The following is a 115,343-nucleotide window of genomic DNA, read 5'->3' on the forward strand; positions in this document are numbered from 1 at the left end:
AAATCCCGATTAAAAAAAAGAGGTTTCTACTAGCTGCTCCATTACAGTTTACCGTAAGCTGCGTAAGCAATTACAAATGCCAATACGGCTGCAATTAAACCAAACATAAAAATATTATAGGCCAGGCGGATGAGTTTATACTTTCTGCCCAACACTACACCTTGCGAGTATACATCGGTGATCAATGTGCCGTATAAAAAATCTTTATCATTCATTACCTTAATCATCCCATCGGTATAACTAGGCAAACTCATTTTATAAAAGTTGCCAAAAAATAACAGGTTTACCTTTTTCTTATCCATATCTTCCTGCGTAAATTCTCCTGGTGGAATAGAGGGACGGGTGGATAAAATGGAAACAACAACACAAGTTAAACTCACCATCAATAAAATAATGTGGGAATAATCAGGTGCCATGATCTTCCAGACGCCTTAACAATAAACTCACGATTAAGGAAAGCATAATCGAATTTACGGTAATAAGAATGTGTGCCTTATTATCAGCCATATCACTCAACCTTTGGTTATTGGCCGATGTAATCCTGAACATTGTTTCAATTCCTTTATCTGGTCTGTTTTCTTTATCTTTTTTCTTTTTATCGGTAACAATAACTGGTGCAAAGTTTTTCGGTTCTTCGAGTTCGGTGTTGATTACTTCCTGTGCGGTTAATTTGCTTTTCAGTTTCTCAATGTTTTTTTGTTTCTGATCGCTTAACAACAAATTGGCATAATCGGTATGGTAATGATGCGATTCCAAAAACTGGATGTCTTTTTTGCGCCAGTCTGATTTGCTGATATCTTTTTTATAAATCCTCTCATTCTCTTTATGCATCAATTTTCCTTTCGAACGGAAATCGGCCTGTCCTAAATGGAACAGATCAGCATCACAAAGTATTTTATCAATTTGACTTTTAGGGTTTTGTGGGATCTTTGTAGCCAGTATTGCACGCTTTAACCTGATCACGAATCTCCTGGTTTACCTGATGCCTGGCTAAAAAATCATCTGCCAATACTGCTCCTTTTGCTTCGTGGTTTAACGCATCTTCAAAATATCCGGTATCGTGAAAATAGGCGGCCGCCATTACCGTAAAAAAATCCTGTTCGTTTAACTGATAGTGATTGGCTATCTGCTGCGCAGCATTAACTACTTCTTGCGTATGTTCCAGGTTGTGATAAACCAAACGTGGATCGCTATGGGTATGAAAGTAATCAACCACGTACTTTTCTACATCTTCCTGCAGTTTTTTATAATTCATGAGCGTATTTTGATTGTGATGATTGAATAGGACGAGGGAAATACATGTTCTTGAAAATATTAAAACTGAAAAACCTGGATATTATTTATAGCGTTAAAATTAAGTTATTTTTTAAAAACGATATAAATCTCCGTTCAACAATAATAATGCCCTGTTTATTTTACAACAAGATTAAGAAATGATTGATTAAAAAAATAATTTATGCATCATAACTATTCCCGTTAAAAAAAGATCATAATTGGATATAAATAGCAAATTCAGTGACATCAGAAAGCACTAAATTTCACCTGAACATAAAACAGGTGTATGTGCAGCAAACTTTAAGATCAGGCGCGGGGAGCCTTTTTACTGGTCCATATTTCCAGATAGTTTACCATAATTAGTTATCCTAATTTGAGCTGTAGCAAATGCGACCTAACTTTTTTCCAAAACAAATAATGAAAAGAAAGAATACTTATTTTTTTTTAATATCCATGGCTATAGGCCTAAATAGCTTCGCGCAAAAAACGATAGAAATTGCGACAAAAAACAATGTATTGATTTTAGAAACAGACCATGACAACACTTTGTTATCAACCTACCTAGGCAAAAAACTAAACAACGCGAGCGAATACCCAGGCATACAGGCATTAGATAAATATACACCTGGCTCTGATGATCTTTTAAACAAACGTGAAGCTTATATTGCCTCTGGCTCGCTCAATTTATTGGAACCGGCATTAACCGTAACCCATAGCGACGGGAACAAATCGACGGTATTAACATTTTTGGATGTAAAAACTGAACAGCTGGATCAGAATAGAAAATTGACCAGCATTATTCTTAAGGATCTAAAATACAATTTTCAGGTGACCTTAAAATACCTGGCTTATTTTAATGAAAACGTAATTGAGCAGTGGGCCGAAATCAGGCATCAGGAGAAGGGCACTGTAGTACTCAATAAATATGCTTCAGCAAATCTTACCCTGAGTGGAAAAAAATTCTTCCTTAAAAACCAATATAGCGGTGCTACACGCGAGATGCGCTCTGAAGAGCAGCAATTACTGCATGGTATAAAAACCATCGATTCGAAACTGGGAACCAGGACGAACCTGCTTCATTCTTCTTCATTTATGGTTTCGATAGATCAGCCTGCAACCGAAGATATGGGTGAAGTAATTGCCGGATCGCTGGCGTGGACGGGAAATTTTAAGCTGGATTTTGAAATTTTTGACGAGTACTATCTCCGGGTAACTGCCGGGATCAATAATTTTTCATCGAATTATACTTTAAAGGCTGGCGAAAATTTCGTTACCCCCCGCTTTATTTTTACTTACTCATCGGCAGGAAAAGGTTTAGCCAGCAGGAATTTGCATAATTGGGCCAGAAATTATCAGATCTTAGATGGCCAAGGCGAAAGATCTACCATTCTGAACAACTGGGAAACCACATATTTCGATTTTAATGATGAAAAACTAAATGAACTGACAAAAGATACCAAAAAATTAGGGGTTGATGTTTTTTTGTTGGATGATGGCTGGTTTGGCAATAAATATCCACGTAATAGCTCCAATGCTGGTTTGGGCGATTGGCAATATAATAGGCAGAAACTGAAGAATGGCATCAGTGCATTAGGTAAAGAGGCCACAGCCAGCGGGGTAAAATTTGGCATCTGGATAGAACCTGAAATGGTAAACCCTAAAAGTGAGCTGTATGAAAAGCATCCCGATTGGATTGTCAGACAACCTGAAAGAAAAGAATATTATATGCGTAACCAATTGGTGCTTGATTTAACTAACCGCCAGGTTCAGGATTTTATTTACAAAGTAGTAGATGATATTTTCAAGGAAGTACCGCAAGTTGCCTTCATTAAATGGGATTGTAATTCTCTCATATATAATGCCAACTCTCTTACGTTAAAAAACCAGGATCATTTTTATCTTGAATATATAAGGGGGCTAAACAGCGTATTGGAACGGATCAGAAAAAAATATCCTAAAATACCAATGATGCTTTGTGCCGGTGGTGGTTCGAGAGTTGATTATGCTGCATTGCAGTATTTCACTGAATTTTGGCCCAGTGATAATACCAATCCATACGACCGGATTTTTATTCAATGGGAATATTCATATTATTTCCCTTCTATCGCAATAGATAACCACATTACGGATATGGGTAAACAACAGATTAAATTTAAAACTGATGTGGCTATGATGGGGAAACTCGGTTATGATGTACGTGTAAATGAGTTAAGTAAAAATGATTTGCTTTTTAGTCAGAATGCCGTTAAAACCTATAATGGCCTTAAAGATATTATCTGGCATGGCCAGCAATACCGCCTGCAGGACCCATACGAAAATAAAATAGCTTCAATTGCTTATGTTAATGATTCAAAAGATCAAGCCATTGTTTTTAATTATTATGTGGCCACCCTATTCACAAACGGTGTGATATTACCGATTAAACTAAAAGGATTAGATCCCGCTAAAAGTTATAAAATAGAAGAAATTAATCTATACCCTGGCGTTAAATCGCCGATTGACTGCACTAAAGCTTACTCTGGCGACTTCTTGATGAAAGTAGGCTTTAATCCTGAAGCAAGTGTTTACAGAACCAGTGTGGTTTTAAAGATAGAGGCCGTTAAATAATTAAAAACATTTATAGAATAGATTACAACCTCAAAAAATCTTTCAAATAAATTGCTATTTAAAAATCCATCAGTGCCGTTGTTATCCAATAACGCCCGGATTTATTTTACAAGTAGGGGGGCGTGATTGTGCTTTACGATGGATTGCTTTCGTCATTTGCGGTCGTGACTTACCAGTAGTAAAATTATTATTTATTTAAGCTAAAATAAAAACGGAGCGGTCATCCAACCAGCTCCGCTCATCATTAACTAAAAATTAGCAACTTAATTGCTATATTACCTTCTATCATGTGAAATGTATTGTTCAATAAAATATTTTGCAAAATAAGCCCTCAATCGTTTCTCGAAATAAAGTTTTGCAGGTCCCTCATAATGGTGATCCTGCACAGGCAGTACCATTAAATCGAAATCTTTATCTGCTTTAACGAGGGCATCTACGAGTCTATATGTATTTGCAGGATTTACGTTGTCGTCCACTTCGCCGGTGACCAGCATCAAATGACCTTTTAATTTTTTGGCTAGATCTTCATTTAAGGGCATTTTATGATCTAATCCCTGATAAGTTTCGCCCCAGGTACGGTTGTAGATTCTATTGTCGTGGTTACCTGATGAGGCTACCCCTACTTTATAAAAATCAGGATATTTACACATCGCTGCAACCGTCATCATGCCACCTCCAGAATGTCCAAAAATACCTACCCTGTTTAGGTCCAGATAAGAAAAACGCGCTGCCAACTGCTCAATGGCATACTTATCGTCATCTATACCATTATCACGAAGGTTACCGTAGCCAAATTTGTAATATCCGGCATTGCGTATGGGGGATCCTCCTCTATGCCCAACTGCTACTACGACAAACCCCAATTGGGCCAATGCAGCATTATTGTATTTATCAAGCACAGTAAAATCGTTCCAAACAGTCTCGATCTGTGGGCCTGGATAAACCTGCGATATTACCGGATATTTTTTAGCCGGATCAAAATCGAATGGTTTCCAAATCAGGCCATACAAATCTGTCGTGTCATCTTTGGCTTTTACCTTAAAGGGCTCCGCATTTTTCCAACCATAAGCATACAGGTTACTTACATTTGGCTTTAATATTTCGGCTACCGGTTTCCCGTCAATTTTTCGCAATGTGGTTACAGGAGCCATGTCTATACGGGAGTAATTATCAATGAAATTTTTTCTATCTGGCGAAATATATACCTGATGGGTAGCATTTTCGGGGGTTAGCAAATGTTCATTTTTACCATTTAAAGCCACTTTATATAACATGGAATAATAAGGATTGATATTTCGCTCCTTACCATAACCATACAAATAAATATCACCCTTAGCAGTGTCAATTGCTGTGATTTTTCCGGCAGTAAAATTACCCCTGGTGATGGCGTTAAGTAAACGTCCGTCACCATCGTAACGGTAGTATTGGCCCCAACCCGTCCTATCACTCCACCAAATAATTTCTTTTCCGCCTTTGATGATGGCAACATTAAAAAAATTTTCGTTGATAAAAGGTTTACTGGTCTCGTGGATGATAGAACGTATGTTTCCAGTAGCTAGCTCAACGGCACAAAGTTCAATTTCGTCTCTACTGCGCTTACGCCTGATCACGTAAACCTCTTTTGTATTTCCCTGGGCCTCTAATATTTCCACCTGCTGATCTGGCCAACGTTTCAAGTCTATTTTTTTAAATGAACCGCTTTCGGCACTGCCAACATAAAGTTCATATTGTGCTACATCCTTATCGCCGGGTAATTCATATTTATAGGTAGATACCCTGGGCCTTGGCGTTACCGCCGAGCTGATTACCGATAGTGTACCTACTTTTCTGGTATCAACACGCAATGCATAAAAATATTTGGCACCTAACCATTTTGCATTGGAAGGATATGTTTTATCTGTAGTATAGGAGCCTTTTTCATCTACACAGAATGAAAAATACGGCTCGGCATCAAAACTCAACTGACGCTCTTTTTGCTTATCAGCAGTTGGTGCGATGTATAAGTTATGTGCTTTGGTGTAAAGTTCCCATTTACCATCGGAAGAAACACCAAAACCAGCTATTTTTTTAAGCGGCTCTTTAATCTGTTGCAAGGTTAGCTTTTTGGTTTCATAGCTATAGTTATAAGTTTTTGTACCGTATTTTACGAGTACGCTTTTCCCATCATCAGAAAAATTGGCCCAATACAGGATTTTCTTATCATCTACTGTTTCATTGGTGAGTACTTTTAACTGCCTGGTGATTGCAGGTTTATCAAAAAGTGCTTGTTTTTTTCCTGTTAACATATTCACGATATAATGCGTGCTTTTTTTGCTGGCAGTTACAACTGAATCGCTGGAAAAATTTATTTGTGCTGTAGTTAAACCGGTTTCATCGGCTACAAACCAAAAATAATTACTGTTTTTAATAAAAAAAGGAATCACTTTGGTTGTGCCAATTAGTTTAGCCAGATTTGGCGCATCAAACTTTTGTGCAGCTTTATAATTAGCTTGCTGTGCAAAAGTCGCTGTGCAGGAAAACAACCAAGCGCACCATAAACTAATTTGCTTTTGGCGCATATCTTTCTTTTAAAGAATTAAACTGTTTAACTAAGTAAGGATTGCTCGAACTTTTGGAAATTTCCTCAGAAAGCACTTCAATTTTTGGAAATTCGTAACCTTTGATTGTTCTAGCAAAAGTGTAATAATCAAAAAGAATATGACGGTTTTCTTCAGAGAAAGAAGCCAGGTGTTTGATAAATAAATCTGTAACGGTAGTAATATTCTTCTCTCCTGCTGCCATAGCGATGTCCATCATCACTAACAATTGCTTTTTATCTGGCATCTCCGTTTTTTTGATCTCAGATTTGTACATTTCGTATGTCGCTTTATCATAAGGTTTCACCTTTGCATAAAATCCATTAAGCGTCCAGGAAGCAATTTGCCTATACACAGATGATAATTTCTTGTCTACCGTATCTTTGGTATTCTTTGCGGCAAAATCTTTCCAGTGATCCGCTAAGTATTTAAAGTTAGGGCTAAATAAATCAGAAAGATACATGGTATATCTATTTTCTCCAAATAAGAACCAATTCTCCGGACTCGCTTTTTGTTCAGGAGTAAGCGTGGCCATAAATTCGGTATTGAGTAACTTAGCTTTTGAAATTTCCATCACTTTAATCTTATGCCTGATGTAATTTCTCATGAATTCAGGCGAACGATCTCCACTTTCATACACTGCATTCAACCTCGCCTCTTCACTTATTCCCAGCGCTTTTTTAGCGTTAGCTATAAAGTCTTTGGCCGACATGCCGCCCACAAATTTATTTCGGATTTTCCCTTCGGCATCCAATATCAGATAAGACGGGTAAGCTTCAACCGTAAACATTTTTTTTAGTACAGAGCCTTCTCCTTTTTCCATATCAACTTTAATGTTAACGAAATTTTTATTGTAAAAATCAGCAACACTATCTTGTGTAAATACACTGGCCTCCATCTGTTTGCAAGGGATGCACCAGGTGGTGAAACAATCTACAAAAACCAATTTATTTTCGCTTTTAGCCTTAGCCAAAGCTTCCCGAAAGGTCAAATGTTCAAAATTGATTTTTTTAGTTTGAGCTTTCGCGGTGATAACCAACGAAAGCAGCAATAAACCTATGATTAAATTTTTCATTATTTCGCGTTTAGTTCATTATCCATTAGCATCTTCATCAATTGAAAATGGTCTTTGCTTAATTGGTCGGTATGGGATTTGGCGAGGGCATCCATTCGTTTAGCTAAGGAAGTGGTGTAACTATTTAGTGCTACGCTTACTTCATTAAGCCCGGCACTTATTTTATTTTTCCCGTTTAAGGCCAGCAAACTTCTGATTAAGGTAGCCTGTATATTACGTTGATACCTAGTTAATGGTATTTTCGAGTCGAAATTCATGAATAGATAATGATCTATATTATCAAAGAGATCCTTGGTTCCAAAAACGCCTTGCTGTCCAGAATTTTCTGCCTCAATTAAGTTTTTAATTAAATCGGCATTGATTAAGTAATTAATCACCTTTACCGCTGTTTTGGTTACTAAAGTTTCGGTATTGGAGCCATCGGTAAACTGCGCCCTATCATTTCGGGTCCAGGCCGGTACCGCCTTCAATACGTTATGATACAAAAATTCAAAAGTGGCCTGCTGCCTGGCCTTCGCAACATAACGAAGAGGCACATCATTATACCCTTTCATAACCGTATAACGTTCCGCACCGCCAATATTCGGCAATACACTAGTCACATATTGGTCGTAAGCCATAATGAAATTCGCAGCCAGCAACATGTAGGTATCTGAGGTATCATCGTTCATCTTTGCAGCTATACCATTCAATTCAGGATAAAAATCCATCAATTTAGCAATGCCTTTTTGGGCAGCCTCAATATTTTGAGCAGATAGATCTTCAGCCTGTGCAAGTGGATTGCTTTTATCTTCGGCAGCGTAAAAAAGCGCCGGATCAATCTTGCCGTCCTTTAGGAAATTAGGTTTGATAGGTTTATCAGGATATTGTCTATAGGCCCAATTGATTGCAAAATGATCGTACGCGCCAATACTGGGAATAAACAACTTACTGTTAAATCCCCTGGTAGGCAACATTAGAAAATTAAAATTCAATTCATCCGTGATTGAGGATGTAAAACCATTCTTCAGCACCCATTGCGGACTGCTGATCTGCGCGATGCTGTAAGCAGCGCTACCAGCGTAATTGGGCAACATCCCTAATGCCTGTGCCATTGCCTGGCCTAGCTTAAACTTTAAGATATCAGCTCTTACTGCTGGCGAGTTGGCGTCTTTTTGTATACGTATGTCGTATTTGCCGCATTGTACAAAGTACTTTTGTAGCAAGTTGTCCACCACCAGGTCAGAGAAAGTAATCTTTGCTGTTTTAATCTCACCGGTACGTGGATCGTCGACTGTTTCTACCACGGGCTTAACTGCGACTCCTCCCCAAGAGATCACAATCGTTCCTTCTTCCATTAGCTGCTGCTTGGCTTGTGCTGGGAGTATGACTTTGATGACATCTTTGAATCCAGCAGTTTCGAAGCATTTATTCCAAGCTAATGCACTCTCCTTAAATGAATCGATCAAAAACTTCGGAACTGAAGGGTGGATATAAACAACTATAGGCCTTTCTGGTGCCACCAATTGACCAGATTGATACTTAGCCAAGTCATTAACACCAACTTTAACGTTCCATTTTCTAATGATGTTTACCTTTTTAGCCGCATACCCCTTTAATCCAAAATCGGTGAAAGATTTAGTACTAAATCCCATTCTACGATCGCTGATGCGAATCGGCATGGTCTGTGCTGAAAGCTCCTGAAATACTAAAGCAATCTGAAAGGTAAAAGCTTGATCAATAGGTTTACCATTGTAATCTCTAGCAGAGGAATTTTGAGATCTGTAAACGTTAAACAATACCCCTTTATTAATAGGTACTACTTCCTCTACAGCCGACCTTGATGGATCTGGATTGGCGATGAAGTTATAATTCTTAAACGAAAATAGGTCTCCGCCGTCGATCAATTGCCTTGTGACATCAATGATGTAAGACCCGGAGTCTTTGCCTAATGCCTCGATTTTAAAAGTGAAGCTAATAGGTTGCAATGTAGATCCTGTAAGTAGATTGGCCATAGATTCGTTGGTCACCGCTTGCTCACTGTAGTCGCTTTTAGTCACAAATAGGTTATCCGCATTGCCCTTGCTAAACTGCAGGATGCCTGACGATTTGGAAAGGTTTGAACTTCCATACCGAAGGTCTCCCACCACAAGGATATCTTTATTAAATTGTTGGGTATTGATTTGTAGATAGTACTTATCGTCTAGCTGATAAATTGGAAAGTATCCGGGAATAACTTTCATCTTGTCTTTAAAGAATTTATCAAAGCTCAACGGACTACCAGGTTTGTTGGTTTGGGCCATCAGCTGTGAACCAGTGACCCAAATCCAAAGGGCTATTGTGAATATTTTTTTCATCTATTTCTTTTTTTGTTTCGGCATAAAGCCACCAAGGTTTTGCGTTTTATGTGTAGTTGCACCGGTTTAGATCACTAAACCTATCCTACTCATCTCCACGTCAAGTAATGGTATTGATCATTTTGCTATTAACGACTGAAATTTATTTCGTTAATTTTTTTCCCCTGCCATTGTGAGATCATGTCTACAATAGCACTGAGGTGTTCTCTAGAGATTTTATCCGTTTTAATTTTAAGAGACGCCTTACAAGCTGCTGCGACTTTCTCAATTTGTTGTTTAAGCAGTATAGCGACATCATTTTCATAGCTCGCAGGATTATAAACAGCCGTTAAAAGCAGGTTCACATAACGTTGTTGTAACATCCTGCGGTATGCAGAAATGGATTCCAAACTATTTAAATCTGCAAAAAGCCCCCCATACATATCATCGAAAAATTCTTCAACCGTATAGCGTTGTTCTCCTACTATACGTTGATTTCTCCCAATAGCCGAAAATTTATAAAAAACCCTACCTAGAAAAGCCTCATAATCTGCTGATACTTCGCCAGAAAAAGTAAACCTGGTTTTATCTGTGATTCCTTTCGGAAAAAGCCATTTGGGCTCATTAAAATAATAGTCGCTGATAAAAGCCATTGCTTCTTTCTGTAAATTTCTACTCACCGGTAGGTAATTTGGTCTTTCCTCTTCGGTTAGTGCATTATCGGCGTACCTTCCGCCGAGATTTTTCAGTACATGGGCTAAGTATTCATTGTACCTGCTGGCTACGGCGCTATGCATTCGTTTCATCATCGTATAATTCTCGTCATCATTATCTTCGAGCCATACCGCTAAGTTCCTCATCATGATCTTTAAATTTTTGATGGCCAAGGTACCCGCTTTCATCGCGTTGCTTCCCATGTCTTCAGATTGAATTCTTGGATCGAAAAAATCTCCTTCCGGAAAGTATAGGAACCGGGGATCTTTACGCATTTGACTCACCCAAGGCTTCAGTACTTCTGCATCCTGTTCGGCATTTTGATGTTTTGGAAAAATTTTATAGCCCCACTCTATTGCAAAATTGTCATAAACGCCGATCTTTGGCAGCAGCTCTTCTGATTTGAAGCCATCTTCTGGCTGTGCCACATAGTTAAACCTTAGATAGTCCATAATCGATGCACCAAAACCATTTTTCGCAACGAAAGAACGGTTACGTACACTGTCTACGTCATAACTGTGGCTACCTGCAAAATCGTGTCGAAGCCCAAGGGTATGCCCTACCTCATGGGTGATCACCATTTGCGCCATTCTGCCCATCATGTCCTCTGCCAGCGGTAATTTTCGGGCTGCAGGATCATTTGCGGCACAATTGACAAAGTACCAACGTTGCAGTAGATCGGTAATGTTATGGAAAACGGCCACATGTGAACTGATGATCTGTCCCGAACGTGGATCAATCAGCATCGGTCCGTAAGCATTAGCGGTAGTGGACGGTTTATAAGAAATAACCGAATAGGCAGGATTATCTATAGAAAAATCGGGATTTTCATCCACAGTAGGCTCCATCTTAGCCACAATCGCATTTTTAAAACCGATCCGTTCAAAAGTCTTTTGCCAAGCATTTACCCCTGCAATAAAATAAGGGCGCAAATACGCTGGGGTATTTTTATCGATATAATAGACGATGGGAGATGCAGGCTCTACCAATTCGCCCTGATTAAATTTGTCAACATCTTGTGGCCTGGGCTCGATTTTCCAGCGCGTTGCATAGTTCCTGTCCTCAACCTTAGTAGGATTTTGCGAGTAATCTTTAATAGCGCGTGCAAAATACCCCACTCGCTTATCTGCAAAACGTAAGCGCATAGGCTTTGCCGGTAGCAAATACCAACTGGCGCCCACTTCCCAGGATGTAGGTCCGGTCATCTGTTGTACATTCCCTTGGTCTGGACGCTCGGCTGGAGCGCTCGTTGCATTTGGTTTAGGTGCCACTACACCGGCCCCATATGCCCTAATGGAACGAAAAACTAAACTGTTAGCAAAACCAGCTACGCCTGTAGTACGAGATAGGTTGCTTTGATAGGGTCCCAGAGATAACTCATCCTTGGCACCGCTAAGTGATAAGAAGGGCATATCACTGTTCAGCGTATTGGTAATGTCGATCAATACCGCTTTGGCATCCTTCGCCACTGGACTAAAAGCTACGATAATTGACGCCAATTTGTTTTTCAAGGTAGCCTCATAAGCACTCTGCTTGATTGGTTCAATATAGAACAGAGCTTGCTCCATGTTTAGCGTTTCTTTAAATCCTTTGTTGAATTTGAAAACCGCTTCATGGACGACATCGCCGGCAAAGCCAAAACGCTTTGAGGGATCTCGCGATACCTGTGCAGAACCTTTGTCAATGACAATCATGGCCAAAATATCCCGGTTGAGTAGAGAATCGGGAACTTCCAGATAATATTTGTCGTCTTGCAGATATACGTTAAATACACCCGTGTATTTAGACGCATTGGGTTTAACAAATTTTTGTATCGACGGAAGTTCTGGTGTTGTCTGCGCAACCAGCGATGCGCTTACACAGAGCTGTCCGATCAGCAACAACTTTTTAAGTAGTTTCATTTGTGTGTTATTAAAGTATTGCCTATATACTTAATTAATAGTTAATTTAATCCGTTTAGAGGCCTCTAGTAGCATTACCAACAAGCTGTAAGTCTACACCATACTCATTGATAAAATAATTTCTAACCATATTATATCTTCTCTTAATTTGACCTGAAGGATCCTTTGTGGTATTAAGAATACCAGCTGCTGTTTGATCGGTTATCGCTACCGAGGCATTTAGCTGTGGTGCGGAATAGGTGACCATAGCTGTAATAAAAGCATTCCAGTCGGACTGAGCAGTAATATTTGAATATCCAATAATAATGCCTTTACCATAAGCCTGAGCATAAGTAGTCATCGCAGTATTGTAATCTGCACTATTCGCAAACTCTGCGGTAGGTGCATTCAAACCTCGTGCATAAATGCTTTGCATGAAAATAAGATTTACCTTATAGATAAATAGCCTTTGTTCAGCAGCCGTCATCGAATTTACTGTTGCGTCACCATAATTCACCTGAATATTATCATAATTATAAAACGCTGCTACCTTTTTTGTTCCTTTCACAGCAGTGAATGTTGGTGTAAAAACGTAATTGGTAAATACAGAATCAACTTTCTTACAAAGCATGATCTTCGCCGGCAAGAACTTCTTCAGAAACTTATCTGTGTAAAACCCAAACCATTTGTTTTTGATCAAATTGAGCTGCGCATTAATATATGCGGAATCAGAAGCTTCTACTTCAGCGCCAGTTGTCCAAGTTCCATTTGGTAACGTTGGCTTTTTCCAACCTGTAGGCGTCCAATAAACATCTTTTTCCGTAAATTTATATAACATGTAGGTACCGTACTTATTATAGTAATCTACAATGGTGTTGTCATAATCGTTATTTCCTTGAGGAACTTTATAAGTTTCATCAGAGCCAGAAGGCGTTAATACCTCCACAGACTTTTTACATGCCATAATGGTTAGTAAAGCACTGAGAACGAAAAGGCCTGTAATATGTCGTTTCATCTTATTCAGATTTTAAGTAAAAAATTATCTTGGATTTTGTTCCAGGTTGGGATTGTTAGTTATGGCTTTGAATGGAATCGGCAAAGCGTAGAGCGGGCTATTTGCGGGAAGTGTATAAGTTGTAGCCTGTCCATCAGAAGCTATATAATTATGCACCACTGGCAGCGCCCATCGTCGAATATCCTGCCATCTAAAATTATCTTCCAAGGCCAATTCTCGTCTGCGCTCCTGCTGATAAAAAGTAAATAATGCATTTGCATCCGTTATGTTCACAGGTATATAAGCTGTATTTCGAGTATCATAACGATTACTTCTTAGATAATTCAGATCAGCTAGTGCTTGTGTACGATCTGCAACATTACCGGTTTTCATAAATCGCTTGATTAAAGCTTCAGCTCTGTTCAGGTACACCTCTGATAAACGGAAACCCTTAGAGCCTGAACCTTGCGCATTCGCGCTAGATTTTGCACTACTATAAGGAAAAGTGCCGGAGTTGGTGTATTTAGTGAAATACATCTGATATCTTAAGTCGCCATAATTAGAAGTGTTTGGCCCCTGTTCATAAGTAGAGGTAAGATTTCCGGAAACGGCAAATGGCGGTACCGCTCCTGCAGTAAGTGAAGCAAAGTAAGTAAAATCGGTTCTTGAGTTACCGCCATGTGTCCATAGCACTTCTGCGTTGGCACCGTCATATATCCCAGTACCAGAAATTGCATTCGATGACGTAAAGAATGTGGTTAATGGTGTCAATATACTGCGTTCTTCAAAGGTTTTATTAGCATAGGTAATTACTTTATCAACATCGGCATCCAATCCCCTTAACAGGTAAAACCTTGTTAAACAAGCATAAGCAGCCGCTACGCCTACCCTAAAATTACTGGTTTGCGTATAGTTTATTTTCAATAGTTCCGCTGCCTTGAGGAGGTCGGCTTCAATTTGATCGTAGGTTTGTTTTAGCGTTGGGCGTTTAATCCCCCCATCTCTTACTTGACTTGATAAAATAAGCGGCACGCCCAAACTAGTCTCAGGATTCACTCCAGTAGAGGTGTATGGTTGGCTATATAGCAATACTAATCTCAAATGGTAATATGCACGGAGAAATAAACATTGACCTAATATTGCATTCTTAGATTGTTCAGATCCTGATACTTGGCCTAGGTTATCCATCACTACATTGCATCCTTTTATTTTCGAGTAATAGTTTTCATAAAGATTAGCCGTTTTTGGAATTACACTATTGGCATCGAACATTTCCGGATTGAAAGTAAACTGGGGCGTTCCGTTCTGCATCGCTGTTACATAAGCAGCTACAGGGCTTCCAGCCGAGGTAGACAATCCATTGCTTTGAACATCATCAGTAAGTAAATCTAGGTTATCAAAGGATACACTATATGGATAGGCTTCACTATACATAATGGCGGCCAGATCATCTGTTGTTGATGGCCTCATTTCATCTTGACTGTACTCTGCCAGAAACTTTTTGCAACCTCCTAATATTACAATCAGCAATAAAAGGGAAAATATCTTGAAAATTTTCATATGTCTCATTATAAACTTAAGTTGATGTTAAGGGTGTAAGTTCTTGTCCTTGGCTGTTGACCAGTTGCCACTTCAGGATCCAATCCTTTGAAATCTTTACTATTGATTGCGAAGACATTATTTACACCAGCACCGACATTCACATTTTTTGCTTTCAGACGCTTAAGAATCGACTCTGGCAAGGTATAACTCAATGATAAATTGTTGCAACGTAATGCCGAGGCGCTAACTAAACGCTCAGTGCTGTAATTATACATATCAAAAGGAGTTGGATTGACCCCACCCATGCCAGCGCGTCCAGGTAATATCACAGTTGGAACTGCACTATCTGGAAGACCTGGGATGCTAGCTCCTGTGTTGGAAAGGGTCCAACGATCTAGCAATTCCCTAGTTAAGTTTTGATACTCGGTGGGAAGGTTTTTACTAAGATTGTAAAGCGGGGCCAGGAACCTTTTACCCCCCACTTGCAAGTAAAAGCTAGTACTTAAAGTCAGCATTTTATACCTAAAATTCATGCCTAAGCCAGAAGTAAAGTCTGGGTCTAATTTACCAGCATAAACCATGTACGATGTAGGATCCTTTGGATCTGCCCCTTCGGCAACAGATGTATCAAACTCTGGATATCCATTGCTGGGATTGATTCCAGTAAAACGGAAAGCGTAAAATGCCGACGTAGGTTGGCCAACTACGTTAAGTGTACCACTCACCGCTGTTAACCAATTGACTAATTGCGGACTAACCTTTGTGATTTTATTGAAATTCTTTGCTGTATTGATACTAGCGCTCCAAGTAAAGTTTTTCGTACGTACTGGTACAAAACTCGCGGTAACTTCATAGCCGTCGTTTTGCATAGCACCACCGTTCACCAACATATTGGTTACACCGTATTCAACTGGTACTGTCAGACTTGTGATCAACTCCCTACCTCGCTTACTATAGTACTGAAATGATCCAGAAATCTTACTTTTGAACAGACTGAAATCAAGCGCCAAATTCATACTCGAATTTTGCTCCCAACGCAAATCCCCATAAGGTAGATTACTTATCGTTAATAAGTTATCTCCAGTATTGGCTTCTACACTACTAGCTAATGCACCCGTAGGGATTTTAACAATTAAATCAGGGCTCACATTAGCAGCTACATTTCTTTGATAACCGAAAGTACCGCTTACACTCAAATTAGATAACCAATTAGATCGATCAAACCATTTTTCGTTGGCCATGTTCCATCTCACTCCACCTGCCCAAACCGGATTAAATTTCTCTTTTGTAAACTGCCCAAATCTATTGGAACGGTCATTGCGGACACTGAAGTTCATCACATAACGGCTATCATAGCTGTAGCTAGTGGTTAAGTAAACCCCCATCGTGTTGGCAAGCCGATCGGTTATTTTAGGTGTAAATCGATTTGTAAAATCACTGATGGAAGTAGCATTACCTGCTTGTATGGTAGTTGTAGGTAAAGTGGCAAATGAACGCCCACGATCTCTTAAATAACCCAAAGTGGTATTAGTATAACCCACATATTTGGTGCTACTGAGTTCTTGCCCCAACATTGCAGATATCGAATGCTTGCCACCAAACAATTTAACATAAGAAATGCTATTCCTCCAATTCCATACATCGCTATTTGCCTGATTTACATTGTACTCACCCCCAACAGGTAACTTACTTTGTTTATATCCTGCCTCATTAGGTTTGAATTGACCATAATTATTGTATCGATATTCGCGTGCAATGTACTCACTTCTTTCCGTTGCATAAGACTCACCTATTGTGGACGTAGCATTGTAACTGAATAAACTTTGCAACGTTAAACCGTTAATGATCTTATAGTTTAGATTTACACTCGCATTTGCGGAAAGAACTTTATTTGAGTTACCGGTATTTTCACGCTCGTTGATCATATTGAAAAGATAACCTGAAGCATTCGGGTAGAAGTTCAGACTACCATCCACGTTATATGCTCTTATAGCCCTATTGGTATTTTTAGCGTAATTATAAGTATCTATAATATAAAATCCATTTGTGGCGTTTTTAGAGGCCGATAATCTTCCATCGATACTGAACTTTGGCGATAATTGCGCACTCATTGAAAAATTACCGGTAATTCCAGTGGCATCGTTGCCTATTGCGGTTCCAACGGATTTATTGTAACCTAGTGAGCTGTAATAACGCGTGTTAGTATTACCTCCTGAAATGCTAAATGTATGACTGCTACTAAACGGAACTCTGTAAAGCAGATCAAACCAGTCTGTATTTGCAGTTTCCAAATCAGCAACGCGTGCATTGAATTCATCAGCGCTGATTGTTTTTTTGTACAGGTAGTCATTCAAGGCGCCGGCATAACCAATGCTATTGTTTACAAAAGTAGAAGTTAATCCGTTAGTGAAGATATCTCGCGATACTGCAACTCTTTCCTTAGAGTTCATCAAGTTAAGTTTATTGGCAGTTACTTTTTCTGTTACACTTAGGTTGGTAGAATAGTTGATTGCCATCGGCCCTACTTTACCTTTTTTAGTAGTAATCACGATCACACCATTTCCTGCTCTGATGCCGTATATTGCGGTTGCTGATGCATCCTTTAGTACGGTAATGTCTTCTATATCCATTGGATTTAACCACCGTATGGAATTACCTACATAATTTCTAATCACATCAAAATTATCAGACGTGATGTCGCCTACATTATTTAATTCCTGAGCCTTGAACGGAAGTGGTTCTTCCTGAATTACACCGTCTACCACCCAAATTGGTTCCTGAGAACCGGATAAGGTTGAAGTTCCCCTTACACGAACTGATTGTTTTGTTCCGGTTAACCCACTTGTATTGGTTACCACCAATCCTGCAATTTTCCCTTGAAGTGCCTGCTCAATCGTATTTACACCGTTTAAATACAAATCTTTGGCATTAATAGAAGCTGTGGAACCTACTACATCAGATTTTTTCAAGGTCTGATAACCCGTAACCACCATTTCTTCCATTTCTTTAGCAGCCGTTGCAAGTGTTACATCTACCACAGATTGGTTGTTGCCTACAGCTACCTGCTTAGTTTCCATGCCGACAAATGAGAAGGTTAAAGTGGCTGTTTCCTGGCCAGCGACATCAATCCTATACCTGCCTTCCTTATCGGTAGCGGTTCTTACATTGAGTTCTTTTGAAAATACGGTTACGCCTGGGAGTGAGCGATTGTCAGTATCAGTAACCCTGCCTGTAATTAAACGGTATTTACCACCTGGTTTTGATACTGCAGCTCCAATTTCCTGAGTGGGTTTGGATTTAACAATAATGGTTTTATTTTTAATGGAATAACTTAGCGGCTGATCTTTAAAACACGCTGCGAGTGCACTCTCCAATGATACATTTTTTACATTTATGGTTACCGGTGTACTTTCACTGATATGACTGGAAGTGTACACGAAATCGTATCCCGTCTGTTTTCTGATCTCTTTAAAAACATCAACAATTTTTACATTGCTTTTTGATAGGGTAACAGTTTGTGCTTTACTGTTACCTAACTGAAAGGCAAAAATGGTAAACAAAAGTATGGCTACTTTTGCTATAAAGCCCATATTTTGCCCGGAACGATTGGCGCGAGGCTTATCGTCCATTGAAATGGATTTTTTCATACATTTGAATAGAATATCACTTGCGGGCGCAATGGTATCCTGGTTAGTTTGGTTGTTTTGGTTTAGTTGAAAATCATTCTTCATTTATACCGCTCCAAATTTACTGCCGGGGGTGCTTCATCTCACCTCCGGTTCTTTTTGGAACGTAGTGACGTAAAATTTTAAGGCATTACGATTACCCTCCTTCCTTCTACTTTAAAATGTACCCCACCTGTTTCTTCAAGCGATGAAAGCACATCCTTTAAAGGTTTATTTCTGGAAATCGCCCCACCAAAGCTTTCCTTTGTAACCGGACCATTATAAACCACTTCGATGTTATACCATCGGGCAATATCCTGCATAATGCGTTCAATTCCTTCGTTGCTGAACTGAAAGATTCCGTTCTTCCAGGCAATAACATCTTCTACATCAACTTTATTTACATTAATAAGCCCATTAACAACTGTAGCTTGCTCGCCGGGAATTATTTTTTTCTCGGAATTACCATTCACCACTTTTACGCTGCCCTCCAGCAAAGTTGTCCTAATTGATGGTTCAGTACTATAAGCCCTTACGTTAAAATGCGTCCCTAATACCTCGATCGCTTTATTATCAACCGTGATGATAAAAGGTTTTCTTTTTTGAACACCATTAACTGATGTGCTTACTTTTGCCACTTCAAAATAAGCCTCGCCCTGTAATTTTAAACGCCGCTCGAAACTGGATGAAAAGTTTGCAGCCAGCATAATGCTGCTTGAAGCATTCAACCAAACCTTTGTACCATCAGGGAGTTCTACCTGGTAAGTACCACCGTTTGGTGTTTTAATCTCCATCTCTTTGCTTACAACACTCGTTTTTTCTAAAGCAATATCACTTCCGTCTATATATTCCAGATCAGCAGAATTGATTTTCAAGCCTAATTTATTGTTACTTAACTGCAAAATCTTTCCGTTCGATAGTTTTAACGTAGCTGTATTTGTTCCAGGTAAAATCTCCGTTTTGGTTTTATTGGTTGAAGTGAGCAAACTCATCCAACCCGATTGATAAGCAAAAAAACCAAAAGCGAAGACCAATATGGCTGCCGCACTTGTAAACCAGAGGGGAAAAAGTTTAGCTGTTAAAGGCCTCATTTTCTCTTCTTTAATCCCAGCACTTATTTTGGAATAAAGACTTTTCTCCAACTCATCAAATCCAGTATAGTTGGTTTCCCGAAGATCGAGTTCTTCATCATTAAAAGAGGCATACCATTGCTCGTAAAAGGCTTTTTCTTCTGGCGTAGCTGTTCCTTTTTGCCACTTGTAGGCAATTTCCGGTATGGAGTAGTTTTTATAGCGTTGATCCAATTGTTTGTTGATTTAACATATAGTCACATCAACAAGGCCTAACCCTATATTAAATTTAAAATAAATTTTTATTTGGAAAGGAGATACAAAATTAATGGCAATCCCGCGCCTAATTTACCCCTCAAAATTTTTAGTGCCCTGGTAATGTGTGCTTCGACTGTTTTTTCAGATACGTCTAATTCTTCAGCGATTGCTGCATTTGACATATACTCTTCCCTGCTCATTTTAAAAATCAAACGGCATTTAAGCGGAAGCTCATTGATATGTTTATCTAATTCCTGTCGGAGTTCGCGTTCAGAAAACCATAACTCCGTAGTGTCAATCCCCTGTTCTGCAATGTCATCCAGCGAGTTTCCTTTTTCCGCAAAAGAATATCCCCTGCTTTGTTTGTTAATCACCTGGTATTTGGTGGCGGCACTTAAATAAGTACGCAGGCTATACTGGATCTGCAGATTGGAACGCCGTTTCCAAAGGCTTAAAAATACTTCCTGTACAACTTCTTCGGCTTCGGCCTGGTTAGCCAAACGATGGTAGGCTACAGCAAATACCTTATCCCAAAACCTGCGGTAAATTTCCGTAAAAGCACCTTGATCGCCATGTTGCATATGGAAAATTAGCTGGACATCCGAAAAAGATTCATAGCTATTCATGGCTTTAGGGAAAGTTTAAGCAAATTAACTTATAAAACATCAAAAACCAACATACACAGCCATAATTTCGCCAAAAGTGTTATTAATGATGAGAGAAAAGCTTGTTTACTGTAAATGTGCAACTTTATATATACGAACCAACGCTCACTTTGTATTTACTGCAATGTAGAAATTACATGTTTATGTCCAAACGTAACTGATTATATCATATGGAGGCGACTGCCCTGATATTTTTTTATTTTCTAAATACCTGATTAATATTTTCAGTAAGTATATGCTTTTTATAGTTTCCGGGCCAGGCGCCGCGTCATGCTGATGAGATCGATTATGATTTATATCATTGTAAAAGAGCAAAGATGTTTTGGAATTAAACCACTCCCTCCAATACGATTAAAGAAGGTAGTGATTTTGAAAGATCAATAATTCCGTAAAGTTGCATATACCCCATATGATTGATTACTGATCTCATAAAGTGCGCGCATCGTAAAGGTATTATTGGCATTGCGGAGTTTAAAAATACCTTTTCCTTCGTTATTCAGGCTCTTCAGAATTTCCTGTTTAGACCCTTTTAAAACAAATTCTGCGTCAGTTTCTGCAGCCAGCAGGTTTGGACCGTAAAAAATGGCAAATACATTTTCGTTATCAGGCATGTCTTTAAGGTGGAAACGGTAGTGAAAAACCAACTTAATTTTGTCTCCTGGTTTCCAAGTACGGTTTAAGGACAAGTAAGTACCAGCACCCGGGCCATCCGATTCACGCTTTCCATTGATATAAACCTCGGTTCCCTCAGACCAGCTCGGGATCAGAAAATTTAATTTTAAAGCTTTTGTTTTAGCAGATTTTACGGTGAATGTAACCGCAGAATCGCCAGGAAAGCTACCTTCCTGCTGAAGTGCAATTTTTTGTTCTTTCCAGTTTAAGGTAGACGGTACATACAGGTTGATCCATACAGACACAGCGTCATGATAATAAATTCCCTTATTTAGCGATGCAAAAGCTTCAACTGAAGTTCCGTTACAGCACCTGAAATCATCATCTTTTAAAAATTTCTTTTCTCTTGGCGAACCGAGCGGCAAGTGGTACACCACCGCGCCGGTACTCCCATTTTGTAATGCCATTACCGAGTTATAGAACGTATTCATATACGTTTCGGCATAAGCAGGTTGTTGATCCTGACAGAACAGGTAACTGGTTAGTTTTTGGCTGTTGTGAGAAACACACGATTCGGCAATTTCTTTAGTCATGGTATTGCTTAGATGATCCGGAACGCCCCAGTGTTCTGCCGTAAGTGATGTTGGGCTGGTTACATTTGGCCGTGGACCGCTGCTAGAGCCATTGGCATAGGCATGATGTTGCATCAGCATATTCCAAAAATTCGTTGCCGCAGCCAGATAAGCACTTTCACCAGTAGTAACCGCACGCTGTGCAAAACCATTTACCAAAACCAGATGCGTATTGGAATGCAGCCCCGAAAGGATATCTTGATTTTCGGCCAACGGACGAAAGAACCAATCCCTATCAAATAGTTTAGCCAGCGCCAGGTGTTCAGGCTTATGGGAAACTTGATAAAGGTTATACATCACCTCATTCATTGGGCCTACCTCATTGCTTGGGTTAGCACCAACCGTATATAATATTTTTTCAATGCTTTGCGCATCTAGCTTAGCCATTCTGTTCTGCACATAACTGGCCATTAAATTAACCATGGTATAAGCCTTTTGGTTACCCGTAAGCGTGTAAACATCTAAAAGCCCCTGCATAATTTTATGGTAGGTATAGTATGGTGCCCATACATTTCCGAATGTTTTTTCGAGGGTATCAAAATCACGTTCCGGAAAAGCACTCAGGTAACCTTTACCTAAAGCCTGCTGACATTTATACAACTCATCAACCATATAAAGCAGCCTTTGGCGCAATAAAGGATTTTGATACTGCTCTACCAAAAGCGAAACTGCCGAGAGGTAATGACCGGTAAAATGACCACGGAGACCAATGTCTGGCGCCTCCCATCCGCCCAAAGGTTTTGCCTTAGAAGGCAGGCCGGCGTTGATTCTAAAATTATGCAATAAGCGATCGGGATCAAGTGTTAAAAGATAGCTAGTGTTTAATTCTTCCCGGCTTTTTACCCAAGAAGGATCCAACCGTACATCATTAGCCGGAAAGGCAGATACACTTAGCGAGTGCTGAACAGTTTGTGCGTGGATATCTTGTGGTTGAAATAACCAAACCATCGAAAAAACAACTATGCCTGAACTGATTTGACCTAAAACTCTTCTATTGAACTTAGTTAACATCTTGTAACTTACTAATTGCTTAAAATAAATGAAATCCATCTTTATTCTACCACGGCTACAAAACCACCACGTGGTAAACAGTTAATTTTAACCGGCTGTCCTTTACGCCAAACCTGAGTTTCAGTTTTAAAAGATTTATCATTTTCACCATCCTGGATAATGTTGATGTTTGCTTGTTTTTTATTCAAAAAGTCTAAACTAAATTGAAGTATCTTTGCATTTTCCTGTCCGTTCAGTCCGCCAATGTACCATTTGGTACCGCGTTTTCTTGCCATCACCACATGTTTCCCGGGAAAACCACTTAGTAAGCGTGTTTCATCCCAGGCAGTAGGCACCGTCTTTAAAAAGTTTTTTGGCGCATCAGGCAGTGCATAATAAGCTTCAGGGCGGTCTGCAAAATGTTGTAGGGCCGACTCAAAAACAACTGAAAGTGCCAGTTCATGACCGTAAGAAGTAATGTGCGGGTGCTGACTGTTAGAGAAAGTAACCGGGGTATAGTCCATTGAACCAATTACGTTTCTGGTAAAAGGCAAAGTAGTATTGTGTACTGCTGCTTTATGGGTCATTACATCTCCGTTATTATACCATTCAGCACCAAAAACGGCCTCCACACTCATCAGGTTTGGATAAGTTCTAGACCATCCGCGTGGAATAGTTGCACCGTGAAAATTGACCATCAAATGGTGGTCTGCTGCATCCTTTAAAATATCAAGGTACAACTTCATCATGTCTTGCTGATCGCCAGCAAAAAAATCGACCTTAATCCCATAAACCCCAATTTTATTTAACCACTCGAATTCTTTTAAACGTTTGTCGCGTGTACGCATTCTATCAACCGGTGTTGAGGTAGACCAATCTGTAGTACCCGAATTGTACCAGATCATCGGTTTAATGCCTTTAGATTTGGCATAATTAACGGCATCTTCCAGTTTACCTCCGTTGCCCATCGTATCCCATTCCCAATCGATGAGTACATATGGCCAGGTCATTGTTTTGGCCAGATCAGTATATTCTAACGCCTTTTGGTAATCTCTGGAGCCGTGGTTGTAAGCCCAGTAAATCCAGGCAACCGCCCCCGGTTTGATCCAATCTTTTTGTGCAATACGGCTGGGTTCACTCACATCAGTAATTAGCGTAGATTGTACCACAGTTTCCAAAGAACCGATCGTTACAGTATGCCATTGCGAATTCCAAGGCAGGTTACTCACATTACCTTGTTGCTCAAAGCCCTTCCGACCGGCAGCATAGCTTATTTTATATTGATTTAGATCTGCTTTATTGCTCAATTTAGATGCTGCGTTAAATTCGCTATTCCCTGCTTCAGAAATTAAGTACCATACTGGTGCCTGTTTCGATTTAAAAAGTGCCGGATATGACCACTCCTGCCCTTTTTCGCCTTTTCCATTGGTGCTGTGAGGATAAAAATCTTCGTACCCTGGATCGTAAGCCTGCGCCCAACGTTCTGTTTGAGTGGGAATATTAAAAGTGGTATATTCATCTTTGATGTTAACGGCTTGATCAGACCATTTGGGCAAAACATACCTGAATGCGATACCATCATTGTAAACCCTGAAAACGATATTCAATAGCTTACCATTAGCGTTTGAAAAAGAAAAGGTACTCTCATTGGCATTATTTTCACAGAGTTTGCGTTTTCCACTCACCATTTCATAGCGGGTATCAATACGTTTTATCGTTCCGGTGCTTTTCAGCGTCAGGTTTTTAAATTGTTCCTGGTCTGTATACAATCCTAATTGATTACTAGCCATAACGCCCGACCATTTTCCATTGTTTTGATAATATACCTGAAACCGTGCAGAGGCGGTGGTATCATTCGCGCCCTGTACCTGGTAATCCAAAACCACTCTGATTTTTCCATTAGGAGAAAGGATCGGAAAAGACTGTTTTTTTTGAGCAAATACCGCCGTGTAGCTACACCAGGTTAGCATACTGCAAAGAATAATAATAACTTTTTTGATCGAAATTTTCATGGTTTGTATAGGTTCATTTTGTGTTTAAAATTATTCTGTGACCAGTTTCCAGCTGAAAACGGTACCATCTTTTCTATTGGGTAAAGTACCTGGCCAGTCTGCGCCGTACAATTCTCCTGTTTTGGGATCGAGCCCTACAAAACGGTTGTTTTTTAAGGATAGCAACATACATTGTCCCCTTAACATATCCTGCCACATAAACAGACTGCCCGGTGTTTCATCTTTCATCAAACGCACATCTGCTGATAAGCCTAAACTGGTAATGGTCAAAAATCCAGTTCCATTAAGCGCCTGAAGTGCAACTTTCCCCTGCCCACGGTCTAACACGAGGAATTGATAAGCAGAATCCAGGTCTTTACTATAAGTGCGACCCGGGCAAAGCATGCCATGTGGGTTTGCCCAGAGCTGACGCCTATCGGCAAGATTGGTCAATGTAATTACTTTACCCAGTGGTAAATTTTTAGATCGATCAGCCAAGGGTTCAGTTAACTGAAAGTGATCAAATTCGGCATAACCACCCTCTTTTCCTTTGGTGTTGTAAGCAAAAAGCGCATACCGGGTACCTTGAAAGGTTTTAAGTTGATAAGGCATACGGATGCTGTCACCTACATTCTCGAAGGTTTTGCCATCTGTACTGTAACTCAACTGGGCAATATCTTCATCAAAATTACCAAAGGCGCGTAGATAAATATGTGGAGATTTTATCGGTTTATCGATCGTTTTTTGCTGATACTGATCGAACATGCGGAAAACAAAACGGTTCCCCTCCCGTAAAATCCCCATCCAGGCATAAGGAATATTCATTAAACCCAACCCGGCCAGATCGCCATCTTTTAAATGCTGCGCATTTAACTCCACTACTGCACTAGCATCAGGGCCAATGCCTCGTTGGGTCAGCGTATTTCTGGCCCAGAGAAAATCTTTAGCTGAAAGGGTATTTAATCTTAATTTCCCGCCTTTAAGTTTCCATTTGCTATCAACAGGATTATGGTTCCACTGCCAGGCAGAAGCCAGGTTCGAACCATCAAATTCGTCATCTCTAACATATGGTGCATGTGGCAGATCCGCATTGGCTACGTTGGGTTTCAACCAGGTTCGAGGCGATCGACCCAGGTTCCCCTCGATACCAAAAAACGGCCATCCCTCTTTCCAGGTTATGGGAGAAAGAAAGGTTGTACGACCTACTGATCGAAAATCCATCATTGAAAAGCCCCACCAATCGCCATTTGGAAGATCAACAATGCCTCCCTGGTGCATGGGGACTGAAGCAAAAAGCTGATCGCTCTGTTTTATTATGCCCAGTTTTGCATCGGCTGCAGGTAGAGCAGAATCTAACCACATATTCTGGGTAAACCATCCCAGTGAAGTACCCATGGTTTCCTTTGCACTTACTACTGTAGTTTCATAAGGACCGTAAATATCAGCAGCCCTTGCACATTGCAAACGGCCGTTATCGGCATTGGTAATGTAGTATTTGCCATTGATTTTGTATAGATGGTTTCCTTCGCCCATGGCATTTCCCCGTGGAATGATCACCCGATCGCTGCCCTCCACAAAACCGCTAAGGTCAGATCTCAACTCAATCAGCTTAATTTCGCCAACCCCATAAACCACATAGATTTTATCATTTTCAAATAAAACAGAAAGGTCGTAAATATGGCGTTTAAGCTGGTGCTGTTTCCAAGGTCCGGCAGGATTTGTAGCCGTAAAAACCTGCAATCCATGGCGATTTACATTGGAAAAGATGTAAAAAACACCATTATGGTGCCTGATACACGGTGCCCATATCCCTTGTCCGTATGCCTCTTTACCATTGGTCAGGTCAAATTCTTCTCCCAGCGTAAAACGATCCATGGCATAACTCACCAACTTCCAGTTCACCAGATCTTTAGAATGTAATACTGGTAAACCGGGTACGCTATGCATGGTTGTTCCGGTGAGGTAAAAATCATTGCCTACCCGAACAATATCTGGATCAGAAAATTCATCGTAAAAAAGTGGATTGGTGTAGGTGCCATTTCCGTTATCTGCTGTCCAGGATTGTGCGTTCAGCGTTAGCGACCACAACAAGCCCAGGAAAGTTAAAACATAAATTCGCCACAAGTTTTGTGATCCAAAACGAATCAACCAACGTAACACGGACTGTGTATATAGATACATCGTTTTGCTATTGTCCATAATCATAATGAAGGTAATCTACATCAATATATCCTCCCTTATTTAAGGGATTGTAATTATATATGGCTATCCGGTCACCACGGTAAGATCCCCACTGTAATTGATAAGGCTCGCCAAAAGTTTTAAACTGCTTACCATCCAAACTATAGCTGAAGGTACTTTTACCGTCCAGGCCCCAAACTGATCGTAACCAGATATCATTACCTTTAATTTCAGGGCCAGGCATAGATTGATTTTTAGTGCCGAATACCAATTTCTTCACCTGACCAGCGCATTCAAAGCCAATAGTAGCATATTGAGGTGCGCCGAAATGCGATAAACCTGCCTTTTGCCCATCAGCCATTCCACGGAGATCAAACTTTGCGGTAACGGTATTTTTCGAGGTACGGTAAACCCTTTGGGTAATGGTATTGCCGGCAGAAAGAATATGATCTTTTAATGGTTTAAAGGCACGTAAACGCAACCAACCTTTTCTTTCGGACAAAGACCATTGATCTTTTTTTGGCTGGTAGTTCCATTCCCATTGTGGCTGAATGGTTTTGGCATTAAAATCGTCACTGCTTTTTGGTTGCATTTTGCGGGTACCTTTTACTGGCATTGGTGCCGACCATACCATTTCTCCTATACCATTGGCATTAGGCTTTCCAATAACCGGCCAGCCATCTAACCAGGTTACCGGCAGCAAACTTAAAATCCTTCCTGACCAATCGCCAGAACCATGATGGGTTAGAAAATACCATCCTCCGGTTTGGGTTTGTACCAATCCACCCTGGTTAGGTTCGTTAAACTCAGGTTGCCCTTCGCTCAGTTGCCGTGGACCTTCGTAAGGTCCGTAAATGTTTTTGGCACGCTCCATCATCAACACGCGAACGTTATTACGTACTTCACTAAACAAGTGATAATAATAACCGTTAATCTTATACAATTTGTTGGCTTCGCTTCCATTAGACTGATAAATTACTTTATCTGATGCTTTGATCAACGATTTGCCATCAGCCGTCATTTTAAAAAGATGAATTTTATAACCATCGGCGAAATGCGTTCCGATGAGATAGCCCTGACCATCCTCATCCCAGAAAGGACAGCAATCATCCCAGCCTTTTTCGGCCCAAACACGGTGTAAAGGTTCCCATGGCCCTTCTGGTTTAGCTGCAGAACTCATAAAATAACCTTCGTCCGGATCGCCGAAATAAATCCAGAAACGGTTGTTGTGATAACGGATCGCCCCCGCCCAGATTCCTTTTCCGTAACGGTTCATCTGGGTATAGTCCATCGCTGGCGAAATGGTTGTAATATCTTCAACAGCATGCCCCAGTATCTGCCAGTTCACCATGTCCTTTGACTTAAGGATCACAAATCCTGGTGAATATTGAAAGGTAGAAGATACAGCATAGTAGTAATCGCCAACGCGAATACAATCCACATCACTGTAATCGCCAGGTAAAACGGGATTGCGATAGGTACCATTACCCTGATCTCCCCAATGTGTCCAATTGCCCCAATCAGGCACCGCAGCCGGCGACTGGGCAAACAGCGGATGAAGAGACAGCAATGTGAGTACAACACATACTGCTAATATTTTTCTTATATTTTTGTTTAATTTCATTATAATTATTGGCGTATCGGTATGTTAAAAGCCATGCAATGTGAAACGCATGACTTTTTCCTGTTTGAGCATCATGATTCCAAGCGCATTATTAATTGCCCAGGTGTTCCTCAGAATTCCCTTATCCCTGGATGAAGAAAATACCGGTCAAACCAGGCTAAACAATGGCCCCATTTATTTTAAACACATAGGCAATAGCGCCTGGTGCTTGTTCAGGGAGGTTTATTTTTAAGCCTGCTCCAGTTTGTTCAAACGCTACAGTTCCGGGATACCCCAGTAAACTTACCTTTTGTACTTTACCCACTTTGTTTGATGCCAGGCTTTCTATCATGGCTATTCTATCAGAAGGCCAGGCTAACATGGCCGCATATAAATCTTTACCTTTAGTGGTAAAACGGAAATCTTTTGGACCATATGTTACACCACCTTCATTAAATCCTTGTGCACTAATCGGTTTAGCGGATGCAATAGCCGGACCTTCACCAAATGCCGTCCAAGGGCGGGTACTGTAAATGCATTCACTATTTCGCTGCATCCAATCGGTTATGCCCTCTACTATAGCACGTTCTTTTTCATCTATCGAGCCATCGCCCCTTACCGGAATATTTACCATCAGGTTACCATTTTTGCTCACCACGTCCAGTAGCATGTGGATAATCGTTTTGGCATCTTTATACCAATTGTTATCGTAAAAAGCACGTTCGTAATGCCATGTTCCAATACAGGTGTCGGTTTGGAAAGGTTCTGCTGCAATACCATTAGTTTGTCCGCGCTCTATATCCCATACCATACATTTACGTTGTTGCTCGTCTAGTACCTTGCCGAACAAAACCGCTTCCAACTTACCATATTTCTTGATGCTTTGGTTGTACATGTGCGCAGCAATCCGTAAGCCGACATCACTGATGGGATATAATGGCAATACGGAATCATCAAAATAAACCACATCTGCTCCATATTTATCTAAAAGTTCAATGGTGCGTTTATAAAATTTTTCACAATAGGCTTTAGAAGGTACCGATGCGCCGTTTCCCCAAGCCCATTGACTATGAATCATCCCATTATCTTCACTGTTTTTACTAAGCGGATGATCTTGTTCATAAAGCTCCTGAGGGTCGAATCCTTCCCACCACTTTCCCTTACCGTCTGCCTTGGTCACTTTTCCATCGTAGGGAATACCTGCCATTGGCCCGTGTTTATCCGCACGTTGTGCAGTTTCCATCCAGCTCCAGGCATGGGCTGCGTGTACACTTACACCAAAACGGAGATCATTGTTTTTAGCTGCTTTTGCCCAACCGGCAATGATATCTTTCTTAGGACCTATCTTTGTTGAATTCCATTTTTGATGCGTACTGTTAAACATATCAAAATTATCATGATGGTTGGCCATGGCCATAAAGTACCTGGCACCTGCTTTTTTATACAAGCTAACCAATTCTTCAGGATCCCATTGATCTGCTTTCCATTCATTAATTACATCCTTAAAACCAAATTTGGATGGGTGTCCGTATTTTTTAACATGAAAATTATATTTGGCACTGCCCTCCATATACATTTCACGGGCATACCAATCGCCAACTTCAGGCTGGCATTGTGGCCCCCAATGTGCCCACATACCAAATTTGGCATCACGAAACCATTCAGGTGTTTTATATTCAGACAGGGAATCCCATGTGGGTTTAAATGGCCCGGCCGCATAAGGCACATTAAGCAGTTGGCCTGCATAACTTTTAGATAGGTATAGCGATGATAAACTCAAAGCCATGCCTTTAATTAAGGTTCTTCTTTTCATATTGTGTGTTTTCTACATAGCCTTATTCAGCAAGAATAAGGCTATGCTAGTCGGTTTGATCTATTTGGTTAAAGCTAAGGCATCTTCAGATCCCTATATACCAACCAAAATTAATCGACTTTAAACCAAAAAAATTAAATAAATAAGACTTTTTTTTGTACAAATCCGACATTTTAAGATTTTCAACACGACTTTAAATGCAGTTTATTTGGTAAATCGTTTCAAATTCTACCAGGAAAACTCATTTAAATACAACTTCGTCTTTTATCGTTTACGAATAGCTTGGTTGCGTATAAATTTGATAATCTTAACCTTGCGATTGAGTACTTCCATTATACGAAGCAGTTTATTATAAACACGTCCTGCATTATTGGGCTGCAAACTATAAGTTGTAGCGTAGCACCAAATCCGTAAAACTAAAGTATATTTGTACAGTTAAATCCGTATAATTGCGGTAGCACTACTGCTTTATCATTCAAATTTGCAAAAACTACCGATAAATTAAGTTGCTACGTGATTATGTCGTTCATTACCAACCCATAACTAATGTCAACACCCTTATTCGCCCGCGACAGTGATCTTCTAACGGCTTTAAAAGCTGGAAGAAGCAGCGCATATAAGGAAATTTATGATCGTTACTGGCAGGTATTATACCGCTTTTCGCGTAAGATGCTTCAAGATGAAAATGTGGCCAAAGATGTGGTACAGGAAGTTTTCACGATTTTATGGGCTAAAAGAGAAAGCCAAAATGCAAACGTACCACTTGCAGCCTATTTATATACCCTCACCCGGAACCGGATTCTTGATCTGGTTAAACGCACGAAGGTAGAAAACAGATACCTGGAATCTTTAACCAGTTTTATACAGCTTAACCATGCCACACCTGATCGTCTTTATATTGAAAAAGAACTGTACGATCAGATTGAACAAGAAATTCAGCACTTGCCGGAAAAGATGCGTCGGATATTTGAAATGAGCCGAAAGGAATATAAATCCAACCAGGAAATTGCAGATGAGCTCCAGATTTCCAACAAGACGGTTAAAAATCAACTCAGCAATGCGTTAAAAACCCTCAGAAACAAGCTGGGTGATACCATGAACACCTATCTTATCTTTTTTTAATTTTTTTTCATTTCACATGGGACTTTCGTCCCAGTTAGTCGTTAAGCCAGTATCTACTGACCAAAAATGACTGAAGATCAAACTAAATACGCTCAGGACCTGCTTTACCGTTATAACGCGGGTAACTGTACACCAGAAGAAGAAATCCAGATTGAAGCCTGGTTTAATGCATACGCCAATACCGTTGCCGATGTTGAATATTCGGAAAACATGGAACTGATTGGGCAGGAAATCTGGGCGAAACTTCCGGCAACCGATGTTGCAATTAAGCGTAAGCTATGGCCAAGATTTGCGGCAGCTGCTGCGATAATCCTGGTATTGTTTGGCGTTTTTAAGCTTTATGAACGTAACCTGACACCCGAGCAACCATTGGTGCAAAACCAAAAAGAACAAATAACACCAGGTACTTTTGGCGCTACCCTAACGCTGGCGAATGGAAAACAAATCAGGTTAAGTCACCTGAAGAATGGTCTTTTCGCTGAAGAAGCTGGTGTAAAAATTACCAAGACAGCTAAAGGCGAATTAGTTTACGAGGTTAAAGATGAAGCCGATAACACCTTAAAAACAAACACCCTGTCTACCGCAAAGGGCGAAACCTTTAAGGTTGAACTTCCAGACGGATCCTCGGTATGGCTAAATGCGGCTTCCAGTCTTACCTACACGACCAACTTAGCCAATGCGGAAATCAGAAAGGTAAAGTTGAGTGGTGAAGCTTATTTCAAAGTGGCTCATGATAAAGAACATCCTTTTGTGGTAACAACACGAGGGCATGATATCAAGGTATTGGGAACGGAATTTAATGTGAGTTCTTATGAAAATGACGATGAGGAAATAACCACACTCGTACAGGGAAAAATCAGTATGAATACCTCCAGAGACAGAATTATACTGGCACCAGGCGAAAAAGGAACAGTACATAACGGAGGCATTGAAAAATCAACTGCCAATATTGAGGCTGCAACGGGTTGGAAAAATAACGAATTCGTTTTTGCCAGTCAGGATATCAAGTCCATCATGAAACTGATTGCGAGATGGTATGATGTAAACATTACTTATGAAGGTGAAATACCGTCAGAAAAAATAAGTGGTAGCATTTCGAGATTTTCAGACATCCATAGCGTACTCAACATCCTGCAAGCTACCGGAACCGTTAAGATTAAAACCATGGGTAACCGTGTAGTGGTATCGACTATGTAATAAGATAAATTTAACTCATAAAATAAAGAATATTAATATACAACATATGACAAAAAGCTAACCTAAAGACCAAAATTTTAATTTTTGTAGACTGCAAAAATTACAGAATCAAACCAAAATCGACTATCAACTATTAAACCAAAACTAACTTAATGAAGACCAATAAAATGGTCGTGCATCGTGTTGCACGTCCCAGAATTCTGCGGGCAGTTACCTTGTTCCATTTCCTGCTCATCTTATCTTTTTTGCAGGTTAGCGCTTATACCTTTGCGCAGCGGATTACACTAAGCGTTTCTAACCAACCGCTTTCGGAAGTTTTCCGGATGATTAAAATCCAGACTGGCTATAATTTTGTTTATTCTGATAAAATCATTTCAGGTGCTAAACAGATTAGTGTAAACCTGAAAGAACAATCTATTGACGCATCACTCAAATCAATCTTAGGTCCACAAGGTATTAACTACACCATTCAGGATAAAACGGTGATACTGACCAGTAAAGTGCAGCAGAGTGATGAAATTGATGGCGTAGTTAGAGACCGTAAAACTGGCAATCCATTACCATCCGTAGTGGTTTCTATTAAAGGCGCTAGGTTCCAGACCCAAACAGATAACAACGGCCGTTTTAAACTTACTATACCAGCAAATGCCAAAGTGCTGGAGTTTAGGTATGTGGGTTATAAAACAGCTGAGGTTGAAATCAGGGCAGAACGTCATTTCAGTATTTTTTTAGAAGAACAGGCCGTAAGCCTGGATGAAACAGTAGTTAATGGTATCTTTACGCAACGCAAAGAAAATTTTACCGGGGCAGCGAATACCCTCACGGGTGCCGAACTGAAAAAAGTAAGTGCCAACAACGTATTTGCGGCAATCGGTGCACTCGATCCATCGTTCAGGATAGTACCCAACAATGTAACAGGCGGTAACATTAACCAATTGCCAAATATCCAACTCCGTGGGGAAAATTCCTTTCCTAACCTCTCAGGTCAACTGTCATCTATTCCAACCCTTCCACTCCTCATTTTGGATGGTTTTGAGGTAAACCTACAACGTATTGTAGACCTTGATATGAATTTAATCAGAAGCATTACCCTGTTAAAAGATGCTTCTGCTACCGCACTTTATGGTTCAAGAGGAGCTAATGGTGTGATTGTAATTACAACACTTAGCCCTGCAGCCGGCAAACTGCAGGTGAATATCACCCACGACTTTCGCCTCACTACCCCCGATCTTTCTGTATATCATCTGCTTAATTCGGAACAAAAGCTCGATTTCGAAAAAAGGGTAGGTTTATATAGTACCACATCAAATACTTTGCAAAGCAGTTTTGATATGCTTTACAACGAACGTTATAAAGCTTATGTTAAGGGTGTAAATACCGATTGGTTATCTCTTCCAACACAAAATGGTTATAGTAACCGGACATCGGTTTATGCCCAGGGAGGCGATTCTGTGGTACGTTATGCTCTCCAGGTATCGGGTGACTTTCAATCGGGTGTAATGAAAGGCCAGGACCGTACCAATTATTCAGGTCAGTTTGATTTAAATTATTTTAAAAAGAAATTTGAATTCCGTAATTCCCTGCGTATTTTTCAAAATAAGTCTAACGAATCGCCGTATGGTAATTTTGCAGACTATGTAGGAATGAATCCTTATTGGGCCCCTTATGATAGTAAAGGCAATGCTAACAGAATGGTGGAGGACTTAAGTTTTCTCGGATTTAATTACCAAACCGCAAATCCAATCTATGATGCAACATTCCATTCTATTAACAGTGCCAATTATTTTGGAATTTCCAATAACTTTAGTGCCCGATACAAGCCTACACAATCTATATATATAGAGAGCAGTTTAAGCATTAATAAACAGAGCGGAGGTAGTGATTTATTTTATTCTGCACAAAACACCAGGTTTAATAATGTTACTGATCTGAACCTGAAGGGAAGTTATGATTTAAGCACCAATAACAGTATGGGCTATGAAAGTTTGACAACTGCAAGCTGGAATGCCATATTTGGTAAACACCAGTTGTTTTCTAACTTAGCACTAAATTTATCTAGAAGTACATCCTCTTATAATACCTTTTCTGCAACAGGCTTTTTAACTGATGAATTAGATAACATCCTTTATGCTACACAGTATAGTGGGCGGCCGGTTGGCGATGAAAATACAGTTGCCCGCGTAGGCTTGCTTTACAGCGGAAATTACATCTACGATGATCGTTTTCTGGCCAGTGTTTCTTACAGAAAGGATGGTTCTTCGCAGTATGGCAGTGATAAACGTTTTGGTACGTTTTGGTCAGTCGGCGCAGGCTGGAATATCCACAACGAATCTTTCTTCCAAAAAAGCGACTTTGTTAACCGGTTAAAAATCAGGGGAAGTTACGGTTCTACGGGTTCGCTCAATGTGCCATCTTATGCCTCTCAATACAGGTATAATGTGAATGCAGGAACTGCCTATTTCGGTAACGTTGGCGCTACACTCGCAGGTTTAGGAAACGAGTTCTTAAGCTGGCAGGATGTGCTGAAAGCCAATATCGGGCTTGACGCCGATTTATTAAAAAACCGTTTAAACCTAAGGTTTGAGTTTTACCGTGAAAATACCAAAAATGCGATAACACAGATCACCCTGGCACCTTCAACTGGTTTTAACTCTTATACCGAAAATTTTGGAGAATTATTAAACAAAGGTTTCGAGTTTTATGCCAGGTATACCATCTTGGAAAATCCGTTCAGCCGGACGCTATGGACAGTTAATGTGAATGGATTTACGAATAGAAACACATTAAGAAAAATTTCAGCGGCGCTGCAGTCGTCAAACAATTTATTGAATAATGGAAATCCTGATCAAGTGAAACCCAATATTCAGCTAATAGAAGGACAATCGCTTAATACCATTTTTGCAGTACGTTCATTGGGGATTGATGCCACTACCGGCTCAGAGGTGTTTTTAACAAAATCAGGAGAAACCACGCTTGATTGGAATGTAGCTGACAAGGTACCCGTAGGAATTAGTCAGCCAGTTTGGAACGGAAACTTTGGCACTGGCTTTTCACACAAGGGTTTTGAGGTTAATCTGATCTTTAACTACCAATTCGGCGGACAAATGTACAACCAAACCTTGGTAGAGCGTGTGGAATCTGTTAATCCAAAATTCAATGTAGACCAAAGAGCTTATGACCTTGGTTGGGCAAAACCGGGTGATGTAAGTCAATTCAGAAGGATTACAGCTAGTCCAACTCAAACTAAGCTTACGTCAAGATTTGTACAGGATGATAATAACCTGATTTTAAGTTCTGCATCATTAGGTTATACTTTTTACAAAAAACAGTTCCTGGAAAAAATAGGGTTACGCAGTTTACAGCTCACGGCCATTACCAACGACCTTTTCAGGGTAAGTTCTATACAGGTAGAACGTGGCACCAGCAACCCTTTTGCCAGAACATATTCCTTAACTTTAAGAGCAGGTTTTTAACTAAAAGACATGAACCACAAAAAATTCTTAGCCATATTGGTTTGTTTAACCGCTATGCTAACGTCATGCAAAAAATATCTTGACGTAAATCCGAAATCATCTGTTTCTGAAAGCCAGTTATTTAGCTCCGAACTGGGTTTTCAACAGGCTTTAGATGGGGTATATTCGCTCTTTGCGTCACAAAACCTATTTGGCGACAACCTGACCATGGGTTTTACTTCAGCGCTGGCGCAGAATTATGCGATTCCCCTTAATCAAAGATTTTACGATACCGCTACATTCAACTTCACCTCAGAGGAAGTAGCTGGATTTGGCAGTTCAATCTGGACAAATGGTTATAATGCCATTGCCGGTGCCAATAAGGTGATCCAAAATACGGAAAAGCGACGTGATGTATTAAGTACCTCGGCTTACAGTCGGATTCGTGGTGAGGCTGTGGCCTTGCGGGCTTATATGCATTTCGAACTGCTGCGGTTATTCGGGCCTGAATATGTGAGTGGAATCAGTAAAAAAGCCATCCCTTACAAAAAAGATGTGAACCAGTCTACGTCAGTACCGCTAACTACACAGAACACGGTATTGGCTATACTTGCAGATCTGAATGAGGCAGAACAGCTTTTGTCCAAATCAGATCCGATCTTGAATGGCCAGACCAACCGTAACATTAAGATGAATTATTACGCGGTTAAGGCCCTAGAAGCCAGGGTTTATCTTTTTTCTGGTGACAAAAGCAAAGCCTTTACTGCCGCGAAATTGGTGGTGGATGCAAATAAATTCCCTTTTGTAACCTTTGGTGCTGCAACGGCTGAAGATCAAAACAAAGACCGGATCTATATTACAGAACAAATTTTCGGTTTAAGGGTGGCCAACCTAAAAGATTGGGCAGACCCAGGTTACTTCCGTGGTGCTTCCAACATGCGCCGTCCCACAACGGATTATTTTAAACTCTATGAAGGATCGAGTACTGATATCCGCTATATCGCGGGAATTGATGTAGATGACAGCAATAAGGCAGGTATCACCTTTTGTTCAAAATTTTGGCAAACCTACCCTGGTATCAACCCTTCTGACGATCGTTTGGATCAGTTAGTACCTATGATCCGTTTGTCGGAGATGTATTATATCCTGGCCGAATGCGCGTCAACTACAACAGATGGCATCAATTACCTGAATATCGTACGTGAAAACAGGAATATCAAAACGCCATTAGCCTCTAACCTTAGTCAAGCGGATTTAAACGATGAGATTACGAAGGAGTACCAAAAGGAATTTCATGCAGAGGGTCAGCTTTTCTTTTATTACAAGCGAAAAAACATCACACGGATGCAGTTCATGACTTCAGATATTCCGCTATCTAAATATGTATTGCCTATTCCCGATCAAGAATTAGAGTTTAATCCAAATTACAACTAAACAAATGAGATACTTAACGATATTATTATTCTTGCTGACTTTTGCCATTGGCTGCAAGAAAGACGATATAAAAACCTTTGATGGCCGTGATGGAATTAGTTTCTATAGTAGATTCTCCTCTGATCCGGATAGTACCAATTATTCATTCGCTTTACAACCAACCTTTAAAACGAAAGATACCATATTCATCAAAATGCGCTTGGTAGGCAAACCTTCAGGTGTGGAACGTGGTATTAAGTTAAAGGCAATGGCCGGATCAACCGCACGCCCGAATGTAGATTACATTTTGCCTGAAGTGAAGTTACCAGCCAATGCAGTTTTTGTAAACTACCCCTTGATTGTATTCAATACGCCAGAAATGCTTAACCAAAGTTTCAAATTGGTACTTGGCGTTGATCCTGGAAGTGAATTGATTTCTGGTGCGGCGGGAATAGCAGTAGATCAGTCTAAAAACTTCGCTCAAATGAAAGTCAATATCACCAATCAGCTCATTGAACCCGATTATTGGCAGAATATCAGCTTCTTTTTTGGAGACTTTAGTGTGGTAAGATTTAAATTTATGGTGAAAGTGACAGGACTCACCAATTTCGACCCTAATGTAATTGGTTTTAGTGAAATGTTCCTGATCCAGGTAAATTTGAAAAAAGCACTTTCAGATTATGTTCAGGCGAACGGCCCTCTTATTGATGAATTCGGTAACCAAATTACATTCTAAGCTATGTTGAAAATAAAATATTGCATTTGCGTATGGTTGATATGCTGTGCCACCTTATGGTCTTGCAAAAAAAGTCAGGACTTTAACTATAAAGAACTAAACGAACTAGAGATTAAAGACAGTGTAAATTTGACTATCGTCCAGTTTGACACGCTAAAAATTAATCCGCAGATTACACAAAGTAAACCTGAAGGTGAGGGATTTACCTATCAGTGGAAAATTTATCCTTATTCTCCTATTGAGGGACTTGATGCACAAGTTCTGGCCACAACAAAAGCATTAAATGCTGTTATCCCTTATCCACCGTTAAAAGATGGTTATAACCTGGAATACAAAATCACCAATTCAGCCACTGGAGTATCCACTTTTAAAATCTATAGTATAAGGGTTACAGATGCTTTTGGCGAGGGCTGGCTGGTGAGCAGCACCGCTTCGGGTAATGCGCAGTTGGGTTTTATCCGTTCAGACTATAAAGTATTTTATAATCCGGCAGGGGCTGTAAATCAAACCACTTTTCCAGGCAATGCTGTTGGCGCTTATGTTTTTTACAATAGTGATGAGAGTCGGTTTGGGGTAAGTTTTTTTACTGACAAAGGGAGCTACCGCTTTAATGCGACTGATTTTTTACGTTCAGGAAAATCAACTACTAGTTTCACGCCGGTAAAAGACAAATTTGCTTTTGGAGTATCAAGGTTTACCACCGAAGAGTATTTGGTTAATGATGGAAGCCTTTATGCAGCCTCCATGCTTAATGACCCTGCTAGTGTTACCTATTCTGAAAGATTAGAAGGTGACTATAACCTCTTTCCAAAAGTAATTACCAACGGTTTATTTTCCACTTATTTTTATGATAACAAATACAAAAGGTTTATGTATGTGCCTTTTGGCAGCTTTAGTTTAATTCCCACATTTGGATCTGCAAAAGCTGCTTTTAACATTGGAGATACCGGAATGCTGATGGTGGGCGCAATGGATGGTGCTTCAGCAGATGAATTTTTCTTTATCATGCAAGATAGCAATGGCGATCGATTCATCTATTCATTATCAGGGGCACAACCTCAAGTAAATGAAAAAATAATGAATAGCCCAGCTATCGCTTCTGCCAAAACATTTGCTGCTTCTAAGTTTTTAAGGCAGGTATATTATGCTACAGATAACAGTATTTATTTATATGATATTGTGCTGAAGTCGTCTCAGCTACTTTATACGTTTCCTTCCGGTACTCAGATCAAACAGATCCAGATCAACCCGGCTGATAACAGATCAATGGTAGTCTCAGCCAACCAGGCTTCTGGAGGTGGCGTGTACTTCTTTAAAATAAACACGCTGGGAGAATTCAGTAACGGCACTTACGCTCAAAAAGTAGATGGCTTTGGTGAGATTTCTGTTGTAAGCTATCGAAAAGGTAACTAAATAAATTAATCTGTAAAAAAGAAAAACCTATATGTTTCGCAAAACTATTATTTGTTTAAGCTTCGCGGTAAGCTGTTTCGCCCAGCTATTTGCGCAAAGCACCCGTGATCTTCAAAAAGAGCTGGAAGAACTAAAAAGCGTTCAGGATACCGTGGTATTGAACCAAAAGCTATCGGCACTCGCAACGGGATCTGAAGAAGACCTGGAGCTACTCACCCAATATGGGCTCGCCAAAGCATGGCCCCGTAGCAAGTGGGATGAATTCGCTGCGAAACGCATACCCAAAGAACAATTTGCCTTTAATAAAGCACAGGAAAAGTTTTTTGTAGAAAAGGATCTGAATAAAAAGCTGTCCATATTGGCTTACATCAAAAAGCAATTTCCCAATCAAAAATATGGCTATAACTATGCTTTACTGGCTGGCGATTACGCCAGGGCAGGTAACTTTAATCAGGCCATGGTCTATTTACAGAAAACAAAAGACCAGGATCGCTTAATGGCCTGGTCTCAATTGGCTTTGGTAAATGACCCGAAGATATCAAAACAGGTTAGCTTACGGGTAGACCAAACCTTATTGCAAAAAAAATTGCCTCAAGAAGAGCGAATTATGCTCCTGAATATGAAGCGTTACCTGCTGGAACAAAAACAGGATTATAAAAATGCAGTCATTATCGCAAAAAAGGTATTGGATTTAAATCCAAAGCCATCTCAAAATGAAATTGATCATTACAACATTTTACTCAGTAAAAGCGGTAACTACCAGGCTGCATTTCCAGCCCTTGAAAAAATGATCAAAAACGAGACAGAGGATGAAGAAATCAAGGGTGAATATAAACGCGCTTATCAATTCATGTATCCAAAAAGAGATGTAAAAGCACATCTTGATTCTATCGAGAGTTTGAGAGTCAAACAGTATGAAGCCAAGTACAAAAACTATAATGGAGAAAACCTGATCAAAGAAAAAGCACCAGAATTTGAGCTGCTGGATGCCAACGGCAATACGGTATCATTGAAAGATTTTAAAGATAAAATCATGGTAATTGATTTTTGGGCCACATGGTGTATGCCCTGTAAGGCAGCACTGCCAGGTATGCAGCTATTGGTAGATAAATACAAAAATGATCCGGATGTTAAATTTCTGTTCATTCACACCAAAGAAATCACTGGCGAATCTTTTAGTAAGGTAAGAGACCAATCGCTGGCTTATTTTAAAGCACATGACTTTACACTTCCGCTTTATGTAGATTTAAAAGACAAGGATACCAAAAAAAATAAAGTGGCAGAGTGCTTCAAGGTGAGCGGTATACCTCATAAAGTGATCGTCGATCGTAATGGCTTTATCCGATTAAACAGTGTAGGGTTTGGGGGTTCAACTCCTGATCTGGTCGCAGAAATGACCGCAGTTATTGAGAAGGTTAAAGAATTAAATTAATAAAAAACAAAATAGTGAAGAACAAAATTTATCTTCTTTTAATGTTGCTGGTATTTTCAGTAAAAAGCCAGTTGCAAGCACAAATGCGGTTGAGCGGCCAGTTGGGTGGCTGTAATGCGGATAGTATATCTTTAAGTTACATGATTAAAGGAAAAACACATAACGATCGTATAATTGTTAAAAACGGTGCATTCACCGTAACAGCACCAATCGATACGCCTGTCATGGCAACATTAAAACTTCCCTTTCAGGGGCAAAGTTTCGACTATCCTTTTTTTGCTGAACGTGGAGAACTGAAGTTGCACGGAAGTGTAGACAACCTGGATTCCATATTCAATATCAGCATTACCGGTGCCCCTACCCAAAATGTATTCAATTCTTACATTAAAGCAAGGATGTTGTTAATTAAACAGGCCGATAGCCTGGATGCGCTAATGGCAAATGGTAGTGCAGATACAACGGTTTTGAAACCACAATTGTTTAAAATCGGGCAGATGATTTCAAGTGGCCTCGCAGAGCAGTACATCAGGAATAATCCAAAAAGCCACGTAAGTCTGCATTTGCTGAATTTACTGATCAGTTCCAGGATTGATTATGATAGGGCAAATGCGCTATTCCAGGGCATTGATCTGTCCTTAAGAAAATCCTCAGCAGGCGTTTCAGCAAAAAAAGGTCTTTCTGTTTTACAACTCTCGGCAACCGGAAAACCATTAAAGTCGTTTAGCATACCAGATTTAGACGGTAAGATGGTTACCCTTGCCGATTATAAGGGTAAAACTGTACTGATAGATTTCTGGGCAAGCTGGTGCGTACCTTGCAGACGAGAGAACCCTAATTTATTAGAGAACTATAATAAACATCATGCAAAAGGATTTGATATTCTGGGCATATCGTGTGATAATGATGTTGACAAATGGAAAAAAGCTGTAAATGAAGATCGTCTGCCCTGGAAACAGGTCAGAGATTGGGAAATCCTGAAATACTATGGTTTACAATCTATCCCTTCTAATTTTCTTGTGGATGGTAATGGCAATATACTGGCCATAAACCTTAGAGGCGAGGAACTCACACAAAAATTAGATCAAATCTTTTCTAAAAAATGAGCAATCTTTTTAGAATAGCTTGTCTGTTGTTATTTTTTTCTCATCTGGCGGTAGAAACACAAGCGCAGAAGATCAGTTCTGCAAAAAAAATAGAAAGTTTGTTGCGCAAAACAAATTTGGACGTGGTTGATGCCTGTATTAAACTGGTCATCAGGGATACCCTGGCAGATCGTGATTTTGGTGGCTTTAGTGCAGTGATTGTTTCTTCAGACGGCACCATATTAACCGCTGCGCATTCAGTTCAGCCTACCCATCGATACCGGGTAGAATTTCCAAACGGCCAAAAAGGTGTGGCTGTTGCTTTAGGAAAGATTGCACTAGATGCTGGAAATAAACAATTCGACCTGGCGATGCTCAAAATGGAAGGCAAAGGCGCCTGGCCATTTGTAACGATGGCTGATAACAGAAATCTGGTAGTTGGAGAAGGCTGCCTGGCCATCTCCTACCCCGGCAGTTTCTTTCAAACTAAACCCAACCTCCGTTTCGGCCGTTTGACCAGCTTGGATGCCGGTGATGGCTTTATGGAATCTACGTGTAAAATGGAACCCGGCGATTCTGGCGGCGGCCTTTTCGATCTTCGGGGGAAATTAATCGGTATCCGCGATAACGTTAAAATCAGTGAGGATAAAAATTTTGATATCCCGGTTAATTTGTTCCGCCAGTATTGGAGTGCGTTACAAAAACCAATTAATTACCGCCAATTACCAGTAGCCCAGCCGCTTCCGCCCGTGGTGCCTAGCAAGCGTTTTACGGTGGCGCCGCCTGCTCATTTTTCACAGTGGGGACTTAAATTTTTAAACCAGGTTACTACGCTGCATAGTACAAAGGGCAATGCGCAACAGAACATTCTCGCTACTGCAATAAACCTTGGCCAAAAAGACCTGCCATCCGTACTATGGCTTAGTAAAAGTTCTATGCTTGGCGAGCAGCCTTGGATGACGGATAATGGTGTAAAAATTCCGCTAAATATATTAAGCCGTGATCCTGAAAATGATCTGGTACTTTTAAGTCGTGCTGGTAGAATGAACGATTTTCAAGGTGTAAAAATCGGGGAAAACGAGATACAAACCACTAAATTCTGATAATCTTGGAAAATTTTTATACTCACCTATAGATCCTAAAGATTGTAAAACAGGAATTATTAGCACAGTAGAAATCCAGCTACCACTGCTTTTTAGCCGTGCTCAATTAGGGGCATTGGTATTTAAGGAAGACGGTAAAATGATGGTGAAAGATATTGCACGTGGTTATCCTGCTGATCAGGTATTAAAAATTGGTGATCAGATCATATCCATCAATGGCAAAGCAATACCAGACGAACAGGTTTATCAACAGGAAATGAATCGCCTGGTAATGGGCGATCATCTTAGTTTGGGCATTATCAGAGAGAATAAAACATTAACAATTGATCTTGATTTTAAGGAAAGACTAACGCGCGACATCACCTTAAACTATAAAGGAAAAAGAAGTTTACGTTCAGACGGATTTGAAAAAGTATTTGTTCAGGATGCAGCCATCCCATCAGATGAGTGCGGGGGCCCGGTTTTCGATAGTGGTGGAAACTTCATGGGCATTAACATTGCCAGGCACAGCCGAACGGCCACGATCATTTTACCCTTGGATGTAATAAAAAAATCAATTGCGAAAATGATGGACTCAGCTAAAAGCTGATCGATTTTAGCGCACATTATAAAAAATATATAAGTAGCCTGAATATATAATATAATCAACAGCTACGAAAGCTCCATTCAATGGAGCTTTCGTTATTTATCAGCATTTCTAATTACGTTTAAAAAAAAACGGCTTAATGCTATCGTCATTCAAAAGAAAAACGATTAATATCGGAATAGTGATAAAAAATGTCGGTTTCAGATAAATTTTTAACATCCCTGGAAGATTATATTTGAATATCAGCAAACCAGATATAACCAAATTAACCAGCCAAGCTTCTTAACATGAAACTAAAATTTTTGCATATTTCATTAATTCTGTTATGTTCCGGACAACTGGCATTAGCTCAAACCCCCGTTATTCAAACCAGCTTTACGGCCGACCCTGCTCCTATGGTGTACAAAGATACCGTGTTTTTGTATACCGGACATGATGACGACCGTGCAATTGGTTTCAAAATGAAAGACTGGTTACTGTATACCTCTACCGATATGGTTAACTGGACTGACCATGGTGCCGTAGCATCTGTAAAAGATTTTAAATGGGCAAATTCGACAGATGGTGCATGGGCCGCTCAATGCATCGCAAGAAATGGAAAGTTTTACCTCTATTGCTCAATGCCAAATGCTGCCGGTATTGGTGTAATGGTAGCAGATAGTCCTTATGGCCCGTTTAAAGATCCTATTGGGAAAGCACTGATCAAAAATTCGATGGAAGATATCGACCCTTCTGTTTTAATTGACGATGATGGACAGGCATACCTGTATTGGGGCAATCCGAATCTATGGTATGTTAAACTTAACGAAGACATGATATCTACCTCTGGTGACCTGGTCAAAGATCCTTCATTTGCAAAAGTTAAAGGTAGTGATGATATTTTTCATTATCAGGAAGGACCCTGGGCCTGGAAACGGAACGGAAAATATTATATGGCCTACGCTTCTACCTGCTGCCCGGAAGGAATAGGTTATGCCACGGGCGAAACAGCTACAGGCCCATGGAAATATGGAGGTATGATTATGGATGGAGATGCTCGCTCGAGCGGCAACCATCCCGGTATTATTGACTACAAAGGAAAATCTTATGTATTTGGCTTTGATCAGACCTTGAGGCTCAAAACAATGAGTCAGCACTATGAACGCCGCTCCGTTCGGGTAAAAGAACTTAAATACACTTCAGATGGCAAAATTGAAAAACTCCCTTTTTGGACACCGGAAGAGTTGAAAAGCGTTGGTTCGATCAATCCATATCAAAACGTAAAAGCGGTTACCATGGCTTATAGCGAAGGTGTCAAAACAGATGTAGCCGCAACATTGGGGCACCTTAAATCTGCAACAAATGGAGGAAAAATTCCTTCGGGAATGGTACTTACGTCGATCCATAACGGAGATTACATCAAAGTAAGAAATGTTAACTTTTCAAAAGGAGCTAGTGCTGTAGAGGTATTAATAGCAGCGCTTTATGGAGGTCAGATCGAGGTACACAGCGATGCGATAGAGGGACCGCTTTTAGGTGTAGTAAATATGACCAATAAAGGTGAAGGTGATGTTTGGAGAACTATAAAAACACCAGTAAAAACTTTAACAGGTTTGCATGATCTTTATTTCGTTTTTAAAGGGAAACATGATTTATTTTATTTTGATTCCTGGCAATTTTCCGGTAAACGATAACAAAAATCAATTAATAACACACCTTTGAGGATCTTCAGCAGACATTTTCAACTCGCTATTTCGCTATAAAAAATTTCAGCGATCAGGTCAGGACAATCCAGCTTGAAGGATGCTGAACCAAGTTCAGCATAACGATCACGTTATAAAAAGCGTCAAGATCAGACACATTAAACCCATAAACTTAAGGAAATTTATTTTGCGTATCCAATAATCTTTTCAAATGAAACTAAACCTTACCACTAAGCTTCTAGGCATTTCAATTCTATTTAATATCAGCTTAGGTTATGCCCAAAACAAAAATACTGTGTCCCAATTGCCCAATAATAAAACCTTGTGGTATACAGCGCCGGCCAAGGTATGGGAAGAAGCCCTGCCTATTGGAAATGGTCAGTTCGGAGCCATGATTTTTGGTCACCCAATAAATGAACGACTGCAGCTTAACGAAATTACGCTTTGGTCTGATCATCCTCAACCTGATGCAGACCGTGAGGGCGCCTATCAATATCTGGACACGATCAGGAAGACCATCCGCAACAAAGATTATAAAAAAGCGCAGCAGTTAACCCATGATCATTTTACTTCGCCTACGCCTTATGACGCTTCTTATCAGACACTGGGTGATTTAAACATGAAGTTTAAACTATCTGATAACAAACCAGTAAGCGGTTATCGCCGATGGCTGGACATAGACCAGGCCACTGCTGGTCTCTCTTTTACAGTTGACGGCACGCAATATCAGCGGGAGTTATTTTCCAGTGCGGCAGATAAAGCAATCATTCAACGTTTAACGGCATCAAAAAAAGGCAGTTTAAGTGTTAAATTGGGCTTAAGTAGGTTGGAACGTGCGCAAACCAGATTTGTAGCACCCAACAAACTCATCATGACCGGAAATGCAGGAGGGAAATTAACTTATGAGCTACAATTGACGGTCGTAAATAACGGTGGTACGGTAAAAGCATCAGGCAATGAATTAGAAGTAGAAAACGCTGACGAATTACTAATTGTGATGACCGCCGGAACATCATATGTACTTGATTATTCCAAATTGTTTCAGGGGAAAGACCCGCATGCCATGGTTTCGCAACAAATGGCCAATGCCCTGGCCAAATCCTATCCAGAGCTGAAACAAAATCACATCAAAGAATACCAAAAATATTTCCATAGGGTGAATTTTGAATTGGGATCCAATAAAGTGCCAAACCTACCAACAGACCAGCGCCTTAAAAATTATGGTAATGGATTGGCCGATCCTGCTTTCGCCACACTTTTTTATCAATATGGCAGGTATTTGCTGATTTCATCCAGTCGACCAGATAATCTGCTGCCTTCTAATTCACAAGGTTTATGGGGCGATGGGCTTGATCTACCCTGGAAGTGTGATTATAAATCGAACATCAACTATCAGATGAATTATTGGCCGGTTGAACAGAGCAATCTGTCGGAAATGCACCTACCCATGATCAGGCTTACCCAAACCCTGGTCATTCCTGGAACCAAAACCGCTAAAACCTATTATGGCCCGGAAACACCTGGCTGGTTTTATGGTTATACCACCAATGGTTGGGGCTGGACCAGCCCAGGGGCAGATTTATCATGGGGTGTTTTTAACGGAGGGTAGCGGCTGGGTCTGCCAGCATTTATGGGAACATTATGCCTTCACCAGAGATAAAGCTTACCTGAAAAGTATTTATCCGACCTTAAAAGGTGCTGCAGAATTTTATATGGCTACCATGATTAAAGATGAAAGGGGTTATTTAATTAGCTCGCCTTCTACCTCACCCGAAAATTATTTTATAACGGATGATAAGAAAAGTGGCAGCGTTACGGAAGGCGCAACAATGGAAAAATCAATTATCTGGGATCTGCTGAACAATGTTTCTCAAGCGGCTACAGCACTTAATGAGGATAAGGCCTTTCAAAATCAGGTACTCAAAGCCCGTAACCAGATCAGTCCTTTAAAAATTGGCAAAGCCGGGCAGTTAATGGAATGGAACGAAGACTGGGATCTTAATTCTAACGATCCGCACCATCGGCATGTTTCACATTTATTTGCCTTACACCCAGGGAGGCAGATTACCGCATTAGGCACACCCGAACTGGCAAACGCAGCCAAAAAAACCCTTGAATTAAGAGGGGACGACGGTACCGGATGGTCTATCGCATGGAAAGAAAATTTTTGGGCCAGGTTAAGAGAAGGCGACCATGCGCACAAACTATTATCTTATCAATTGCGTCTCACCAGCCAAACCGAAACCGTAATGGCAGATGCGGGAGGTACCTATGCCAATCTTTTTGACGCTCATCCCCCATTTCAGATTGACGGAAATTTTGGTGCCGTATCGGGCATGACCGAGATGCTTTTGCAAAGTATGGAATCATACACCGGTGCAAATGGCCAGGATGCTTATATCCTTGACTTATTACCTGCACTACCAACTGCCTGGCCTGATGGACATATTAGCGGATTAAAAGCCAGAGGTGGTTTCGAAGTATCACTTAAATGGAAAGATGGAAAACTGCTAAGCGGAACCATTAAATCATTGAATGGAGAGCCCTTTAAAATCAGGACCTCAAATCAAATTAAAATTAAAGGTTTAAATGCAGTAGCGAAGAAAGTAGATGGCAATTTGATCTACAGCTTAAGCTCCAAAAAAGGCATGATTTATTCATTTTCGTCAATATGATGTGTAAGAATTTCAATTGTTTAACATTTTAAAAAACAGGGTCGGCGAGATCCTTTTCGCCGACCTATCGTCATTAAATCATCTAGAATCTTTTCTTCAGCCAATTGACCATGAGCTTCATGGCGACGTCTGAAAAGCCGGCCTTAATCGTAGGAATTTCGGCCTGGTTGCAGATAATGCAAGGTAAAAACAAGTGATTTAAATTGGGAATCAATACGGTTTCTACGTGTTTGTTCCCACCTTGCCGCGTATATTCTTGCCAATGCTGCAGGTTTTCCTTTCCAGCCACCATGAGGTCACGATCGCCATTTAAAGCCAGTATGGGCACTTTAATCTGCGCCAGGGTTTTTACTGCATTGTATTTTATAAAAAAACGGTACCAGGAACTTGTGGCCATCTTCAGATAACTGTATAATGGAAAGCGGAAGTGATCAAAAGGTTGATTTAGCGTTTTGAAATAAGCATCATCTTTTACCTTCCACAGGTTATAGGTTTCATTTAATATGGTCTCCATATTGATGGAGTCTGCATACCGATAGGCCGTTTTAAACATTAATTCATTGATCTCGTTGGAACGGGCTTTGTCATAATCGGGCAGTTGCGAGTTTTCAACCAGATCACGGTTCTGCCGAATCAAGGCATCCAAACCATTTGAAGCTAAGCCCGCAATGCTAATCAGAAAAGCAATCTGCTTGGTTTTTGCCGCTGCAATGCTGATGGCCATGCCACCTTCACTATGCCCAAGCAAACCAATCTTTTTGGCATTGATTTCCATACGGCTCCGCAAATAGCCTACGGCAGCCAAGGCATCGTTAGCAAAATCGAGTGTAGTAGCCTGCTCATATACACCTGTGGTTTTACCTGTACCCCGATCATCCAGCCGAAGTACGGCATAACCGTTTTTGGATAATCCGTCTGCAATATCCAAAAAAATCTTGTGGCCGCCCATAGTACCGTCGCGATCTTGTTTTCCAGTACCAGAAACAATTACTATAGCCGTAAATGGCCCCTTTGCCGCCGGAATAGTTAAGGTCCCACCGTAAGTAATACTGTCTTTACGAAAAGTGACTTCTTCTGAACGATAGCTTTGCGAAAAAGTAAAATTTACGCAGAATAACAGCATGAATAGCAATCCGATTTTTCTTTCCATTAGTTTGCACTTTTAGTCAGTTCAATCAAACTGGAAATTTCATCGGCCAGTGCCGTGGCGCTTCCGCCATAACCAATGGAAATAAACCTTAAAAAGCCATTTCGATCAATGATCAGCTTTTGGGGAATTCCCGAAATATTGAAGGTTTTCGCTATGTGGCTGAATACTTCATCATTGGTTTTAGCACCTTCGGTTTGGTTATCAAACAAAACCTGGAAGGGATATTGATTATCTTTGATGTATTTGGCTACTTCCTCTTTAAAGCCCGCTTTATATTCTTCGGTATCAATAAAGAGGAAAACCACACTCGGATCGTTTTTATACTTTTCTACGGCCAGTTTCATACCTGGAAAAGATGCTTTACACGGAACACACCAGGTGGCCCAAAAATCCATTACGACAGTTTTTCCCTTAAGCCCAGCCAGGGTAACCGTGTTTCCTTTCAGATCTTTCATACTCCATGAAGGCATTTCCTTTTTAATCATGCGGGCTTTTAATTCTTCCTGATTTTTTTTCAGTTCAGCCGGATTCTTTAGCGACTCCAGGTAAGCCTCAAAACCGGCAGCAGATCTTTTTCTCTTGATGTACAAAGCTTTGAGCATAGCCGTCATCCCAGTTGAACTTTGATTTTCGAACATGCTTTTAATCAAGAGTTTTTCCAAATCGGCGTTTTTACCCAGTTTTTGAAGTGCAATAGCCTGTTCATTATTGATTGCTGCCTGCTTATAATGTTGGATTTGTTGTGCTTCCTGTGTAATGCGGAGCGCCTCAGCATAAAGACGAGCTTTATTGAGTAAACCAGCGTACACTCTTGACACATTGAGCACAAAAAGCCGTTGATATTCTTTCTGCCATTCTATTGGCGAGAGGTAAGCCATACTTTCGGGACGATGGGTTTTAAAGTATTCAAATCTTTTCACCAGCAGATCGGAATATTCTTTTAAATGACTGAGATTACCTTTGTCGTAAGGAATCTGGATCAGCTTGTAATATACATTTGGCAGGGCTTCGAACGACAAGGAATCTACGTAATGTGCTACTTCGTCGCCATTCGGATGTTGCATGGCACCAAACACCATGATGTTTTGATACACCATGCCATAACTGATGCGATTCTGGCCATCAATTACAGGATTACTTTGGAACTCTGGAAAATCTTTCAGAAACTTTTCCGAGGCAGCCAAAATGGTGGGGATATCACGGCTTTGTGCAATATTTTTATAGGCAGCTAAGCGGGCGAGACTACCATTTGGAAAACGTTGCGTCCATACTTTTTCGATAGAATCAGCTGTGTTTTTATCATTTAAAAGATATTGTGCTATCCGGCGGCCATTAAACAAATCAAATTCACTGGCGTCTGGTCTTTTTAGATAAGCCATTACCCTTTGCAAACGCGGTGTCGCACCGTCTTTATAGATGGCCTTTAAAGCTGTAGCATAGGGATAAGCCAGTATAGATTTTGAAGGCTGATTAAAACTGATCTCCTGGTTAAGCCAGTGGTAGGTAGCCGAATCGCTAACTCCTTCAAATTTGATATAATTTGGGATGTCCATACCATATTTTGGTGAACGGGCCATGCCCCATCCGGCGTAGCCACCTGGCGCAACCAGTCCTTTTCGAACGGGATCAGACAACATCACAAAATAACCCTGGTTTTCATTATTATCTACCTGATCTTCCGATGTAAATTTGAACCCCAAAAAGCCACAGGTTACCGGAACATTCATTTCAGCTCTCCACAGGTTACCGGTATTTTTTAGCGGTAAATCTGCAGCTTTCCATTTATAATTAATGTACTGATAAACCACAGCATTTAACTGTTTTTTACCTGCAAGCACTGTTTGCGAAGCATCATAGGTAATGGTTAAGGGCTTACCACTTTCAGGTCTTTCCGGAGATACCTTAAATGCTGCAGGCGATTGCGCATAAACAGCAAAGGAGAACGCCAATAAAATGTGCAGGAGCAGAATTTTTTTTAACATGATTTTAAGTTAATGGCACAGTAAAACTGTGCCATGCTATTAATTATAAATTAAGGGTTTGGTTCCAATTCAGGATTTAGTGAACGGAGGTATTCGGCAATTGGGAATACATAACGGTTACTATTAGGTTCCAGTGTATAAGTTATATTATTAAACACCCGGGTATAGGTACGCTGAAAAGCGGCTTCATTATTTAATCGGCGCATATCCCACCAGCGAACGGATGTGCCAAAAAATTCGAGGCGGCGTTCATCAATCACCTTATTAAGCGCATCGGCAGCAGTTGTAGCAATCAAAGGAGTATAATCTGTTGATTTAAATCTTTTTACACGAAGATTATTTACCCAAACCATTGCATTAGTGGCATCGTTGGCACGGGCATAAACCTCGGCACGGATCAGCATCATTTCTGGCACTGATGGCCCTTCATTACGGCTTTCGCCCGTAGCACGTTCTTTTGCATAAACCCTCCCGGTCAGACTGGTTGATACGCCGGATGCAGGGGCGGTAAATAAGTTATAGCGCTGATCTTTCGTACCCAACAGACTAAACCATTCGTCACTGGGCTTAAATACCGTAGGGAAAAAGTTCAAAGAGCCGTTTAAAGGTGTTTTAGATAATAAAATTTCCGGGTCTGTGATCCGTTTGGGATAATTGGCACTGCTTACAGCGCTGATAGTGGATAGGTCGTTCAAAATACTGCGTAATTTCAGGGCCTCATCCGCATATTTCCCGGCATTGGTATAATCTTTCATCAGCAGATAACAACGGGCCAGTTCTCCATAGGCTGAAGCCTTTGAAGGTAAGGTATTATACGCCTGCGTTGTCGGTAATGCCGGAAGCGCTTTGGTCAGGTCGCTGATAATCTGGTTGTAGACTTCCTGTACAGAAGCGCGGTTTAATTTCTGACTTAAGGTTTGTGTCAGGATGAGTGGCACACCCAAATCAGTTCCGGCTGTTGCGGCATTGTAGGGTTTAGCATAAGTATTCACGAGGTTCAGATAGGCATCTGCCCGGTGTACCAGGGCTTCAGCAGTTAAAGCATCTTTTTCAGATTGTGAACCATCACTTGCCGGCAACTCATTGATAATCGTATTACTGTTCAGGATGGTATTGTACAAACGGTTCCAGTTCAGGTCTTGTTCAGCAGTTGATCCTATCGGATAAATAACCGCTTGCCAGGTATAACTTCCCACCAGATAAGTGTAGCTCAGCGATCCGGAAAGGGAAGTCTGCTGCGCGGCATCATTCAGGTTAATGTCTGATGACGCAAAATCAGACAGGTTGGCTACCGTCTCGAAATTGCCTGTATTGTTTAACAGATAACGGTAGTTGATGGTTTGATTGGGTACCAGCTGCCCTTGGGTTTTGACATCTACAAATTTCTTACATCCGGACAGCGAAACTGTGGCCAGGAGAAAAGTAAAGATTTTATATTTCGCATTCATTTTTGATCAGATTAAAAGTTAACATTAAGCGAGAAGTTATAAGACACCGCCGAAGGAAGTCCGAGCGTGGTGGAACTTAAACCACCAACAAAATCAGGATCCAGCCCCTCTTTATTAGCCCTCCAGATCAGGCCAAGGTTTCTGACCGAAAAGCCCACATTGGCAGAACGTACAAACTTAAGTTGCGCTACCGGAACCTGGTAAGTTAAACCCAGTTCCCTTAAACGAATGTAATCGCCTTTGAGCACATTAATATCAGATTGCTGATAACGCAGTAAACTTACCGGTGCAAAAGCCCCAGCTGCACCTGGTACATTGGTGAAGGCTTCATCACCAGCCTTTGTCCATCGTTTGGTGATATCTTCATGCAGATCATATTTCACACCCTGGCGTGAAGATGGATAAGCCGAAATGGTCGGGCGCATAAATACATTCCCAAACTGATAAGTGGCAACGGCCAACAGCGTAAAAGCTTTATAACGAAAAGAGGTATTAAAACTACCGAAATAAGGTGCTGAGCTACGGCCGGCATAAGCCAAAGCATCAATAGACGTTATATTTTGGTTAGCGCCTACTTTATTTCCGTTCTGATCGAATACCTGTGTTAATCCATTGGCATCCAAACCGGCATTGCGGAAAACAAATATTTTATCAGTAGCATAACCATTTAAAGGCACACCACCAAAGGCCGGGTTAGATAGAAAAGTTGAATTGATGATGAAACGGGCATCTGTAATTTCATTGGTGTTGTAAGCAAAATTTAATCCGGCATTCCATTCATAATCTTTTTCGCGGATCATGGTTCCGTTCAGATTAAACTCCACTCCTCTACCGGATAAGGAAGCTACGTTCCTGAAGATCGTCAGAAAGCCATACGTTGGATTGATCGGGAATTCATAAAACAAATCCTTACCTCTTTTACGATACACATCTAAGGAAGCCGAAAGGCGGTTATCCAATAAAGAGAAATCAAGGCCTAAATTAGCTATGTAGGTTTTTTCCCATCTCAATTCCGGGTTGGCCGGTGCAATTACACTGGCATTCGGTAAGCCCGTAGTTCCATCACTGTTTCCAAGACTGATCCAGGTAAAAGGAAAGGTATTGGTTGAGATGTTTCCATTCACCCCATACGTAGCGCGAACACTTAAACCGTTTAACCAGTTTTGCTCTTTTAGGAAAGATTCTTTTTTTACATCCCATTTTAAACCAGAAGACCAGAGTGGGGTTGCACGAAATTTACGTTCTACGCCAAAGTTATTGTAATCGTCGTACCGCACACTTCCTGAAAGGGTATATTTACCTTTATAAGTATAAGCCGCATTACTGTAATAAGAAAGATATCGCCTTAATTTATCCTGTTGAGTTGGACTTCCAGCCAAGCCTTGGTTAAATCCCTGGATGGTGGCATAAGGCGTAAAGAAATTTACGGCTCTGGATATCCCGTTACCCATGTTGTAACCGTATAACACGCTGGCACCTTGTCCCGCCTTCGTCTGGCGGATCTCCGAACCAGCAATCATCGTCAGCTGATGATCGGCGCCAAAGCTCCGGTCATAGTTTAGCTGTCCTCTCAAGGTATAGTTATTATTATATCCGTTCAGGTTATTTAAAACACCACCACCTGGCGAAAGCCCGATGCTGTTCACAGCTCTTCCTGAAGTAGGGATCGGCGTGTAAGTGTTTACCAGGTTACGGTAGAAAAATGTGGCCTCACTGTAATAGTTCCGCGTATTGCCAAAACTTCTTTCATTCGCAAAAAAAGCGTTGGCTGATAAGCCCTTTAGAATCGGAACATTCAGGTTCAGGTTGAAATTGTAGTTATTTTCGTTCTGCTCATTGTTTACATTATCCATTTCATCCAGCACACTGTACTTCCAGTTTTGGAAACCCTGATTCTGCAGGTTCTCTACCCAACCGGAATAGTAAGCAGTCGAATAATACACCCGGTTGCCGCTTTCATCCACCAGCTGGTTATATGGCATAAAAGTACTTGCTGAAGGCGAAAACAAACTGTTCAGACTCACTGCACCGGTTTTGTACTTGAAAAAGGAGGCCCTGAAATTGGCCGAAAGGGTGGCAATCTTGAACAATTTGAAGTTGTTGTTCATGGTCAAAGTTAGGCGCTGGCCTTCTGTGCCTTTGGTGTAAGGATTTTCTTTACTGTAAGAGGCAGAATAGAAATAATCACTGCTTTTTCCCCCGCCGCTTACAGAGAGGTTGTATTGCTGGTTATTTGACGAACGTAACAGGTAGTCTTCGATCTGCGATCGGCCATCTCTTGCGCTCAGGCGACTGATGGCGGCATCGTAAGCAGCCTGGGTAATGGTGCCGGCTTTTAATTTAAAGGTCAGATCAGTAGCCTCCGCCACAGGGCTACTAAAAGCAGTGGTTGCACTGGGCGCAAAAATTAAGTTTTTAGCCACAAGGTCCTGCTCATAGGCAATGGTTTGTGCAGAATTCATCATGTTCAGATAGGCCAGATCGGGATGATTGGCCACAGCAGCGTTCATGGAGAAACTCACGGTAGGCGCCTGTTCAGTACGCCCCTTTTTGGTGGTGATAACCACAACGCCGTTGGCAGCACGCGTTCCCCAGATGGAAGCTGCCGCAGCATCTTTCAGAAAGGAAATGTTAGCAATGTCATTTGGATTGATGGTGGCTAAGTCCAGTTCCATAATGGCTCCATCAACTACAATGAGGGGGAAAGTTTCTCCTTTCAAAGTATTCGTCCCGCGGATAGCCATGTTATAATCCGACCTGCCCAGCGTTCGTGTTCCACCATTAAGGGCCTGTTGGGTATTTCCATAGGTGAACATATTATCAGAGTTGAGGGTTACCTTTAAACCAGGAACCAATGATTCCAACCGCTGCACTACGTTCGGCGTAGGGATTTTTTTCAGGTCTTCTTCCGTGACGCCAGATGCGGCTCCTGTGGAGCGCTCTTTAGGTAATACCTGGTAGCCATTGGAAACAATATTAACATCCTGCAGCTGGTTACCGCCTGCAGGCGTTAGCAATACATTCAGGTTTTTGGTACTGGCTGTTACCGGTAAATTGTTGGTTTGGTAACCCAGGTAAGAAAAACTAATGGATGTAGTTGTATTTGGTAGAAAAATCGAATACTTTCCGTTTCCATCGGTAGTAACTACACGATTGGATCCGTTAGATTTAATGGTAACGCCAGGGAGCGGATTATTGCTTTCATCTGCTACCTGCCCGGAGATGTAAAACTCATTACTGTTGTTGTTACTGCTCCCTCCAGGCAGGTTAGTCTGGGCATTTACTTCAAGGGCTTTCCCATCTCTGCTTACAATGGTATAATTTCCTTCGCTCACATACAGGAATAATAAATGGTTAGGATACAATACGTTTTTGAGTGCTTCATCCACCGATTTTGCTTTCAAACTTGCCATAGAAGCTGTTTTTCCTTGCACAATACTATGTTCATAAGCAAATTTGGTTTTGTATTTTTTCGAAATGGCATCAAGCGCCTGTTGCAGACTGATTTGCTGATCTTGAGCAGCTGCCTGGAATGCAGCACCAAAAGTTAGCAATACCACCACTAGAAAATAAAGGGGTCTGGTAAAGTTTTTGTTCATGTTGATTAGTTTGGTTGTTTGTTGATAATATGGGTTAGCATTTACCTGTTTTTCAGATAAATAACTTTGCCTTGTTTTTGGATATTTACATTTAAAATTTGGCTTAGGGTAAAGAGCAAGCCTTCTTCGCTTTTGATCGAAATACTGCCATCAATCTTTTTCTGGCCAAGTGCCGGATCATCTAAAATCACCTGATAGCCATAAACGTCTTCAAAATTTCGAAGGATTTCATTTACCGTTGTTTGGTTAACGATTAAGCGTCCATCTTTCCAGGCTGATTGTTGTAGCGAACCTTGTTTCTCTACCGTTAACAAACCATTTCGGCTATTTACCTGCACCACATTACCTGGTTTCATTTGGTAATGCTGCCCGCTTTTAACCGACTTTACCTGTACACTCCCTTCTACCAAGGCAACATGAGCCATGCCACGCCTTTCTCTGATATTGAAGGTGGTACCTAAAACCTGTACTTCTATGGTGCTGGTTTGTGCCCTAAACAATTCACCTGGTTTAACCTGATCAGCATCCTGATTGAGGTGTTTTACTTTGAAATAAGCTTCACCGTCCAGTTTAACTGCCCTTTTTTCTTTCCAGGCATAAGCCCTGGGATAACTTAAGGTAGAATTGGCATTTAAAATCACCTCCGAGCCATCTGGCAGCGCAATTTTTTTCCGTTCACCAAAGGCCGTATGAATACTCACAGTAGAATTGAAAAACCAACTGATAAATAGCGCCACAAACAAACTGGCAGCTATACCACCTGCCCAAAAATATTTCTGCCTGCTGACTTTTAATTTTTTGTTACCTTTTGCTATAGATTGATGGATAGTGGCCAACAAATTTGCTTCTAAGCCAGGAGAAGTTTTAAAAGGCTTTGTACTGAGCAGCAATTGGAGCTGCAATTCAGCAGCCGAAAACGCAGCCATGTTCTCTGGTTGTGCTGCCTGCCAGTTTTCCCAGAAAAGCCTGTCTTCCGGAAACTGATATTTAACATAACGCAGAAAATCGGGATCTTCTAAAAAATCGCTTATCGTAAAGGTAGTATAATCGTGTTCGGTCATAAAACAGTGTGGCCAATGGCGGCCATACGATTATACAAACAAGAAAGAATAGGAAATTACCCCATGAAAATTAAATTATTTGAAAAAATATTTTAAGTTGATGAAAATGGCTTATTGAGTGAAAGTTATAATTGATCTGCCCGCAACCTTAAATGCTGGTTTGATTTACCGATTTAGGCATCCTATTTATTGAACTTGCTTAATTCCATCAAGAGTAATACCAGTAATGTTTTATCCACTTTCATAATCTCGCGTAAGGCGTCTAATGCCCTTGCGCTAAGCTTATAAGTACCTTTGGTGGTCAGATCCATAATTTCTGCAATCTGGCTGTAATCCAGTTCTTCAAAATATTTGAGGTAGATGATTTCTTTTTGCCTGGGTGTTAACTGGTTCATAGCTGCCGCCAGTTGTGCAGCCTTTTCGTGCATCTCCTCTTTGCGGATATAAGCCGATTCTAGTGTAAAGTTTAAATCAAACAGGTGATCGTCATTTGCTTCAACTTTCTCGTATTTTGATTCCTTTGTGCGATGGTTCACAATGGTATTACGAAGGGCAGCAAGCAGATAATAGCGAATCTGTGTTGTTTGGTTAAGTTTTTTTCGGTTTTCCCAAAGTTTAACGAAGAGATTGTGCAGGCAATCTTTTACCTCGTCTTCCTGATGAAGCAGGCGCATTCCGTACTGGTATAATGATTGAAAATGCGCCTTGTAGATTTGATCCAAAGCATCTTCCTCGCCATTGAGTAAGCGGGACCAAAGGGCAGTATCCGAAAGTTCAGGCTTCAAGTGCGACTGTTGATAACCAAAGATACAACTCCTTTGCAAAAAAGGAATTTAACAGGTAATTTCTTTTGAATTTGCTTTCTTGCCGGTAAATGGCTCTATGGCATTAATTTGCAACATCAACATGTTACACTACCGATTACCAACCTACGAAATGGTTTAAGAAACTATAGTGTTCGCATTTGCTGTGGGGGGAACCACCTATTCTTTATTGTCCATTAGTAATGGTTAGTTGTTCGTGTGCTATTTCAATGGTATCAACGGCGATCTCTCTACCATCCGATTTCAGATCTGTGCTGGTAATTTTGGTTGGCCATGCGTTGTTTAGCGACCACTGCATGGTTACCTGTCCGCTTTCATCCAACAGCTTAATCAAGATGGTTCTTCTTTTAATCGTATTCATCTTAATTTCTGCATGCCAGTTCCAAAAGGCATTATCGTTTACAAAAATTCCCCTTCTCATGGTAACATTACCGTATTTAACAATACCGGGCATTTTTTCGGTTGAAAAAAGCGGGCTATCACCTTTACGGTATTCTATAACCTGAGTTTCTACATCAAGTCCGGAAACTTCCTGGAAAGTCGCACCTTTTAATTCTGTTCCAAGGTCTACTTCGAACCTAAATTTGGGTATTGGCCAGGTTGAGCCTTGTTTGCTGCCATTATCTGCTATCATATCTTTTTAAAAATCATGTTGTTGAAAAATCATTAACTGGATACCGGCATCTGTTGCTGGAAGGTTAATATAATAAACTCTGCTGGGTGGACTAAAGCCACTTTTACCACCACCGTCATGATACCATTTAATAGGTCATCACTCACCATGGTTATACCTAAACCACAGTCTACCGAAAAAGCATCTGCAGGTGTAGCGCCCATTATCCCGCCCTGTTGCCAAACAGAAATTAAGAAACTGCTGAGCATTGATTTAACTGCTTCCCAGGTATTTTTATCATTGGGTTCAAAAACATAAGAACGACAGGCCAATTTGCACGATTGCTACAGGAAAATCATTGTTCTGCGCACGGAAATATACCTCCAATCCTGACTATTGCCATCTAAGGTACGTGCTCCCCAAACTAAAATGCATACACCGTTAAAAGCGCGGATGGCATTGATCGATTTGCCTGAAACATCTATGTTTAAGTTGGCCTGCTGACTGTCTGATAGTATATCTTTCTGCCAGATTACTGTATCTAAGTTACCTTTTAATAATTATTTATTTCTATGATAAAAATATTTCAGCATTTTTTTAGCTATTAATGAAAGAAATTATCATCAGTATTAATGATTTTGTTCTGGCATAATTTCGTTTAAATTATTAAACCGTCTATTTCAGCAAGCAAATTCGCGATCGGGCGGGTAACGATCAGGTAAAGAAACACAATATTAACTTTTGCCCTGCTTTATTTTTTTCTCATACCATTCATTACAACAACAAACATCCAAGCCGAAAACCCTAAAAACAAGGTGGTTATTGAGGCAAACCATAAAGGCTGATCTTTCCAGGTGATCACGTTATCTCCACTACCAATCCTACTAAACCGTACATGATATTCACCTATCTGTAAACTTTTGATTGTAAAAACCATGGAATAGGCTGCTATGCTGATCAGGAAAAGCAATAACCCGATATTGACCATGGTAATGCTAATAAAAGATATTTTATCGATCAGTTTTTGCCTTGATTTGTTGACCGGCAAACCAGATAAAAGCATCAAGATCAATCCTAGAACCATCATCAACACTGCAAAGCTAAGTGTAATGATAAAGATATCATCAAGCGAGAAACCAGATTTATTTGTCATGATAAATAAGATAAACATAAATGCATGGAAACGGGCAAACGCTTTTATATTCACAAAGTGTATACCTAAACCCATAATTAACTTTAATGACGTGCATGAACCGTAGATGATTATAACAATTTATTTACTTAAAATCAGGACTTAATAAACTTTCAATAACTGATTTTAAGGTGTATTTTTAAACTTTAAAAAGTTTAAAATAGCCTACTTGCAATTAAAATTATCCATAATATCAAAATATAATCTAATTAATGATCATGAAATATCTTCTTCCCATTTTGTTTTTTTTTGTTGTTAATCAACTTTTTGCACAAGACACAAAAATTAAAAAAGAAAAATGGCACTGGAATCATTCAAAACAAGATACGGTAGCGGGTTATGCACAGGTTCTGAAAGTAGATAATATCCTTTATGTTTCAGGCGCCGTAACAACTAATCTTAGCCCTGAAGGAATTACTTTCGTTTATAAAAACCTAGCGGCATCCTTAGCAAATTATGGAGCTACATTCGAAAATGTAGTGAAAGAGAATTTGTTTACAACAGATATTGAAACCATGAAAAAGTACAATTACGCGAGGAAAAAATTTTATAATGGAGATTTTCCTGCAGCTACCTGGGTACAGGTTGAACGGCTATATATGCCAGATGCAAAATTGGAGGTAGAATTAATTGCCCATTTACCAAAATAGCGCGGGCAAATAGCTTTCCAGCAGCTTAGCAATATGGAAAATGCGCTTGCTACAGCTATTTGCAATTAAGTTTAGTGACGGTTTTATTAAAATATAGTATTTCTATTCCACATTGCCTTTGTAGGTTATCTTGCCTTTAACGTACAGAATCGATTTTTTCGCATCATAACGGTAAACATCATTTCCGTAGTTCAAATCTTCAAGTTTATTTAAGAGTATGGACTGCTGATCATCATTTGGCAGGAACAACTCTACCTTTGCCTGGTCATCACTTATCAGTACAAAGGCACTCACCACGTCCTTGCCCTTTTCATTAGCTACCGGATTCAATCGAAAACCTATATTGAAAATTTGTATACATTGCTTTTTTAACTTGCTCCAGGTATATCCAGCTGAACCAATGCATCCATGCTCATCCTTATCCGCACCAACTTTTACAGGCTCATGCTTAGCTTTCTTTTCTGAATGATCAGTTCGCTCTCCACAAGCAGAGAGCAACATCATTCCAATGGCAACAATTGCTAATCTGTTCATATCATTTATTTAGGTTATACCGTAAACAATAAATATGCCATCTAAAATCTTCTTTCAACAATAAATTTGATTCCAAGTATTATTGGAATTGTATCAGCAATAATAACGATTCCTAAATCGACGTTTGTACTTTCAACTTTAAAACCGATGCCAAACTCCAATAAAAACTATTTTTATTTTGCCTGACATCCGGCTATTTTGCTATAAATTCACTTTAAGTTTGAGAATTTGTACAATAATACACCATGTGCGGGCACTTTGATATTCAATTTTGAAGTTTTAGCCTCTACCGTTGCGACTTGTTTCTGTCTCCACAAATCTCTCACGGTAAAACGGCCTTTTAATCCCAACTTTTCAAAATCTGCATAGTTCATATTTACAATTTCCGTCCCGAAATTACAGAAACCAATAGCCTTTCCTCCATCTTCCAGTTCTTTAACGTAAATCCTTAAATCGCCAGTGGTTTGCAAACAGACGCCCTGTTTGCCAAGTGGATCCTGATTAATTTCAATTACTTCATCATTGGTAAGCAGGTTCAAAGTGAAATCATCTAGTTTTTCCATATCACATCCTATCAATAAGGGTGCTGCGAACATGCTCCATAAACTAATATGCAAATATTGTTCATCTGGTTTTAGCTTACTTGGATGAGGATTCCCCCACCCAACCTGTCCCACAACCAGCATGTCGGGATCGTTCCAGTTTCCTGGTTTAGCGTAAGGGGCTGCTTGATCTTGTGCCAGTGCAATACTTTTCACGCTAGCCCAGGTGTCGGTAATGTCGTTGGTGGTTCTCCAGGCACTTCCATGCACCTGATCTCCCCATTTCCAAACATCAGACATTCCATACTGGCATAAACTAAAAACAATATCGCGCGGCTGGGCATACAAATAGTCGCCCATCATTTGAAATGGTTTAATAGCGGTATTCAATTTTTCGCCACCTTTGTAAGATAGCGATGAAACTTTGTAAGGATCATTATCCGGCAAACCATCAATTACGTTGCCATAGCTGCACCAATCGTATTTTAGGTAGTCAAAACCCCATTTGGCATAACTTTCTGCATCGTTTTTTTCATAACCATAACTCCCTGCACAACCGCCACAAGTCCATGGACCCGGACTAGAATACAAACCAATTTTCAAACCCAGATTATGCACATAATCAGCAAGGCCTTTCATGTCAGGAAATCTTTTATTGGTTACAATATTTCCCGCATCATCCCGAAATTTACCTTGCAATTCAGGATTTTTTGAATCGCGATTGTTTTGCCAAAAGTCGTCAATGTTGATGTAAGTCCAGCCATGATTAATCAACCCGCTCTTTACCATGGCATCAGCAGCACGCTTTATTTTGTCTGCAGAAACCTCATGAGCGAAACAGTTCCAGCTATTCCAACCCATTGGAGGTGTGAGCGCAATGCGTTCACCACACACCACTCTGAGTTTTCTTTCGGCCGTACCCTTGGCATTTTTGGCCTTTAAGGTAACCAGATAAGTTCCTTTTTGAGTAATCTTTCCGGTAATCAGGCCGGTTTTATTGTCCATTTTGAGTCCTTTGGGCAAATTTAAGGCGGCAAAAGTTAGCGGTCTTTCACCTGTTGCTGTAACCCGATGCTGAAACGGAGATCCCGGTCTCACACCAAATACCTTTGCACCTGTAAATTTTGGAAAAGCATTTGGTTTTGGTGTTAATATATAAGGGATAGACGAAATTGGATTATACGTTTTAAAGGTATTGACGCCTATCGCTTCAAATTTGGCATCTGCCCAGTTTACATGATCATAATAGTCACCGTTACCTCCATCTGTAATAATCAGTTCTAATTTTTTGATCCCTTCCAGAGTAACCTTGCAGGATTTAGCTTCATCACCCAAATGCATAATACCACTGCTCCAGAGTCGCTTACCATCGCCCATAACCATAAATTCGGCTGCTGGTTGCTGTCCTTTCACTTCATCATCAATACCCACCATGGCAGAAAAAGATTTTGCTTTTCCATCTAAAATTACCGTTAGCATGCTTGTTGCATGACTTCCGAAACCTCTCTCAAAAGTTTTGCCCGCGATAGTCATCGTTCTACCATCAACCGTTTTGTTTTTTCTAGGGGTCCCATACCCTTGGGTAGCACTGCTTAAATCTAGTTCATCTAACCACACGGTTTGTGTAGACTGGGCGATTGACAAAAAGCTCAACATTACCAGGCTTATGCTTAGCATCAAATATTTTATTGATTTCATATGTTTTCAGAATACGTTTGTTTTATTTATGCGTAATAGATATTTGGTTTAAGAATTAGCTGAAGGCACTTAGTTAATCTACATACCTCGGCAACAAATTTAGCTGAGCAAGGCATAACAACAGGGTAAACTTGTATTGTTAACTTACAAAAATGTTAAATTGTGTAGCTCCCGCCAGCACAGCAAATAATATTTTATTTTTGATATAGCGTACTCGTCTGGTGTTTTAGATCAACAAATTTAGCATTTGCTTTGGAAAAAAGGCATTTTGAGCAGGCAGGCATATTACTTTATAGCTACAGTCAAACATTTTTGTATTAAACAGGGTTAGTTTGATACATGAACATAAAATCAAATAACGGAATCTTTAGGACGGTTACTTCAATTATCCTTTACACAGCCGGACTTATCATTCTGCTCTGGTTTTTATTAAAAATTCTAAGCATTGTGCTGCTGGGTATTTTTGCTATCGTTTTAGGACTAATCATTAATGCTCCGGTAAGTCGTCTTGAGAAAAAAGGTATGAAGCGCTGGCTGGCCTGTTTAATTGTATTTTTCATCATTTTTGGGATTACCGGGCTGCTTGGCTGGATGGTGGTTCCACATATGAGCGATCAGCTGGATGTTTTAATCGGAAACCTGCCAAAGTATTATGCCAGCGTATCGGGTTACCTGGATTCATTGTTACGAAAATTCCCCGAATTGAGAAAAGAGATGAGTGAGGGGGGTTCGTCCATTTCATCAGCCATTCCTTCCATAGGTAACACGGTAATGGGAATTGGAAACTTTTCGTTTTCAATCCTGGGGGGGATTTTTGTATTCATCGTGTTTGTTTGCATGGTTGTATTTTTTGTAGGAAATCCAAAACCCATCATTGAGCTTTATCTTACCGTATTCCCTGTTAAACAAAGAGAAAAAGCAGAAAATGCGATGAAACACACTTCGGTTATGCTGGTGGGCTGGATGAAATCCAATCTTATTGGAGGCGCCATTGAGGCCGTACTGGTATATGGCTTTCTGACCTTGATGAATGTTCCAGGTGCATTGGTTTGGGCAGCTCTGGCTTTCTTTTCCGAACTTGTTCCAAAAATTGGATTTTATATCATGGCGATTCCCCCTACCCTGGTTGCACTCTCTGTGAGCCCTGCAACAGCACTTTGGTGCCTGGTATTCTTTTTATTGCTGAACGAGCTGATTTCCGATTTTTTGATGCCTAAACTCCGGTCCTCTACCATGAACATCCACCCCATGTCGTCACTGTTTCTGTTACTGGCCATGGGAACGGCATTTGGATTGACAGGGGCGCTATTATCTACACCACTGGCAGCCATCATCAAAGCCTATTATGAAGAATTTTATCTGCGGCAGTTTCCGGAAGATCCTCAATTGGAGCAACGGACCAATGAGATCATTTACTGATCGCTTGTCATCCTGTAAGCGCGTTTGATTAAAAAATTTCCCAGTCCGTTTGCTAGAGTATATAGCTTTAATATGTTCGATAAAAACCACGATAGCAGATGGACAACCTCCTTAAAACACCTGGAATAATATCAGTCCGGTCTTTGCTCCTGCAAGGTGATGCACTGTAGATCCAAAATATTTGAACAAATCTGAAACAATTGTTTCAGATTTGTATACCTTTGTCCTGTCATGGCCAGAAATGTTGAATTTAATGAAGCACTTGCTATTCAAAAAGCGATGGAAGTTTTTTGGAAAAAAGGTTATAATGGTGCTTCGCTGCGTGATTTAACTGATGCTATGCAAATCAACAGCAGCAGCCTCTACAATACCATCGGCGATAAACAGGAACTCTTTGTACGTTGCGTACAGCATTATACCGACCTGCGAAAGCTTGATTGGGAGAAACGACTAAATGGTGAAAAATCACCCTTTGCCACCTTGGTAGACTATATCCACGAAGCCGTAAATATTATTATAAATGGCGAAGACAGCTGTATGGCGGTAAAAAGCGCATTTGAGGTGGCTACGAACGACCAACGTATAAAACAGATATTGGCGGCAGATGATCAGCGCTCATACCAATTTCTGCATGACCTCATCAGTAAGGCAATGGAACAAGGCGAGATACGGGCAGATGAAGACCCCTCTTTATTGGCCGATTATTTTAATAGCACCTGGACCGGCTGGTATGAGAGTTACATCCTTCATAAAGACCCCTTGAAAATCAAGCGCATGGCAGCATTTTTTATTAAACAATTATCAAAATAAATTTTTTTCACCTTTTTTGAAACAATCATTTCAGAATAATCATTTTAAAACATGGAAATATTAAATTTAAAAGGCAAAAGAGCATTAGTAACCGGCGGAACAAAAGGAATTGGACAAGCTATAGCTGATGAATTGGCCAAAGCGGGTGCGCAGGTTATCGTTAGTGCGAGAACTGAACCGGAAGAAACACCACATCATTTTATTGCAGCCGATCTTACCAATGCCGATGACGTAAGCCGCCTTGCTAAAGAAATTGAAGATACCTTTGGAGGTATTGACATCCTGATTAATAATGTTGGCGGGCTGACTACGCCAAGTGGTGGACACAGTACATTGACTGATGCCCACTGGCAACAGGAGCTGGACCTGAACCTCATTTCGGCTATCCGTTTAGATAGGGTTTTACTGCCAAAAATGATCGAAAAACAAAATGGTGTAATTATACACATATCTTCAGTAGCCGGAAAACAAGCACTATGGAATCTAAATATGGCCTACGCTGTATCCAAAGCGGCACTGAATAGTTACAGTAAAGCGTTGGCTACTGAGCTGGCGGGTAAGGGTGTAAGGGTGTTAACGGTGGCTCCTGGCGCTACCAAAACTGCACCCATGGTGAAATTTTTGGAAGACTATGCTACCACTGCAGGCATCAGCCCGGAAGAAGGTATGAAACAATTGATGGCACAGACCGGTGGCATTCCGATGGGCCGTATGGCAGAACCTGAAGAAGTTGCCCAGCTTGTGCACTTTCTGGTGTCACCATCCGCAGCTTACCTTACCGGAACGATCTACGCCATAGATGGCGGATCACTACCAGTAGTAAGTTAAACTTAAAAGCGATTTCCGATTCACGCAAGGAGGCGGTATTAAATTTGTAATTTCGCATCTAATCTGTCAAGTTGGGTACAGCCTGTACTCAGCTTGACTAAGTATAGAAACTTCCTGGAACATCCGAAAGAGATGGCAATTTTATTTTAATGATACAGCTTCTTTCGTTTTTTTATTAGATTGAATCTAATGTTATCTTGCTAGTTTACCCACGCTTCAACACTCTGCAAATGGACTGACCAAAAGTTCATCTTAGCATGTGATTAATTTAGGAAGCATTTTTTTTGAGTAACCTTATTTTTCGTGATGCCTTGCATCCCGCCGATCTGTAGTGATCAGCTGGTATGCGGCTGTGCCAAAGACTGCAAATACCACGTGCGCCGGGATACGCTGTAAATAGAAATTCATACGGTTTACCGACGGCGGCAAGGGATGCCACCTAAACGTTGCCCGCCAGATCAAAAGTCCTAAAATGCCACTCGCGATGCCAAGAATAAATCCATTTTTTAGGCTATGTTTGACCTTCCCGCTTTCCCATAGCTGTACATAAGTTGCGGCAAAAATAAAACCCATACAGTAATGGGCGCCCCATCCCATTAGCAACTGCCAGTTTTTGGATAAAAACGGAGCCAGACGACCGGTGATTTTTCGGAGCAACCTGGGCTCCCTGAATTCTTCTTTTCCCAGTAACGACATTAGCTCGCTGGCGGCAGTCATAAAAGTTGTGCCTGCAACACCTGTTATTGCGATTTTTGATACCTTTTCCATTTTTGTAAAACCATCAGCTAAGCTAAAAAGTTTAAACTTCCGCTTTTATTATCAGCTTTACTTATTCTGAACAAACCGTTTTGTAACCAATAAATGGAATGGGCTTATTGATAGCTTTAAGCTGCTTTTTATCCAAATGGTCATCGGCTATATATTTCCCCTGAAGCTCCATATTTATCCCTTTTTTTTGTAACTTCTAACCTTCACCGATCTTCCATTTTCAATTTTGAATTCTTCATAATGAACATATGGGTCGTTTTCGTAAACACGTTCTGCCTTTTCTAATAATAACCTTCCGCTTTGCCAGCGATAAAACATCTTTTCTTCATTCCCGCTTCCATCTGCATCATATTTATAAATTTGTTTTTTAACTGCATCAAAAAATACAACTCCTAAATCATCTAAAGTTTTATTGTTAATAAAGCTTTTACGCTTTACATCATATACGAAATACACATAACCATAATCTCTTTTTATCCTATCTGGATAAAAAATGGGCAATTTTATATCCAGATAACCATCGAAATTAACATCTTCCAGTTCCACCTCATCTTTAACCAAATCATGTATATCAAAATCATACAGTACCCATCTGGCATTTTTATTTACATTAATTTTTAAGGAAAGCAAGGTAAAATAGCCTACCGAGTTTTCTGTCATGTAATCTGCATCAGGCTTTTTCTTCGACATGATAAAATCGAAACCAAATGGGTTAAAAGCCAGTAAATTTTCGCGACAAAGCAACTTTACGGTCAGCGTATTTTCTGCAACCGATGTTTTTTTGCCCCAGCTTCCCCTTAACGACTTCTGTGCTAAATAAGCCAGTTTGAAATAACCTGTTGTTTCGATTTTTTTCGATTTAGCGTTATATATACTTTCTTTAAGTAACATTTCACCGTTTCTTAGCGTCCCCTCCAAATAAAGTTTGTTATCGTAGCCATTTTTGATATAGTAATATTCACCAAAAATACTGTCGTTGTATTTGTTTAAACTCAGCTTCATTTCGATTGGGAGTTTACCAATATTACCTGTAAAGTTTAAATTGGTAGTCAGCTTTGCTTGCTGTGCATAAGCCTGAATGAAAATCGCTGAAAGTAATATTAAAAGTATTGCTTTAACCATTTATCTTCTTGTCGATATTACTGTACCTCTATCTATTTAGAACGCTTCAGTTATTTTGCGTTACAAATAAAAGTATAAAAATAATATGATATCGGACATCAACTCTGGAAAGACAATTTTGAATAATTGTAGCTAATTGACTGGGTTACATCGTGAATCTACAAACCTACTATGGAGTATATTTCAATAAAAAAGCTTCCCGTTTTCATGAGAAGCTTTATTGTCCCCGCTGGCAACTTTTAACCATCAACTGTAAGCATAAAGCCAATTTTTAGGACCTAATTGTACGTTCATGAGGGATTCGATTAAAGCGCTGTGCCTGCAAGCGATCATACTCCTTCACATAATCAGGATGCTCCGTACCCATCACCCTATCCCAGATCCGGAAATACAAGCCGTAATTTCCCTTAAATTTGCTATGATGCAGGTTATGATGTACCGAACTATTCAGGATTTCGAATGCCAAGGTGGAGCGAAACGATTGAGGCATAATTTCATAGCCCAGATGACCGTACACATTAATGATGAAGCCAGTTATGGTAAATAGTAATATCGTTAAGGGATGCATTGGTATCAGCATAACGATCGGCACCAATACAAGTCCTTCGGTAATGGCTTCCAATATATGAAAACTATAGGATGTCCATGGTGAAGGATTGGTGCTCTTATGATGGACCAAATGGGCAAGCTTAAACAATTTTTTGTGATGCAATAACCGGTGCATCCAATAAAAATAGGTATCGTGTATAATCAGGCTCAATAGCAGCGCAACAGCTATATACCATATGGGGAAATCGTTAATATGTGTATAAATTCGGGTATATTGTTGAAGAGGCGTAAAAACCAGGCCAACTGCAATGATTGAAAATACCAGGGTACTCTGCATGGAGTGCCATACCTCACGGATAAAGTCTTTTTTTGTGGCCAGTTTTTGCTGAATTTTAAACTTTCCCAATTTATCAGGCATCAGCAGGTAAAACAGCGCAAAAGGAATTCCGGCGAGTGCAAAATACCGGATAGCTGAAATACTAAAAACACTGATGATAGCTTCTATTATCTTTTCCATATCTTTTATTGTTGATACTTCAAAAGTATAAAGCGCAGGCATGTTGCAACGTTAACAAAAGATAATTTCGGGACTTAACAAAGGATAATATGGGTTATTTTTTTCCTTTGATATACATCCTTTTACGAATCCTGCTTAAGGACACCGGGGTAATGCCGAGCATGGACGCGATGTACTTATCCGGCACGCGGTTTACGAGATCAAAACGCTCTGAAAGGAGCTCACGATAACGCTCTTCCGGCGATTGTGTAACAAAGGATTCCAACATTTTTAGAGATTCTGCCAGCATTTTCATCAGAAAAAAGTTACGCAGCGGTTCATATTCCGGATGAGTTTTCAGAATCTCTTCTAAAACACCATAATCGATCTGCAGCAATTTCACAGGTTCAAGTGCACGGTATATAAACCTTGAAGGCTGGCGATTGATAATGGTATCATGCGATGCAATAAACTGTCCCTCCCAGCGCAAAAGAAGTGTAGCTTCATCTCCATTTTCTTTAATGGTGTATGCGCGAATGATGCCTTGTTCAATAAAAGCCAGTCGACGGCTGTTTTCCCCTTCACGAATATAGGCTTCATTAGCCTCCAGTGATACAGGAGTAGTCATTTCAAATAACGGTCCCGTATCGGCAGGCAATACGCCTGATAAATCGAACAACAATTTTTGTAAGGTATTAATCGTTTTCATACTAGATAGAAAAAATGCCGTTGAGCAATGCTAAATTAAAAATATCCGCCAAGCCTGCAAAAAGTATCGCATCAACACCGATCCACATAAAACTGATCTTTGATATCAATTCAAAGACGCTTAATTTGCGGTTGAAATATTAGATTATTACTTCTGCCCTAAGCTGCTAAGTAAATTTTTAATCCAGTAGATGGTTAATGAAGCTGAAAATGTTATTGCTAAATATGACTAAAAAATAAAATTTAATCATTGGATAACGATGAAAACCAATTACAAAAAATAGCTATTTTATTGTCTTTAATGGGATTGTGCTACATATTTACACTCGCTACAATATCATCGTTCAACAATAAAATATTAAATATGACGTAACCTTAAAAAGATCTATTTCCAATAAAATAATCCCAGGCAGCTTTATTAATATCGGCAATTATTTTTTCATTTGTTGCTGCATTTTCTGTTGATTCCGTAACGAAAATACTTATTAAATAATGTGATCCATCGGGAAGAAATACAACGCCAATATCATTTATTGCAGCAGTGACACCTTCTTTATTCGTACCCGATGAGCCTGTTTTATGTGCAACAATGGTTTTTGTCGAAAGCTGCCCCCTCAATCGGCCTTCACCTGTTTTGGTTTCCCGCATCAATTTCCAAATATATTGGTGGCTTTTCCTTGAAAGGAGATTATTTTTATTCATATAAAATAACTCCAGGACTTTATTAGCTGCTTTAGGTGTGGTCCAGTTTCTAAACTGTGAGTTCCAGTTGCTTTGTTGTTCTTCTTCATTTATTTTAATTGATATATTCTTGATGCCAATGCGATTAAAATATCTTTCAACAAATTCTGGACCTCCAATCATCCTAAGTAAGACGTCACAGCCTACATTATCACTTTGTGAAACGGTATATGCTAAAATTTCGGATAATGGCAGGGTTACACCGTTTGGATATCGATCGCGGATAGGACTATATAAATCTGGTAACAGGTCTTTCTTAGTAATTTTAATTTTTTGACTCAAACTGAATTTCCCTTTGGCAACCTGAGATAGTACCGCCAATGCAATATGGAATTTGAATACACTTTGTAAAGGAAAATGTTCATCCCCATTAATAAACAGTGTATCTTTTTCATTTGGCCCATTAATGGCAATCCCTACTCTGGCATGCTTTGAAGCGACGATTTCCTGTATCCTGTTATTAAGGATGTTGTTTTGCGAAAAAACCTGGTAACAGGTGGTAAAAACCAGAAAAATACTAAGCTTAAAGGAATTCTTCATTTCTATATCTTATTGATCATTATTTCCTAACGCGAATGTAAGGGGAAAAATTTTGCATTTTCAAAAGAATAAATAATGCTTACGATCTTCCATTTTCCCTCCGTTTTAATGAGGTGCCAATATTCACTTCCCCAATTCGTCATGGTATTTTCCTCCCGAAATGAATAATTAAAACTCACACTGGCAATCACATCATCATTGATGATTTTGATCTGATCAAATTTTTCTTCCTTACCGCCTTTTTCCATGATGTAGCGGAAAAAGTTTTCATACGTATCTTTAAAATAATTTTTACGGTTTACCGGATTAATTCCCAGTCGTTTTTGCTGTGACCTGTTTTTAACCACGCCGATCCAAACCACAGGATTTTCATGGAACAAACTATGAAAAGTGATCGAATCTTTTTGTATGATACTTTCTTTGAATTGTAAAACCACGCGTTTGATTTCCATTTTCTCCTTGCTGAAATGCTGGGCTATAGCAATATTAGACATCAGGATGAAGATGCTCACAATAAGTTTTTTCATGAGTTAAACATGTTATTGGTTATTCGCGATTCAATTTTGTTAAGGATTTTATTTTTAATGACTGCCGATGGCCTTTCAATACAGTAGCGGTAAAACAGGCCTGCCAGGATACAAAAGGTAAAACAGATCAACAATCCAATCGTATTGGATGCCGGGATTTTAATTTTTCCAAAAAACAACTGTACAAGGTGGATAACAATTTTATGTGATAAATAAACAGAATAAGATAGGGCTGCTAATTGAGTGGTGATCCTGTTAGATTTCCTACTTAGAAAAGAGTTTCCTGAAATGGCTCCTGTTACCAGTATTCCGTAGCTTACGGCTACCAGCGTAAAGCCAAATAGTGAAGCATGTTGAGAATAAAAGTCATTACAGAACCACAGTGAAAATGTAGTGGCTATTGTTCCGATAAAAAGCAATAAATTCCCATTTCGATTGATCATCATTTTGAATGTTGATGCCTGAAATAGTGCGCCAATGAGTACCCCAATGGCCAGACCATCTAACCTCGTATGCGTAGGATAATAGATATTCATATACCATTTTTTCCAGAAATCCGGAGTCTCAAGATTGGGAAGAACGTATGCATGCCAAGAGAAAATGCGCAATACAAAGGTGGAAATCAATAGCAAAATAATGATGATTTTCAGGTATTTCATTTGCTTTAGCCTGATTAAAAACAACAGTAAAATCGGTAGGACCAGGTAAAATTGTTCTTCAATGCATAGTGACCAGGCGTGAGAAAAGGTTCCATGGTTAATTACATCCAAACCATAATTCTGTGTAAAGGAAAGAAACTTCCACAGCGGCGGCAAAGCCTCCCGTTCTCTAACTAACGGAAAAACAAAATATAGCCATAGCGTAAACAGATACGGTGGAATGATCCTGAAAAACCGTTTGGTAAAGAAAACTTTTAGTCTGATGGTTCCGTGTACGCTGATTTCTCGAAAGAATTGGTTGGAAATTAAAAATCCGCTCAATATAAAAAACAAGTCAACTCCGGTCCACCCGATCCACCCGATAGCATCTACCCAAGCTGGATGCTCAAACATCCGGTAATGATAGAGGAATACCAGCAAGATCGCAACTGCCCGCAAATGATCTAATCCAATAAATTTTTCTTTATTCATTCTTTTTTCTGCAATGATATCTCTATTTACAGTGGATATTAAACCAAAGTTGCAGAAGAAGTTCTTTTGCCTGCATACAGCACTACATGCTATCTGAATGCCTGTTCCTGAAATTCATCATCAAAATGGCTACTTCTGAATACAATCAATGCATACCATGCTTTTTAGTAATATCTTTATGCACTGTGAACAAAATATCGAACGTAAAGTTAAAAAGGGGAATCAGTTATCAAACAGGACTTTGGATCGCTTTATTTGTGTTTGGAATATTCAGGAATTATGGTGAGCTTGAACAGCCGAATTTCAGTGAAATATTTTACTATGATGTATGTCATTGGATCTTCCAGATCATTGGTGCCAACTGGATTTACTTTGTTCTGATCCGCAGATTTTTTGAGGCTAAAAAATATGTCAGTTTTACCCTTTACTTTATTGCCGGAATGTATATTTTAGGAGTGCTCAACCGCCTTTTTATTGTATATATTGCCGAACCTTTATTTGCAAACTACCCTCAAAATAACATTAGCAATATTCTAACGGATGTCAGATATCTTTTGTTTCACTACATCCTACCCATTATTTCCGGATCTTTCATTTTTATTTCAATGATGTTTATACTTCGGTATAGAGATGAAAAGCAAAATGCCCTGCAGCTTCAGAAAGAGAAGTCGGAGCTTGAATTGAAAGCCCTGAAAGCACAACTTAATCCACATTTCCTCTTTAACACTTTAAATAATATATATTCTTTATCCATCACCGGTTCGCGTGCTATATCCCAATCCATCAGCCAGCTTTCAGACATTCTGGATTATATCCTTTACCACGGGCAAAGAGAAATGGTTCCCATAACAGAGGAGCTAAAAATCGTTAAAGATTATATTTCCCTCGAAATGCTGCGTTATGATAAACGTTTGAAACTTACAATGGAGGAAAAAATAGAAACTCCAGGCATGATCCCACCTTTGCTTTATCTGTCTTTTGTAGAAAATGCTTTTAAACATGGGGCCGAAAAAACAAGCGGCAACGTGACCGTCAGCATTTCGATTGAGACTTATGCAAACACTGTTATTTTTATGGTGGAAAATCAATTCTTTGGCGAATACGAAAATGTGGGGACTGGAATAGGATTGGAAAACACCAGAAAGCAACTTGATCTGTATTACCCAAATCAATACTCATTAGAAATAAGTCACTTAAATAATTGGTTTACGATAAAATTAATGACACCAATAAAATGATTAACTGTATTGTGATAGATGATGAGCCTTTAGCCGTCAGCCTTTTAAAAAACCATATTTCAAAGATAGTGGAACTGAAGCTGGTAGCTACGGCTACAAATGCGCTGGAGGCCTATGGAATTTTACAAACGCAGGAAGTGGATCTTCTGTTTCTGGACATTCAGATGCCGGATCTGAACGGTATAGAGTTTATGAGGTCACTGAATAAAAAGCCGTCTACCATTTTTACCACTGCTTACCGCGAATTTGCCATCGAGGGCTTTGAGTTGGAAGCGGTAGACTATCTGTTGAAACCCATCACTTTCGAACGCTTTTTTAAATCTGTAGACAGGATCCTGAGAAATGTAAAAAAAGAAAATGAAGACGATTTCGTAATTTTTAAGTCCGGGGGATTCAACCGGAAGCTTTTGACGAAAGATATTCTTTATTTTGAAAGCATTGGAAACGATATTAAGGTTGTGATTCAACATGAACATATTATGGTTTCCAAAATGTCGATTTCAGAACTTGCAGTACATTTTCAGTATAAAGGGTTTTTAAGAATCCACCGATCATTCATTATTAATCAGTGCCAGGTAAGTGCCATCAGCAATCATGAAGTATTAATTGGAAAAACCATCATTCCGGTAGGCCGAAGTTTTCGGGAAGCTTTCGACGACTTTGCCAAAAAGTTTTCAGCAAAACGTTTGTTTTAGGCCTTTTAACTATTGATCCTTGGTTGCAGAATATAAGATTGGTGAATTACAAAATAGAGGGCTTAATCTTTGTTGTTTCCTTCAACCAGCGTTTGGCCTCCTCCATATCATAAAAAAAGCGAACGTTGGCTTTACCGTCCGATACATCGAAACTTTTCTGCGCGGCAAGTTGTGCAAAGATACTTGGAGAAAAGATCCAGGCAAAATCATCGAGGCCGGCTTCGATCATCATCGGAAACCAAACCTTGCCCGCCCAGTCTGATGCCTCTGACCAATTACCAAGCACTTCTCTATTATCATTAAGTACTTTTTTTAGTCCCGATGACCTCAGCAGTTCGATCATCTGAAGTCCCCCATTTTGCACACTTTTAAAATTCTGATGTCCTGTCCAATTTGCTTCCATCCAACCTTGCTGATGATTACAACTAATGGTTAGGTATTCATTGCTGTAGTTCAGCCCTTTAGTAACTAAGTTTTTTATCCCCGCCCTTTCGCTCAATGGAATGCGTATGTAAACTGTAGTCCCAACTCCCAATTCACTTTCAATCCAGAACGTGCCCTGATGAGCTTTAATGATTTCAGAAGAAATAAAAAGTCCGAGACCAAGTCCACCAAAGCGCTCCGCGGCATTATCTGATCGGTAGTAACGGTCAAAAAGCCGCTCAAGCTCCTGACTATCAATACCTATACCATAATCTTCTACAACGATAATAATCGCTTCCTGTTCAACTTTGAATGTAACATTCACCACATCCGCATTAGGGGAGTATTTAACCGCGTTACTGAATAAATTATCGATCACCTGTTCCATCCTGAAACGGTCAGCATACATATCTATCTGTTCGGTTTCATTAAAAATGATCTGATGGGTATTAACGCTTAGCTGAAGGTTTTCGCAGCATTCATGCAACAGCTGGTTAAGGTTGAAAGTGGATTTGTTAAACTGAAGCTTACCGGCATTAATCTTGCTCACATCCAGTAAATCGTTAATCAGGCTTTCCAGTTTAGTTGTAGCGACATCTACTTTTTGTAAGTAAGATTTTGCTCTATCTAGATCGTTAGTTCTGGCAAGCAATTGATTAAATGCCTTGATACTGGTTAATGGTGTTTTTAATTCATGCGAAGCAATAGAAATAAATTCATCCCGTTGCTCCTGCCCTTTCTTTTGCAGGTCAATATTGGTATTTGAACCGATCCATAATATGACCTCACCATTTTCAAGAATAGGCACGGCCCGTCCCAAATGCCAAAGATATTGACCATCTGCCATTTTCAATCTGAATTGAACCTGGTATTCGGTACCATTACTAAGGGAAAACATCCACACCCTTATACATTCCTGCAAGTCATCAGGATGAACATAGTGTTGCCAACCAATACCAAAAGGGGAATCAGGACTAAGCGCAAAATCCCGGATGATCACGCCGTTAACATAATCAATCTTACCATCAGCTCTGGCCGTCCATACCTGTTGTGGAATAGTATCCAAAAGCTTCGAAAGATGGAGTTTTTCCCTCCTAACGATGGTGATGTCCCTAAAAATAACCAAAAGCCTCACCTCTGAAGCGTTATCGAAGATTTCCGGAATAATCTGAAATGAATAATAATGCCGGCTATTCTGCATGCCAACTTCTAACTCTCCTGTAATATTTTTTCTTACAAGGAGTGCTTGTTTCAATTCAGTCCAGATACGTTTGCTCAATGCCTGAACATCGGAATCAGCGAACTGTGGGAATTTAGTGATATCCTGGTTAACATAGATACAATCCAGATTTTCATCAAAACGCATGACGATATCTGGAAGATTTTCAGCCAAAGTCTTATATTCTGTTTCGCTGGCTTTTAGCTCACGGAAAATACTTGCCATGGGCTTCTCAAAAGCCATTTGTACATTAGCCTTGTAAATGAGAAAGAAAGAAATCAGTTTGCCGTAATGTCCCCATTCGTTTAAGGTGCCATAGTTTGATGTGTAGGTAGCAAAACAACATTCACTTAGGATGGCAACTATAATGGATCCAGAAAGCAGATGGTAAGTCTTCCGATCGAAATTAGCTCTCCTCCTGTGAAGCAAGAATAAGCTTGTCAACAAAAATAAAATGATCGCGTATTCAGATACGACTTTAAAAAGGGTTTGACCCGTTCCAGGCACAAAACAAACCGGAAATACTTTCCACACCAAGATGCTTGAAGCAATGAGTGAAGACACCACAAAATATAAAAGGAAAAGCAGTTCCGTATTAATTTTCCGTTTACGTCCAATCATTAAAAAACCACCGAGAAAGATTACCGCCTCCATACCACGTGTCGCCACCCAGAACTGATTGGCGGGATATCCAGGTAACGGTATGATATTCATACCCTTATAGCTCAAAGTATGTAACAAATCCAGCGCACCAATGAACAGATAGGAGATACCCACAACATGCAGGTATTTGTTGTCCTGCATTTTCCTGGAATTCCAGGCCACAATAAACACTGCAAAAGCGATTACGATGGAAAAGAGCTCAACCAAAGTATGGAAAAGCATGTAACCAAACCTCTTGCTGTATACGAAAACTAACATCAGGCAAATAATGCTAAATGCGGTACGATAATAACGGTTGAAAAGAGAAGTGAGGCTTTGCAAGGATACAATTAATATAAAAGCAAATATATGCGATTGAAAAGTGTTATGGAAATAACAACTGAGAAATTGATCTGATTGACAGGTAAAGCAACAGCTTACTTGATTATGCTATAAAATATACTGATTATCAATTACTTAGATCAAATAAAACCAACAAAAATCCTGAACAAAGCGGTAAAGCCTATTTTTAGCCGGTATAAGTTTACCCTTGGAAGTGTAATTGATGATGTGAATTAGTTAAAAATTGCCTTCGGTCAGATTAAGTTTTGACTAATTCAACTAATTCATATTACACTATATCAAAAAAGTGTTGTATTCACCGTTGAAAAGTATTACTTGCCAAATCCGACCGTTACATAAATACTTCGCGCCCTCCTGCCACGGCTTTTATTGCCTCGATCAATTTCTCCATGTCTACATCTTTAAGAACATATCCTTTTGCGCCAGCCATTTTTGCTTTAGCTTTATAATCGGGGTTACTATGCATGGTTAGAATAATCACCTTTATTTTTGGACATTGTACGGTAAGAAGTCTGGTTAACGTTAAACCATCCATATCAGGCATATTCCAATCAACCAAAACCACATCCACGGCGGTTGAAGCGATCAATTGCTTGATTGCATGAGCACCGTTCTCGGCCTCACCTGCAATGTGAATATTGGGATCTTCACTCAAAAATCGGACAAGCCCATTTCTGACGATTTCATTGTCTTCGACTATTAACAAACCAATCATATTTAATAATTTTATTTAGGTTTAGGTATAGTAATATCAATAATCGTTCCCCGCCCTGGGGCCGTTGTGATTTGTATGTCTCCGTTAAGAAGCTTGATTTTACTCCGGATGGAGGCCATCCCAATGCCTGGTTTACGTTTAGTTCCCGCAGCTATTCCCTGGCCATTGTCAGCAACCCTGATTTGGATCTCTCTTCGTACTACCCCTACGTTTACCTCACATTTGGTAGCCTTTGCATGCTTAACAACATTTGACATGAGTTCCTGTACAGTCCTATAGACGGCCAGTTCCAGGTATTTTTCCATCCGCATGCGCAGGCCGGTAGTTTGACAATTGAAGTTGACCTCTCCAGATAACTGTCTGCAAATGTCGTTTAAAGCACTTTTCAATCCGAACTGTTCAAGGGTCGTCGGCATAAGCTCATGCGAAATTCGGCGTGTTTCCACAATCGCATCAGTAAGTAGGTTGCTCACATAAGCTTTATTTTTCTCAAACTCCAGGGAGCTCGCGCCGTGGCGGAGACCAGACATATTGATTTTGATACCGTACAATATCTGACCTATTCCGTTATGCAAACTCTCTGATATCCGGTGCCGTTCTTCCTCCAGGGTACTTAGTGAGGTCCTGAAAATCTCCAGTTGCTGCTCTTTTTCCATACGCTTAATCTTCTCTTCAGCCTGGCGCATGGCAGAAATGTCCAGATTAACACCCAACACTCTTTCTACCCGGCCCGAGTCATTCTGTACAATGGCAGCTTTGACATGCAATATCTTAACATTGCCCGCTATGTTCAGTTCCAAAGTTTCTTCGAAATCTGTATCACTCTGCCGTATATGTGCTACGGTTCGCTCGGCAGCCGCACGGCCACGCTTAGTTGTATAATCAAGATAAACTTCTGGCATCACCTTGGTTCCTTTTTTCAGATCAAACAGGCGGTACATGCCAGCCGACCAGGTAAAGTGATTGGTAGTTAAATTAAAATCCCATGTACCAATCGAGGCGATTTCTTCAGACTGCTGAAGTAATACATAGTTTTTAAACCGTTCCTCTTCAGCCCGCTTATGGGCGCTGATGTCCATATTTGTAGCTACCACACCGTCTGCAAACTTGACAAACATGCAACTGAACCATTTTTCAAATCCTTCATAGGTATAAAAATATTCTGTGCCCTGCGGCTCGCCTGTATTAATGGCTTTTATGATCAGGTCAAATATTCCTGTTTCGCGGATGCCCGGATATTCCGCAGCATACAACTTGCCTATAAGATCTGAACGTCCGGTTTCTTTTTCCAGCTCGTGGTTAACAGCTATGATCTCCAAATCGGCGACCTCTCCCTGCTCATTGCGAACAGCTTTGAGGATAGACATTTGTACCAAGGTGGTATCTAGCAATGAGCGCAACTGGTCTCGGCTTTCCTGTAATTCTGTAGTTCGAACTTGTATCTGTTTCTCTAATAAATTACTGAAGTTTTTAAGATATTCTTCATGAAGTTTTCGATCGGTAATATCAATAGCCATACCGACGATGTAACGCCGGTCGTCTTTAAGCTTGCCTGGCGAGGATGCGCTAAAGCTCCAGTGCCGAAGCTCGCCGTTGGGAGTTGCTACGGCAAACTCAATATTGATGGTTCGTTTTTTCCCATTGAACAACTGATGCATGTGGTTTCTTACAGCATCAGCTCCTTCTCCATACGCTTTAGTAAACCATGAGTCCATATTGCTGACCTTTTCCAGATTGAAGCCGGTAAGTTCACTCCAGGAGCGGCTAATCTGTAATACTTCACCATCTTCAGCATGCATGATTACCGGAACAGGCGCATCTTCAATTGCCTTGCGAAATTGCTCTTCTGATTTTTTCAGTGCTTCTTCAGCTTGTTTGCGGTCGTGGATATCAGTGGCGGCCCCATACATTTTAACTACCCGGCCTTGCTCATCTTTTAAGGGCAAAGCATCAACCACAAACCATCGATATTGACCTTCATAATTTCTTATTCTGTGCTCCTGCCGCAGAGACACTCCGGCTTCCACCGCCTCCGCATATCGTTTGGACGAACCTGCACGGTCATCAGGGTGAATGGCGTCAATCCAGCCCCACCCGACGGCTTCTTCCAAAGACTGTCCGGTATATTCCAGCCAACGCTGATTATACCAATTAGTTGATCCGTCGGGCTCGCTGTCCCAAAGCAGGTCAGGAACCAAGTTGGCAATTGACTTGAATCGTTTCCGCGATTCACGCAAAGCTTCTTCCGCTTTCGCTCTCTCCATAGCTGCCCATGTGCGTTCAGCTATATCGGCTAACAAGGTTTCATCATGATGTGACCAATTCCGGATTTTAGTGTCGCCAATAATCAAAGATGAGATCAATCTGTCATGTCGTTTCAGGGATGCTACAAGCATCGAACGAAATCCTACGGCAGTATATCTTTCGCGGATCCCCTGACTTAACAAGTCATAATCTTCATAATCCTTTACATTTAAGATCTGCCCCGATTTTAAAATATGTATAAACTCCGGAATGCCTGAAACGTCATGCGTACCCGCAAGAGACAAAAGACCATCCCTTCTTGAATCATATAGCACTACGCTGGAATTTTTATCTTCGTCCCATTCCACATAATAACACCAGCCGGCGTCGTAATGATCGCGTAGCGAATTCGTAACTATTGTCTGAACATCTTTAAGACTATCGGCTCTGCCTAACTTATCGCTGATATGAAGTAGTAACCTTTGCTGCGCTTCGTTTCGCTTACGTTCGGTCGTATCTTTGAAAACAGCTAAGATGAAATTATTCCCAGGCTCGTATACGCAGGAATAATGTACATCATACCATTTATCCAGATCGGCTACGTAGTCTTCCTTTCTATAAGTTACACCGTTATCCGCTACTGAACGCATCAACTCCAGCAGCTCAGGTTCAAGATTGGGCATTAATTCAGTACCTCTCTTACCTATCGCATTATTCCAGCCGGTAAAGCGTATAAAAGCGCCGTTTACTTCCCGGTAAGTCAAATCAACAACCGCTCCATTTGCATCGCGGTGTAGTTCCATAAGCGCAAAACCTTCATCTATATTGTCGAAAAGGCTACGATATTTTTCTTCGCTTGTTCGCAGGTTTGTCTCTGCTCTTGCTTTTTCCATGGAAGTCCAGGTACGTTCGGTAACCTCTTCGATTAAGGATATATCACTTTTCGTCCATGCACGAGGTACTGAAGATACCGCTACTATACACCACAGGGGCTCATGTTCATTTTTTCGGAGCGTTGCCGCTACGAGTGCGCACAGACCAAGCGCACCAATATTTTGCCGGTCAATATCGGAAAGACCTTCCGTTTTGCTAAAATCTTCAATAACTAAAGTGGCATCAAAAGTAATTTTAAATGCATCAGGAAAATCCGACAAACGGATTTGATCCGGCATGGGGGGCACGGTTTCATTTCCAACCTGGTGGAAAATATCAGCTTTATCATCGTCAAGGCTACATAGTGCGACGTAACACCGGTCCAGCTGTAGAAAATCAGCAAGCAAATGGAGTGATCTTGACGCAATATCCTCCTCCGTTTGCTCCATCCGTAAAGCATCAGAAAATTTTAATAGAAATCGTTGTCGCTGCTCTAGATGTTTTTGTTCGGTAATATCAGTAAACAAAACAGTAACTCTTTTACTTTCTGGTCCTCCATCCCTCGAGGAATAGGTGTCATACCAGCGCTGAGTGGGGCCGTGCCATTCTTCAAAGTGGAGCGGCTCACCAGTCTTTACCACTTTATCGTATGTTTCCAACCAGTAGCTTTCCGTATATAATAAAAGTTCACTGTGCCTTTTGCCAATGACATCTCTTAAGCCCGTCTGTTTTTCAAAGTTAGGATTTACCTCTATCCATTTTAAGTCGATGGGGCGTTGTTCTTCATCGTAGATCACTTCATATATGCACAAACCCTCATCGATGGAATCAAATATTGAACGATACTTTTGCTCTGCACGCTGGGCGATTTCGTCTTTTAGCCTTAGTATCTCAACTTCGGCCTTCTTGCGTCCGGTGATATCTATAGCGCTCGCCACCAAGCCATCGCCGAGCTTTGCGGCCATCACCTGGAACCAATGGTTATTGCCTTTCAGGCTGATCTCTACTTCGCCATCCAGTGCATTACCACTTTCTACTACGTCGCAGTATTTTTCAAAAATCACTGTATCCTTTATTCCCGGGTAGGCTTCTGAATAGCGTTGACCTTTTCGGTCATTCACCGAATATTTTCTGGCGCTCAGATTTTCAAGCTGAAATTCAAAGTCAATAATCTTTCCATAATCATCTCTTATAGCTTTGTGATACGCAATAGGATTAATTGTGATGTCAAATACAGTCTGCACCAACTCCTTGCTTTCCTTCAAGTCCAGTTCCGCATTTTTTCTTTCGGTAATATCTTCCCATGTGTGCACCAATCGGTCGCCGTCCAAAAAAGTATTGGTGATCGAAAACCAGACCTTGTTTCCACGAAAATCAGCTTGCCTAATGTACTTACTACTTTGTCCGGTTGCCATTACCTTGAGGAATTGCGGCATTTGCAGTAGGGCATTCTCGCCATGTGCTGTAAATAACCTGCCTGTCCAATCCTCCCCAAGCATACCTTTACTTGCCTGGTTAATGTATTCATGAATGAAATCTATAATCTCGCCCTCATTGTTACGTACCGCTTTGTAAACCGCAATGCCAATGTTGGGCGCATCGATTACATCCTGTAACAAATTCCTGTTCTGCCTTTCTATCTCTTCTGCTTTTTTGATGTCTGTAATATCTTTAGTGGTAGTCGCTACACCATCTCCCTGTTTTACCGCTGACTGAAGATACCAGCCGTCAAATTGCTCGTGTAAATAATGCCTGATACTTTGGTCAGATATCCCTGTCTCCACTACGGCTTTAAAAGTATCGAAAATCCCCTCCCGGACAACGCCTGGATTTAGGGTCAACAAACTTTTACCAATTACATCGCCATAGATATTCTCGGAAGCTTTGTTATTTAAAATCCAAACGAAGTCAACGATGTCTCCATGCTCATTTCGTACAGCTTTAAACACCTGAATCATATCAATAGAACTATCTATCGTATTCCTGAATAAATCTTCATCGAAGGTTAAGTCCATAGTTCAGTCATCGCTTACTGTAAATTAATACAATAGTACAACCATTCCTTTTTAGCAATTGTTCAGGTAATTTTACAAAGCCAATGATCAAATATGATTTTCAAGCCTGGATAAGCTGAGTGTTCATAGGTAATTGAAGCTATAAGTCTAGGCATTTACCACATGCATTTTGGGTACTTCACACCTAAACCAGCATTCTAGAAAAAAGGTTTTTTAAATAAATAACAATACAAGAGAATTATGAAAACATTAACAAAAGTAATGATGGTTGCCTTTACCATGCTCAGCATAATGGGCTGTAAAAAGGAAAAGGATGGCAATTACCAGATGGACAACCAATCATTTGTTACACAAGCTTCGAGCAGTAACAACTTTGAGGTACAGGCTGGCGCAGTTGCTATGGCTAAGGCACAAAATGCTGCAGTGAAATACTATGGCGAGCACATGGTAACCGAACATACTGCTGTAGGCAATGAGATGAAATCTCTGGCGTCTGCTAAAGGATGGGTGATAGAAGCTTCCTTACAACCTAAAGAGCAGGCAAACCTTCAAAAGCTGAACAATTCGGATGCAACAGCATTTGATAGGGCATTTATGGAGATCATGGTTGCATCACATCAGGATGCCATTACTTTATTTTCGAATGCGGCTAGCGATAACGGCGTATTTGATCCCGATTTAAGGGAATTCGCTACCGTAAAGCTTCCCTCACTTAAGGCTCATCTCGAAGAGGCTATTAGCTTGCAGGCCCAGGTAAAATAGCTAATCAACTTACCTGACAGAGAAAATCAGCGGCACAATTATCACATTAACTAATTCATTATGGAAAACGAAAAGCATGGCTTACAAGACGAACCGCTGGGCAATGAAGACCAGCGTAAGGAAGACGGCCCTCAATCATTTGAAGATAAGCGGCCGGCAGATCTTGATATTCCTAAGGGAGATCACATCGACACGGACACCAGTAGAAACGCGAAAGACTGGAAAAATCAACAGGAGGAAAATGATTAAATCCTGCTGATAAGTAAAATAACTAACGGGATAAAATTTGATACTGCCTGGTTCTTCAACAGACCGGGCAGTGTCATGTATAGTTATTTGAAACAAATAGAGCAATTACGCTAAATAGAAATGAAGGAAAAGCCAAAAAGGGGGATTCGAAATATCCTGGTTAGCAATTAATGCAATTATCTTGCTTTCTTCTTAAACGAAACAAGTATTTTAGGTCAGCCTACGGCAGTTAAAAATAGCTCAATACTTCCCCAAAAGGTGATTTAATCTCAAACAGGTTATTACACCGTTCGAATCTCAGATAAGGTATTCTTAATCCCTATACATTCTTTATCAACTGTCAGACAAACTAACCACTAACTTTAAAAACGCTGGGCATCATTCTTGTCCTATTGCAAACTTACTTTGGATGGTGATTAACGGAACAATGCCAGGCTGTAAAATTTTCAACTGTCTGGATATGTAAAATAAATGGGATGACATAGCGAGTACGATTCCCTTTGCATCATTTTAAACCAATAGGTAAAGCCGGGGATGCCGGTAGCCTGATCACCATTTGAGTTTTCCCTTATTTTCCCATTACTGACTCTTTTTACTATCTGTTCTTGTCGAATCTACTTGAGTGGTATCTTTCTGTTCTACCGTATTGTCGTTTGAGCCTGCCTTTACCGATCCGCTTCCGGGATGAGAATCTGCCGGGCTGTTCTGTCCCGAGGTACAACTGGTTAGCAGTGAAGCTATTATTGCTATTAGTTTGATATATTTTTTCATGACTTGTGCTTTTCTCTACGACAACCGGCACACCGCATTGTTTGCACCAAATAAAAATCACGTAGTCAACTCCCGCGATAGGTATTCAACACACAGAAAAACCGGTCAGCCCGTTAATCGACCAAAAGCACCAATAATCTTTTCAACTGAAAACCAGTATATTACTTTTTAAAACAAGTATTTCCATCAGCAACTTTTAGTTTATTTACCGGGTTTTTATTCTAGCTGCCATGCAATTCAGCAAACAGAATTTGAAAGTTTGTCCTAGCCATGCTTTCTATGCATTCTGGTTACATGAATAGATGAATGAAAGCAGCTGTAGCATCCTTGAAAATCAATAATTAAATTTTAACTAAATTTTAGAATCTATGTTTTATCATGACAACAACCTGCAGTACAAGGTTCGGGTAGATAAACCCAATCCTGCATTTGCAAAACTATTACAGCAAGCTATCGGCGGCATTGAAGGAGAGATCAGGGTTTGCCTGCAGTACTTATTCCAGGCATGGGGAAATCGCGGACCAAATAAATACCGTGACATGCTTTTAGACACCGGAACAGAAGAAATATCCCACATTGAAATGCTTTGTACCGCTGTAGCCTTGAATCTTGATGGCGCTACCCATGAGCTGAAAGATAAAATTGTAGGCGAGAATCCAATTGTAAGCAATATCCTCGGTGGAATGGATCCTCGCCATGTTTTATCGTCGGGTTTATCTGCTATGGCCGTAGACAGTAATGGCGTGCCGTTTAACGGATCATGGGTGGTAGGCAGTGGAAACATTGCAGCGGATATGTATGCCAACGTAATGGCCGAATCAACTGGAAGGGTATTGGCCACCAGACTTTACGATCTGACGGACGATTCAGGAATGAAGGACATGCTTTCTTTTTTGATCACCAGAGATGCCATGCATCAAAATCAATGGCTTGCTGTACTGGAAGATTTGGGTGGCGTAACCGAGAATTTGCCCATTCCGAATACTTTTCCAAGAGAAAACCATGTGCCTGGGTTCGAATATGCTTTTGTATCAACCAATATTGAAAAGCCTGGGGAGTCACAGGGACGCTGGTCAAGTGGACCATCTATTGACAGTAAAGGTGAGTTCCAGGTCGTTCCTGTTCAGCCTGGTCCTCCTATTCCGGATTTGGGTAGCCCCGATGTAAAAGGTTATGCACAGCAGCAGCAAATGACTAATGGCGATCGGGGATTGATTGAAAATATTAAAGATACCATCCTGCCTTAACGAGTCTATTACCTATTGGCGCAAACTTTGGTCGACACCTCAGTTTGCGCTTTTATTTACAGCTTAATAGCAATCGAAAGACGGTCAAAAACTATTTATTATTCAAACGCTATCAAAAAGCATATTTGCTGTAAATCGCCTAATAAAAGCCGTTGTTTTGTTCAAAACCATTTCATATCGACTATTGACTGACCAAATGCAATAATTAAATCACAAAAAGAATCTTAAAAGATTGGATATTTGATTAACTGTGATCGTTTCTTCAAGACTACGCAGTAAAAAACAGTGACTCATTTCAAAATGAGAGCCTTCGTACAATTTTGTGAAATTCCGATGAATAAGTCATTGATTACTAATATCTTTTGTATTTCTTAGCATTTATCCGCTCCATAAGCTGCTCCCTGTAAAAATCTCCGATAGGAACTCTAAAATCACGCTGTAATATGATTTGAGAACCTGAAATCGATTTTATTTTATCTAAATTTATGATAAATGACTTATGTACCCTTGAGAATATCTGGGCAGATAGATCCTTACCGATGTCCTTAATAGCAAGATGGGTCTTGAATATTTCATCGTAGGTCTGAATAAGTATGTAATGCCCTACCGCCTCAATGAAGATGATATCACTAAGCTCCACTTGGGCAAATTTGCCCTTTCCTCCGGTATTTATATATATTGATTTTTTTAAATTGGTAACATCGTGGTAATTTTTCGACTCCATGTTTTTCTGCAGCCGTTGAACGCTCTTTTCAAACCTTTGGAATGAGATGGGTTTAAGCAAAAAGTCAAGAGCTGCCTTCTCAAAGGCATCAACGGCATAACTTACATAGGCAGTAATAAATATGATATCAATATCTTCATCTATCAATTCTATTATCTCCAAACCGGAAAGCTTCGGCATATTGATATCCAAAAACAGCACATCGGGTTTGGGTCCCCTCTTTATTTCCGTTAAAGCCTCTACGGGATCGGTGTTTGATCCCATCAAATAGAGGTAGGGAAACTTTAAAATATGCATAGAAAGATTTTCTATAGAATGAAATTCATCGTCAATAATGTAACAGTTTAGCGTATTTGATAACATGCGTATAGGTAAGGTAAATAGACGCCAACAAAGATAACGAGGGGTTGTAACAAAAATACTACAACATTTAGGCGTTTGATGTGTAGAATAAGCCTGTTTGTGTCAACAATCATAAAATTTAAGGTTTTGGCAGCACGAAACCCCAATGAGAAAACATACGGATGAAATAGGCAATAAAAATTCTACTCCTAAAATATTTTGGACCTTTAATCAGCTGAAGAATCCAATGGTAAAGGTCACTAAAAGTTGAGCTTTATTATCCGAATTTTTTTAAGCTCCATTAATTCCCTAAGCATAGGCTTTTATAGCCTGTATTTTTTGTAGGAATTCAATGTATATCAATCATATGATCTCATCAATAAGTTGGAAAATATGCTTCAACTTTACAACAGCAGGCTGGGAATTAGCTTCCCTACCAGTTTTTGTAATAATAGCTTTCCCTTTTACAGCAAACTATTGAGGTGTTTTTGGTGTTGAAATAAAAAAAGCGATTATGGAAAACAACGAAAATAAAAAAGACCAGCAAGAAGAGCGCCTAACTGACCAGGAACAACTTGCGCAAGCCGCATTGGGGAACACCGAAGCTATTCAGCCCTCAACAGACAACAACATCGATATACTTAGCATACCAGAGATTTCCGGAACCGGAAGCAATCCACCATCTGCTGCACCGCATTCACTTATTGTACATGAAGATGAAAATGGGGAAAAAAAGTATGAAGAAGGCAGTAGCGAGACCGCTAATGGTGAACAAAAATAAATACCGGCTTCCCAGTTTCGAACAAATATTCCAATCAACCGGATCGGAACCGGAACGCAACACCAATCTAATAAAGGAGAAAAACATCAGTATCGGCAAAGATGGTTCCTTTATGGCCATTATCATTGAAATACTTCTGCTACATAGATTCAAGCCACTCCAGAATAAACGATCTTTCATCAAATAACCCTCTTGGATTTATTTATGCTCAACTTCAGGTTCGCAGATGAGAATGGCATGTAAGTATGCAGGCAGCCGTTTAACAGTACATTACTCTATAGCCATGATGAAGTGAAGATATGAATTACCTGGCATGATTAAAGTATGTAACCCGACCTTTGATATCCATCAGTTGAGAAAAGTTCAAGGCAGATTAACTTTTGAAAATTTACATTTAACTTAGTCCGTTACTTTAAACCTATTCATACAAAAAATAAACCTCAATATGCAGGATATCGACTGGACCCAAATAATGGTAGGTGAAGAAAAGTGGGAATTTCTCATTGAGATTGCCATACGCACCATATTGATGTACTTTATCATACTAATCGGGCTAAGACTTCTTGGCAAGCGCGGTGTAGGGCAGTTATCGGTATTTGAAATGGTTGTCATCATCAGTCTGGGCTCCGCAGCCGGAGATCCGATGTTTTATAAGGAAATCGGACTCATGGTACCGCTAGCCATTTTCGCCATCATTGTAGGTGCCTACAGGCTTACCACCTACTTAATGGCTAAAAGTAAACGATTTGACGACCTGGTTGAAGGCAAAGCTACTTACATTATTGAAAAGGGCATGTTCTCATTACATGAATTCCGTAAGGAAGCACTCGCACAGGACGAGTTCTTTTCCGAACTGCGGCAACAGGGCGTGTCCCATCTCGGCCAGGTTAAAACGGCCATACTGGAAACTTCAGGCTGTGTGAGCATCTTCTTCTTCTCCGATGAAGAGGTACAGCCAGGTTTGCCAATCATGCCCAAAGAATTTGCTCTTGCATCTAAAATAGTGGATCTTGATGGACTTTATGCCTGTAACTTCTGCGGAAAAATTCACAAGATCAGTGCGGGACAAAAGACAGCATGCGCCAACTGCAAACACGATGAGTGGGTGAAAGCAGATGACAGGCCACGGATAACTTAATTTCAGGATGATAATGTTTACCTATATCGCCCACTTCTTTTTACTTATCCTCCAAAACGATGTATGCTTAATATCTACCTGGTTTCACCAAGTTGACCGGATAAATTCCAGCTTTCATAGCCGGCAGGTTTTCCTTGCCCGATATGATTACAGATTAATCAAAAACAGGATTTCTAATCTTGATGGTTGGCCTGAAATCTGTTAATTCCTTTACATTAAAAGTTCAGAGCGGTGCTGATTAAACCTTTTACTTATGCAGACAGGATTGAGCACCATATTAGCAACAATCTGTGAAAATGTCATGGTGACCTATCACCAGCCTTTCTTGATAGGTTTATGAGGTTAATTTACTAACGACATAAACATCAAAAAATAAAATCTATAAATTCTATAGACTTTATCTATTTGTAATATATTTGTACGGTCAACACAGAAATATAATAGCTGTTGGTTAAATAGTCATGTGGCCGAGTGGTTAGGTAAAGGTCTGCAAAACCTATAACGGCGGTTCGATTCCGTCCATGACGTCTACAATAAGGTATTGCTAAAATACTTTTAAAAATTATTGAATTAAATTTAAAACTGACATCAATGATAAATGATGACTTTGATTATCCAACTATCAGGGATTTTTTTGAAGTACGTGGAAATTGTGTTTGTAATTTATTAGATGATGGAGACAGCGCAACAGAAATTCAAAAGAAAAATGAAAAGCTGCTGGAATGGAGCACTGGCTGGGAAGATTTGAAAGAAATAACATAACCTGGTCTTTCGATCATTTTTTATCTGTTAAAAAGAATTCATAGCGTAATTTAGATGAGCAATATTGGCTTTGTTATTGGCGAGGGTAACCTGCATAGGTTGCTCTTTCTTATTTTTGATAGATTAGCTATTCATAATAAAACTCGTAGGGAAACGATTTTGGAAATAAAACAAACATATGCTTTGATAACTGGAGCAAATAGAGGTCTGGGCAAGGCAATTGCTACGGCACTTGCCGAAAAGGCTTACAATCTTTTACTTGTAGCACGCTCAGATGAAGAACTTGCTGAGTTAAGTGAAAACCTGATAAAGTTATATGGTATTAAGGTTAATTTTTTAGCTGCAGATCTTTCATTATCATCCACACCCGCCCAGGTTTTATCTTGGGTGGAAAGCAATCATTTTCAGGTATCAATTCTAATTAACAATGCAGGTTATGGTATTTGGGGAGAATTTTCTTCCTTACCATTATCCAATCAATTGGAAATGTGCCAATTGAATATGGAAACAGTGGTTAGTCTTTGCTATCTTTTTAAACCGCTCTTACTTAAATCAGCCCCATCATACATTCTTAACGTTTCCAGCACTGCGGCTTATCAAGCTGTTCCAACATTTGCTTTATACGCCGCCAGTAAATCATTTATTCTTTCTTTTAGCAGGGCCATCCGGTTTGAACTCAAGAAAACAAATATTTCAGTGAGTTGCATCAGTCCGGGGCCTATTGATACTGGTTTTGCCGGGCGGGCAGGACTTGATCCATTTAGTAAAATGGCTAAAAAGTTTAATATGAATCCGGAAGAAGTCGCCAGAATTGCGATTAACGGAATGTTTGCGAAAAAAGCCGAGATTATTCCGGGTATTGTAAATATCATTAGCGCATATGCCACCAGATGGCTACCAAAAGCTTTTATAGAAAAAACGGCAGCTGGAATTTACAAAGACTAAAAAAATCTAAAGAATTTTCTTTGAAATGATAAAAAATCTTTACGTTTGCAATAAATACTACTAAATCTATAGATTATGTATATTAATGACAAGTTTTATTTATCAAGGGCACAGAACCACTCGCGAATGCGAATGTGCTGTTGTTATGCATAATTTTCTTTTCAACTAATTCTCCATTTTTTATTTAAACTACTAAGCAATGGCATCATCGTATCCTACTTTCAACCTATCCGAAAAACTTTCTGTAGAACAAGTTAACTTTTTTAACCAACACGGATTTATCCATTTTAAAAATTTCATTAATAACGATACTGTAACATCAATAGTTCAAGCATCTAAAGAGGTGGAAAGCGCATGGATTGATGCTGATGTTAAAAAGATAAACGGCGTGCCCATAAAATATGGCAAAGATTTGGATGGAAAAAAAATTGTGCAACGTTTTGCATTTATAAACCAACATCACAAGGCACTTAGCGGCCTATTACTTGACCCCCGATTATCGGCACTTTTGCCTCTCGCTGGAGAAGGCTCCAGATTAGGTTCCGAAGAAAAAGACGGAATGGTTTTTAACCATTATATCAATGGTCCGGAAAGCAGCTTTACTAAAATGGGCTGGCATACAGATGGTTTAAGAGATATATTTTATGGTGGCAAATTACATCCAATGCTAAATGTTGGCATTCACCTTACTTCTCAAAAGAAAGAAAATGGCGGATTGAGGATTATTCCTGGAACACATAAGCAGAGTATCTATCAAATGCTCTTCAGAAAAAAATACTTCCTGGATAACAACGCCGATCGTAGCGAAATATCTGTTTTACCTGAAGCTGGAGATTTAACCATCCACGATGGGAGACTTTGGCATCGTGTTGCAGAATCGTCTATCCGGGGAGAAGAAAGCCGCAGAAGAGTGATTTATATCCCGATTATCGCTGGCAAATATGCTCCGAAAAATGAAAATAGTCCAACCGTTTTTTACCAGCGTTTCGCCGGAATTGTAAAGTAATACATTATGGTTTTTATACTTATCTTCAGCTATCTGGCAAGGACAGGCAGACTGAAACACTTTAGTAATCTTCGTAAGTTTCCTAAAACTGCTTTTATCAAGTTATTGAGGCCAGTAAAAATTAACCCTACCCTATTTGTTTAAATCCCCAGGCGGAGCTAATTAACTTAATGGAAGAGAAAAAATCAGAGCGGGAAAAAATATTTGGAGACCGAAAAAGAACCAATATATTAAAAGCCATTGAACAGCCATCAATAGAGATTTTATTGAAAATTGTGCCGAGGGCTGTAACCCCCAACTTCATGACTGGTGTTGGTATTTTTGGGTCTACGATAGTTTTGTCAGCATTTATCCTTGCAAAAAAACAAGGCCCGCCTTTTTTGTTACTTGGAATTTTAGGGTTATTTATTAACTGGTTAGGCGATTCTTTGGATGGAAGGTTAGCCTACTATCGAAACATTCCCAGGAAATGGTATGGGTTTGCCCTTGATATTATTATGGATTGGTTAAGCATTATTTTAATTGGTTTAGGATATTATTTTTACACGCTGGAACCCTTTAAAATTCTTGCCTTTTTATTTGTTGTGTTTTATGGCTGGTCATTAATTATTGCATTGCTTCGATATAAAATAGCAGATAACTATCAAATAGATGCTGGTTTTTTAGGTCCGACGGAGCTCCGGGTGCTTATTGCCATGATATTGATCGTTGAAATCATTTTTGTTGGCGCAATTAACTACTCAGCAATTATAATTACGCTAACGTTGGTCACTTTAAATATTTTAGGTACATGGAAGGTACTAGAAACAGGAAACAAGCGGGACAATGAAGCGCGTAAAAAAGATTGATCGAAAGGACATTAGCACTTTCATTAAGGCTCAGCTATCTGCCTTTTCAGGTGGAGTTACTGATTATGGAATTATGATTTTTCTTACTGAAATCGCCCATATTCATTTTACAATCTCCATTCTCATTTCTGGTACAATCGGTGGTATCGTTAATTTTTGCATTAACCGATTCTGGGCTTTTAAAAATCAGATTGGCTACGTGATTTCACCCCAAAATCAGTTATTCAGGTTTTTTAGTGTCGTTATCGTCAGCGTTACTTTAAAGTCGTCGGGAACGTATATTTTTCACCACCTGATCAATATCGATTACAGAATTGGGCGGATCATTATCGACCTTGTCGTTTCTTATGGCTTTAACTATCCGATGATGAGGTATTGGGTATTCAAAAATCTTCCATCTATTGACGAATAGAAAAACGATAAAGTTAATAATGGTAACCTCCTACTGCGCAGCTGAACCTTAGATCTGTATTGATGATGCTTAATGCATTTATTGCATTTTCAAAATCATTTAGCTGTGTTTGATTTGCAACAACTCCAGTTGAGTCAACGGAACAGTCTTCTTTTTGATTGCACTAACCCACCTTACAGTGATTTAATTTTTTTAATGTATCCAAAAAATTTCCGTGAAAGTTCCAGATAACAATTTAACTAAACTGCTATCTCCACTATTATTTTTTTAGTATGGCAAGCGAAGTGTTTGCATAAATCCTGCCTGTGAGTAAGCTTTGACCTAATAAAATCAACTCTCCAGCCTCATGGTCGTTAGCAATCGTGCAAAACCTGCTTTTTCGTATGCCTTTATTGCAGAAGCATTTTCAGCATAAACTTCCAACCGTACTTCGGTAGTCCCCTTAGATCTTGCCCAGGAAATCAACGCATCAAGGAGTAATTTATTTACCCCCTTTCCCCGCTCTTCAGGCACTACATACATAAAACCAATGTAGGCATATTCGGTGAACAGGTTATACTTTTTTTCCGCCGGCTTGATCAGTGCGTAGCCTGACGCTAAAAGCTGCTTTTCATGTTCAACAACCATCAAAGCAGCTCTTGAGGAGCGGAGAAGGCCTTGAAGATCATAATAGCTGATATCTCCCTCTTTCATGGTCGCATCAAAAGGCCGCTCTGCTGCGATCACACCTTGCTCAAATTGTTTTAAGGTTTTTAAATCTTCCTGTCTTGCATCTCTAACAATCATCATCTGTGATATTAACGGTTAATAAGATTACAACAAATAAACGTGTAAATTTTTAATAATGACTGATATTTATCTCAAGATCCTTGGTCTCCTAATAAATAGGATTGTAATTGTAGATTCAATAATTAATATTATTTAAGTTTTTTTTCTTGGCACATATAGGTATCATGTATGTAAATTGTATCATCATTAAATAAGCAGGCCTTGGACTCAAGAATTATATATCTATTTATTAAATATCTGAACGGTGAATGCAATCAGGCTGAGCAGGATCAGGTAACGTCCATTTTAAAAAGCGGTGGCTACGAGGCGGAGTGGGAACTGGCCTTGTCTGAAGACGCCGATAAATTAATGGATGAACCACATGAAACAAACATTCCTGAACATGAGGCCGACCGCATTTACACAGCTGTGGAAGATAATCTTTTCATAGAAGCTCATTCGGGTAGCCATTCAGGTAGAAACTGGACGAGATACGGTTTAGTTGCATGTGCCATCGTTTTAATTGCTTTTGTTAGCAAATATTTTTTAACAGAAATTCAAGCCCCCGCAGATCAAGTGACCGTAAAAAGTGCTGTGCATGATTTAGCGCCCGGAAGCGACAAGGCGATACTGACTTTAGCAGATGGCAGAAAAGTTGTATTGAACGGAAGCGCAACTGGAAAAGTAGCAGATCAGGCTGGTGTGGAAATTGATAAAACGGCCGAAGGAATGCTGGTGTATGAGAACGAATTAAAGGCGACCGGCACAATGTCAGTAACCAATACTGTCACTATTCCGCGTGGCGGCAAAATGGGCGCTAACATTGAGCGATGGTACAAAAGTGTGGCTAAATTCTGCTTCTTCCATTACTTATCCAACCACATTTGACGGACCCGAACGTAAGGTATTCATCACTGGCGGGGCTTATTTTGAAGTGGCGCACAACGCTAAAAAACCCTTTAAGGTAAGTTTTAATGACCAGTTGGTAGAGGTATTGGGTACGCATTTCAATTAATGCCTATGATGATGAGCCCACTAATCGCACCACTTTGCTTCAAGGAAGTGTCAGAATATCCAAAGGTAAAAATACAGTGATTTTAAAGCCTGGGGAGCAAGCCAGTATTAAAAACAATGCAATAGAGATCATTAAATATGCCGACATTGAGCGCAGATTGGCGTAGCATAATGGTCTATTTTTATTTGACAGGACGGAGCTGCAGCAAGCTATGCGTGAGATATAGCCAGATGGTTAAGGCTATCCGCTCCATTCGCCAGTTTATCAGCTTACGTTCAACTTTGCTTATTTTACTCGGTTGGCTGATTAAGTAAGCTCCATAACTTTTATTGTACTGATGTTTGGGAATAATTCTATTTTGGGTATATGTAATGTCCTTCCTGTTTGTAATCATACAAAAACATCAAACTGTAAGTACATGAACAAATTAAAACACATCTGGAAAGGGGCGTTTTGCCTTCTTATAGCAGCAACATTTATTCCAAAGAGTTATGCGCAACAAAGCGTAAAACCAACCCTCAATATTGGAGATCAGGCGCCGGCACTTAAGTATGCTAAATGGGTGCAGGGCGCTAACCCCATCAGTGAATTGGCTCCCGACAAGACCTATGTTTTGGAGTTTTGGGCAACATGGTGTGCGCCATGTATAGCAGCTATGCCGCACCTCTCTGGACTATCAAAGAAGTATGCCGGAAAAATTGATTTCATCAGCTGTGATGTCTGGGAAACACAGCATGGCGGAGCCAAGCAGGAAACCTATTTACCAAAAGTAGAATAATTCAACTAGCCAAAATCACACCACGCTATCGATACAAAAGAAATTCACCATCAGCTTTTCAGCTATTGGGTTTATAATAATTAGTAGGTTTAAATGCTAATTCGGAGTATTTATAACCATACGACTCAATAAAATTCTATATCCCAGATAGAATGATCAGCATTCCATACTATTTCTACTTTAGCACCATTTGTCTTACCGAATAATCTTTTAGTATTGCCGGTGTACTAACAAATATTTTATTGCAAACCGGCAGAAAGAACATAAGAATCAGTAAAAGCCTTGTTTCGCTATTGTAACCATCTAAAGGCCCGTATTATTAATTTTAATTAACCCCAAACCAAACTTTAGTCGTTAAGCGATTATCTATTTTAAACTGTATGGTTTTCAAGGCGTATCCATAGGAGAGCTTGTATTTCATTTGCAGGAAGATAAACTTTTAACCCCAATTCTATTTAGAATAAAGTTGTCCTTAATAACAAGCGTTTCGCTTTCTTTACTTTTCCTCCCTAGCTGTTTCATAATGACAAAATGATTGGTGTCGATATAGGCTGGCTTCTTATTGTGCCAAACTCTAATTTTAACATTCCACGTCCTGTCGGACTTCTGATCTTTTTTAATGATCGTAGCTGAAACTGTCGTCATACAATTTGATTTAATGGTTTTTAACCGTAAAATTTTCCCTAAGTTTTTCCTAAGTTTTGAGTGAAATTGACACACTCTCCTAAGCTTTTCCTAAGTTTTTTGTACTAATTTAAACATTAATTTTTGTCAAACCTAACACGGATAATTGGAGCAACTTTAATATAAAATGGCTGTAAAAGACCTTTAAGAGCACAAAAAAGCCCTTCAGAATATACTGAAGGGCGATTTTTGTCAGTGGGCCCACCTGGGCTCGAACCAGGGACCAAAAGATTATGAGTCTTCTACTCTAACCAGCTGAGCTATAGGCCCGGAAAAAAGGAGTTCCTTTTTTGCGAGTGCAATGTTACAAATTTGAATTGAAATTAAGAAAATGTTTTCGGCATTTTTTCATAAAAAGAATAAATATAAACTCATTTTCAACCGCTTAAATTTAATTTTAACTTAAACGGGTTCCCCTACCTTTATAAAAATGTGGATAAAACGCCTGCTCGCTCACCTGCAAATCAATTTTGAATAGGTTAATTTTGTAATTGATATGAATACGCCCGACCCGGACAACCAGCTTCTTTTAGATTTTTTAGCCACCACCAATCAGCCTGTTTTTTTAACCGGTAAAGCCGGAACGGGTAAAACCACCCTGCTTCGTAAAATCAGGGATACCACCAAAAAGAATTTCGCCATTGTTGCACCTACCGCAGTTGCAGCCATAAATGCTGGTGGCGTAACGCTCCATTCCTTTTTTCAGATTCCTTTCGGCCCATTGGTTCCGGTTGTTGACGAAAATGTAGAAACAAATTTTAAATATTCAGACGAAAAAACAAGGTTATTGCGCTGCCTTGATTTATTGATTATTGATGAGATTAGTATGGTCAGGGTTGATCTGATCGACTTTATCGACCGTACCTTAAAGCGTGTCAAAGGCTCTAATCGTCCTTTTGGTGGCGTACAGGTATTGATGATTGGCGATCTATACCAGCTCTCCCCTATTTTCCATGATGCCTGGCATATACTTGGTAATTATTATTCCAGCCCCTATTTTTTTGATAGCCTGATTTTCAGGTCTACACCCATGCTTACGTTTACTTTAGATAAAGTTTACCGTCAGTCAGACCCTGTATTTCTTGATATTTTGAACGGAATGCGGGAAAACAGCCTTGATACTGACCTTCTTTCTAAACTGAATGAGCGTTACGATCCATCTTTAGATCAAGAATGGAAAGATGATTACATCACCCTTACCACACACAACCAATTGGTTAACGAAATTAATGATGGCTGTTTAGCAAAATTACCTGGAGAAATTTTCGAGTTCAATGCCGAGGTAAGTGGCGATTTCCCTAAAGATGCCTATCCTACCGATGAAAAACTTCAGTTAAAGCTGGGTGCACAGGTCATCTTTATCAAAAATGATTCTTCTGGTAAAAAACAATTTTACAACGGAAAAGCGGCAAAAATCACCGCGATCAATCAAGATTTAATAAAAGTGACCTTTACCAATGGCAGTAAGGAAATCGAAGTAGACAAAGAAATCTGGCAAAATGTTAAATATAGCCTAAGCAATGAGGAAAATAAAATTGATGAAAACAGCACCGGATCCTTTTCTCAATATCCATTTAAACTGGCTTGGGCCATTACCGTGCACAAAAGCCAGGGTTTAACTTTTGATCAGGCAATAGTTGATGTAAGTACTGCATTTACCCATGGACAGGCCTACGTGGCATTAAGCCGTTGCAGAAGTTTGGAAGGACTAATTTTAAAATCGCCTGTGGTTGCTGAAAACATCATTACCGATGCCAGAGTGATTAATTTCACAAAAGCCGCCCAACAGGATAAACCGACTCCTGAACTTTTAACACAATACACACAGCAATATACCTGGGGCTTGATTCATGAACTACTGGATTTCTCATTGATAGCTAAAGACTGGGAAAAACTCGGACGCTCAAAACTGATCGATAAAGATGAGAAGAATGCCTTTTTATCTCTTTACGAACGGGGAAACCAGACTTTTCAGCAAGAGATTTTTAAAGTAGCCAAAAATTTTATCGCAAAAGAATTTTCGAAAATAGATACTGCTAAAAATCCGGCAGATGAAAGTGCTTTTATGGAACGTTTGCAAAAGGCGTCTGATTATTTTATTCCAAAATTAGAACAATTTATTGCTTTATCGGCAAAAATTGTGGCCATCAAGTTTTATAATGATACTCATTCTGATCAACTGCTTACTGTATTAAATGATTGCAAAGATGCGCTGCTGATCAAACTGGCCCTGTTTAAAATTCCGTGGAAGCCATTTTCCATTAAAGATTATATCAAGACCCTACATGCCGCAGGCAACAAACAAGCAGAAAAAAAACCAGTAAAATCGAATATTAAACCAAAAGAAATTTCCAATCCTCAGGTTTATAAAAATTTGGTTGAATGGCGTAAAACAATTGCGCAGCAACGCGGCACACAGGACTATGCTGTACTTTCTGATTTAGCACTTCTTTCTATTGCTGAAAAAATGCCCAGAACTACCGATCAATTGGCAGCACTTAAAAGCGTAGGCATTGGCAATGCAAAAGAACTCGGTCAGCAGATTACACGCATTGTTAATGCACATTTGGGCACCAGTGAGTTATTTTAAAAAAATTTAGTTCTTATTACTTTTTTTTATACTTTCGCAACCCCATTTTAGCCAGCCAACCACATCACAGCAAGCCATGAGCAAGTTTTTATACGGAATCGATTTTGGTACAACCAACTCGGCTCTTTCTATTTATGATGAAGAAAAGAAAGAAATTGTAGACACCATTTCCATTCCTTCATTAATTTATTTTACTGAAGTAAAAAGTCTTGTTGACGGCGAAAGTCATATCGTTGGCGAAAAAGCAATAGATGCTTATTTAAGCGATGGCATGAAAGGCCGTTTTATCAAGTCCATCAAACAGATCCTTTCCAGAACTACTTTTACCGAAACACGGATCCATAACAAAAGATACACCGCTTCTGATTTGGTCACTTTAATTCTCAAAGATTTAAAAACGAAGGCCGATCAGATGATTGGTAAAGCATGTAACAAAGCCATAATTGGTCGCCCGGTATTTTTTGATGATGACAATACGATGAAAGATACACTGGCACAGACCAGGTTAAAAAAGGCAGCAGAAAGTGCTGGCTTTACTGATATCCGTTTTCAGTTTGAACCCATCGGAGCTGCTTTTGCTTACGAAAAAAACATTACCAGGAGAGAGCGTGTTTTGGTGGCCGATCTTGGTGGGGGGAACAACAGATTTTACTTACCTGATCCTTGATCCGGATAAAGTTGGCAGCAAAGACCGTAAAAATGATATGATTGCCTCTGGCGGCATCTATATTGGCGGCGATAGCCTGGATTCGGCATTTATGTGGGAAAGAGGGACCCCATATTTTGGAAAAAACACGCTTTATGAGGCCACACCAGGTAAGGTTTTAAATGTGCCCAAATCGCTTTTTGCCAATATCTGCACCTGGGATAAAATGAATTTCTTTAACGGTCTAAAAATCCAGAAAGAGATTGAAGAATATTATTATTATTCTGGAAACGATCCGAAATTCAAAAACCTGATTACCTTGATCGAAAATAATCTCGGTTATTCCTTATTCAGATCAATAGAAAAAACTAAAATTGAACTTTCTGACCAACCTGATTCTACCTTTGCCTATAGCAATATGGAAATCGAGATTGACGAAAATATTTCGCTCAAACAGTACAATTCCATCATCGAAAGAGACATTAACAAAATAGATGCCTATCTGAATCGGTTTATGGAAACCTACAAGATCAACCCGGCAGATATTGACTGTTTGTTTTTAACCGGAGGAACATCAATGGTTTCGGCCGTCCAAAATTTATTTAAAACTAAGTTTCCGCATATTCCCTTAAACTCTGGCGATAATTTTAAAAGTGTAGCCAAGGGACTTGCTTATAGCGGTTATTTGTTTGAAAATTAATACTTACCAGCGTACGCAAAAAAACACCAGAACGAACTATACTATGGCAGGCCGAACAGTTTTAGAACATAGAAGCGCAAGGCTAATACAAAGCACTAAGTTCCTTCCCGTTTTCCGCTTATAGGCTTCGCTGCCTCGTACCTCGTTGCTGCAGGATATCACGGCCAACCGCATGTGTGCAACGGGCGGGGGCTAAATGGCAAATACAGCTTTTCATTTTGAGATTGCAAGTGCACAAACCGTGGTTTCTAAACCCGATTGCAGCGAACACGAAGTGCAACGAAGTAAAGCAAAAAGCGGGGCTGACGCGGCCAAGAACCACTGAACGCCCATTTCCTAAAAATGGTGTAAAACATGAGTCCAAGCATACATTTCTTTCAAGTTCTACGCGGGGATAATGATCCCTTAAAGACTCTTATACGAACAAATCCTTATAAAAAGTCGTCATTGTGAAAAACGAGTTCCGAAATTTTAGGAAAGATATTTTTATTGCGATGATTGCCCTGCATAAACTTAAAAACTAAGTTTTTGCAACACTCCAGATTAAACCAAACGCTATTATTTTACCATTGTAAAACGGAAGCATCCGCAATTGTAAACACTAAAATACAAATACGTAATATATTTAGGAATATTTTTTTTTCTTTAGATGAAGATTTTATACTTTAGCAAACATAAATTGGTGCAGCTGATAAAATAGAAACAGGAAGCAAAGCTTTACGCGTTATGCGAGAAACAATTAATGTAGTGAGGTGTGGAATACCTGTTTTCTGGAAGAGATCAAATCAACCTGATAACCGTTTCTTTGGCAGACGCACCAATTTTTCATTTCAATTTAGGTTCAAACGGGAAAATTGCAGGGCCGACATGCCTTTATGCCGTTTAAAACTGGTGCTAAAATTGATGGTTTGTTCAAAACCTAATATTGTAGCTATCTCATCAATTGTATAATCACTATGAAGCAATAATTCTTCAGCTTCACGCATAATGCGGTCTTTAACGAGCACCGTCAAGCTTTTACCAAGTGCCCGACCTAAAAACTTATTCAATCTACCTGGACTCATGCCCATACCTTCAGCATAAAACTGAATGGATCTTTCCTGCTTATAAAATTGTTCTAAAATAGCCCTAAATCTCAATACCTGCTGTAAATCATCCAAAGTTAAAGCTGCCAGGTAGCCATCAAGTCCAGCTGTAAAGCCCAAAAACAATGATAAATATTGTGCTAAAAAGGGCAAATCCCTTTTATGATCTATTTCTCTTTTTAGCTGATCAAGTAAACTATATGTCTTAGCTGATTTTTGCGGATCGAGATCCCTGAAAGACAAATTTAAGAAGAGATTTTTAGCTTGAGGATCTAAATGCTGCAATAAAAACTCAGCATATAAAAAACTACTAAAACTTAACCAGTAGCCTGAAGTCATTTCTCCATCAAGCCTGACCAAACCTTCTTCAGGAATAAAAAAAATGCGCCCCTGCGACAGGGGATAATCGCCAGAATTCATACATAAAAAGCCATTTCCTTCGCGAACAATCAGCATACGCATAGGATATTCTGCCTGTAACGCACGCTCTCTATGAAAAAAACCACTAATTGGATCTAGCTGTATCATAAAAAATTAAGGATAAACACCCCATAAGACCAAATTTATCCGATTTGGTTACAAGTTGTCAAACAAATTATGATAATAATGATAGATCTGGAGAATCAGCAATATACTAAATCCTTTTATTGATTAATTTACATAAATAGCTGTTCGCAACATCGCTCCTGATATTATACGCCTTTTTTGTTGAAATAATTATCAGATTTTAAAAGTATGCTGTTAAGCTAAAAATACATTCAATAACATCGAATCTCGCTATAATTCCTGATTAGGCCGATAGCACAATTACCTTAGTGGCTTCGATACCATCGGGTGTAAATTCAATATCAAACTGGACAATATTGCTGGTCTTTATGGAGTCGACCACACCATGGGCAAAAACGCTTAATTCCCTACCACCATTTGATGGTATAATGCTCCAATTCCCTCTTCTGGGTTATAAAACTTTACTGTGCCTAATCTCATCGAATTAATGAATCTTTTTAACATTAACCGCATTAGGACCTTTTTTACCTTGGGCTACTTCAAACTCAACCCGATCATGCTGGTTTATCTGGTCAGTTAAGCCCGTAACGTGAACAAAAATTTCATCTCCGTTTTCTGTTATAATAAAACCAAACCCTTTAGATTCATTATAAAATTTTACCGTCCCTTGCATTTTTATCTAGATTTTACTCCATAAACATTCAAAAAGCTAAAAGGTTTAGCCGTTAATTCGATTTTTTTCCGACAGATCAGGCTATAATTGTTGGTGATTAGCAATAATCATTAACATGTAAGGCCGAATAACTGGCATAGAAAAGGTTATTGTCATTTTCTACTATAAATCAGCAATCCCGAATTTTTACAGTAGCCTGTAATGACAGAAAACGAATCCTATTTTACGAGAATATGAAATTTAAAGGGGCTGTAAAAAAATATACTTAAAATTTGCTAAGGCTTCAACTAACCTTTTTTCCCACTAAAAATTACAAAGAAAACACTAAAACCACCTAATAGGAAAACTATTCCAAGAATAAAATTAACTTTATCGTTCATACCGTAATTTACAGATTTAAATCAGAATGACAATAGACTGACATAAGATAAACGCAAAATACCACTCTAAGTTGTAAGAATTTTAGTTTGAGTTGTTCATAACCTGATTGGATTGATACATTAGCCTGTCCAAAAGAAAATAATATCGCTACTCACTAAAAGCGATGTTAACCATTGAGAATTAAATAAAAGCTCATTTTTATTTATAACGATCTGTTACATACTGCTAAGGATAAGTTTCTTATATTTATCTAGTAAAACGATTTATTGAATGATACACAATGGATAAAAATTCAACTATTATTTTAGCTTTTGTGGTTGTCTTGGCTTTTGCCAGCAGTTTTACCGCTAAAAACACAACAGACGAAAAAAGCATATTTTTTAAAATAGATACCCTGGCTACTAACCTGACGGTACCCTGGCAAATTATCTTTCTTCCTGACCGCAGCATGCTCTTTACTGAACGACCGGGTTACGTTCGCCTTTATCGCAACGGAAAACTTAATCAAAGGCCTATATTAAAAGTCAATGATATTAAGGCTGAAACTAAAACAGGTGTGCTGGGAATGGCGATGCACCCTTTATTTAATAAAAACCATTTTATTTATCTGGCCCATAATTATGGAAAAGATCATCGTTTATGGCTGCGTGTAGTGCGTTATGAATTTAAGAAAGATTCGCTTATCAATCCCAGCATATTAATAGAACAGATACCGGCGGCGCGAAACCATACCGGCTGCCGTTTAACTTTTGGACCAGATCAAAAATTATATATTTCTACCGGTGATGCTGATCAGCCTGTATTGGCACAGGATTTAAAAACTTATAATGGCAAAATATTAAGGATTAACGATGATGGGACTATTCCTGCAGATAATCCTTTTATAAAAAATGACACGGCCCGTAAAGAAATTTGGTCGTACGGGCATCGCAATGCCCAAGGCTTAGCCTTTGAGCGTGAAGCCAAACAATTATACGCCACAGAACATGGGCCCACGGGTGGAGATGAAATTAATATCATCCAAAAAGGCGCGAATTACGGTTGGCCGCTCATCCACCACCAGGAAACCAGCGCGGGTATGATCAGTCCGTTTTTAGCATACACCCCCTCAATTGGCCCTTCTGAAGCTACATTTTATCATGCAAACGCTTTTCCTCAATTAAAAAACAACCTTCTTGTTGCCTGTTTGCGCGGCGAATCTTTATTGAGGATCGAAATGGATAAAGGCCAGGTTATTAAACAGGAAGTATTGTTTAAAAAACAATTCGGCAGGATCAGGTCAATAGTAGTTGGCCCGGATGGATACCTTTATATCTCGACATCAAATTTCGATCTGCCTGAAAGTAAAGGCGAGAGGCCTTATGATATGATCCTCCGGTTACGGCCTTCTTCAACGACACAAAATCATCAGGTTGCTCAAACCCTTTTTTCAAATAACAAAACAGTTGAAACAATTAGTGGTCCTGCTATGATGTACAAACAGCTTTGCGCATCTTGCCATGAAGATAAATTACAGGGGAAAGAAACTGTTTACAGCCTTATTGGCCGTAAATTTAAACATGGTGCCGATAAACAATCTGTGATAAATAACATCAGCAACGGAATAATTGATAAAGGTATGCCGGCCTGGAATGGCGCCATCAGCAAAAAGGACATCGAAAAACTTGCTGATTATATCTTAAAAGAAAGTATTAAATGAGTGAATGAAAACAGGCTGGAAAGTTAAAATAGGCTTTATCTTTCACTACTTTACCTGTATTGATGATATTATTCTTTAATTCTGTAACTCTGTAATACCATTATTTATTTCACTTCGCATAAATTTTGATACAATACGTCAGGGTACAAAACTATATCCTATATTTATTAAAAATCTTTAACCAAATAAATGAAAACGACCTTTACCCTCCTGTTATCTGCTATTGCACTTATATTTATATCGGCAACTACACTAAGCAAAAAAGTTTATGAAAGCAAAGCTTTCGATTTCTTTTCAAAACATAAAATAGATACGCCAGACCAAGACCGCTTTGTTAAAGTTACCCTTGCACAGGGAGAATTTACGGAGCCTACCGAAATGACAATACTCCCAAATCTGGATATTTTGGTTGCCCAACGCCGGGGTGAAGTGTTGATTTATAAGAACCAGACCAAAAAAATTAAAGAAGCTGGTAAACTTGATGTTTATTTCAAAACCAATACCCCAAATGTAAATGCAGAGGAAGGTTTATTGGGCATGGCCGCAGATCCAAAATTTACTGTAAATCAATACATTTACCTCTTTTATAGTCCATTTGACAAATCTGTAAACCGACTTTCGAGATTCAAGTTGGTTAACGATCAGATTGTTAAAGAATCAGAAAAAATTGTACTCGAATTCTATTCTCAACGCGAAATATGCTGCCATACCGGAGGCTCTATTGCTTTCGGATCAGACAACCTGCTCTATGTATCAACAGGTGATAACTCTACCCCATTTGATGCGCCAAAACAGCAATATGTAAATAAAGGTTACGCACCGCTAGATAACAGGAAGGGGCTTGAACAATATGACTCCAGAAGATCGGCTGGTAATACCAATGATTTAAGAGGAAAAATATTGAGGATTAAAGTAAACGAAGATGGCACCTACAGCATACCTGATGGTAACCTTTTCCCTAAAGACAATCCAAAAACCAGACCTGAAATTTATGTAATGGGAAATAGAAACCCTTATCGTATTTCGGTTGATCAGAAAACCAATTTCTTGTATTGGGGCGAAGTTGGCCCAGATGCGACCAACGATGATCCGTTAAGGGGGCCAAGGGGTTACGATGAGGTAAACCAGGCCCGTAAAGCAGGTAATTTTGGCTGGCCCCTATTCATAGGCAACAACTATCCTTACAAGGCTTACGATTATACCAATGGCGCAAACGGTAATGCTTTTGATCCTGAAGCGCCGATAAACAACTCGCCAAACAATACCGGTCTGGAAAAGCTTCCACCTGCACAGCCAGCTTATATCTGGTATCCTTATGGCGAATCAAAAGAGTTTCCACAAGTAGGCGCGGGCGGTCGTACAGCAATGGCAGGCCCCGTATATTATGCTACTTCAAACTCACCTTACCCAGCCTATTATAACGGAAAGCTGATTATTTATGAATGGGTACGTGGATGGGTTAAAGCAGTAACGATGAATGCACAGGGCGATTATGTTAGTATGGAACCGTTTATGGCTAACGTTTCCTTGTCCGCACCCATTGATATGGAATTGGGTCCTGACGGAAAATTATATATCCTTGAATATGGCAAAGGATGGTTTAGCAAAAACCCTGATGCTGCAATTACCAGGATTGATTACCTGAAAGGCAACCGTCCGCCAGCTATTGAACGCCTAAGTATTGCAAAACCAAGTGGTTTACTGCCTTATAAAATGACAGCCACTGTTACGGCTAAAGATCCGGATGGCGACCCTTTAAAATATGTATGGAACTTAGGAAAAGGAGTGACCAAAACCACTAATACACCAACAGTAAGTTATACTTTTACTAAAAAGGGCGAATATCCGGTAAGTGTTACCGTGATAGATAATAGCAAAGCTTCGGCAAAAAGCCAGGTGATACCCGTTTATGCAGGCAACGAACATCCAACTGTAACCATTAACCTGGCTGGCAACAAGAGCTTTTATTTCCCAAATAAAACAATTGATTATAAAGTTTTAGTGAGCGATAAAGGTGCAAAGGTGAATACTAACCGCATCTACATCTCCAACACCTATACTGAAGGAACCGATTTAGCCGGCGCGCAACTGGGGCACCAGCAGGCAGCACAAACACTAGTTGGCAAAGCGCTCATGCTGAAATCTGATTGTAGCACCTGCCATAAAGAATCGGCGGTTTCTATCGGCCCTGCGTTTGAAAAAATTGCAACAAAATATAAAAACGATAGTAAAGCAGTTGATTACCTGGCTTCAAAAGTAATTGGTGGTAGCCATGGCGTTTGGGGAGAAGTACCAATGCCGGCACATCCTGCAATGAAAGAAGCTGAAGTGAAAAAAATTACAGAATGGATTATGACTTTGGGCAACAAAGAGGCTGTTAAAGCTTCACTGCCAACCTCAGGAAAACTGGTTCCTGCAGCAGCTGCAGATAAAAAGAAAACGGTGTTTACGTTAAAAGCAACCTATACTGATGCAGGAGCTGCAGGATTAAAACCTTTAACCACCACAAACGTAATCAACCTAAAAAGCAATATCATTGATGCTGATGACATTAAAGACTTTGAAGGTTTTGAACGTAAAGACATTTATGGTGGTGAAAAACTCATTCTTACCAAAGACAAGGGTTGGATAGCCCTAAAAAATGTCGATTTAACAGGGATTTCGGGTTTTAGCTATTCATTCCTGAACCTTGATCGTGAATCGGATGGAGAAATCGAAATCAGATTGGACGATAGTAAAGAGATGGTGATTGGAAAGTCTACCTTTAGAAAAGCTGTACCGATCCAAATAATTTCGGACGGAAAGCCTCATGATATTTATTTTGTGTTTAAAACATTAAAAACAGGAGATAAAAAGAAACGGACCATAGTCCAATCGATTACGGTAGAACCGAAATAGGTCTATAACTAAAATTATTTCGATGTTGGCATCATTCCCGCAAAGGCGGGAATCTTAATGCAAATAGAGAATACCACGAAAGTATTGAGATTCCCAATCAAGCTGGGAATGACGGGCGTTTTAATGGATTCTGTCTATGGTAGCCTGTCAAAAAACTTCTTAAACCCCTAACCAGCTGTTTAGACGAACTCAACAGGACAATTTGCAATCGATTATGACTTGCGATATAATCTCATTTGTTAAAATAAATGAGATTATATCTTCTGCATTAAATTAGCATTAATATCTTTGCAACAAATCCGGATGAATTCCATGCAAAATATTAAAAACCTTATTTTTGATTACGGAAACGTAATATTCGACATCGATTTCAGAATTGCTCAGGCTTCTTTTCAAAAGTTAGGCATTACTGATATTGAAAATTTCTTTGCCCACAAAGCGCACAATCAATTATTTGATGACTTTGAAACAGGTGCCATTTCACCATCCGAATTTAGGGAAGGAATTCGAAATGCTGCTGGCAAACCAGAATTAACTGATAAACAGATTGATGAGGCATGGAACAGCCTGTTAATTGGAACCATACAGGAAAACCACGATTTACTGCTGGAAGTAAAAGAAAAGTACCGTACTTTTCTATTAAGTAATAACAACGAAATCCACTATAATTGGATTATTAATTACTTGAAAACGACTTTCCAAATTAATAATTATGACGCTTATTTTGAGAAGGCCTATTTCTCCCAGCATATGAAACTGCGTAAGCCTAATACCAATATTTTTGAACAGGTATTAAAAGAAAACAACCTGGATCCTGCTGAAACCCTATTTATCGACGATAGTCCACAACATATTGAAGGCGCCAAGAAAGTGGGATTAAACGCATTATTAATGACTGAGAAGCCGGCACAGTTGGGTGCCTTCCTAAAAGCAAACGGAATTTTGTAAACTAGCAGATGTCAGAAAAAAAGTATAAGTCGCTAAAGGCGTTCTACCCATTTTATTTATCAGAACATCGTAATACCACTTCGCGTATTTTACATTTTATCGGTACGGGATTGGTTTGCCTGGCGTTCTTTACCGGATTTCTTTTTCACAATTGGCATTTCTTTTTGGCCATGCCAGTACTGGGTTATGGGTTTGCCTGGCTAGGACATTTGTTTTTTGAGAAAAATAAGCCTGCTACTTTTCAATATCCGTTGTATAGTTTAGCCAGCGATTTTATCCTTTTTTATGACTTATTAACGGGCAAACAATCTTTTGTGGTGAAGAATTAATTTTGCAATATTTTCAGCCGTCCTTTTTGGTGCTACCCTGAGGAATAATTGATGGTATAAAAAACGATATGGGTTACAGATAAATTTTAATTAGGTAATATCCACTCGAGAGATCGTCATTCCCAACTTGATTGGGAACCATGGAGTACTCATGAATAAAAATAAATAAATACTCATGAATAATCTTAATACAACCGCTTTAAGATTCCCGCATGCGCGAGAATGACGACCGGACTAGTAGATTCTGTCAATAATAATCGCGTAGTCTAAGGGCCGCCAAAAAGCTATAGCGGAAAGCGAGGCTGCATCTCCCGAAGGACTACAGCACGCTCATTTCCGAAAAAATGACTTGATTTTTAAGCAGTCGCCACCCTGAACCGAGCCTGAGCGAGCTCACCGAAGGTAATTTATTTCAGGGTCTTCTAACTCAATAGATACTGAAACACCCGTCCGACCGGCCGGGCGGAAGTTCAGTATGAGGGAATCATAGAAACCGTTGGCAATTTTCAGTTCACAGTACTTCTTACCGTCAAAAACTGAAAACTGCCAACTGAATACCGCTAACTGCCAACTTAAAACTGAATACTGAGAACTGAATACTGAAAACTGCTAACTAAATACTGCTAACTGCCAACTGAAAACTAAACTACAGTTTTCTCCTTTTCAATTCTCTTTCAATCAATCCTAACTCACGGCCTGTTTGCCCAGCTACCGATGTATTTTCCTGTGCTCTTCTGAACAAATACGGCATTACGGCTTTAATTGGTCCATAAGGAACATATTTGGCAACATTATAATTCGAGTCAGCAAGATTAAAACTTAAGTTATCGCTCATGCCCAACAACTGGGCAAAGTATACATGAGGATGATTGTGTGTAATATTTTTTTCCTCCAAAAGATAAGTCAATAAACGGCTGCTATCTTCATTATGCGTTCCTGCAACAATGGCAATGTCTTCAATATGATCTACACAATAGCGTAAAGATTCATTGTAATCGTGGTCTGATGCGGCCTTATCAGGCTGAATAGGTGAAGGATATCCCATTTCGGCAGCACGTTTACGTTCCTTTTCCATGTAAGCACCACGCACCATTTTTACGCCCAAAATAAAGCCATCTGCTTTGGCAATCAAATGGTCAGCTTTCATGTCTGCTAACTTATCATGACGGTACATTTGGTAGGTATTGTACACTATAATCCGCTCACGGTTAAATTTACGCATCATCTCCAGCGCCAACTCATCAATGGTATTTTGGATCCACGTTTCTTCCGCATCAATCATAATGGGCACCGCTTTATCATAAGCTGTTTTACAGATCATTTCGCAACGCAGTTTCACTTTTTCGTATTCTGCCTGTTCTGCTGCCGTTAAGGTTTCTTTGGCATCCAGTTTCTGTAATAACGCAAAACGGCCTATACCTGTTATCTTGAAAACCGTAATCGGAATTTTAGCATCGCCATCTGCACGAACAATGGTACGGATAATTTCGGCACAGGTTTCGTCAAATACCTGCTCTTCTTCTTCGCCTTCTACAGAGTAATCTAAAATGGTACCTACCCCACCTTTATCCAACTGTTCAATAGCTTTATTACATTCTGCAATGGTTTCACCGCCACAAAATTGCTGAAAGATGGTTGCTTTGATAGCGCCCTGGATAGGCAGTCCGATATTTAAAAAGAAGTTTGTAATAGCAGGACCAACTTTGGTCAGAAAATTATTTCCGATCATTCTAAAAAGCCAGTATGCTTTTTTTAGCTCATGATTAGATTTTTGACGGAAAGCAATTTCCGTGTTATCGAAATTTGGCTGTTTCTTGTTGGATAAATCCATTTGTTACGATATAATAAGTCAGATTGGTGCAAAATTATAAAAAGCATTCGTTGTTAAAACTAAAAACCTCTAAATAATCGTATTTTTGCATAAAATGATACAATTCAAATTAGAGGGCGAATTTATTCCATTGATCCAACTCTTAAAAGCAAGCGGATTGGTTGGCAGTGGCGGTGATGCACAAACCGTTGTTGAAGATGGTTTAGTAAAAACCAACGGTGAAGTCGAATTCCGTAAACGTTATAAAGTTAGGGTTGGCGATATTATTACTTTTGGCGAAAATAAAATAGAAATTATTTAATGGAACCACTTACCAGCGCAGGCCACAAGCTTTATTTTGAAAGCAATTTAGACGAATTAAAAACACTTTTAGCCAGCAATAAATACAGCAAAGTTTTTGTACTGGCTGATGAACATACAAGTGAAATATGCTTACCGCTTTTTCAATCCATTTTAGATTTTTCTGAATTTGACCTAATTGAAACTTCAGCAGGCGAAGAAAATAAAAATATCGATTTTTGCATCGGCATCTGGAAAACCCTACTGGATTTTGAAGCCGACCGTAAAAGCCTGATGATTAACCTTGGCGGCGGTGTGATTACCGATATGGGTGGCTTTATCGCTTCTACGTACAAACGCGGAATAGATTTCATCAACATTCCTACAACCCTCCTTTCGCAGGTTGATGCTTCGGTAGGTGGTAAAACGGGCATTGATATCGATAATGTAAAAAACATGGTGGGTACTTTTACTCTGCCACAAATGGTTTTTATCGAAACTGCATTTTTAAAAACGCTTCCAGAACGCGAACTTTTATCGGGTTTCGCCGAAATGATTAAACATGGTTTAATTTACGACAAGCCTTATTACGAAAAATTAAAGATAAGCAACTATTTAACGCCAGCGGCGGAAGATATTTACCGTTCGGTTGAAATTAAAAATGAGGTGGTCACCATCGATCCGCATGAGAAAAACCTGCGAAAAATTTTAAACTTCGGGCATACCATCGGTCATGCCATTGAAGGTTTTTCCCTGGCAAATGACGAAAATCCATTAACGCATGGTGAGGCCATTGCCATTGGTTTTGTGTGCGAGGCAGCGCTTTCAATCAACAACAGTACATTAAGCACAGAAGAATTGGAAAATATCAGCAGATATATCCTATCGTTATATCCTAAATATCACATCCGAAAAGAAAGCTATAATTCCCTTTTGGAGTTAATGAAAAGTGATAAAAAGAACGAAGACGGAAACATCCTTTTCTCACTTTTAGAAAACATAGGTAAATGCACGTTTAACTGCCGTGTAAGTACAACCGATATTTTAAGCAGTTTAGACTATTATAACAGTTTATAAAATGAAATATACCGGAAGTGATATTTCTGTTATAGGGCTTTTTAGCTTCGTCATCGTTTTAACCCTGGTTGAAATGTATTTTAGCTACCAGCACGACAGAAAATTATATACCAAACGTGATACCTGGACAAACATCTACCTGATGACGGCCGCCGTAGTTATCAATCTCGGGACCAAAACCTTTACTTTTTTCTTGCTGGCTTATTGCTACCAGTTCCGCTTGTTCCAGATTACCAATGTTTGGGCGTATTGGATTGTGCTGATTTTAGCGCAGGATTTTTTATACTGGTTTTTACACACCGTGGGGCATTATGTACGCTTCTTCTGGGCCATGCATGTTACGCACCACTCCTCCGAACACTTTAATTTAACTACCGGCTTCCGTTCAACTGTTTTTGAGCCCTTGTACCGTGTTTTCTTTTATCTGCCCCTTGCCTTTATGGGTTTTACAGCGGTTGATATTCTTTTTGCCTATCTGGTTACCCAAATTTATGGTAATCTGGTTCACACGCAATACAACATTAAATTCCCGAAATGGTACGAGTATATTTTTGTAACACCATCTCATCACCGGGTTCACCATGCCAGCAACGTACGTTATCTGGACAAAAACATGGGTATGGTTTTAATTCTTTGGGACAGGTGGTTTGGCACTTTCCAGGCCGAATTACCAGAAGATAAAGTTAAATATGGATTAACCACCCAACCTGCTGATACAGGACCAGTGAACATTATTTTCCATGAATTTATTGCCTTAAAAGCAGACGTAAAAAAGGCACCCACCTTTATGGATAAAGTGAAATACATATTTAATCCACCCGGTTGGAGCCACGACGGAAGCACCAAAATTGCGAAAATCATGCAGCAGGAGTTGCGTGAGGAAGAGCAGAAAAAGTATGATGAGGAGCAGAGGCAAAAAGTAAAAGCACTTAACAACCATGGCGCTTTAAGTTCTGCAGGGTAATAATAACTTAACCAAGGTCTGTGGAGACACAGACCTTTTTTAATATAGAACTTAGCTATCTTTTCAATCCCAGATGCTTAAAGATAAACACAGATGATGTTTTCACATGCGAAATGACGGATATTCGGTAGATCTATGATTTAATAAAAATAATTCGAATAAGACGTTTACTTACTAGCTACCGTCATCTCGAGCGAAGTGCAACGTAGTCGAGAGATCTATCGAAGCAGATCTCTCCGTTTCGCTACGCTTCAGTCGAGATGACAACGACTTTATTGAATGCTTTCGATAGTAACACCTGCCTCCAACTATACAAAAATCCGCTCTTATGCCATTTTGAGCAGCAAAAATACCAACAAGCGAACTGGTAAATTTTTAACAAAATTAAATTTTATTAAAAATATTTTCAGTTTCCTATTGACAAATTAAATTTTGTTACTACATTTGGCTCAACAAAAAAGAAATGCAAAATACAAACACATATTACTTTGGTTACTTTTACTATTTTAGTGAGAGCCGGGGCTAATATGCAAAAAGATATATCACAATATTAAAATGTATAGAAAAGTCCCGGCAAACAGCCGGGACTTTTTTGTTTTAACGCAAAAATGGAAACGACAAAACGAGTAGCAATTCAGGGTATTAAAGCATCTTTCCACGAAGAAGCAGCATACAAATTCTTTGGTAAAGACATTGAAACTGTTGAATGTAATTCTTTTAAAGAAACCTGCGACAAGCTTGAGAGAAACGAGGCAGATTTCGTGGTAATGGCCATCGAAAACTCTATTGCGGGCAGTTTATTACCAAACTATACACTGATCAGAGATTTTGGTTTTTCAGTTGTAGGCGAGGTTTATTTACCTATCCAATTGCACTTAATGGCACTACCTGGCGTAAAGTTTGAAGATATTAAAATCGTAACTTCACACCCTATCGCCATCCGTCAATGTATCGATTTCTTTTACGATTACCCACACATTAAAATTGTAGAAAGCAACGATACGGCTGCTTGCGCAAAACGAATCCAGGATGAGCAATTAACAGATACCATGGCAATTGCAAATAGTTTAGCTGCAGAACTTTATGGCTTAAACATTTTAGAACGCCGTGTAGAATCGAACAAGAAAAACTATACCCGTTTTCTGATCCTGAAAAAAGATAAAACAGACGAAGGCAAAAAAATAAACAAAGCCTCCATCTGTTTTCAGGTTGGCCACAAAGCTGGCTCACTGGCCACCGTGCTGAATGTTTTCGCTGAACAGGATGTAAGCTTAACAAAAATACAATCTATGCCTGTTTTAGGTAAAAGAAACGAGTATTACTTTTATGTCGATTTGGAATGGCCAAGCACCGAAAAATACGACAAGGCCATTAGAAAGGCATTAAAATACACCTCAAACTTTAACATCCTGGGCGAGTACCAGAAGAACGATAAAGTATAACAGTTAGCAGTAAACAATATTTAGTTGGCAAGTCAATCCAACGACATTAAAATTAAACAACATAAAATATAATCCGGACTTCGGACTAAAGACTTTAACAACCATCATCATGAAACTTAATTTAAACATTCAGCCCTTAAACACCTGGTTAAACGTAAACAACGAACCATTAATCATTTCTGGTCCTTGCAGTGCAGAAACTGAAGAACAATTATTAACTACAGCGCATTTATTGGCTGCTACCGGTAAAGTATCGGTATTGCGTGCTGGTATCTGGAAACCACGTACCCGTCCCGGAGAATTTGAAGGTATTGGAAGTATTGGTTTAGAATGGTTAAAACGTGCCAAAGCAG

At 39.7% G+C, this 115,343-nt stretch carries 89 protein-coding genes and 2 tRNA genes (1 of these 91 running past the window's edge); 46 read left to right on the forward strand and 45 right to left on the reverse strand.

The features are described from left to right. Positions 1-41: 41 nt before the first annotated feature. Genes PGN18_RS13315 through PGN18_RS13325 form a run of 3 tightly spaced genes read right to left on the reverse strand, consistent with a single transcriptional unit; the run spans position 42 to position 1,255 of the window. Positions 42-416 (reverse strand): Pycsar system effector family protein, encoded by a 375-nt coding sequence (locus PGN18_RS13315; protein ID WP_335319997.1) that lies wholly within the window; start codon positions 414-416, stop codon positions 42-44. Continuing rightward, the gene (locus PGN18_RS13320; RefSeq protein WP_335319998.1) at positions 406-963 is read right to left on the reverse strand and encodes a hypothetical protein; all 558 of its coding nucleotides are present in this window, start codon (positions 961-963) and stop codon (positions 406-408) included. The genes PGN18_RS13315 and PGN18_RS13320 overlap by 11 nt, the downstream gene beginning before the upstream one ends. After that, on the reverse strand, positions 911-1,255 hold the full coding sequence (locus tag PGN18_RS13325) for an HD domain-containing protein (protein ID WP_335319999.1): 345 nt from the start codon (positions 1,253-1,255) through the stop codon (positions 911-913). Before PGN18_RS13325 ends, PGN18_RS13320 begins: the two co-directional genes overlap by 53 nt. 437 nt (positions 1,256-1,692) lie before the next feature. On the opposite strand from PGN18_RS13325, the gene PGN18_RS13330 reads away from it, so the two are divergent. Continuing rightward, entirely contained in the window at positions 1,693-3,882 is a 2,190-nt protein-coding gene (locus PGN18_RS13330; protein ID WP_335320000.1) for an alpha-galactosidase, read from the forward strand. A 275-nt stretch (positions 3,883-4,157) separates the two neighbouring features. Here the strand turns inward: PGN18_RS13330 and PGN18_RS13335 are convergent, their stop codons facing one another. From PGN18_RS13335 to PGN18_RS13400, 14 genes are all read right to left on the reverse strand, one after another. Then, positions 4,158-6,440, reverse strand: a complete 2,283-nt coding sequence (locus PGN18_RS13335; RefSeq protein WP_335320001.1) for a S9 family peptidase — start codon at positions 6,438-6,440, stop codon at positions 4,158-4,160. Further along, positions 6,421-7,533, reverse strand: a complete 1,113-nt coding sequence (locus PGN18_RS13340) for a thioredoxin family protein (RefSeq protein WP_335320002.1) — start codon at positions 7,531-7,533, stop codon at positions 6,421-6,423. The genes PGN18_RS13335 and PGN18_RS13340 overlap by 20 nt, the downstream gene beginning before the upstream one ends. Next, entirely contained in the window at positions 7,533-9,869 is a 2,337-nt protein-coding gene (locus PGN18_RS13345) for a DUF5117 and DUF5118 domain-containing protein (protein WP_335320003.1), read from the reverse strand. The genes PGN18_RS13340 and PGN18_RS13345 overlap by 1 nt, the downstream gene beginning before the upstream one ends. Positions 9,870-9,997: 128 nt before the next feature. After that, on the reverse strand, positions 9,998-12,463 hold the full coding sequence (locus tag PGN18_RS13350) for a zinc-dependent metalloprotease (RefSeq protein WP_335320004.1): 2,466 nt from the start codon (positions 12,461-12,463) through the stop codon (positions 9,998-10,000). A gap of 55 nt (positions 12,464-12,518) precedes the next feature. After that, on the reverse strand, positions 12,519-13,457 hold the full coding sequence (locus PGN18_RS13355) for a putative zinc-binding metallopeptidase (RefSeq protein ID WP_335320006.1): 939 nt from the start codon (positions 13,455-13,457) through the stop codon (positions 12,519-12,521). A gap of 24 nt (positions 13,458-13,481) precedes the next feature. Further along, entirely contained in the window at positions 13,482-14,996 is a 1,515-nt protein-coding gene (locus PGN18_RS13360; RefSeq protein ID WP_335320008.1) for a RagB/SusD family nutrient uptake outer membrane protein, read from the reverse strand. An 8-nt stretch (positions 14,997-15,004) separates the two neighbouring features. Next, complete coding sequence (locus PGN18_RS13365) at positions 15,005-18,709, reverse strand: SusC/RagA family TonB-linked outer membrane protein (RefSeq protein ID WP_335320009.1); 3,705 nt, start codon at positions 18,707-18,709, stop codon at positions 15,005-15,007. Between the two features lie 77 nt (positions 18,710-18,786). Further along, complete coding sequence (locus PGN18_RS13370) at positions 18,787-19,947, reverse strand: FecR family protein (protein ID WP_335320010.1); 1,161 nt, start codon at positions 19,945-19,947, stop codon at positions 18,787-18,789. A 68-nt stretch (positions 19,948-20,015) separates the two neighbouring features. Beyond that, complete coding sequence (locus tag PGN18_RS13375; protein WP_335320011.1) at positions 20,016-20,597, reverse strand: RNA polymerase sigma factor; 582 nt, start codon at positions 20,595-20,597, stop codon at positions 20,016-20,018. 416 nt (positions 20,598-21,013) lie between these two features. Continuing rightward, on the reverse strand, positions 21,014-22,891 hold the full coding sequence (locus PGN18_RS13380) for a beta-L-arabinofuranosidase domain-containing protein (RefSeq protein ID WP_335320012.1): 1,878 nt from the start codon (positions 22,889-22,891) through the stop codon (positions 21,014-21,016). A 41-nt stretch (positions 22,892-22,932) separates the two neighbouring features. Then, positions 22,933-24,882, reverse strand: coding sequence for a glycoside hydrolase family 97 protein (locus PGN18_RS13385; protein WP_335320013.1), 1,950 nt, complete (start codon positions 24,880-24,882; stop codon positions 22,933-22,935). 30 nt (positions 24,883-24,912) lie between these two features. Then, complete coding sequence (locus PGN18_RS13390; protein ID WP_335320015.1) at positions 24,913-27,060, reverse strand: glycoside hydrolase family 43 protein; 2,148 nt, start codon at positions 27,058-27,060, stop codon at positions 24,913-24,915. Then, entirely contained in the window at positions 27,050-28,666 is a 1,617-nt protein-coding gene (locus PGN18_RS13395) for a glycoside hydrolase family 43 protein (protein ID WP_335320016.1), read from the reverse strand. Before PGN18_RS13395 ends, PGN18_RS13390 begins: the two co-directional genes overlap by 11 nt. Positions 28,667-28,823: 157 nt before the next feature. Further along, complete coding sequence (locus PGN18_RS13400) at positions 28,824-30,458, reverse strand: alpha-L-fucosidase (RefSeq protein WP_335320017.1); 1,635 nt, start codon at positions 30,456-30,458, stop codon at positions 28,824-28,826. 546 nt (positions 30,459-31,004) lie between these two features. Here PGN18_RS13400 and PGN18_RS13405 point away from each other — a divergent pair. The 13 genes from PGN18_RS13405 (at position 31,005) to PGN18_RS13465 (ending at position 48,351) form a co-directional block, all read left to right on the forward strand. Beyond that, positions 31,005-31,580, forward strand: coding sequence for an RNA polymerase sigma factor (locus PGN18_RS13405; protein ID WP_335320018.1), 576 nt, complete (start codon positions 31,005-31,007; stop codon positions 31,578-31,580). A 66-nt stretch (positions 31,581-31,646) separates the two neighbouring features. Further along, a complete protein-coding gene (locus PGN18_RS13410; protein ID WP_335320019.1) occupies positions 31,647-32,777 on the forward strand; it encodes a FecR family protein in 1,131 nt (376 codons plus the stop codon). Positions 32,778-32,929: 152 nt separating this feature from the next. Further along, positions 32,930-36,250, forward strand: coding sequence for a SusC/RagA family TonB-linked outer membrane protein (locus PGN18_RS13415; protein ID WP_335320020.1), 3,321 nt, complete (start codon positions 32,930-32,932; stop codon positions 36,248-36,250). A gap of 9 nt (positions 36,251-36,259) precedes the next feature. After that, a complete protein-coding gene (locus tag PGN18_RS13420; RefSeq protein WP_335320022.1) occupies positions 36,260-37,663 on the forward strand; it encodes a RagB/SusD family nutrient uptake outer membrane protein in 1,404 nt (467 codons plus the stop codon). Positions 37,664-37,667: 4 nt separating this feature from the next. Next, positions 37,668-38,378, forward strand: a complete 711-nt coding sequence (locus PGN18_RS13425; RefSeq protein ID WP_335320023.1) for a DUF4843 domain-containing protein — start codon at positions 37,668-37,670, stop codon at positions 38,376-38,378. Between the two features lie 3 nt (positions 38,379-38,381). Then, positions 38,382-39,791, forward strand: a complete 1,410-nt coding sequence (locus tag PGN18_RS13430) for a PKD-like family lipoprotein (protein ID WP_335320024.1) — start codon at positions 38,382-38,384, stop codon at positions 39,789-39,791. Between the two features lie 31 nt (positions 39,792-39,822). Then, positions 39,823-41,223, forward strand: a complete 1,401-nt coding sequence (locus PGN18_RS13435; RefSeq protein ID WP_335320025.1) for a TlpA disulfide reductase family protein — start codon at positions 39,823-39,825, stop codon at positions 41,221-41,223. Positions 41,224-41,237: 14 nt separating this feature from the next. After that, positions 41,238-42,326, forward strand: a complete 1,089-nt coding sequence (locus PGN18_RS13440) for a TlpA disulfide reductase family protein (protein WP_335320026.1) — start codon at positions 41,238-41,240, stop codon at positions 42,324-42,326. Further along, positions 42,323-43,408, forward strand: coding sequence for a S1 family peptidase (locus PGN18_RS13445; RefSeq protein ID WP_335320027.1), 1,086 nt, complete (start codon positions 42,323-42,325; stop codon positions 43,406-43,408). Before PGN18_RS13440 ends, PGN18_RS13445 begins: the two co-directional genes overlap by 4 nt. Before the next feature lie 115 nt (positions 43,409-43,523). Continuing rightward, positions 43,524-43,997, forward strand: coding sequence for a PDZ domain-containing protein (locus PGN18_RS13450; RefSeq protein WP_335320028.1), 474 nt, complete (start codon positions 43,524-43,526; stop codon positions 43,995-43,997). A 284-nt stretch (positions 43,998-44,281) separates the two neighbouring features. Continuing rightward, a complete protein-coding gene (locus tag PGN18_RS13455) occupies positions 44,282-45,667 on the forward strand; it encodes a family 43 glycosylhydrolase (RefSeq protein ID WP_335320029.1) in 1,386 nt (461 codons plus the stop codon). 220 nt (positions 45,668-45,887) lie between these two features. Then, positions 45,888-47,285 (forward strand): glycoside hydrolase family 95 protein, encoded by a 1,398-nt coding sequence (locus tag PGN18_RS13460; protein ID WP_335320031.1) that lies wholly within the window; start codon positions 45,888-45,890, stop codon positions 47,283-47,285. Next, complete coding sequence (locus tag PGN18_RS13465; protein ID WP_335320033.1) at positions 47,182-48,351, forward strand: glycosyl hydrolase family 95 catalytic domain-containing protein; 1,170 nt, start codon at positions 47,182-47,184, stop codon at positions 48,349-48,351. Before PGN18_RS13460 ends, PGN18_RS13465 begins: the two co-directional genes overlap by 104 nt. A gap of 82 nt (positions 48,352-48,433) precedes the next feature. Here PGN18_RS13465 and PGN18_RS13470 read toward each other — a convergent pair whose 3' ends face one another. The 9 genes from PGN18_RS13470 to PGN18_RS13510 form a co-directional block, all read right to left on the reverse strand. After that, complete coding sequence (locus PGN18_RS13470; protein ID WP_335320034.1) at positions 48,434-49,501, reverse strand: alpha/beta hydrolase family protein; 1,068 nt, start codon at positions 49,499-49,501, stop codon at positions 48,434-48,436. Then, on the reverse strand, positions 49,501-51,483 hold the full coding sequence (locus tag PGN18_RS13475; protein WP_335320035.1) for a TlpA family protein disulfide reductase: 1,983 nt from the start codon (positions 51,481-51,483) through the stop codon (positions 49,501-49,503). Before PGN18_RS13475 ends, PGN18_RS13470 begins: the two co-directional genes overlap by 1 nt. A 50-nt stretch (positions 51,484-51,533) precedes the next feature. Next, on the reverse strand, positions 51,534-52,931 hold the full coding sequence (locus PGN18_RS13480) for a RagB/SusD family nutrient uptake outer membrane protein (protein WP_335320036.1): 1,398 nt from the start codon (positions 52,929-52,931) through the stop codon (positions 51,534-51,536). Positions 52,932-52,942: 11 nt separating this feature from the next. Next, entirely contained in the window at positions 52,943-56,530 is a 3,588-nt protein-coding gene (locus PGN18_RS13485) for a SusC/RagA family TonB-linked outer membrane protein (protein ID WP_335320037.1), read from the reverse strand. A 41-nt stretch (positions 56,531-56,571) separates the two neighbouring features. Continuing rightward, positions 56,572-57,591 carry a FecR family protein gene (locus tag PGN18_RS13490; RefSeq protein ID WP_335320038.1) on the reverse strand — a complete coding sequence of 340 codons (1,020 nt, stop codon included), beginning with the start codon at positions 57,589-57,591 and terminating at the stop codon, positions 56,572-56,574. Between the two features lie 182 nt (positions 57,592-57,773). Beyond that, complete coding sequence (locus tag PGN18_RS13495; RefSeq protein ID WP_335320039.1) at positions 57,774-58,376, reverse strand: RNA polymerase sigma factor; 603 nt, start codon at positions 58,374-58,376, stop codon at positions 57,774-57,776. A 205-nt stretch (positions 58,377-58,581) separates the two neighbouring features. After that, positions 58,582-59,049, reverse strand: a complete 468-nt coding sequence (locus tag PGN18_RS13500; RefSeq protein ID WP_335320040.1) for a phage tail protein — start codon at positions 59,047-59,049, stop codon at positions 58,582-58,584. 32 nt (positions 59,050-59,081) lie between these two features. Further along, on the reverse strand, positions 59,082-59,360 hold the full coding sequence (locus PGN18_RS13505; protein ID WP_335320041.1) for a phage tail sheath C-terminal domain-containing protein: 279 nt from the start codon (positions 59,358-59,360) through the stop codon (positions 59,082-59,084). Between the two features lie 419 nt (positions 59,361-59,779). Continuing rightward, entirely contained in the window at positions 59,780-60,181 is a 402-nt protein-coding gene (locus tag PGN18_RS13510) for a hypothetical protein (RefSeq protein ID WP_335320042.1), read from the reverse strand. 257 nt (positions 60,182-60,438) lie between these two features. Between PGN18_RS13510 and PGN18_RS13515 the strand changes: the two genes are divergently transcribed. After that, on the forward strand, positions 60,439-60,870 hold the full coding sequence (locus PGN18_RS13515) for a RidA family protein (protein ID WP_335320043.1): 432 nt from the start codon (positions 60,439-60,441) through the stop codon (positions 60,868-60,870). 102 nt (positions 60,871-60,972) lie between these two features. Here the strand turns inward: PGN18_RS13515 and PGN18_RS13520 are convergent, their stop codons facing one another. Beyond that, positions 60,973-61,404: a hypothetical protein gene (locus PGN18_RS13520; protein WP_335320044.1), complete on the reverse strand. Its 432-nt coding sequence runs from the start codon at positions 61,402-61,404 to the stop codon at positions 60,973-60,975. Between the two features lie 209 nt (positions 61,405-61,613). Continuing rightward, positions 61,614-63,644, reverse strand: a complete 2,031-nt coding sequence (locus PGN18_RS13525) for an NPCBM/NEW2 domain-containing protein (protein WP_335320045.1) — start codon at positions 63,642-63,644, stop codon at positions 61,614-61,616. Between the two features lie 339 nt (positions 63,645-63,983). Here PGN18_RS13525 and PGN18_RS13530 point away from each other — a divergent pair, with 339 nt between their 5' ends. From PGN18_RS13530 to PGN18_RS13540, 3 genes are all read left to right on the forward strand, one after another. Beyond that, on the forward strand, positions 63,984-65,063 hold the full coding sequence (locus PGN18_RS13530) for an AI-2E family transporter (RefSeq protein ID WP_335320046.1): 1,080 nt from the start codon (positions 63,984-63,986) through the stop codon (positions 65,061-65,063). A gap of 231 nt (positions 65,064-65,294) precedes the next feature. Next, on the forward strand, positions 65,295-65,873 hold the full coding sequence (locus PGN18_RS13535) for a TetR/AcrR family transcriptional regulator (protein WP_335320047.1): 579 nt from the start codon (positions 65,295-65,297) through the stop codon (positions 65,871-65,873). 51 nt (positions 65,874-65,924) lie between these two features. Next, a complete protein-coding gene (locus tag PGN18_RS13540) occupies positions 65,925-66,701 on the forward strand; it encodes an SDR family oxidoreductase (RefSeq protein WP_335320048.1) in 777 nt (258 codons plus the stop codon). 294 nt (positions 66,702-66,995) lie between these two features. Here the strand turns inward: PGN18_RS13540 and PGN18_RS13545 are convergent, their stop codons facing one another. The 7 genes from PGN18_RS13545 to PGN18_RS13575 all read right to left on the reverse strand — a co-directional run bounded on the left by PGN18_RS13545 (position 66,996) and on the right by PGN18_RS13575 (position 73,282). Continuing rightward, positions 66,996-67,469 carry a hypothetical protein gene (locus PGN18_RS13545; RefSeq protein ID WP_335320050.1) on the reverse strand — a complete coding sequence of 158 codons (474 nt, stop codon included), beginning with the start codon at positions 67,467-67,469 and terminating at the stop codon, positions 66,996-66,998. 174 nt (positions 67,470-67,643) lie between these two features. Then, a complete protein-coding gene (locus PGN18_RS13550) occupies positions 67,644-68,591 on the reverse strand; it encodes an XAC2610-related protein (protein WP_335320051.1) in 948 nt (315 codons plus the stop codon). Between the two features lie 271 nt (positions 68,592-68,862). Beyond that, complete coding sequence (locus PGN18_RS13555; protein WP_335320052.1) at positions 68,863-69,657, reverse strand: sterol desaturase family protein; 795 nt, start codon at positions 69,655-69,657, stop codon at positions 68,863-68,865. Positions 69,658-69,751: 94 nt separating this feature from the next. Beyond that, the gene (locus PGN18_RS13560) at positions 69,752-70,345 is read right to left on the reverse strand and encodes a Crp/Fnr family transcriptional regulator (RefSeq protein WP_335320054.1); all 594 of its coding nucleotides are present in this window, start codon (positions 70,343-70,345) and stop codon (positions 69,752-69,754) included. 374 nt (positions 70,346-70,719) lie between these two features. Continuing rightward, complete coding sequence (gene bla / locus PGN18_RS13565) at positions 70,720-71,631, reverse strand: class A beta-lactamase, subclass A2 (RefSeq protein WP_442955358.1); 912 nt, start codon at positions 71,629-71,631, stop codon at positions 70,720-70,722. Between the two features lie 20 nt (positions 71,632-71,651). Next, on the reverse strand, positions 71,652-72,152 hold the full coding sequence (locus tag PGN18_RS13570) for a hypothetical protein (RefSeq protein WP_335320057.1): 501 nt from the start codon (positions 72,150-72,152) through the stop codon (positions 71,652-71,654). Continuing rightward, positions 72,149-73,282 carry an acyltransferase family protein gene (locus PGN18_RS13575; protein ID WP_335320058.1) on the reverse strand — a complete coding sequence of 378 codons (1,134 nt, stop codon included), beginning with the start codon at positions 73,280-73,282 and terminating at the stop codon, positions 72,149-72,151. The genes PGN18_RS13570 and PGN18_RS13575 overlap by 4 nt, the downstream gene beginning before the upstream one ends. A gap of 185 nt (positions 73,283-73,467) precedes the next feature. Between PGN18_RS13575 and PGN18_RS13580 the strand changes: the two genes are divergently transcribed. Both PGN18_RS13580 and PGN18_RS13585 read left to right on the forward strand, forming a co-directional pair. Continuing rightward, the gene (locus PGN18_RS13580; RefSeq protein ID WP_335320059.1) at positions 73,468-74,520 is read left to right on the forward strand and encodes a sensor histidine kinase; all 1,053 of its coding nucleotides are present in this window, start codon (positions 73,468-73,470) and stop codon (positions 74,518-74,520) included. Next, positions 74,517-75,215 carry a LytR/AlgR family response regulator transcription factor gene (locus PGN18_RS13585; protein WP_335320060.1) on the forward strand — a complete coding sequence of 233 codons (699 nt, stop codon included), beginning with the start codon at positions 74,517-74,519 and terminating at the stop codon, positions 75,213-75,215. Before PGN18_RS13580 ends, PGN18_RS13585 begins: the two co-directional genes overlap by 4 nt. 46 nt (positions 75,216-75,261) lie before the next feature. Here PGN18_RS13585 and PGN18_RS13590 read toward each other — a convergent pair whose 3' ends face one another. From PGN18_RS13590 to PGN18_RS13600, 3 genes are all read right to left on the reverse strand, one after another. Further along, positions 75,262-77,778 carry an MASE3 domain-containing protein gene (locus PGN18_RS13590; protein ID WP_335320061.1) on the reverse strand — a complete coding sequence of 839 codons (2,517 nt, stop codon included), beginning with the start codon at positions 77,776-77,778 and terminating at the stop codon, positions 75,262-75,264. Between the two features lie 415 nt (positions 77,779-78,193). Continuing rightward, positions 78,194-78,577, reverse strand: a complete 384-nt coding sequence (locus PGN18_RS13595) for a response regulator (protein WP_335320062.1) — start codon at positions 78,575-78,577, stop codon at positions 78,194-78,196. A gap of 11 nt (positions 78,578-78,588) precedes the next feature. Continuing rightward, the gene (locus PGN18_RS13600; RefSeq protein WP_335320064.1) at positions 78,589-83,709 is read right to left on the reverse strand and encodes a PAS domain S-box protein; all 5,121 of its coding nucleotides are present in this window, start codon (positions 83,707-83,709) and stop codon (positions 78,589-78,591) included. Positions 83,710-83,949: 240 nt separating this feature from the next. On the opposite strand from PGN18_RS13600, the gene PGN18_RS13605 reads away from it, so the two are divergent. Together PGN18_RS13605 and PGN18_RS13610 are read left to right on the forward strand one after the other, a co-directional pair. Next, positions 83,950-84,471 carry a DUF4142 domain-containing protein gene (locus tag PGN18_RS13605; protein ID WP_335320065.1) on the forward strand — a complete coding sequence of 174 codons (522 nt, stop codon included), beginning with the start codon at positions 83,950-83,952 and terminating at the stop codon, positions 84,469-84,471. A gap of 60 nt (positions 84,472-84,531) precedes the next feature. Then, entirely contained in the window at positions 84,532-84,720 is a 189-nt protein-coding gene (locus tag PGN18_RS13610) for a hypothetical protein (RefSeq protein WP_335320067.1), read from the forward strand. 579 nt (positions 84,721-85,299) lie between these two features. On the opposite strand, the gene PGN18_RS13615 is transcribed toward PGN18_RS13610, so the two are convergent. After that, positions 85,300-85,491: a hypothetical protein gene (locus tag PGN18_RS13615; protein ID WP_335320068.1), complete on the reverse strand. Its 192-nt coding sequence runs from the start codon at positions 85,489-85,491 to the stop codon at positions 85,300-85,302. A 368-nt stretch (positions 85,492-85,859) separates the two neighbouring features. Between PGN18_RS13615 and PGN18_RS13620 the strand changes: the two genes are divergently transcribed. Further along, entirely contained in the window at positions 85,860-86,738 is an 879-nt protein-coding gene (locus PGN18_RS13620; protein WP_335320070.1) for a manganese catalase family protein, read from the forward strand. Between the two features lie 352 nt (positions 86,739-87,090). Here PGN18_RS13620 and PGN18_RS13625 read toward each other — a convergent pair whose 3' ends face one another. Continuing rightward, positions 87,091-87,825 (reverse strand): LytR/AlgR family response regulator transcription factor, encoded by a 735-nt coding sequence (locus tag PGN18_RS13625; protein ID WP_335320072.1) that lies wholly within the window; start codon positions 87,823-87,825, stop codon positions 87,091-87,093. Between the two features lie 493 nt (positions 87,826-88,318). Between PGN18_RS13625 and PGN18_RS13630 the strand changes: the two genes are divergently transcribed. The 8 genes from PGN18_RS13630 (at position 88,319) to PGN18_RS13665 (ending at position 93,696) form a co-directional block, all read left to right on the forward strand. Further along, entirely contained in the window at positions 88,319-88,585 is a 267-nt protein-coding gene (locus PGN18_RS13630) for a hypothetical protein (protein ID WP_335320073.1), read from the forward strand. A 445-nt stretch (positions 88,586-89,030) separates the two neighbouring features. After that, on the forward strand, positions 89,031-89,723 hold the full coding sequence (locus PGN18_RS13635; protein WP_335320075.1) for a DUF421 domain-containing protein: 693 nt from the start codon (positions 89,031-89,033) through the stop codon (positions 89,721-89,723). 457 nt (positions 89,724-90,180) lie between these two features. Continuing rightward, positions 90,181-90,251: transfer RNA gene (locus PGN18_RS13640), tRNA-Cys, on the forward strand. 63 nt (positions 90,252-90,314) lie between these two features. Next, positions 90,315-90,485, forward strand: coding sequence for a hypothetical protein (locus tag PGN18_RS13645; protein ID WP_335320076.1), 171 nt, complete (start codon positions 90,315-90,317; stop codon positions 90,483-90,485). A gap of 54 nt (positions 90,486-90,539) precedes the next feature. Then, positions 90,540-91,430 carry an SDR family NAD(P)-dependent oxidoreductase gene (locus PGN18_RS13650; RefSeq protein ID WP_335320077.1) on the forward strand — a complete coding sequence of 297 codons (891 nt, stop codon included), beginning with the start codon at positions 90,540-90,542 and terminating at the stop codon, positions 91,428-91,430. A gap of 199 nt (positions 91,431-91,629) precedes the next feature. Then, positions 91,630-92,436: a phytanoyl-CoA dioxygenase family protein gene (locus PGN18_RS13655; protein WP_335320078.1), complete on the forward strand. Its 807-nt coding sequence runs from the start codon at positions 91,630-91,632 to the stop codon at positions 92,434-92,436. A gap of 170 nt (positions 92,437-92,606) precedes the next feature. Beyond that, on the forward strand, positions 92,607-93,284 hold the full coding sequence (locus tag PGN18_RS13660) for a CDP-alcohol phosphatidyltransferase (protein ID WP_335320079.1): 678 nt from the start codon (positions 92,607-92,609) through the stop codon (positions 93,282-93,284). After that, positions 93,262-93,696, forward strand: coding sequence for a GtrA family protein (locus PGN18_RS13665; protein WP_335320080.1), 435 nt, complete (start codon positions 93,262-93,264; stop codon positions 93,694-93,696). The genes PGN18_RS13660 and PGN18_RS13665 overlap by 23 nt, the downstream gene beginning before the upstream one ends. Before the next feature lie 330 nt (positions 93,697-94,026). On the opposite strand, the gene PGN18_RS13670 is transcribed toward PGN18_RS13665, so the two are convergent. Beyond that, positions 94,027-94,485 (reverse strand): GNAT family N-acetyltransferase, encoded by a 459-nt coding sequence (locus PGN18_RS13670; RefSeq protein ID WP_335320081.1) that lies wholly within the window; start codon positions 94,483-94,485, stop codon positions 94,027-94,029. A 201-nt stretch (positions 94,486-94,686) separates the two neighbouring features. On the opposite strand from PGN18_RS13670, the gene PGN18_RS13675 reads away from it, so the two are divergent. The 3 genes from PGN18_RS13675 (at position 94,687) to PGN18_RS13680 (ending at position 96,257) form a co-directional block, all read left to right on the forward strand. After that, positions 94,687-95,352, forward strand: a complete 666-nt coding sequence (locus PGN18_RS13675) for a hypothetical protein (RefSeq protein ID WP_335320082.1) — start codon at positions 94,687-94,689, stop codon at positions 95,350-95,352. Then, a complete protein-coding gene (locus tag PGN18_RS22430; RefSeq protein ID WP_442955357.1) occupies positions 95,306-95,479 on the forward strand; it encodes a FecR domain-containing protein in 174 nt (57 codons plus the stop codon). The genes PGN18_RS13675 and PGN18_RS22430 overlap by 47 nt, the downstream gene beginning before the upstream one ends. A gap of 418 nt (positions 95,480-95,897) precedes the next feature. Continuing rightward, the gene (locus PGN18_RS13680) at positions 95,898-96,257 is read left to right on the forward strand and encodes a TlpA family protein disulfide reductase (RefSeq protein WP_335320083.1); all 360 of its coding nucleotides are present in this window, start codon (positions 95,898-95,900) and stop codon (positions 96,255-96,257) included. An 880-nt stretch (positions 96,258-97,137) separates the two neighbouring features. Here the strand turns inward: PGN18_RS13680 and PGN18_RS13685 are convergent. After that, positions 97,138-97,211 (reverse strand) — tRNA-Ile (locus PGN18_RS13685). Between the two features lie 226 nt (positions 97,212-97,437). Between PGN18_RS13685 and PGN18_RS13690 the strand changes: the two genes are divergently transcribed. The 3 genes from PGN18_RS13690 (at position 97,438) to PGN18_RS13700 (ending at position 100,877) form a co-directional block, all read left to right on the forward strand. Further along, positions 97,438-99,531: an HRDC domain-containing protein gene (locus PGN18_RS13690; RefSeq protein WP_335320084.1), complete on the forward strand. Its 2,094-nt coding sequence runs from the start codon at positions 97,438-97,440 to the stop codon at positions 99,529-99,531. A 76-nt stretch (positions 99,532-99,607) separates the two neighbouring features. Beyond that, positions 99,608-100,198: an Hsp70 family protein gene (locus tag PGN18_RS13695; protein ID WP_335320085.1), complete on the forward strand. Its 591-nt coding sequence runs from the start codon at positions 99,608-99,610 to the stop codon at positions 100,196-100,198. Then, positions 100,161-100,877: an Hsp70 family protein gene (locus tag PGN18_RS13700; RefSeq protein ID WP_335320086.1), complete on the forward strand. Its 717-nt coding sequence runs from the start codon at positions 100,161-100,163 to the stop codon at positions 100,875-100,877. Before PGN18_RS13695 ends, PGN18_RS13700 begins: the two co-directional genes overlap by 38 nt. Positions 100,878-101,707: 830 nt before the next feature. Here the strand turns inward: PGN18_RS13700 and PGN18_RS13705 are convergent. Both PGN18_RS13705 and PGN18_RS13710 read right to left on the reverse strand, forming a co-directional pair. Then, on the reverse strand, positions 101,708-102,490 hold the full coding sequence (locus PGN18_RS13705) for a helix-turn-helix domain-containing protein (protein WP_335320088.1): 783 nt from the start codon (positions 102,488-102,490) through the stop codon (positions 101,708-101,710). 463 nt (positions 102,491-102,953) lie between these two features. Beyond that, the gene (locus tag PGN18_RS13710; protein ID WP_335320089.1) at positions 102,954-103,142 is read right to left on the reverse strand and encodes a cold-shock protein; all 189 of its coding nucleotides are present in this window, start codon (positions 103,140-103,142) and stop codon (positions 102,954-102,956) included. Positions 103,143-103,803: 661 nt separating this feature from the next. Between PGN18_RS13710 and PGN18_RS13715 the strand changes: the two genes are divergently transcribed. The 4 genes from PGN18_RS13715 to PGN18_RS13730 all read left to right on the forward strand — a co-directional run bounded on the left by PGN18_RS13715 (position 103,804) and on the right by PGN18_RS13730 (position 109,397). Next, positions 103,804-105,222 carry a PQQ-dependent sugar dehydrogenase gene (locus PGN18_RS13715; RefSeq protein ID WP_335320090.1) on the forward strand — a complete coding sequence of 473 codons (1,419 nt, stop codon included), beginning with the start codon at positions 103,804-103,806 and terminating at the stop codon, positions 105,220-105,222. A gap of 189 nt (positions 105,223-105,411) precedes the next feature. Beyond that, a complete protein-coding gene (locus tag PGN18_RS13720) occupies positions 105,412-108,120 on the forward strand; it encodes a PQQ-dependent sugar dehydrogenase (protein ID WP_335320092.1) in 2,709 nt (902 codons plus the stop codon). A 312-nt stretch (positions 108,121-108,432) separates the two neighbouring features. Then, entirely contained in the window at positions 108,433-109,068 is a 636-nt protein-coding gene (locus PGN18_RS13725) for an HAD family hydrolase (RefSeq protein WP_335320093.1), read from the forward strand. An 8-nt stretch (positions 109,069-109,076) separates the two neighbouring features. After that, positions 109,077-109,397, forward strand: coding sequence for a DUF962 domain-containing protein (locus tag PGN18_RS13730; protein WP_335320094.1), 321 nt, complete (start codon positions 109,077-109,079; stop codon positions 109,395-109,397). A gap of 646 nt (positions 109,398-110,043) precedes the next feature. Here PGN18_RS13730 and PGN18_RS13735 read toward each other — a convergent pair. After that, complete coding sequence (locus PGN18_RS13735; RefSeq protein WP_335320095.1) at positions 110,044-111,228, reverse strand: proline dehydrogenase family protein; 1,185 nt, start codon at positions 111,226-111,228, stop codon at positions 110,044-110,046. A 94-nt stretch (positions 111,229-111,322) separates the two neighbouring features. Between PGN18_RS13735 and PGN18_RS13740 the strand changes: the two genes are divergently transcribed. The 5 genes from PGN18_RS13740 to PGN18_RS13760 form a co-directional block, all read left to right on the forward strand. Then, the gene (locus tag PGN18_RS13740; protein ID WP_090497219.1) at positions 111,323-111,529 is read left to right on the forward strand and encodes an RNA-binding S4 domain-containing protein; all 207 of its coding nucleotides are present in this window, start codon (positions 111,323-111,325) and stop codon (positions 111,527-111,529) included. Continuing rightward, the gene (gene aroB, locus PGN18_RS13745) at positions 111,529-112,584 is read left to right on the forward strand and encodes a 3-dehydroquinate synthase (protein ID WP_335320097.1); all 1,056 of its coding nucleotides are present in this window, start codon (positions 111,529-111,531) and stop codon (positions 112,582-112,584) included. Before PGN18_RS13740 ends, aroB begins: the two co-directional genes overlap by 1 nt. A 1-nt stretch (position 112,585) precedes the next feature. Continuing rightward, a complete protein-coding gene (locus tag PGN18_RS13750; RefSeq protein ID WP_335320098.1) occupies positions 112,586-113,548 on the forward strand; it encodes a sterol desaturase family protein in 963 nt (320 codons plus the stop codon). 608 nt (positions 113,549-114,156) lie between these two features. After that, on the forward strand, positions 114,157-114,990 hold the full coding sequence (locus PGN18_RS13755) for a prephenate dehydratase (RefSeq protein ID WP_335320099.1): 834 nt from the start codon (positions 114,157-114,159) through the stop codon (positions 114,988-114,990). Positions 114,991-115,099: 109 nt separating this feature from the next. After that, positions 115,100-115,343: the 5' end (the start) of a chorismate mutase gene (locus PGN18_RS13760; protein ID WP_134203313.1), read on the forward strand. The gene runs 896 nt beyond the window's last position; the window shows 244 of its 1,140 coding nt (coding positions 1-244); it begins with the start codon at positions 115,100-115,102; the stop codon falls past the right edge of the window.

It is taken from the genome of Pedobacter terrae (assembly GCF_036946585.1).
Classification (GTDB): Bacteria; Bacteroidota; Bacteroidia; order Sphingobacteriales; family Sphingobacteriaceae; genus Pedobacter; species Pedobacter terrae_C.

Coding starts and splice junctions, on each gene's coding strand:
- PGN18_RS13410 (WP_335320019.1), top strand. CDS start 31,647: ATGACTGAAGATCAAACTAAATACGCTCAGGACCTGCTTTACCGTTAT.
- PGN18_RS13735 (WP_335320095.1), bottom strand. CDS start 111,228: ATGGATTTATCCAACAAGAAACAGCCAAATTTCGATAACACGGAAATT.
- PGN18_RS13550 (WP_335320051.1), bottom strand. CDS start 68,591: ATGGTTAAAGCAATACTTTTAATATTACTTTCAGCGATTTTCATTCAG.
- PGN18_RS13705 (WP_335320088.1), bottom strand. CDS start 102,490: ATGATACAGCTAGATCCAATTAGTGGTTTTTTTCATAGAGAGCGTGCG.
- PGN18_RS13605 (WP_335320065.1), top strand. CDS start 83,950: ATGAAAACATTAACAAAAGTAATGATGGTTGCCTTTACCATGCTCAGC.
- PGN18_RS13435 (WP_335320025.1), top strand. CDS start 39,823: ATGTTTCGCAAAACTATTATTTGTTTAAGCTTCGCGGTAAGCTGTTTC.
- PGN18_RS13575 (WP_335320058.1), bottom strand. CDS start 73,282: ATGAATAAAGAAAAATTTATTGGATTAGATCATTTGCGGGCAGTTGCG.
- PGN18_RS13585 (WP_335320060.1), top strand. CDS start 74,517: ATGATTAACTGTATTGTGATAGATGATGAGCCTTTAGCCGTCAGCCTT.
- PGN18_RS13350 (WP_335320004.1), bottom strand. CDS start 12,463: ATGAAACTACTTAAAAAGTTGTTGCTGATCGGACAGCTCTGTGTAAGC.
- PGN18_RS13460 (WP_335320031.1), top strand. CDS start 45,888: ATGAAACTAAACCTTACCACTAAGCTTCTAGGCATTTCAATTCTATTT.
- PGN18_RS13635 (WP_335320075.1), top strand. CDS start 89,031: ATGCAGGATATCGACTGGACCCAAATAATGGTAGGTGAAGAAAAGTGG.
- PGN18_RS13660 (WP_335320079.1), top strand. CDS start 92,607: ATGGAAGAGAAAAAATCAGAGCGGGAAAAAATATTTGGAGACCGAAAA.
- PGN18_RS13485 (WP_335320037.1), bottom strand. CDS start 56,530: ATGAACAAAAACTTTACCAGACCCCTTTATTTTCTAGTGGTGGTATTG.
- PGN18_RS13595 (WP_335320062.1), bottom strand. CDS start 78,577: ATGATTGGTTTGTTAATAGTCGAAGACAATGAAATCGTCAGAAATGGG.
- PGN18_RS13420 (WP_335320022.1), top strand. CDS start 36,260: ATGAACCACAAAAAATTCTTAGCCATATTGGTTTGTTTAACCGCTATG.
- PGN18_RS13690 (WP_335320084.1), top strand. CDS start 97,438: ATGAATACGCCCGACCCGGACAACCAGCTTCTTTTAGATTTTTTAGCC.
- PGN18_RS13530 (WP_335320046.1), top strand. CDS start 63,984: ATGAACATAAAATCAAATAACGGAATCTTTAGGACGGTTACTTCAATT.
- PGN18_RS13730 (WP_335320094.1), top strand. CDS start 109,077: ATGTCAGAAAAAAAGTATAAGTCGCTAAAGGCGTTCTACCCATTTTAT.
- PGN18_RS13645 (WP_335320076.1), top strand. CDS start 90,315: ATGATAAATGATGACTTTGATTATCCAACTATCAGGGATTTTTTTGAA.
- PGN18_RS13665 (WP_335320080.1), top strand. CDS start 93,262: ATGAAGCGCGTAAAAAAGATTGATCGAAAGGACATTAGCACTTTCATT.
- PGN18_RS13330 (WP_335320000.1), top strand. CDS start 1,693: ATGAAAAGAAAGAATACTTATTTTTTTTTAATATCCATGGCTATAGGC.
- PGN18_RS13425 (WP_335320023.1), top strand. CDS start 37,668: ATGAGATACTTAACGATATTATTATTCTTGCTGACTTTTGCCATTGGC.
- PGN18_RS13315 (WP_335319997.1), bottom strand. CDS start 416: ATGGCACCTGATTATTCCCACATTATTTTATTGATGGTGAGTTTAACT.
- PGN18_RS13560 (WP_335320054.1), bottom strand. CDS start 70,345: ATGAAAACGATTAATACCTTACAAAAATTGTTGTTCGATTTATCAGGC.
- PGN18_RS13340 (WP_335320002.1), bottom strand. CDS start 7,533: ATGAAAAATTTAATCATAGGTTTATTGCTGCTTTCGTTGGTTATCACC.
- PGN18_RS13520 (WP_335320044.1), bottom strand. CDS start 61,404: ATGAACAGATTAGCAATTGTTGCCATTGGAATGATGTTGCTCTCTGCT.
- PGN18_RS13610 (WP_335320067.1), top strand. CDS start 84,532: ATGGAAAACGAAAAGCATGGCTTACAAGACGAACCGCTGGGCAATGAA.
- PGN18_RS13600 (WP_335320064.1), bottom strand. CDS start 83,709: ATGGACTTAACCTTCGATGAAGATTTATTCAGGAATACGATAGATAGT.
- PGN18_RS13750 (WP_335320098.1), top strand. CDS start 112,586: ATGAAATATACCGGAAGTGATATTTCTGTTATAGGGCTTTTTAGCTTC.
- PGN18_RS13755 (WP_335320099.1), top strand. CDS start 114,157: ATGGAAACGACAAAACGAGTAGCAATTCAGGGTATTAAAGCATCTTTC.
- PGN18_RS13380 (WP_335320012.1), bottom strand. CDS start 22,891: ATGTTAACTAAGTTCAATAGAAGAGTTTTAGGTCAAATCAGTTCAGGC.
- PGN18_RS13650 (WP_335320077.1), top strand. CDS start 90,540: ATGAGCAATATTGGCTTTGTTATTGGCGAGGGTAACCTGCATAGGTTG.
- PGN18_RS13540 (WP_335320048.1), top strand. CDS start 65,925: ATGGAAATATTAAATTTAAAAGGCAAAAGAGCATTAGTAACCGGCGGA.
- PGN18_RS13630 (WP_335320073.1), top strand. CDS start 88,319: ATGGAAAACAACGAAAATAAAAAAGACCAGCAAGAAGAGCGCCTAACT.
- PGN18_RS13590 (WP_335320061.1), bottom strand. CDS start 77,778: ATGTTAGTTTTCGTATACAGCAAGAGGTTTGGTTACATGCTTTTCCAT.
- PGN18_RS13400 (WP_335320017.1), bottom strand. CDS start 30,458: ATGAAAAGAAGAACCTTAATTAAAGGCATGGCTTTGAGTTTATCATCG.
- PGN18_RS13615 (WP_335320068.1), bottom strand. CDS start 85,491: ATGAAAAAATATATCAAACTAATAGCAATAATAGCTTCACTGCTAACC.
- PGN18_RS13525 (WP_335320045.1), bottom strand. CDS start 63,644: ATGAAATCAATAAAATATTTGATGCTAAGCATAAGCCTGGTAATGTTG.
- PGN18_RS13490 (WP_335320038.1), bottom strand. CDS start 57,591: ATGACCGAACACGATTATACTACCTTTACGATAAGCGATTTTTTAGAA.
- PGN18_RS13480 (WP_335320036.1), bottom strand. CDS start 52,931: ATGAATGCGAAATATAAAATCTTTACTTTTCTCCTGGCCACAGTTTCG.
- PGN18_RS13395 (WP_335320016.1), bottom strand. CDS start 28,666: ATGAAATTAAACAAAAATATAAGAAAAATATTAGCAGTATGTGTTGTA.
- PGN18_RS13445 (WP_335320027.1), top strand. CDS start 42,323: ATGAGCAATCTTTTTAGAATAGCTTGTCTGTTGTTATTTTTTTCTCAT.
- PGN18_RS13555 (WP_335320052.1), bottom strand. CDS start 69,657: ATGGAAAAGATAATAGAAGCTATCATCAGTGTTTTTAGTATTTCAGCT.
- PGN18_RS13405 (WP_335320018.1), top strand. CDS start 31,005: ATGTCAACACCCTTATTCGCCCGCGACAGTGATCTTCTAACGGCTTTA.
- PGN18_RS13545 (WP_335320050.1), bottom strand. CDS start 67,469: ATGGAAAAGGTATCAAAAATCGCAATAACAGGTGTTGCAGGCACAACT.
- PGN18_RS13625 (WP_335320072.1), bottom strand. CDS start 87,825: ATGTTATCAAATACGCTAAACTGTTACATTATTGACGATGAATTTCAT.
- PGN18_RS13475 (WP_335320035.1), bottom strand. CDS start 51,483: ATGTTAAAAAAAATTCTGCTCCTGCACATTTTATTGGCGTTCTCCTTT.
- PGN18_RS13335 (WP_335320001.1), bottom strand. CDS start 6,440: ATGCGCCAAAAGCAAATTAGTTTATGGTGCGCTTGGTTGTTTTCCTGC.
- PGN18_RS13695 (WP_335320085.1), top strand. CDS start 99,608: ATGAGCAAGTTTTTATACGGAATCGATTTTGGTACAACCAACTCGGCT.
- PGN18_RS13740 (WP_090497219.1), top strand. CDS start 111,323: ATGATACAATTCAAATTAGAGGGCGAATTTATTCCATTGATCCAACTC.
- PGN18_RS13355 (WP_335320006.1), bottom strand. CDS start 13,457: ATGAAACGACATATTACAGGCCTTTTCGTTCTCAGTGCTTTACTAACC.
- PGN18_RS13430 (WP_335320024.1), top strand. CDS start 38,382: ATGTTGAAAATAAAATATTGCATTTGCGTATGGTTGATATGCTGTGCC.
- PGN18_RS13515 (WP_335320043.1), top strand. CDS start 60,439: ATGAAATATCTTCTTCCCATTTTGTTTTTTTTTGTTGTTAATCAACTT.
- PGN18_RS13465 (WP_335320033.1), top strand. CDS start 47,182: ATGGCCCGGAAACACCTGGCTGGTTTTATGGTTATACCACCAATGGTT.
- PGN18_RS13415 (WP_335320020.1), top strand. CDS start 32,930: ATGAAGACCAATAAAATGGTCGTGCATCGTGTTGCACGTCCCAGAATT.
- aroB (WP_335320097.1), top strand. CDS start 111,529: ATGGAACCACTTACCAGCGCAGGCCACAAGCTTTATTTTGAAAGCAAT.
- PGN18_RS13670 (WP_335320081.1), bottom strand. CDS start 94,485: ATGATGATTGTTAGAGATGCAAGACAGGAAGATTTAAAAACCTTAAAA.
- PGN18_RS13360 (WP_335320008.1), bottom strand. CDS start 14,996: ATGAAAATTTTCAAGATATTTTCCCTTTTATTGCTGATTGTAATATTA.
- PGN18_RS13725 (WP_335320093.1), top strand. CDS start 108,433: ATGCAAAATATTAAAAACCTTATTTTTGATTACGGAAACGTAATATTC.
- PGN18_RS13570 (WP_335320057.1), bottom strand. CDS start 72,152: ATGAAAAAACTTATTGTGAGCATCTTCATCCTGATGTCTAATATTGCT.
- PGN18_RS13620 (WP_335320070.1), top strand. CDS start 85,860: ATGTTTTATCATGACAACAACCTGCAGTACAAGGTTCGGGTAGATAAA.
- PGN18_RS13470 (WP_335320034.1), bottom strand. CDS start 49,501: ATGGAAAGAAAAATCGGATTGCTATTCATGCTGTTATTCTGCGTAAAT.
- PGN18_RS13500 (WP_335320040.1), bottom strand. CDS start 59,049: ATGATAGCAGATAATGGCAGCAAACAAGGCTCAACCTGGCCAATACCC.
- PGN18_RS13365 (WP_335320009.1), bottom strand. CDS start 18,709: ATGAAGAATGATTTTCAACTAAACCAAAACAACCAAACTAACCAGGAT.
- PGN18_RS13710 (WP_335320089.1), bottom strand. CDS start 103,142: ATGCAAGGGACGGTAAAATTTTATAATGAATCTAAAGGGTTTGGTTTT.
- PGN18_RS13455 (WP_335320029.1), top strand. CDS start 44,282: ATGAAACTAAAATTTTTGCATATTTCATTAATTCTGTTATGTTCCGGA.
- PGN18_RS13390 (WP_335320015.1), bottom strand. CDS start 27,060: ATGGACAATAGCAAAACGATGTATCTATATACACAGTCCGTGTTACGT.
- PGN18_RS13535 (WP_335320047.1), top strand. CDS start 65,295: ATGGCCAGAAATGTTGAATTTAATGAAGCACTTGCTATTCAAAAAGCG.
- PGN18_RS13715 (WP_335320090.1), top strand. CDS start 103,804: ATGGATAAAAATTCAACTATTATTTTAGCTTTTGTGGTTGTCTTGGCT.
- PGN18_RS13325 (WP_335319999.1), bottom strand. CDS start 1,255: ATGAATTATAAAAAACTGCAGGAAGATGTAGAAAAGTACGTGGTTGAT.
- PGN18_RS13720 (WP_335320092.1), top strand. CDS start 105,412: ATGAAAACGACCTTTACCCTCCTGTTATCTGCTATTGCACTTATATTT.
- PGN18_RS13375 (WP_335320011.1), bottom strand. CDS start 20,597: ATGAATAGCTATGAATCTTTTTCGGATGTCCAGCTAATTTTCCATATG.
- PGN18_RS13345 (WP_335320003.1), bottom strand. CDS start 9,869: ATGAAAAAAATATTCACAATAGCCCTTTGGATTTGGGTCACTGGTTCA.
- PGN18_RS13510 (WP_335320042.1), bottom strand. CDS start 60,181: ATGACAAATAAATCTGGTTTCTCGCTTGATGATATCTTTATCATTACA.
- PGN18_RS13680 (WP_335320083.1), top strand. CDS start 95,898: ATGAACAAATTAAAACACATCTGGAAAGGGGCGTTTTGCCTTCTTATA.
- PGN18_RS13655 (WP_335320078.1), top strand. CDS start 91,630: ATGGCATCATCGTATCCTACTTTCAACCTATCCGAAAAACTTTCTGTA.
- PGN18_RS13385 (WP_335320013.1), bottom strand. CDS start 24,882: ATGAAAATTTCGATCAAAAAAGTTATTATTATTCTTTGCAGTATGCTA.